Here is a 108,188-nt window from a genome sequence, read left to right as displayed (position 1 = left end):
GGTGACGACGAGGTCCAGAACGTCGCGGCGCCGATCGCGCGGCGGGCGGCGCGCTCGACCTCGCGCAGGGCGGTGGACCGCTGGTCGGCCTGCCAGAGGTTCACGGCGCCGCCGTCGTCGTCGGAGGCGAGGTCGACGATCGCGCGCAGGCGTACCGCCTGGGTCAGGACGCGCACGGCGCGCCCGTCGACGGCGTCGGGCAGCTGCCAGCCGGGTGCGCCGCCGGACCGGAGCCCGGCGATGGCGTCGGCCGCGTCCTCGCGCCACCTCGCGACGTCGAGCTCGTCGAGCGCTCGCGTCGCGACGAGGAGCGCGGTGCGCAGGTCGCCCTCCGCGTCGGCGAGGGAGCCGACGGCACCCAGGACGCGCAGCATCCACGGGCCGACCGCGCTCACGTGCCACGTCACGAGGTGGCCGGGCTCGAGGTGGCTGCCGAACTCGGAGACCTCGGGGACGAGCGCCCACGACCCCGCCGACGTGGTGACGACGACGCACTCGCCGACGTCCGTCGCGTGCGGACCGACCTCAGGAGGGGTGCCCGTCACGTCACCCGGTGCGGGGGAGAGCGCCACGACCTCGCGCACGTCGCCCGCCCACGCACCCGCGAGGTCGGCGAGCCGGACGTCGCCGAGCGCCCCGGCGACGACGTGCGGCTCGTCGTCGCGCTGGACGGCGCGCACGAGGCGTGCGAGCCCGTCGTCGGAGAGGCGCGGCGCGGAGCGCAGCCAGAGCGCGAGGAGGGCGCTGCGCGGCAGGACCCCGGCGCTGGACGCGGAGCCCCTGTCGGGCCCGCCGTGCGGGCCCTCGGACGAATGGGAAACCACGACGGCCAACCTATAGGGTCGGGGACCATGAGCGCCGTTCTCGACCTGAAGGGTGTCACCGTCCGGCGGGGCACCACGACCATCCTCGACGCGGTGGACTGGCAGGTGAACGAGGGCGAGCGCTGGGTGGTGCTCGGCCGCAACGGCGCCGGGAAGACGACGCTGCTGCAGATCGCGTCGGCGCGGATGCACCCGACCGTCGGGACGGCGGAGCTGCTCGGCGAGCGTCTGGGCCGCACCGACGTCTTCGAGCTGCGGCCCCGCATCGGCCTCGCCTCGGCCGCGCTGGCCGAGCGGATCCCGGGTGACGAGGCGGTGCGCGACGTCGTGCTCACGGCCGCGTACGGCGTCACCGGGCGCTGGCGCGAGGCGTACGAGGAGTTCGACGCCGAGCGCGCCGACGACCTGCTCGCCGCGTTCGGCATGGCCCATCTCGCCGAGCGCACGTTCGGGACGCTCTCCGAGGGCGAGCGCAAGCGGACCCAGATCGCCCGATCCCTCATGACGGACCCCGAGCTCCTTCTCCTCGACGAGCCCGCGGCCGGGCTCGACCTCGGTGGTCGCGAGGAGCTCGTAGCGGCCCTCGCGGAGCTGGCCGGCGACCCTCTGTCGCCGGTCCTCGTCCTCGTGACGCACCATGTGGAGGAGATCCCGCCCGGGTTCACGCACCTCATGCTGCTGCGCGACGGTCAGGTGCACCGCGCCGGGCCGATCGGCGAGGTCCTCACGGCGGAGAATCTCAGCGACGCGTTCGGGCTGCCGCTGCTCGTCGCACACGGCGGAGGCCGGTGGATGGCGCGCGCCGCGCGTCCCTGACCGCCGCGACGACCTCTCGGACGGCGTGCAATCCGGGCGGAACTTCGGTAAAGTCCGTGTAAAGTCTCCACGTGGGAACGGGGGTCGAGATGGACTGGCTGTGGTGGGTCGGAGCGGGGTTGCTCTTCGCTCTCATCGAGATCATCTCGCTGGATCTGGTCCTCATCATGTTCGCCGGCGGCGCGCTCGCAGCGGCCGGCGTCAACGCCGCCGGTGGGCCGCTGTGGTTGCAGATCCTGACGTTCGCCGTCGTGAGCGTGATCCTGCTCGTCACGCTGCGCCCGTGGCTCCTGCGGCACCTGCGCTCGCGCGTCCCGCTGACGGAGACCAACGTCTCGGCGCACGTCGGGCGTACCGCGCTCGTGGTCGACCGCGTGAGCGAGTTCGGAGGTCGGGTCAAGCTCGTCGGGGAGGTCTGGACGGCGCGCACCGAGGCGGACGCCCCCGAGATCCCCGGGGGGACCGAGGTCCGGGTCGTGCGGATCGACGGCGCGACCGCCGTCGTCGCTCCGCTTCCGGCGGAACACCCGACCGGGACGTGACCGACCGGTTCAGCACGCACCGACAGGTACTGCCGCCGCGGCGGCGCGACCGACCACCAGGAGGTAGTCGATGAACGACCCCAGCCCCGGAACGATCCTCGCGTACGTGGTTCTCGCGCTCGTCCTGATCTTCGTGATCGTCGCGCTCGCCAAGGCGGTGCGCATCGTTCCGCAGGCGGTCGCGATCATCGTCGAGCGGCTGGGTCGCTACTCGCGCACGCTCGAGCCGGGGTTGCACCTGCTCGTGCCGTTCGTCGACCGCGTGCGCGCCTCGGTCGACCTGCGCGAGCAGGTCGTGTCGTTCCCGCCGCAGCCGGTCATCACGTCGGACAACCTCGTCGTGAGCATCGACACGGTCATCTACTTCCAGGTGACCGAGCCCAAGTCGGCGGTCTACGAGATCGCGAACTACATCACGGCGATCGAGCAGCTCACCGTCACGACGCTGCGCAACGTCATCGGGTCCATGGACCTCGAGCAGACGCTCACGAGCCGCGACCAGATCAACGGCCAGCTCCGTGGCGTGCTCGACGAGGCCACCGGCCGCTGGGGGATCCGCGTCAACCGCGTCGAGCTGAAGTCGATCGACCCGCCGGCGAGCGTGCAGGGGTCGATGGAGCAGCAGATGCGCGCCGAGCGTGACCGTCGCGCCGCGATCCTCACGGCCGAGGGTTTCAAGCAGTCCCAGATCCTCACGGCCGAGGGTGAGAAGCAGGCGGCGATCCTGCGCGCCGAGGGTGACGCGCAGGCGAAGATCCTCACGGCTGAGGGCGAGGCGCGCGCGATCCTCCAGGTGTTCGACGCGATCCACGAGGGCGATGCGGACCCCAAGCTGCTCGCCTACCAGTACCTGCAGATGCTCCCGCAGATCGCCAACGGCACCGCGAGCAAGCTGTGGGTCGTACCCACCGAGTTCACGGCAGCGCTCGGGTCCATCGCCAAGGGCTTCGGCGGGGTGCCGGGCATCAGCGGCGGGGGAGTGCCGAGCGCCCCGGACACCGGCGACGCCGAGTCCGCGGAGGCAGCGGAGGCACGCCGCGAGCGTGACCGCGACCGCGTGCGGTTCGGGACGCCGTCGCTCACCGACCCGGCGGAGGCGCTGGCCGAGGCGCGACGCCAGGCCGAGGCGGCGACCGCCGACGCCACGAGCGCGGGGACGCGGTCGGGCCTGCCGTTCGACCCGCAGTCCGAGCGTGGCCAGCACCCCGGCCGTGCGGGCGAGCACCGCGTGCCGCCGACGGAGCCCGGGACCGCGGCTCCGCGTCCGCTCGGCGGGCCGTCGCAGTACGCGCCGCCCCCGGTCGAGGACGCGCCCCAGCCGGGCGAGCCGCCCGCGGACGAGCCTCCGCCGTCGTACCCGCCGAGCCGCTGAGGAAGGCCCCGCACCGCACTGGTGCGGGGCCTGCGCCATTTCGCCCTCGGCGGAGATGCGTGCGAGTGAGTGCTCACTCAGTTACGCTCGCAGGCGTGATCCCCATCCCCGTCCCCGCGGACGTGTCGCCCGCCACGGAGCGCTCGCGTGCGCGACCGCTGTCGCGCGAGGATCGCCGGGACGCCATCGCGGCGGCGACGATCCCGCTGCTCGTCCAGCACGGTGCCGCGGTCACGACGCGCCAGATCGCGGACGCCGCAGGCGTCGCGGAAGGGACGCTGTTCCGAGCGTTCGCGGACAAGGGCGAGATCCTGCACGCGGCCGTGGTGCGCTCGCTCGACCCTGCGCCGGCCGTCGAGGCGATCGGCCTGCTGCCCGACGATGACGGCCTACGACCCCTCGTCACGAGCATCGTCGCGTTCCTCGTCGAGGCGCAGCGCGTCGGCATGCGGATCTTCGCCGCGGCCCACCAGGTGCTCGACCCCCACCGGCACGGCGATGTCATGCGCGATCGCGACGGGGCAGCCGCTCGGCAGGAGCCGGGCGCTGACGAACGACGCGCCGAGGCGGTGCGCCGGTTGCGCGGAGCGCCCGGCGAGGGGATCGACGTGCGCGAACGGTCCGCCCGCGCGATCGTCGGGGCGATCGAGACCACGCTCGAGGCGCACCGCGACGAGCTGCGCGTCGAACCCGCGCTGGCCGCCCGCGCCGTCTTCTCCCTCGTCTTCGGAAACGCCTTGCCGCACCTGTCCGGCGGTGACAGGCTCGACGCCGTGCAGCTCGCCGACCTGGTCCTGGGCGGCATCGGCGCGGACGTCGCCACCGACCCCTCTCCCTGACGCGGCAGCGGAACCCGTCCCGACCCTTGCGATGACCTCTTGGCGCCGCCGTGCGCCGTCCTGAAGCCCCCACCCGGACAGGAACCTCATGCTCGTCAGACTCCTGCGGACGCAGCTGCGTCCGTACCGGACGCCGATCGCCGTCCTCCTCGTGCTCCAGCTCGTCGCGACCCTCGCGTCGCTCTACCTCCCGAGCCTCAACGCGGACATCATCGACCAGGGCGTGACGCAGGGCGACACGGCGTACATCATGCGCACGGGCGGCTGGATGCTGCTCGTGAGCCTCGGCCAGGTCGTGTGCGCGGTGGCCGCGGTGTACTTCGGCGCGCGCGTCGCGATGTCGTTCGGCCGCGACGTCCGGGCCAGGCTCTTCACGAACGTCCAGCGGTTCTCGGCGCAGGAGATGGGTCAGTTCGGCGCGCCGTCGCTCATCACGCGCACGACCAACGACGTGCAGCAGGTGCAGATGCTCGTGCTGCTCTCGCTGACGATCATGGTCATGGCGCCGATCATGCTCGTCGGCGGCGTGGTCATGGCGCTGCAGGAGAACGTCGAGCTCTCGGCGCTGCTCCTCGTCATCGTCCCCGTGCTCGGCGTCGCCGTGGGCCTGATCATCTGGCGGATGGTCCCGTACTTCCGGCAGATGCAGAAGAAGATCGACGCGATCAACGCCGTGCTGCGCGAGCAGATCACGGGCATCCGCGTGGTCCGCGCGTTCGTGCGCGAGCGTCGCGAGGAGGAGCGGTTCGCCGTCGCGAACGACGCGCTGTTCGACGTCTCGCTCAAGGCGGGCAAGCTCATGGCGCTCATGTTCCCGACCGTCATGCTCGTGATGAACGCCTCGAGCGTCGCCGTGCTGTGGTTCGGCGGCCGGCAGATCGACGCGGGGAACATGGAGGTGGGGGCTCTCACGGCGTTCCTGTCCTACCTCATGTACATCCTCATGGCCGTGATGATGTCGACGATGATGTTCATGATGGTGCCGCGCGCCGCGGTGTCCGCGGAGCGCATCACCGACGTCGTGAGCACCCCGGCCACCGTCGTCGAGCCGGAGCACCCGGTCGCGCTGACCAGCCGCACGGGTCGCGTCGAGCTCGACGGCGTGGGGTTCGGGTACCCCGGCGCCGAGGAGCCGGTCCTGCACGACGTGTCGTTCACGGCGGAGCCCGGGCAGACGACCGCGATCATCGGCTCCACCGGGTCGGGCAAGACGACGCTCCTCAACCTCGTGCCGCGGCTCTTCGACGTCACCGCCGGCGCGGTGCGGATCGACGGCACCGACGTGCGCGACCTCTCGGGAGCGGACCTCGGCTCGCTGCTCGGCCTCGTCCCGCAGAAGGCGTACCTGTTCTCCGGGACGATCGCCGACAACGTGCGCTACGGCAAGCCCGACGCGAGCGACGACGAGGTGTGGGCCGCGCTCGAGGTCGCGCAGGCGCGCGACTTCGTCGAGGCGCTCGACGCCGGTCTCGACACGCCCGTCGCGCAGGGTGGCACGAACTTCTCGGGCGGGCAGCGCCAACGGCTCGCCATCGCCCGGGCGATCGTGCGCGACCCCGCGGTCTACCTCTTCGACGACTCGTTCTCGGCGCTCGACTACGCGACCGACGCCCGGCTGCGGGCCGCGCTCGCGCCCCGGACACGGCACTCCACCGTGATCGTCGTCGCGCAGCGCGTCGCGACGATCCGCGGCGCCGACCAGATCCTCGTGCTCGACCACGGCCGCATCGTCGGCCGGGGCACGCACACCGAGCTCCTCGAGTCGAACGAGACCTACCAGGAGATCGTCTACTCCCAGCTCTCCATGGAGGAGGCAGCATGAGCGGCGAGCAGGAGGCCCCGGCCACGGACGCGCCCGCGACGGACGCGCCCGCCAAGGACGTCGCGCGGACCCGCCTCGCGGGCCGCCCTCGCGGTGGTGGCGGCCCTGGCCCGATGGGCGGCATGGGCATGCCCGCCGAGAAGGCCCTGGACTTCAAGGGCTCGCTGCGACGGTTCGCCGGGTCCCTGCGGCCCGAGCGCGTGCCGATCGTCGCCGTCGTGATCCTCGGCGTCGTGTCCGTGGCGCTCGCCGTCGCCGGCCCGAAGCTCCTGGGCAACGCGACGAACATCATCTTCGCGGGCGTCGTCGGCTCGCAGCTCCCGGCGGGCGTGACGCAGGCGCAGGCCGTGGAGGCGCTGCGCGCCCAGGGGCAGGACCAGGTCGCGGACCTCGTCTCCGGCGTGCCGGGCCTCGTCCCCGGCGCGGGCATCGACTTCTCCGCGCTCGCGACGGTGCTCGCCTGGGTGCTCGCCGTGTACGTGGGGTCGTTCCTCTTCGGCTGGCTCCAGGGCCGCATCACGGCGATCGTCGTCCAGCGCACGGTCTACCGGCTGCGCGCCGAGGTGCAGGCGAAGCTCGGGCGGCTCCCGCTGTCGTACTTCGACCGCAACCAGCGCGGCGAGATCCTCTCGCGCGTGACGAACGATATCGACAACATCTCCCAGACGCTGACGCAGACGCTGTCGCAGCTCGTCACGTCGGTGCTGACCGTGTTCGGTGTCCTCGGCGTGATGTTCTGGATCTCGCCGTTGCTCGCGATCGTCGCGCTCGTCACCGTCCCGCTGTCCGTGATCATCACCGCGCAGATCGCGAAGCGCTCGCAGCCGCAGTTCATCCAGCAGTGGGCCGCGACGGGTCGGCTGAACGCCCACATCGAGGAGATGTACACCGGTCACACGCTCGTCAAGGTCTACGGCCACCAGCAGGCGGCGATCGACGACTTCGAGCGCGAGAACGGCGACCTGTACGACGCGAGCTTCAAGGCGCAGTTCATCTCCGGCACGATCCAGCCGGCGATGGGCTTCGTCGCGAACCTCAACTACGTCATCGTCGCGGTGGTCGGCGGTCTGCGCGTCGCGTCCGGCACGCTCACCCTCGGTGACGTGCAGGCGTTCATCCAGTACTCGCGCCAGTTCACGCAGCCCATCACGCAGATCGCGTCGATGATGAACCTGCTCCAGTCGGGCGTGGCGTCGGCGGAGCGCGTGTACGACCTGCTCGACGCCGAGGAGCAGACGCCGGACCCGTCGCGCGCCGCGACGGTCGACCCGGTCCGGGGCCGCGTCGCGTTCGAGGACGTGTCGTTCTCCTACGACCCCGAGGTCCCGCTCATCGAGCACCTCGACCTCACGGTCGAGCCGGGTCAGACGATCGCGATCGTCGGCCCGACGGGCGCCGGCAAGACGACGCTCGTCAACCTGCTCATGCGCTTCTACGACGTCGACTCCGGGCGGATCACGCTCGACGGCGTCGACACGCGCGACATGACGCGCGACGGCCTGCGCTCGGACATCGGGATGGTGCTCCAGGACACCTGGTTGTTCAAGGGCACGATCGAGGAGAACCTGCGCTACGGCGTGCGCGACGGCCGGACCGTCGACGAAGAGGCCTTCCTCGCCGCGACCCGGGCGACGCACGTCGACCCGTTCGTGCGGACGCTGCCCGACGGGTACGCGACCGTGATCGACGACGAGGGCTCGAGCGTGAGCGCGGGGGAGAAGCAGCTCCTCACGATCGCGCGCGCGTTCCTCGCCGACCCGGCGATCCTCGTGCTCGACGAGGCGACGAGCTCGGTGGACACGCGTACCGAGGTGCTCGTGCAGCAGGCGATGAACGCGCTGCGCGCCGGGCGCACGTCGTTCGTCATCGCGCACCGGCTGTCGACGATCCGCGACGCGGACACGATCCTCGTCATGGAGCACGGCTCGATCGTCGAGCAGGGCACGCACGACGCGCTGCTGGCGGCGGGCGGCGCCTACGCGCGGCTGTACGAGAGCCAGTTCGCGGCGCCGGTCGGTGCCGAGGCGGAGACCACCGACGATGCCGCCGCGGAGCCCGCGGGGCGTCCGGCAGCCGGCTGAGCCGGCCTGGGCGTCAGTCGCAGGTGCAGCGCCGCTCGGGCGGCACCTCGGCCATGACCTCGTCGGCGTGCATGCCGCAGCCGGTCCAGGTGGTCTTGCCGCACGTGGGGCACGGGGCGGGACTGCACACGGTGTCTCTCCTCGGGTGCTCGGGGTCGGGGGTTCAGGATCGGTGGTGGTCAGTCCCGGTCGGCGGACGTGCCGTGGTGGCGGTCGACGAGGGTCGGGACGTGGTCGCGCGCCGTCCAGCGCCGCCCGACCCATTTGATCACCTCGACGAGCAGGAAGACGACGACCGCGAGCCCGAGCGTCTTGCCCCACTCGGCGGCGTCGATGGGCGCGGAGTCGAACCATGAGTGCATGAACGGCGCGTAGACGAACACGGCCTGGAGCGCGAGGAGCGTCGCCGCGGAGATCCACACGACGCGGTTGCCGCGCAGCACGTCGAGCGTGAGGCTCGACCGGTCGAGGAACCGGCAGTTGAAGAGGTACGCAAGCTGGCCGAGCGCGAGCATCGTGACCGCCGTCGTCTGCGCCTCGGCGAGCGGCACGCCCTGCGCGCGCTCGACGTAGAACAGCAGGATCGTCGCCCCGCCGATGATCAGCGAGACCATGAGGATGCGCCGCACGTACGCGCCGTCGAGGATCGACGCCTTCGGGTCGCGCGGGGCGCGGTGCATGACGTCAGGCTCTGCCTTCTCGTACGCGAGCGCGAGGGACAGCGTGACGGCGGTGATCATGTTGATCCACAGGACCTGGACGGGCTGCAGCGGCAGCGTGAGGCCGAACAGCACCGCGACGAGGATGACGAGCGACTGCGCGCCGTTCGTCGGCAGCAGGAAGAGCACGGACTTGCGGATGTTGTCGTAGATCCGCCGCCCCTCCTTCACGGCACGCTCGATGGTCGCGAAGTTGTCGTCCGCGAGCACGACCTCGGCGGCCTCCTTGGTCGCCTCGGTGCCCTTGATGCCCATCGCGACGCCGACGTCGGCCTGGGTGAGCGCCGGAGCGTCGTTGACGCCGTCACCGGTCATGGCGACGACCTCACCGTGCGACTGCAGCGCCGACACGATCCGGATCTTGTGCTCGGGGCTCGTGCGCGCGTACACGTCGACCTCGCGCACCACGGCGCGGAGCTGCTCGTTGCTCATCTCCTCGAGCTCGGGGCCGGTGAGCACCGCGGGCGCCGCCCCGGTCCCGTCGTGGGGGTCCACGATGCCCATCTCGCGGCCGATCGCGAGCGCGGTGCCGGCGTGGTCGCCGGTGATCATCTTCACGCGGATGCCCGCGTCGCGGCACTCGGCGATGGCCTCGACCGCCTCGGGGCGCGGCGGGTCGACGATCCCGACGAGCCCGCACAGCTCCAGCCCGTCGTCGACGTCGTCCACGTCGAGGTCGTCCGTGCCGTCGGCGGCGGTCCGTCGTGCCGCGGCGAGGACGCGGAGCCCGCGCCCGCCGAGGGCGTCGATCTGCTCGTCCCAGAACGTGCGGTCGAGCGGCTCGGACGTCCCGTCCGCGCTCACCTGGGTCGCGCAGCGGTCGAGCACGCGGTCGGGCGCGCCCTTGACGTGCACGTGCAGGCCGCCGTCGGGGTCGGCGTCGAGCGTCGCCATGAACTTGTTCTCGGACTCGAACGGCACGACGGCGACGCGGCGCCACCCCGTCGCGTCCACACCCGCCTTCATGCCGAGCGTGCGCAGCGCGCCCTCGGTCGGCTCGCCCACGAGCCGCCAGCCGTCCGCATCGGACTCGTCGGAGACGATCCGCGCGTCGTTGCAGAGCATCATGACGGTCGCGAGGGCTGCGAGGTCGCGGTCCGTGGTCAGGTCGGCATGCCTCGTGTCCGACGGCGTCGCGCCGCCCTGGGCGGCCCCCTCACCCGGCCCGTCGGCCGCCCCGGGGCGAGGACCGCCGTCGGGCACCGTCACGTCCCCGACGGGCGCGTACCCCGCGCCCGCGACGGCGAACGCGCGACCGTGCGTGCGGACCGTGCGCGCGGTCATCTCGTTCTTGGTGAGCGTGCCGGTCTTGTCCGAGCAGATCGTGGTGACCGAACCCAGCGTCTCGACGGCGGGGAGCTTGCGCGTGATCGCCCGACGTCGAGCCATCTGCTGCACGCCGAGCGCGAGCGTGATGGTCACGAGCGCGGGAAGGCCCTCGGGCACCGCGGCGACCGCGAAGCCGATCGAGGCGGAGATCAGCTCGGGCACCGAGAAGTCGTGGACCACACGGCCGATGACGACCATGACGACCGCCATCGCGAGGATGAGCACCGCGAGCAGCTTGCCGAACCGGTCGAGCTGGCGCGTGAGCGGGGTCGCGAGGCTGCGGACCTCGGAGATCATCGTCTGGATGCGGCCGATCTCCGTGGCCGAGCCCGTCGCCGTCACGACGCCGACGCCCTGCCCGGCCGCGACGATCGTGCTCGAGAAGAGCATGCTCGACCGGTCGCCGACGCCCGCGTCGGCTCCGACCGGGTCCACGGACTTCGACGCCGCCACCGACTCGCCCGTGAGCGCGGACTCCTCGACGCGCAGGTTCGTCGCCTGCAGGAGCCGCACGTCGGCGGGCACGCGGTCGCCCGACCGCACCCGGACGACGTCGCCCGGGACGACGTCGTCGGCGTCCACCTTCGCCCACGCGCCGTCGCGCCGGACCTCGGCGTTGACCGACAGCATGTTGCGGATGCCCTCGAGCGCGCTCTCCGCGCGCCCCTCCTGGATGAAGCCGATCGCGGCGTTGATGACCGCGACCGCGAGGATGACCGTGAAGTCGACCCAGTCGCCGAGGATCGCCTTGAGCACGGCCGAGACGAGCAGGATGTAGATGAGCACGTCGTCGAAGTGCACGAGGATCCGCTTCCACAGCGGGTCGCGCTGCGGCGGGGGCAGCCGGTTGGGCCCCACGTCCGCGAGCCGCGCCGCGGCGTCGGCGTTCGAGAGCCCGCCCGCGTCCGTGCCCAGCTCGGCGAGGACGTCGTCGGGCGGGCGCGACCACGGCGCGTCGAGGGGGCGCTCGGCTGTGGTCGCGGAGGTCGAAGAGGCCGCCGAGGCGGGGGTCGGTGCAGCGTCCGGCGCGGGTCCCATGCCCCTATTCGACCCCCGAAGTCCGGATCGCGCGAGAGACGAAGGGCCCGGGCCGAGGTCGCGGCCGCCTCGTGCGTCGAGCGCGACCTCGCGAGGCGGCGTCGTGCCACGGGGCATGATCCGGATGTTCTGTCTGCGGCCTTGCTACCGTTCGCCCCATGCCTCCCGTCGACTGTCCGCCGCGACCGATGTCTCGTGGCCGCAACACCGGCGCGCTGGTCGTCCTCGGCACGGCGCTCGTCGGCGTGCTGCCGACCCTTCTGCTCGCCCGGGCGGTCTCGACGCACCTGAGGGAGCTGGCGGCACTGCGTGCGGGAGCCGACCTCGGATTCCTCGACGGGGACCCCGACCCCGGCGTGGTTCTGAGCGCCGTGGCCGGAGCCGGTCTGCTCGCGGCTCTCGCAGCGATCGCCTCCGTGGTCCTGCGCCGCGGGTCCTCGAGCGGGCTGACCCGTCGTCGGGCGGCCGCAGGGGCTCTCCTCGGCATCGGGATACCCGTCGGCCTGCTCGTCCTGACGCTGCTGGTCCAGGTCGCCCTGCTCGGACTGGACGAGCCGCTCCTCCTCGTCGCGGACTGGGGACACACCTGACGGCCACCCTCGGGGTGCTGGGAGAATCGACCACGTGAGCGAGACCAGCACCCGGGCCGACCTGCGGGTCGTGCACGTCACCGACCCCGCCGACGACCGCCTCGCGGACTACAACCGCCTGACCGACGTCGCGCTGCGGTCGAAGCACGAGCCCGAGAAGGGGCTGTACATCGCGGAGAGCTCGACCGTCATCCGGCGCGCGCTCGCCGCTGGGCACCGGCCGCGGTCGTTCCTCATGGCCGAGCGCTGGCTCGACGACCTCGCCGAGGACATCGCCGCGCTCCCGGTCGACGACGCCCTGGGCGGCACGGGCGAGCCCGTCCCGGTGTACCTCGGCGCACCCGACGTGCTCGAGGCGATCACCGGGTTCCACCTGCACCGCGGCGCGCTGGCGGCGATGCACCGCCCGCCCGTCCCCACCGTCCACGACCTGCTCTCCGCCGCACGCGGCGGGACCGGTGCGCGCCGCGTCGCGGTGCTCGAGGACATCGTCGACCACACGAACGTCGGTGCGATCTTCCGGTCGGCCGCCGCGCTCGGCGTCGACGCGGTGCTCGTCTCGCCGCGCTGCTCCGACCCGCTGTACCGCCGCTCGGTGCGCGTGAGCATGGGCACGGTGTTCCAGGTGCCGTGGACGCGGTTCGAGTCGTGGCCGGGCGGGCTCGACGTCCTGCGCGACGAGGGCTTCACCGTCGCCGCGCTCGCGCTGGCCGACGACGCGGTGAGCCTCGACGACGTCGTCGCCGACCCGCCCGAGCGGCTCGCCCTCGTGCTCGGCACCGAGGGCGACGGGCTCTCGCGCGGCGCGGTCGAGGCGGCGGACCGAGTCGTGAGGATCCCCATGGCTGGGGAGGTCGACTCGCTCAACGTCGCGGCGGCGTCGGCCGTGGCGTTCTGGGCGACGCGGGTGTCCTGACCTCCCGGGGGATGCCGTCCGGACGATTTTCGGTCGCCGGGAACAACCTGGCGCACCTGCGCGTTGGCCCCGTGGCCGTACGTCGTACGAGAAGAGGTTTCATGCCGGTCCAGCCCTCCCCGTCCATCACCACTCCTGCCACCACGCTGCAGGAGCTCACCCCGCACGACGCCGCGGCGCACGCCCTGGCCGAGGAGCAGCGGCACCTCGATGCCGCGCTCGCACGCAGGGTGCAGCTGCTCGACGAGCTGGACGCGCAGCTGGCGGCGCCCGCCGAGACCGACACGTCCGGGACGGAGGCCGACGTCGAGCACTCCCGTCGCGCCGGGTTGCGACGGCGTCGGGCCGAGCTCGAGCACGCGGACAGCGGGCTCGTCTTCGGTCGCATCGACACGCTCGACGGGGCGACGCGTCACGTCGGCCGGGTCGGGATCGCGGCGGCGGACGACGGCGCCGACCCGCTCGTGCTCGACTGGCGCGCACCCGGGGCGCGCGCCTTCTACACCGCGACGGCGCTCGAGCCGCAGGGCCTCGCGCACCGTCGGCACGTGCGCACCTCGGGGGAGCGCGTGACGGGCGTGGACGACGAGCCGCTCGACGGCGTCGACGGCAAGGGAGCAGACGACGGGCTCGTCGGCGAGGGCGCCCTGCTCGCCGCGCTGTCCGAGCGCCGCACGGGACGCATGGGGACCGCCGTCGCGACGCTCCAGACCGAGCAGGACGCGATCGTGCGCGCCCCCGCCGACCAGACGCTCGTCGTCCAGGGCGGCCCGGGCACGGGAAAGACCGTCGTGGCGCTGCACCGCGTCGCGTACCTGCTGTTCACGCACCCGCACCTCGCCGAGCGGGGCGTCCTCCTGCTCGGCCCGTCGACGCGGTTCCTCGAGTACGTCGCCCAGGTGCTGCCCGCGCTCGGGGAGACGGCCGTCGTGTCGGCGACGTGCGACACGCTCGTGCCCGGCGTCGTGCCGGAGCGCGAGGAGGAGCGGGACGTCGCCGAGATCAAGGGCCGCGCGCTGTGGCAGGACGTCGTCGCGCGGTACGCCGACTCCCTCGTTCCGGATGCGCGGGTGCTCGCGGTGCGGGTCGACGGCGAGCCGCACACGCTCGGCGCCGACCGGGTCTCGCGCGTCCTGCGCGCCGCCCGGGCCGGGGGCCGCAGCGTGCTCGCCGCGCGCCGGCGGGCGCACGACCTGCTGCTCGACGCGCTCGTGGACGAGGTCGCGGCGCGCCACGCGGAGCTGCTCGAGCGGATGGAGGAGGGGTTCGAGGACGTGCTCGGCCGCCTCGACGCCGGGCTCGCCGCGCGCGACGACCGGGCGCAGGCCACCGGCGCGAAGGGCGGCGACGTCGACGGCGAGCTCACGGAGGACGACCTCGAGCGGCTGCGCGCCGACCTCGCGCGCGACGCCGTGGTCACGGGCGTGCTCGACGCCTGGTGGCCGGTCGTGGACCCGCGCACCGCGCTGGACGACCTGCTGGGCGACGCCACGCTGCTCTCCCGCCTCGCACCGGAGCTCTCGGAGGGGGAGGTGGACCGGGTCGTGGGCGAGCCCGCCGCCCTCGCGCCGAGCGACGTGCCGCTCCTCGACGCGCTGGCCGACGCGCTCGGCACCGACGACGAGCCGGGCGACCAGGGCGACTTCCTCGCCGGGCGTGCGGCGGCGCGGCGGGACTGGGTGTACGGGCACGTCGTGGTGGACGAGGCGCAGGAGCTCTCGCCCATGCAGTGGCACATGGTGCTGCGGCGCAGCCCCACCCGGTCCGTGACGGCCGTGGGCGACGTCGACCAGACCCGGTCGCCGCACCCCCACACCGACTGGGACGACGCCGTCGGCCCGGTGCTCGGGACCCGCTGGCGCCGTGCCGACCTGACCATCTGCTACCGCACGCCGCGCGAGGTGATGGACCTCGTCGGCCCCGTGCTGCAACGGGCGGGCAGCCGCAGCACGCCGCCGCGCGCGGTGCGCTCGTCGGGCGTCCCGCCGCGCGACGTGTCGTCGGGCGCGGCCGGGCTCGGGGCGGCCGTCGCGGCCGAGGTCGCCGTGCTCGCCGCGCGGTACGACGGCGGCACGGTCGGTGTCGTGGCGCCGCACGCGCGGCTCGCGGGCCTGCGCGAGGACGTCGGCGCCGTTCTGCGCGAAGAGGTCCCCGTGCTCGGCGCGTCGGATGCCAAGGGGCTCGAGTGGGACGCCGTCGTCGTCGTGGACCCCGACGGAATCGCCGCCGAGCCGCGCGGCTGGAACGGCCTGTACGTCGCGATGACCCGGTGCACGCAGGAGCTCGTGCGCGTGGCGGTGGGGCCGGACGGGTCGGCCGCCTCGGCCTGAGGCTGCCGACTCAGCGCGCCGCCGTGGACCGGGACAGGCGGTCGACCTCGCGCACGACGGCCTCGACGAGCGTGGGGTCGCCGAGGAGGCGGAAGTGGCCGGCGAGCGGGAGCTCGACGTTCCGCGCGCCCTCGAGCCGGCCGGTCTCGGGGATGTGCGGGTCGAACCGGGGGTAGACGGCGGTGATCCGGGCGTCGACGCCGCGCTCCGCCGCGAGCGCGAGGAGCGCGGCGTCGTGCGGCGCGAAGGCCCGCAGCGTGCGGCCGACGAGGTACTGCGCATAGCGCGAGCCGGCGAACGGCGTCGCGACGGCCACCATGCCCGCGACGCGGGAACCGGCGGCGGACAGCATGACGCGCTTGCCGATGAGCCCGCCCTTGCTGTGCGCGACGAGGACGACGTCGCGCAGGTCGGCCTGCGCGAGGACGTCCGCGGTGCGCTCGGCCGCCTCGGCGAAGGGCCGCCGGTTGTACCCGAGACCCGGCACGGCGTGCACGGGATGGCCCGCCGCGGCGAGCGCGTCGGCGACGGGAGCGAGCAGCTGCCACGTCTCGTACACCCCGGGCAGCAGCACCACGGGAGCCCGGCCGCCCGGGCCGGTGGGGACGGGGCGCCGAGGGTGCAGCGCGTGCTCCACCTGGCGCAGCGCGACGTACGCGTAGTCCGCGGCGCGGTCCCGCAGGCGCAGCCCGTCCCACCACGTGCGGCCCGCGCTCACGCCGAGAACCCCCCGGCGGCGAGCACCGCCGCGACGACCCCCTCCGGGTCGGCGTTCATGGTGTGATGACGACCGCGGACCTCGCGGTACTCGCCGTGCGGCGCCGCGGCGGCGAGCTCCCGTCCCCACGCGCGCGGCGCGATCGGGTCGTCCGCGCCGCGCAGCACGACGACGCGGCCCGGCACGCGGGGCAGGACATCCTCGAGCCGGTGCCCCAGCATCGAGCGGACCTGGCGTGCGTAGTGGGGCAGCGAGCAGCGCAGCACGTAGTCGACGGCGAGCGTCCCGAGCGCGCGCGGCCGTTCGCCGAACGCGTCGCGGGCGAGCCGCAGCGCCTGGCGCGGGGCGGTACGGGCCCGGCGGTCCGCCGTCGGGCCGATCAGGACCCCGGCCGGCGCCTCGCGAGGGTGGTCCGCCATGGCCTGGCCTACGACCTGGGCGCCCATCGAGTGCCCGACGAGGACGATTGCGGGGGACGGTCCGGCGTGCGCAGGGCCGTGAGCGTCGGGAAGCACGTGCCCCCGCACGTATCCCGCGACGACGGCGGCGTGCTCCTCGATCGACACGTCGTGCCGCGCGCGGGGCGCTGAGCCGAACCCCGGCAGGTCGATCGCGTGCACCGCCGTCGCCGGGCCCGCGCCCGGTCGGAGGCGCGCGCGCCGCACGGGGTCGAACGCGCGCGACGAGGACCCGACGCCGTGCACGAGCACGACCGCCAGGTCCGGTGCACCGGCTCCCGAGACGTGGGCGACGGCCCCCAGGCCGTCCACGGTGAGACGCACCTCCGCCCCGTCCCCGGACGTGCGGGACGAGGCGGAGGTGGGCGTGGTCATCGCACCAGCATGAGGCCAGGCGGACGACCTCGCCCGGCGCGCGTCAGCCGACGTCCCCGCGCCACGCGCCCGTCTCGGCTCCTCGGGACTCGATGAACTCCTTGAACCGCGCGAGGTCGCCCTTCACGCGGCGCTCGTCGAGCTGGAGCAGGTCGCCGGCCTTCTCGACGACGCCCTCGGGCGACCAGTCGAGCTGCACCGTGACGCGCGTCTCGGCGTCGTTCAGCCGGTGGAACGTCACGACGCCCGCGTGGTCGGGGCCGGAGGTGCTGTTCCACGCGACGCGCTCGTCGGGGTGCTGCTCGGTGATCTCGGCGTCGAACTCGCGCTCCACGCCGCCGATCTTCGTCCTCCAGTGCGTGTGCGTCGCGTCGAGCTGGCGGATCTCCTCCACGCCTTCCATGAAGCGCGGGAACTCCTCGAACTGCGTCCACTGGTCGTAGGCCGTGCGGACGGGGACGCTGACGTCGATCGACTGGGTGACCGTGCTCATCGGATACCTCCTGTCGTTGGCGGGCGTTACCCCTCCACCCTCACCACGCTTGCGCCCGCTCGCGCGCCGAGGGACGAATCGGGACAGACGGGGCATCGGCGCGAGGCGGCGCCGTCACTCCAGGTGACTCGACGGGTCTCCCGACGCAGGCTCTGAGGTGCGGCCCGGGTTCGCGGTCCTGTCGTCGTGCATCTGGGTCGCGTCCACGACCCCGAGCTCGTCGAGCAGGAAGAGGAAGGAGCGCGCGTACGGGTTGTCGTCGACGCGACGGCGGACCTCGGTCCAGTCGATCTGCTCGCGCATCGCCCGGGCGACGGGCAGCAGACGGGAGAAGTCGCAGAAGTGCTCGCCGATGACGCGCAGCTTCGAGGCCATGATCTCCGTCGCCGCGAGCACGGGCATCCGCACGGCGAGCACCTCCAGCTCGTCGGTCCGGGACAGGAGGTCGTCGTCGATCGGCTCGCCGACCATGCGGTACAGGACGTCGATGAGCTCGCCGCCGTGGTACGCCTTGAACAGCCAGTTCTCGGTGGGCTCGGTGATCTTCAGACCCGCGGCGCGCAGCACGTCGCGCGCGCGGTCGACGTCGACCTCGCGGATCGCGAAGTCGGCGTCGTGGCTCGGCTCGGGCGCTCCGCGCGCCCACGCGGCGTAGCCGCCCACGAGCGCGTGCGGGATCTCGGCCTCGGCGAGCGCGGCCGCCGTCATGCGCAGCCCGTCGTGCAGCGCGTCCCTGTCGTCCACCATGCCCCAGGGTCTACACCACGCGGGCCCCGCTGGCACGTCGCGGGTGCACGGAGGGAACTGGAGGTGCGACCGCGGGGAGGGATGCCCAGAATCGAGTCGATGCGCCTCGCGACGTTCAACATCCTCCACGGGCGGTCGACCGTCGACGACACCGTCGACCTCGACCGCTTCGCGGACGCGGTCCGCGCGCTCGACGCGGACGTCCTCGCGCTGCAGGAGGTGGACCGGGACCAGCCGCGCTCGCACCACGCGGACCTCACGGCCGTCGCCGCCGAGGCGGCGGGAGCGGCCGACCACCGGTTCGTCGCGACGCTCGTCGGGGAGCCCGGCGTCTGGACGGCGCCCACGGGCGAGCGCCAGCCAGGACAGGCGGCCTACGGGATCGCCGTCGTGAGCCGCTACCCCGTCACGGCGTGGCGCACCGTCGTCATGCCGCCGCCGCGCACGCAGGTCCCCGTCCGGTTCCCGGGGAGCCGCCTGCCGACGCTGGTGCGCGACGAGCCCCGCGCGGCGCTCGTCGCGCGCGTCGACGCCCCCGGCGGGCGCATCACCGTGGCCTGCACCCACCTCACGTTCGTGCCGGGGCGCAACCTCACGCAGCTCGTGCGCCTCACGCGCTCGCTCGCGGAGGAGACCCCCGACGGGGAGCCGGTCGTGCTCCTCGGGGACCTCAACGTCGACGCGCCGCAGGCTGCGCGCACGAGCGGCTGGTACCCCCTCGCGTCGGCGGCGACGTTCCCCGTCGCGGAGCCGACCCGCCAGCTCGACCACATCCTCGCCCACGGGGCGGTCCGCGCGACCGCCCACGCGTCCGCCGTCGACACCGGGCTCTCGGACCACCGTGCGCTCGTCGTCCCGGTGGCGCTCGGTGGCGAGCACCAGCCGTCCCCGACGCGGGCACACGCCGCCGACGAGGACCGGCCGCCGTCGCGCGGGCCGACCGAGCCGGCACGACGACCCCACCGGCACGTCCACGGGTGAGCCCGCCCCCGTGTCATCGCGCCGGGGCAGATCCCCGCGGGGCTCGGCACGGCGCTGCTCGGCGCTCCGTACTTCGTCTACCTGCTGTGGCGCAGCCGCGGCCGCGCGGCGTGACGCGACTCACGCACCCGGCGACCAGGTCGTCCACCGGACGGGTTGACCCCGTGCGGGGCGCGTAGGTTAGCCTCACCTGTGTGAGTCAGACCGTCGCCGCACCGCGTGCCGCCCGCCGAGCCGCTACCACCCGGCCTGCCGCGCGGACGACGGCGCCGTGGCGCTTCTTCGACGTCCAGGTGGCGCGCGTCGTGCAGGTCTCGCCGAGCTTCCGCCGGTTCACGTTCACCGGCCCCGAGCTCGACCTGTTCGGAGACCCGGGTCTGGACGTGCGCATCAAGTTCGTCCTCCCGGCCGGTGACGGCGGGTACGAGCACCTCGTGCGCGACGCCGACGGATGGTACGCCGCGTGGCGTGCGCAGCCCGAGGAGCGCCGCAACCCGCTGCGCACGTACACGACCGTCGCCGTGCGCCCCGAGGCGCGCGAGGTGGACGTGGACGTCGTGCTGCACGGCGACGCCGGCCCGGCGTCGCGCTGGGCGCTCGACGCGCAGGTCGGCACCCCGCTCGTCCTGCTCGGCCCGGACGCGACGTTCGACGGCCCCGTCGGCGGGATCGAGTTCCGGCCCCCGGCCCGCGCCCACGCGCTCCTGTTCGCGGGCGACGAGACGGCGCTGCCCGCCATCGCCGCGATCTGCGAGGACCTGCCCGCCGACGCGTGGGGCGAGGTGTACGTCGAGGTGCCGCACGCCGCGGACGAGCGTCCCCTCGCGGCGCCGCCGGGCGTCCGCGTGACGTGGCTCGGCCGTGACGCGGCGGAGCCGGCCGACGGCGCGGCACCGGTCGCGCACGGCGCACTCCTCGTCGACGCGGTCAAGGCCGCGGCCGAGCGCATCCTCGCCGCAGGGGTCCTCGGGACCGACCCGCCCGCGCAGTGCCGCACGGCCGAGGACCTCGAGGACGTCGACGTCGACGCGTCGATCCTCTGGGAGGTCCCGGGCCTGCTCGAGGAGGACACGGTCCTCTACGCGTGGCTCGCGGGCGAGGCGAGCGCGATCAAGACGCTGCGTCGCCACCTCGTCGCCGAGCTGGGCGTCGACCGCCGTGCCGTCGCGTTCATGGGCTACTGGCGCGAGGGCCGCGCGGAGAGCTGACGTGCGGCAACCGCCTCAGGGCCGTGCGGGGCCGGGGAAGCCGGTCCAGCGCAGGTCGGCGGGCAGGTGGCTCAGGTCGTTGAACATCACGAGCGCGGGCGGCAGGCCGGTGCGGTGCTCGATCACCGTGAGGCCGGTGTTGGCGCTGTCGAGGCCGAGCCAGCGGGCCGGGGGAGCGCCGAGGGCGTCGCGCACGAGCCAGGCGACCTGGTAGGCGTGCGTGACGAGGACCTCGTGCGTGTCGCGGGCCCGCCCGGGCGCCGACGCGAAGCGGGCGACCAGGGCCTGGGCCGTTCTGTTCCCTGCGGCGGCCTCCTGCGCGTCGTAGCCGTCGAAGAACGGGGCCCACGCCGCGGGTGTCTCGGCGAGAGCGGGGACGTAGGGGACGTGGTCGACGAGCTCGGTGGCCTCGGCCACGGGCGTCTGCGGCGGCAGGTGCCCGGCGAGCTCGTGCGCGCTGGCGACGGCTCTCGGGAGCGGGGAGTGCCACACGGCGTCGACCGGGAGACCTGCGAGGCGTTCGCCCAGCAAGCCCGCCTGTCGTCGGCCCGTGTCGGTGAGCTCGCCGAACGGGTCGGCTTCGCCGTGCCGCGCGATGTAGAGGTGTCGGGTCGCCATGGTCGGGCGGGTCCTCTCCGGTCAAGGGCTGGTCGGGGCGACGGTGCCGGCGGCGCCGTCGAGGGTGACGAGGGCGCCGTCCGGCAGCAGCGTGGTCGCGCTGGGGACGCCGAGGACGGCGGGGATGCGCTGCTCGCGGGCGACGATCGCCGCGTGGGAGAGCGCGCCTCCGGTCTCGGTGACGACGCCGGCGACGATGCGCAGCAGCGGCGTCCAGGCCGGGTCGGTCCAGGGGCAGACCAGGACGTCGCCCGGACGGACCCGGGCGAAGTCGGCGGGACCGCGCACGATCCGTGCGGTGCCGGTCGCAGTCCCGCGGCTGCCTGGTGTCCCGGACAGCACGGCGGGCGATGCGGTCCGAGCACCGGGAGGATCCGGGGGCGGGGCGGCCGTGACCGGCCGGGACTGCAGGACCCACCTGGCCGCCGGCGACGGCCCACTCGACGTCCTGCGGGCCGCCGAGGAGTGCGGCGACCTCCCGGCCGAGCCTCGCGAGCCGTAGCGCGGTCCGGTCGTCGAGCGTCGCTCGGGTGCGATCGGCGGCGGGCACGTCGCGCGTGACGAGGCGTGCGCCGTCGCGGTCGAGGCGGGTCCGCTTGTCGGCGACGGTCCGGGTGACCGGCCCGTCCGCGGCGGCGACGCGGTACGCGTCCGGGGTGACCGTGCCCCCGACGACGCTCGGCCCGAGCCCCCACGACGCCTCGATCCGGGTCGTGCCGTCGGGGTCGGCGGGCGTGAACATCACGCCGGAGACCTCGGCGTCCACGAGGCGCTGGACGAGCACGGCCATGGCCGGAGCGCCGGGCGACCGGTCGAGGCCCGAGGTGCCCCGGTACGCGACGGCACGTGGCGAGTGGAGCGAGGCCCAGCAGGCGCGGACGGCGTCGGCGACCTCGTCGGCGCCGCGCACCCCGAGCACGCTCTCGTGCTGCCCCGCCGCGGACGCCGCTGCCGTGTCCTCGCCGGATGCCGACGACCGCACCGCGACGGGCGGGTCACCGAGGGACCCGAGGCCGGCGGCGAGCGCGTCGAGCAGACCGACAGACAGCGCGCCGGCGGTTCCGCGAGGGGCGTCGAACGGGACGACGAAACCGTCGGGCACCGGCACGCCCGCGCGCAGCAGGGCGCCCAGCGCGGTCGCCTTGCCGCCACTGGTGCTCGCCGTGGCGTCCCGCAGGCGGACGATCATCCGGCGTCCCTTCAACAGAACATTGACAACGTTTCGTTGATTCTGCAGGATCGACCGCATGACACGCAAGCACGACGTCACGAGGGCGGACCACACCCAGGCGCGCCGCGAGCAGGACGCGCGCGAGCACCTCCTCGCGCTCGGCGCCGACGCCCTCGGCGACCGCCCGTGGCGACCGGCGTCCGTGCCGCCGTCGGCCGTGGACCTCGCGCACTTCGCGCTCTGGCGGTCAACCGACCTGGCTCCCGACGGCGTCCTCGCCGCGCTCACGCTGCTCCCCGCCGCGCGGGCCGAGGTCGAAGGTCTCGAGGCGGGCCTGCTGTTCACCGCACGCAGCGCGGGCCTGACCTGGGCCCAGATCGCCGACGCGACGGGGTTCAACTCCCCGCAGGCGTGCCAGCAGCACTACGGGCGGCTCACCGCGCGGCAGGGCGCGGGATCGTGACCCGCGACTCGGCCACCGACCTCCTGGTCCTGCACGCCGTGCGGATCACCGGGTTCGCCGGCTCCGCAGCGGTCGCCGGCCGCTTCGGGCTGGACCTGGCGGTGACGGTCGACCTGCTGCGCGACGCCGAGGCGCGCGGCTGGGTGGACCACGCCGCCTTCGCGGGCCTGGAGGGGTGGTCGCTGACCGGGGCCGGCAGGGCCGAGAACGAGCGTCGGCTGGCGCGCGAGCTCGCGAGCTCGCGAGCACCGGTGCCGGCGACGAGATCCGCGAGGTGTACCGCGAGTTCCTCCCGTGGAACGCGAGGCTCCAGCGCGCCTGCACCGACTGGCAGCTGCGCCCCGTGGTGGGCGACCGGCTCGCGGCCAACGACCACACCGACCCCGTGTGGGACGCCCGCGTCCTCGACGAGCTCGCCGCGCTCGATCGCGCCCTGGCCCCGCTCGTCGACCGCCTGCGATCCGTCCTCACCCGGTTCGGCGGGTACGACGCGCGGTTCTCTGCCGCGCTGGAGCATGTTCTCGCGGGGGACGGCGGCTGGGTCGACCGCACCGACGTCGACTCCTGCCACCGGGTGTGGTTCGAGCTCCACGAGGACCTCGTCGCGACCCAAGGTCTCGACCGCGGCGCGCCCGTCTGACGCTGCGCCGGGGCGCGTCGCCGGTTCCGGGTGGCCGGCAGGCGACGGGCACGAAAAGGGAGGCCGACCGGCCTCCCTTTCCAAGGTATAGCGCACGGGGGGCCTTGCGGCAAGGCCCCCTCCAGGGCGCAGAATCTGGCGATCGTGCGCGGACCGACGTCCGCGCCCCCGTGAGAGCCCGGACCGGAGCTGATGACCTTGACCGCTGCGCCCACCCGCACCTTCGACCTTCCCGACCGCCTCGCCGCCAAGGCCGAGCCCACGCTCGTCGACGCCGACGAGCGGCACTTCGCCGCGATCGCGGCGAGCCTCGAGCACTCCGTGGCCGACCTCTCGGAGCGCCTCGACGCGGCGCGCCGCGCGCCGGGCGGGTCCGGCACGGAGGCGCTCGAGCGCGACCAGGAGGTCCACCGGCTCAGCGCGCGCCTGCGGCTCCTGCAGCGCTACGGCGTCGACCTGTGCCTGGGCCGCATGACGTTCGCCGACGGCTCCGCCCCCGTCTACGTCGGCCGCGTCGGTCTCACCGACCCGGCGGGGGAGCGGCTCCTCGTCGACTGGCGCTCGCCGGCGGCCGAGCCCTACTTCGCGGCGACGCCCGCGCACCCGATGGGCCTCGCGGCGCGGCGCCGGTACCGCTGGACGCGCGGGCGCGTCACGGACTACTGGGACGAGGCGCTCGTGCCCGACGGCGCGGGGTCGAGCGCGGCGCTCGACGACCAGTCGGCGTTCGTCGCGAGCCTCGGTGCGAGCCGGTCGCCGCGCATGCGGGACGTGCTCGGCACGATCCAGGCCGACCAGGACGCGATCGTGCGCGCGGGGTCGCGCGGCGCGCTCGTCGTCGACGGCGGGCCGGGCACGGGCAAGACGGTCGTCGCGCTGCACCGCGCCGCGTACCTGCTGTACGCCGATCCGCACGTGGGCGAGGGGCGCGGCGGCGTGCTCGTGATCGGGCCGAGCCGCCCCTACCTCGGGTACGTCGCCGACGTGCTCCCGAGCCTCGGCGAGGAGGGCGTGCAGACGTGCACGCTGCGCGACCTCGTCCCGGAGGGCGCGACCGCGCGCGCGGAGGCCGACCCCGAGGTCGCGCGCCTCAAGGCGTCCGCCGCCGTCGTCGCGGCGATCGAGCCGGCCGTGCGGTTCTCCGAGCGCCCGCCTGCGGAGGGCATGGAGGTCGAGACGCCGTGGGTCGACGTCTGGCTCTCCACGGCCGACTGGGCGGAGGCGTTCGAGTCGATCGACCCCGGCACCCCGCACAACGAGGCGCGCGACGACGTCTGGGCTGCGCTCGTCGAGATCCTCGTGGACAAGGCGTGCGGGGGAGCCGCGGAGGACGCCGTGGACCTGTCGGCCGACGACGTGCGCCGCGCCCTGCGGAGCCACCGCGCGCTCGGCGCCGCGTTCGACCGCGCGTGGCCGCTCGTCGAGGCGACGGACCTCGTGGCCGACCTGTGGTCCGTGCCCGCCTACCTGCGCCTGTGCGCGCCGTCGCTCACGCCCGAGCAGGTGCGCGCGCTGCAGCGCGTGGACGCGAGCGCGTGGACGACGGCGGACCTGCCGCTGCTCGACGCCGCGCGCCGCCGCCTCGGTGACCCCGAGGCGTCGCGCCGCCGTCGACGCAACGAGGCCGCCGCGGCGGCCGAGCGCGCCCGCATGGACGACGTCGTCGACCACCTCCTCGCGACCGACGACAGCGAGCTCGGCGTCATGCAGATGCTGCGCGGCCAGGACCTGCGCGACGCGCTGGTCGACGACGGCGCACTCGTCACGGCCACGCCCGACCGGCTCGCTGGGCCGTTCGCGCACGTCGTCGTAGACGAGGCGCAGGAGCTCACCGACGCCGAGTGGCAGATGGTCCTGAGCCGCTGCCCGTCGCGCAGCGTCACGGTCGTGGGGGACCGGGCGCAGGCGCGGCACGGGTTCCCCGAGACGTGGCGCGAGCGCCTCGAGCGCGTCGGCTTCGATCGCGTCGCCGAGGCGTCGCTGCACGTCAACTACCGCACGCCGCAGGAGGTCATGGCCGCGGCGGAGCCCGTGATCCGCGCCGCCCTCCCCGACGCCAACGTCCCGACGTCGGTGCGCAGCACGGGCGTGCCGGTCGCCCACGGGACGGTCGCCGACCTCGACGCGATCCTCGACGCCTGGCTCGCCGAGCACACCGACGGGACGGCGTGCGTCATCGCCGGCGCCGGATTCGTCGAGACGTTCGCCACGGCGACTGGCGGGACGTCCGACCGGACGTCCCGCGTGCGGTCGCTGACGCCCGAGACGGCCAAGGGCCTCGAGTTCGACCTCGTCGTGCTCGTGGACCCGCACGCGTTCGGCGAAGGCTTCGAGGGGGCTGTCGACCGCTACGTCGCGATGACGCGCGCGACCCAGGAGCTCGTCGTCCTCACGTCGTGATGCCCGTCACGGCGTGGAGGCGCCGTGGGCGAGCGGCGCGCCCTCGTCGAGCACGTCGTCGAACCGGTCCCGGGCGTCGTGCACGGCGGAGAGGTTCTGCCGGCTCCACGCGCACAGCGCGTCCAAGGGCTCGAGGAACGACGCCCCGAGCGGTGTGAGGGAGTACTCCACCGTGTTGGGCGTCTCGCGGTGGTCCGTGCGATGCACGTGGCCGTCGCGCTGCATGCTCGCGAGAGTCTCGCTCAGCACCTTCGCGGAAACACCGTCGAGAGATCGCCGCAGGTCGCCGAAGCGGTGCGGCCGCTCGGCGAGCCGCCTGAGCACCATGGGCACCCAGGTGCGGCGATACCCGATCGGGACGACGACGTCGCATCTCGTGGGGCGCGGGGTCACACCGTCGATCCTAGGGTGCCCGGGCGGTCACGTTGCGGTAACCACGTGCCCGCTCCCTAGTCTCCGAGCGGCGCCCGAGAGCCGGGTGCGTGACGGACGTGGAGGACTGGCATGCGGGTCGTGGTGTTCGGTGGGGCCGGAAGAGTGGGACGTCGGGTCGTCGACGAGGCGCGGCGGAGGACGATCGACGTCGTGCCCGTCGTGCGCACGTCGCGCCCGGACAGCGACCCCGCGGGAGCCGTCGCGGGTGACGTGACCGACAGCGCGTCGATCAGCGGGCTCGTCCGGGGGCGGACGTCGTCGTCCACGCGGCGTTCGCCCTGACCGGCGAGCCGCACGACTTCTCGACGCGTGCGATCAGCGCCCTCACGCACGGGCTCGCCGAGGTCGGCGTGCGGCGGCTCGTCGTCATCGGCGTCGGGACGACGCTCCGGGTGCCGGACGGGTCGATGGTCTTCGAGACGCCGGGAACTCCTCCCCAGGTCACGGAGTTCTCCGCGGCCCGGGCGGGCGAGCTGGTCGCCCTGCGCCGGTCGGTCGACCTGGACTGGGTGGTCCTCACGCCCCCGCCGACCTACCTCGACGACACGGCCGAGCGCACGGGCCGGTACCGCACCGCCTCGCCGGTGCTGTCGTCCGACGACGCGGGTGCGGTGCTGTCCACGGCGGACCTCGCCGTCGCGGTCGTCGACGAGATCGTCTCCGCCGGCCGGCACGCCCGAGAGCAGGTGGCCGTGCTCCCGGCATGAGCCGGGACCTCAGGCGGGGACGGCCAGGTCCTCGACCGCCTCGACGCCCGGCAGGCGTCCGAGCAGCGCGCCCGGGAGCAGGAGCTTCGATCGGCGGACCCCGCTGCCGATCAGGGCGAGCTCGCCGTCGGTGACCACGCGCGCGTCGACGAGCACGCGCCAGCCCGCGGGCAGCCCGACGGGCGTGATGCCGCCGTACTCCATGCCGGACTCGGCCGTCGCCCGCTCGGTCGGCAGGAACGACGCCTTGCGCACGTCGAGGAGCTTGCGGACGCGCGTGTTGACGTCGGCGCGCGTGTGCGCGCGCACGACCGCGGCGGCCACCCGCTCGTCGCCCCCGCGCGCGCCACCCACGACGACGCAGTTCGCCGACGCCTCGACGGGCAGGTCGAACGCGTCGTTGAGCGTCGCGGTGTCCGCGAGGCCGGGGTCGATCTCCGTCACGGCGACGAGCGACGCGACGCCGGGGTCGGCCTCGGCCCACCGGCGCAGCGCGTCGGCGGTCACGGGGGCCACGAGGTCGAGATGGTCGAGGGCGGGCTCCCAGGTGAGCGAGCCGAGCGTGGGCAGGGTGGCGCGGGCATCCATGCCCTCAGCCTGCCACCTCGTCGACCAGGCGGGTGGCCCTGAGGTAGAGGTCGAGGGTTCCTGCAACCTTCGAGTGGGGATCGAGGGTTGGGGTGGGCATCTCGGACGAAGCAGACGGTGGCGACCTGCGGAGTTGACACCCCCACGGTAGGGGTCGTTCACTGGAAATGTTCGAACATCTGTTCGACTGGCGGAGTGTCGGCTTGACTCCTCCGTGCATCCTCGGCGCGTGTCCGTGCGCCGGTCCGAGCACCACCGGGAGGCGAGATGACCGTTCTCGCCGACCCGGCCGAGCGGACGAGCTCCGCACCGGAGGAGCGGGTCCGGCAGGACAAGGCCGAGCAGGCCCGCGTCACGCTACGGCGTGCGGAGGAGCGGACCGGCGTCCGTCGGCACCGCCCGGTCGCTGTCCCTGTCCCGGCCGGCCTGTCGGCAGACCCTGTCGCGCCGACGGCGCCGTCGTCCGCGCGTCCGCACCCCGTGCCCACCCGCTCCCGCGCCGGGGCGGTCGTGCCGGACGCGATGCCGGACGAGCGGGTCTGGCCGGTCCACGACGCGCTCGCCCCGCTCCTGCCGCTCGGCGCCCTGCAGCGCGGGACCGTCCTCGCCGTGCGCGGCTCGACGAGCCTCCTGCTCGCGCTCGTCGCGCGGCCCTCCCGGTCCGGCGCGTGGACCGCCGCGGTCGGGTTCCCGGCGGTCGGGCTGCTCGCGGCCGCCGACGTCGGGGCGGACCTCGACCGCGTCGTGCTCGTCCCGCGCCCCGGCCCGGACGCGGCGCTCGCGATCGCTGCGCTCGTCGACGGGCTGGACGTCGTGGTCGTCGGGCCCGACGCCGCCCTCACGGACACCGACCGTCGCCGCCTCGCGGCGCGCGCCAAGGAGCGCGGGGCGCTGCTCGTCGCCGCCGCGGCGTGGCCCGGCGCGCACGTCGCCCTCACGGTCACGGGCGGCCGGTGGTCCGGGGCGGATCACGGGGCGGGCTGGCTGCGGCGCCGCTCGCTCGTCGTCGAGCGTGCGGGCCGCGGGGGCGCCGCACGCCCCGCCCGCGTCGTGGTCGAGCTGCCGCTCGGCCACGAGGACTGGCCGGCGTTCCTCGCCGAGCGCAGCGGCACGCTCCCCGACGCCGCGTCCGTCGTCGAGGCGGGCGCCGCCGTGCGCACGGGAGAGGCCGTCGACCGCACCGAGGTCGAGGACCGCGCCGACCGTCCCGGGCTGAGGCTCGTCGGATGACCGCGACCCCGACCCGGACGGCCGCCCTGTGGGTGCCGGACTGGCCGGTGCTCGCCGCGATGGCGGTCCGCGACGTCCCCGCGCACGTCCCCGCCGTGACGCACGACGGCCGCCGCGTCGTCGCCGTCTCGGCCACCGCGCGAGCGCACGGCGTCCGCCGGGGGATGCGCCGCCGTCGGGCCCGCGAGTGCTGCCCCGAGCTCGAGCTGCTCGACGTCGACGACGCGCGCGACGCGCGCGAGTTCGAGCCCGTCGCGCTCGCGGCCGAGACGGTCGTCGCGGGCCTGGAGATCACGCGCCCCGGGCTGCTGCTCCTCCCGGCGTCCGGAGCCAGCCGCTACCACGGGTCGGACGCGGCGCTCGCGGAGGCGCTCGTCGCGCGCGTCGCCGAGCACACCGGGCACGAGTGCCAGGTGGGCGTCGCCGACGGGATCCTCGCCGCGGTGCTCGCCGCGCGCGCGTCCGCCGTCGTCGCGTCCGGCGGGTCGCCCGCGTTCCTCGCCCCGCGCCCCGCGCGCGAGCTCGTGCACGTCGCCGCCCGGCCCGACGCCGCCGTCGCGATCGACGAGCTCGTCGACCTCCTGGGCCGGCTCGGCGTGCGCACCCTCGGGACGCTCGCCGCGCTGCCGCCCGCGACCGTCGAGGGCCGGTTCGGCGACCTCGGCGCGTGGGCGCACCGGCTCGCGCGCGGCGAGGACCTGCGCCCGCCCGCGCGCCGCCGCGTCGAGGCCGACGTCGCGGTGAGCGCCGAGCTCGACCCGCCCGCCGAGCGCGTCGACGTCGCGACCTTCGCCGCGCGCCGCCTCGCCGAGGACCTGCACGACCAGCTCGTCGCCCGGTCCCTCGTCGCCGGCCGGCTGCGCATCACCGCCCGGACCACCGAGGGGGACGACCTCGAGCGCACGTGGCGCCTCGACGGGCCGGGTGCGATGAGCCCCGCGCGCCTCACCGACAAGGTGCGCTGGCAGCTCGAGGGCTGGCTCACCACGACGAGCGTGCGCGCCGCCCGGTCCGCGCGGCGCGGCGGGGGAGAGGGCTCGCCCGGCGGGGCGAGCGTCGTGCCCGACGCCGCGCCGCTCGCCCGCCTGTCCCTCACCGCCGAGGAGGTCGTCCCCGCCGGGGCCGAGCAGCCGCGCCTGTGGGGCGCGTCGAGCGGCGAGGACGCGCGCGCCCACCGCGCCCTCGGCCGCGTGCAGGGCATCCTCGGCGGCGACGCCGTCCTTCGCGTGCAGGTCCAGGGCGGGCGCGACGCGACCGACCGCCTGCACCTCGTGCCGTTCGGGGAGGACGTCGCGCGCCCGCGCGACCCCGCCCTGCCGTGGCCCGGCGCGCTGCCGAGCCCCGCCCCGGCGGTCGTCCCGGTCGAGCCGCAGGACGTCGTCGTGCTCGACGGCGCGGGGCGGCCCGTCGTCGTCGACGCGCGCCTCGCGATGAGCGGCGAGCCCGCGAGCGTGCGGTGGCCCGGTCCGGACGACCCTGACGCCGCGGTCGTGGACTGGGCGGGGCCCTGGCCGCTCGCCGAGCGCTGGTGGACCCCCGCGCCCCGGCGCCGCGTGCACGTGCAGGTGCTGCTCGACGACGGCCGCGGGCTGCTCCTCGCGAGCACGCGCGGGCGCTGGACCGTGGAGGGGCTCTATGACTGACCGAACGACCGCCCCCCGGTACGCCGAGCTGCACGCCCACTCCGCGTTCAGCTTCCTCGACGGCGCGTCCCACCCCGAGGAGCTCGCCGCCGAGGGCGCGCGGCTCGGGCTGTCCGCGCTCGCGATCACCGACCACGACGGCCTGTACGGCGTCGTGCGGTTCGCGGAGGCCGCGCGCAAGGTCGGGCTGCCCTCGGTCTTCGGCGCCGAGCTGCACCTGCCCGCACCCGTGCCCGCCGGCGCGCCCGTCCTCGACCCGCCCACCGGCGTGCCCGTCCTCGACCCGCCCACCGGCGTGCCCGACCCCCGATCGACCCACCTGCTCGCCCTCGCGCGGGGCCCCCAGGGCTACCGCAACCTGTCGCGCGCCATCGCCACCGCGCACCTCGCGACCGGGACCAAGGGCGCCGCCCGCTACGACCTCGACACGCTCGGCGAGGAGGCCGCCGGGCAGTGGCTCGTGCTCACCGGGTGCCGCAAGGGCGCCGTCCGGCGCGCGCTCGTCACCTCCGGGCGCGCCGAGGCACGCCGCGAGCTCGACCGGCTCGTCGCCGTCTTCGGCGCGGACAACGTCGCCGTCGAGATCACCACGACCGACGACCCGCGCGACGCCGACCTGCACGCCGCGCTCGCCGACCTCGCCGCCGACGCCCGGCTCCCGCTCGTCGCGACCACCGCCGCCCACTTCGCCCGCCCGCACGACGCCGACCTCGCGGGGGCGCTCGCGGCCGTGCGCGCCCGCTCCTCGCTCGACGACATGGACGGGTGGCTGCCCGGCGCCCCGACGGCCCACCTGCGCTCGGCGGCGGAGATGCTCGCGCGCCACCACCGGTACCCGCAGGCCGTCGCGACGGCCGCCGCGCTCGGGGACGAGTGCGCGTTCGACCTGCACCTCGTCGCGCCCGACCTCCCGCCGTACCCCGTGCCGGACGGGCACACCGAGGCGACCTGGCTGCGTGAGCTCGTGTGCCGCGGCGGCGAGAACCGCTACGGGCCGCGCGAGGCGGAGAGGATCCCGGGGGCGTGGGCGCAGATCGACCACGAGCTGCGCGTCATCGAAGACCTGAACTTCCCCGGCTACTTCCTCGTCGTCTACGACCTCGTCGAGTTCTGCCGCGTCCACGGCATCCTCGCGCAGGGCCGCGGCTCGGCCGCGAACTCCGCCGTCTGCTACGCGCTCGGCATCACCGCCGTCGACGCCGTGAAGCACGGGCTGCTGTTCGAACGCTTCCTCGCGCCCGAGCGCGACGGACCGCCCGACATCGACGTCGACATCGAGTCCGCTCGGCGCGAGGAGGTCATCCAGCACGTCTACGCGAAGTTCGGGCGCACGCACGCCGCGCAGGTCGCGAACGTCATCTCCTACCGGCCCAAGTCCGCCGTGCGCGACGCCGCCCGCGCGCTCGGGTACGACGTCGGGCAGGCCGACGCGTGGAGCAAGTCCATCGAGCGCTGGGGCTCCCTGCGCGGCCCCGACCCGTCGTCGCCCGCGGCCGACCGTGCGGCCAAGGAACGCGCGATCGCTTCGAAGACCGCGCAGAAGGACGCGCGGGTCGCGGCGCTGTGGGGGTCTCGTGACGTGGGGTCGGGTTCGGTGGGTTCGGCTGGGAGGGAGGTGGGGTCGTCGCGCGCGGCCTACCATCCGCGGGCCTCGTTCCTCGGCCCGCTCCCGCCAGACCCGACCACGGCCGCGCGCGACGACCCCACCTCCCCACGCACCGGCGCCTCCCGAGGCGGCGCCTCGCGTGACGACGACCCCACCTCCCCACGCACCGGCACCTCGGGCGACTGGTCGCCCGACCTGAGCGGCCGGAGCGCGCGGCGGCCGCGCGTCGTCGACCCGCTCGCCGAGGACCAGGGCGACGGGCCCGGCAGAGGGCGGGGGGTGCGGAGCGCCGAGGGCCGTGGTCGGGCCTGGCGGGAGGACCCGAGGGACGAGGGTCCGGATGGTAGGCCCGAGCGCGGTCCGCACCCCCCGGCCGGAGGCGACCACGACCGTGGTACCCCGGCCGGAGACGACCCGAAGATCGAGGGGGCGCTGCGCTCGGACGACACGCACGACGTCGTGCCCGCGCACCGGCCGCCGTCGGCGGCGGAGGAGGGGGAGATCCCGGACGCGGTGCTCGACCTGGCGGACCGGATGCTGCGGCTGCCGCGGCACCTGGGGATCCACTCGGGCGGCATGGTCATGTGCGACCGGCCGGTCATCGAGGTGTGCCCGGTCGAGTGGGCGCGCATGGAGGGGCGCACGGTCCTGCAGTGGGACAAGGAGGACTGCGCGGACGCCGGGCTCGTGAAGTTCGACCTGCTCGGGCTCGGGATGCTCACGGCCCTGCGGATCGGGTTCGACCTCGTGGAGCGGCACGAGGGGTCGCACCTCGAGCTGCACACGCTGCCGGAGGACGACCCGGCGGTGTACGACCTGCTGTGCGCGGCCGACACCGTCGGGGTGTTCCAGGTCGAGTCGCGCGCGCAGATGGCGACGCTGCCGCGGCTGCGCCCGCGAAAGTTCTACGACATCGTCATCGAGGTCGCGCTGATCCGTCCCGGGCCGATCCAGGGCGGGTCCGTGCACCCGTACATCAACCGCGCGCGGGGCCGGGAGAAGGTGACGTTCCTGCACCCGCTGCTGGAGAAGTCGCTCGGCAAGACGCTCGGTGTGCCGTTGTTCCAGGAGCAGCTCATGCAGATGGCGATCGACGTCGCGGGCTTCTCGCCCAAGGACTCCGACCAGCTGCGCCGGGCGATGGGGTCGAAGCGGTCGGTCGAACGCATGGAGGAGCTGCGCGGTCGGCTCATGGAGGGGATGGAGAAGAAGGGGGTCACGGACCCCGCGGTGCGCGAGGAGATCTACGACAAGCTCAAGGCGTTCGCCGACTTCGGGTTCCCCGAGTCGCACGCGTACTCGTTCGCGTTCCTCGTGTACGCGAGCTCGTGGCTCAAGGTGCACCACCCCGCCGCGTTCTACGCGGGCCTGCTCGCGGCGCAGCCCATGGGGTTCTACTCGCCGCAGTCGCTCGTCGCCGACGCCCGGCGCCACGGCGTGACCGTGCTGCGCCCGGACGTCAACGCGTCCGAGGTGCAGGCGACGGTCGAGCGGGTGTCGGCGTACGAAGGAGAGGGTGGAGACCGCGCTCGGGCCTACCCTCCGGACCCTCGTTCCTCGGGTCCTCCCGCCAGGCCCGACCACGGCCCTCGGCGGTCCCCACCAACCCCCTCTCCCGGTGGTGGAGCCGTGCGGATCGACCCGGCGTTCGGGCCGGAGCCGGACCTGACGCTCGCGGTGCGGCTCGGGCTCGCGAGCGTGCGCGGGCTGGGCAAGGAGGCGGCCGAGCGGGTCGTCGCGGCGCGGGGGACGGTGGACGACGGCGTGGCACGGCCGGTCGGTGCGTCGTCGGACGACGGCGCCGCGGGGGAGGGGCGGGCGTTCCGCGACCTGCGCGACCTCGTGCGGCGCGTCGACCTCACGACGGCCCAGCTCGAAGGCCTCGCGACCGCGGGGGCGACGGACAGCCTCGGCGTGACGCGGCGCGAGGCGCTGTGGGCCGCCGGTGCGCTCGCGCAGGAGGGCCCGGGCACACTGGCGGGCGTGAGCGTCGGCGTGGAGGCCCCCGAGCTACCGGGCATGACCGACGTCGAGACCGCCGTCGCCGACGTGTGGGCCACGGGCGTGTCCGCCGACTCCTACCCGACCCAGTACGTGCGCGACGGACTGACCGCCGCGGGCGTGCTCACCGTCGTCGGCGCCGTCGAGGTGTCGCGGGAGATCGAGCGCGTCGACGACGCCGAGCGTGCGGCGGGCGAGGTGCCGGGGACACGGCCGCACCCGCCGTCGCGGGTCGCTGTGGGCGGCGTCGTCACGCACCGTCAGCGGCCCGGGACCGCCGGCGGCGTGACGTTCCTGTCCCTCGAGGACGAGACGGGGATCCTCAACGTCGTGTGCTCGCCCGGGCTGTGGCAGCGGTTCCGGAAGGTCGCGCGCGGGTCGGCGGCGCTCGTCGTGCGCGGGCGGCTCGAGCGGGCCGACGGCGCGACGAACCTCGTCGCAGAGCACCTCGCCCCGCTCTCGCTGCAGGTCGCGACGACGTCGCGCGACTTCCACTGACGGGTCGCGCCCGTCGCACGACGAGAAGCCGACAGCGCATCATGCCGACGCGCACGGCGCTCCCTCCAGGAGAGTGCCGGACGCCACACATTCCAGGGGAGGCGATCATGAGACCGTCACAGAGCTCTTCGAACGTCCTTGTCGCCGTCGTGCTCCTCGCGGCCCTGGGGCTGTCGGGCTGCGCACGGCCGAGCCCCGCCGGAGACGACGGTGGCGAACGGCCCGCCGTCGCGGACGGCGGCGTCGAGACGAGCGACACCTCGACCAGCGACGCTCCTGGCGGCGACCGCGGCGGCGGAGGCGGAGGCGGAGGCGGAGGAGATGCGGCACGGGATCGATCGCGCGGTGGAGACTCCGGTGGCGGTGGGGGAGCGATCCCGTCGCCGGTGAAGATTCCGCCCTTCACCCAGACGACCCGGCAGATTGACGATGCGCTGGTCGACCTCAGAAAGGCCGTGGCGGTGGCGTGCGACGCGCAGGAGCCGTGCCTCAAGCTGGTCGAGGAGGTGGTGGGCGTTGAGAAAGACCGCAGGGAATGCACCTTCGCGGGCCTACGACCCGCTTCTGGCACGATCGTCGATAGCGAGTCCGAGCTCGTGGTCAAGGTGCAGTGTCCGCCCGAGCCCGGGGAGAACGGCGAGGAAGGCACCGAGGGCGGCGACGGTGGTGACGGGTCAGTCCCGGACGACACCACGACGTCCGTGCCCGAGGGGGAGGTCCCGGCGCCGGGAGAGGACGTCGTCCCGCCGGCCGAACCGGACGATCTGCCGGCCGAAGAGGTGCCCCCGGCCGACGCGCCGTCGGCCCCGGGTGGCGACGATGGCTGAGGAACGGCCAGCCGCCCCCGCCACGATCGACACGGCCGACGTCGACGGGGCGGGCGACATCCCCCGCGTGGCCCGCATCCTCACGCAGGTCGTCGCGCCGGCGACGCTCGTCACAGGGCTGCTGTACTTCTTCGGCCGGTCTCACGCGACGTACTTCCTGCAGTACCTCGGGGTCGACGTCACCGTCCTCCAGCTCACGACGCAGGACTATCTCCTCCGGTCCCAGGACGGCCTGCTCGTCCCGCTCCTCGTGGTCTCCGTCGGGGTCCTCGTGCTCCTGTGGACGTGGAGCGTGGTCCCCGAGCGTGTGCGCCGATCGGTCGACGGGCACCGGCAGCGGGTGACGGCGACGGTGGTCGGGACGGCGCTCGTCGCGATCGGCGTGCTCCGCGCGCTGGGGGTCGTGCTCCTCCCGGACGCGTGGAGCTGGGTCGCGCCCGCGTGCCTCGCCCTCGGCGTGGTCGTGCTGTCGGTGGCCGTCGTCGCCCATCGACGTGCCGCGGACGTCCAGGTCCGCGCCGGGACGCGCCTCACGGAGTGGGGTGCGGTCTTCGTGCTCGTGGCGCTCGCGCTGTTCTGGGCGGTCGCCGACTACTCGGCGGCCGTCGGGACGCAGCGCGCTCGCCAGTTCGTGGCGGAGCTCCCGGGCGCCGCGGGCGTCGTGGTCCGCAGCGCCGACGACCTCGGGCTCGTCACGACGGGCTCCGCCGCGAGCTGCTCGGAGGGAGCGGCACTGCCGTACCGCTCGACGGGTTACGTCCTGCTCACCCGGTCCGGCGGGTACTACGTCCTCGTGCCGCGGAACTGGGAGCACGGCGACCCGGTGCCCCTCGTGGCGGCCGAGCCCGGGGTCCGGCTCGACTTCGTGGCGGCGGGAGCGGACGTCGTCGACCCTGGCTGCTGACGACCCGCGCACGGCCGCGACCACAGGTCGCTCAGGACGCGCCGTCGAGACGGACCTCGACGCACACCTCGAACGTGTCGCGGGCGCGGCGCAGCAGGTACCGGACTTCCTGCGCCTCCTGCTCGTTCGCGTACTCGTCGCGGTAGCTCCACCGCACCTGAGTCCACACGAGCGCGTCGCCCACCTCCTCGACCTGCTCGAGGTGGGCGACGACGCCGACGAGCCCGCGCTCGCGGAACCCCCGGGCGGTCTCGAGCGTCGACTCGCGCACTGACTCGGGGTCGGGGAGCGGCACGGTCCGCGTCGCTCCCACGATCAGCGCGGGGAACGCGTAGCTCTCCATGATCACGTCGAGATCCCCGGTCGAGAGCGCGACCCCGTAGGAGTTGAGGAACGTCTGGACGTCGTCGGCGTCGAAGGACTCGGCGTGGGGCTCCATCTCCCCGTTCTACCGTGCGTCGCCTCCCGGCGCGCGGCGGGTCACCACGCCTGGGCGAGGAGCATGGCGAACAGCTCCTCGGCGTCCGCGTCGAGCCCTCGCGAGGTGAACCAGGCGGACATCGTGCGGCAGTCGCGCAGGAGCAGCTCGGTCCCGAACGGGTTGGCGACGAGGTCCACGACCTGCGGGAGGTCGATGATGACGATCCGGTCGCCGTCCGCCAGCACGTTGTACGGCGACAGGTCGCCGTGCGCGTACCCCAGGCGGGCCAGCACCGCCATCCCGTCGCGCAGCTGGTCCCACCACGCCGCGAGGAGGTCCGGGTCCGGGTGCGCGCGGGCGAGCCGGGGCGCGGCCTCGTGGGCGACACCGTCGGACGTGCCGACGAACTCCATGAGGATCTCGTTGCCGTCGATCTGCACGGGGTAGGGCACCGGTGCGCCCGCCGACCACAGCTCGCACAGAGCGGCGAACTCGGCCGCGGCCCACTGGCCCGCCGCGACCTGGCGGCCGTAGCGGGACTTGCGGTCGAGCGCGCGCTGGTCGCGCGTGCGCCGGACGCGACGGTCCTCGGTGTACACGGTGTCGCGGCGGAACGAGCGGTGGTCGAGGTCGCGGTAGCGCTTGGCCGCGAGGAGCGAGCGCCGCTCCGGGTCGTCGGGGACGGCGCGCTCGACGAGGAACACGTCCGCCTCCTTGCCGGTCTTGAGCACGCCGAGCTCGGAGTCGACGGCCGCGTCGGCGGTCACGACCCAGTCGGGTCGAGGGTCGGGCCCGCGCTGGCCCTTCTCGACGGAGGACCACGTGGACCAGCGCTGGTCGGCGCCGATCGCCGCATCGAGGACGCCGGGCACCGCCGCCTCGTCGGGCAGCCGCCCGAAGGGCGAGCCGGGGGCAGGTTCGAAGGCCAGGTCGTAGGTCATGTCGGACGTCGCGTCGTACCGCTCGTCGTGGCGGCGCAGGCGGCGGGGCGGGGGAGTGCGCGGGCCACGCGCGGAGGGAAGGTACGGGTCGGACAGGTCGTGCTCGTGCACGGCGGCTCCTCGAGGAGGGGGGAGCGCGCGGGTACCTGTCGTCGAGGACGGGCGGCGGCGAAGGTGCCGGACCGCTCAGCGGTGGTCGGCGCTCCCGGGGGTGGTGGACACGCGGGCGTGGATGCTCCAGCTCACGGCGTTCCTCCTCTCCTCCGGTGCCCGACGGCGCGGGCGGCTCGGGTGCGACCCTGCCAGTGGCCGTGCCGGCCGGGCAAGGGAATTACGAACGCGGGTGCAGACCGGATCTCCGGCAGGGCCCCGGCCGGTCCGGGGGGTCGGTTCAGGCGCCGCCGAGCAGACCGGTGACGGCGGTCGTGACGGCGGTCGTGACGCGCTCGTACGTCCCGTACGTGTCGAAGCCCATCTGGTCGAGCGCCGCCCACACGAACCCGACCGTCGCGTAGAGCCCGACGGCTGTCGCGAGGATCCACTCGCGCACCGACCCGGTGTCACCGAGCAGCGGCACGGCGAAGCTGCCGCCCGGCCGCCACACGTCGTCGACGAGGAACGACCGACGCACCCAGCGCGGCGAGCGGAGCTTGACGGGCCAGAGCAGGGGTGCGCCGTTCGTCGTGAGGACGTCACCGAGGATGTGCACGCTCACCCCGATGCCGACGGCGACGGGGAGCCAGTTCCACTCCTCGGGCGAGAAGAGCGCCACGAGCGCGGCGACCGTGAGCGAGGTGAGCCACGGCGCGAGCTTGCCGCGACGCGTCAGCTTGAGCGCCTTGAGAGCGAGCGCGACGAGGAGGACCGCCAGCACGCCTGCGCCGACGTACACGGTGCCGAACGACTCGGTCTCCACCGTGACGAGCCCGGCCGCCCAGGCGAGCGCGATGAACACCGCGATGCCGAGGAAGGAGTGCGTGCCCTGGCGGTGGCCCCCGGAGATCGTCTCGACGGCGTCGGACACCCACTCGCTCACGGGCGGCAGCGAGTGCGCGAAGGTGCCGTTGTGATGGTCCGCGTCGGGAAGCAGGGCGGCGCCGGCGCACACGACGGCGCCCGTCATCACCCCGACCGAGGTGAGGGGGTGCCAGCCCAGGGCGAACGGAGCGGTCGAGGTCACCGCGATCCACGCTGCCGCACCGGTAGCGGCGTGGTTGGCACCCATCATGGCGGCGGGTCTCCTGTCGTCGGCCCGCCGCGCGGTTCATCGGCGTCGGGAGGTGTGTCCGGAACGTCCGGAACCTTACCGGGTGTCGCCGACAGGGCGAGCGCGCCGCTCGCCGTCCCGGCAGCGAGGCGTCCGACGGCGTGAATAGTGTGCCAAGTGGTGGGCTCTGGTACCCAAGCTCGTTGCGGCCGCCCGCCACGCGTCATTGGTGCGCATGGCCGTGCGCCCGCGCCTCGCGTGGGCCAAGAAATGTGCTGCCTTCGTGGTCCGGTGGACACGACGCCGCTCTACGGAAGCGGAGACGGGGGTTCGACTCCCTCCGAAGGCACCCGGACGCCCCGGCGTCCCGTCTGCTCGACGCTCAAGAGCGCCAGCGCGCGTAGCTCAGCGGACCGAGCGCCGGCTTCCGGAGCCGGGCGTCGGGGGTTCGAGTCCTCCCGCGCGCACCCGATCACGTAGCGCGACCGCGCCGGGTGCCACCGGTCCAGCGCATCACGACGTAGAGCACGACGCCGACCGCGAGGAGCGCCCCGGCGCGCAGCCACGTGGCGCCGTCCTGCTGGGTCAGCAGGAGGACGCAGGACGCGACGCCGAGGACGGGTACCACCGTCGCGACCCGGAAGTGCGGCTCGTCGACGGGGTCGCGCCGCAGGACGAGCACCGCGACGTTCGTCGAGGCGAAGACGAGCAGGAGGAGCAGGACGACGGTCTCGGCGAGCGCCGCCACGTCGCCCGTGAAGACGAGGCCCATGGCGACCGCCGTCGTCATGACGATGGCGACCCACGGCGTGCGACGGCGCGGCAGGACGCGCCCGAGCACCGGCGGCAGGAGGCCCTGCTCCGCCATGCCGTACGCGAGCCGGCTCGCCATGATCATCGTGAGCAGCGCCCCGTTGGCCACCGCGACCAGGGCAACGAGCGAGAACACCCAGGCGGGGACGGAACCCTCGGCGTCGACGACCTCGAGGAGCGGACCCGTGGACCCGGCGAGGGTCCCCGGGTCCACGACGACGACCGCGGCCACCCCGACCGCCACGTACACGACCCCGGCGGTGACGAGCGCGCCGAACAGCGCACGCGGGTACGTCCGGCGGACGTCGCGCACCTCCTCGGCGAGGTTCGCCGAGGTCTCGAACCCGACGAACGAGTAGTACGCCAGGATCGCCGCGGCGAGGACCGCGAGTGCCGGCGTCGTGCCCTCCGCGAACTGCGTGACCCGCTCCGGGGAGCCGTCGCCCCGGCCGAGCACGACGGCCGCCAGCACGACCACGAGCACGAGCCCGGACAGCTCCACGGCGGTCATCGCGACGTTCGCGCGCAGCGACTCCTTGATGCCGCGCGCGTTGAGCGCGGCGACCAGGGCGAGGAACAGCACGGCCACGAGGCGGTCCGGAGCGTCGACGAAGGTCGCGAAGTAGTCGCCCGCGAACGCCAGGGAGAGCCCCGCCGCGCTCGTGACGCCCGCGGCGAGCATGGAGAAACCCACGAGGAACGACACGAGCGGTGAGCGGAACGCGCGGTCCGCGAACACCGCGGCGCCCCCGGCGCGCGGGTACTTCGTGACGAGCTCGGCGTACGAACCGGCGGTGAGGAGCGCGAGCCCGAGCGCGACGAGCAACGGTAGCCAGACCGCGCCGCCCACCTCGCCGGCCATCTCTCCGACGAGGGCGTAGACGCCTGCGCCCAGGACGTCGCCGAGGATGAACAGGTAGAGGAGCCGGCCGCCGACCGACCGGGACAGCTTGGTGTCGGGTTCGGTGGACCGCTGGTCCGACGTCGCGCTCGCGTTCATCGGCCTACCGTGACATCGAGCCGGTTCGCTCGCCCGGCGTCCGGTCGCGGCCGGGAGCACCGCATGCGTGCGTCCGGTAGCCGTGCGAGCGTGAAGGTCCCGGGTCCAGCAGCGAGCCCGTCGCACGAGCGCGACCGATCGGACGGGGCTGCACGCCCCAGGACGCCGTCGCGCGGTCTTCCGGAGGCGACCATGGCTGACACGTCGGAGACGAGGACGACCACCGACCACGACGAGATCCGCTCGTGGGTCGAGGCGAACGGCGGCTCGCCGGCGAACGTGCGTGGCACCGGGAGCGGCCGGTGAGCGCGCCGGTGGCGCGGGACCGCGCACGCCGTGCGGTCGTGCTCGGGGGCGCCGGGTTCGTGGGCAGCCACGTGTGCGAGGCCCTCGTCGCCTCGGGCGCCGAGGTGGTCTGCGTCGACGACCTGTCGACGGGCGACGCCCGCAACCTCGCGACCCTGCACGACGAGCCGCTGTTCCGGTTCCTCGAGGCCGACGTCTCGGCGGGCCTCGACGTGCCCGACGCCGATCACGTGGACCTCGTCCTCCACCTCGCCTCGCCCGCCTCGCCCGCCGACTACCTGCGGCTCCCGCTCGAGACGCTCCTGGTCGGCTCGGCGGGCACCCGCCACGGCCTCGAGCTCGCGTCGCGGTCGGGGGCGCGGTTCGTCCTCGCCTCGACGTCGGAGGTGTACGGCGACCCCGAGGTGCACCCGCAGCGCGAGGACTACTGGGGGCACGTCAACCCGGTCGGGCCCCGCAGCGTCTACGACGAGGCGAAGCGGTTCGCCGAGGCCACCACGGCGGCGTACCGGCGCAGCCGCGGCGTGGACGTGGGGATCGTCCGGATCTTCAACACCTACGGGCCGCGGATGCGGGGTCACGACGGGCGGATGGTCCCGACGTTCGTGCGGCAGGCGCTCGCGGGAGAGCCGCTGACGGTGGCCGGAGACGGCTCGCAGACGCGCTCCGTGTGCTACGTGGACGATCTCGTGGAGGGGATCCTGACCTTCGCGCGGTCGGGAGAACCCGGCCCGGTGAACCTGGGCAACGCGACGGAGCTCACCGTCGCCCGGATCGCGCAGGACGTCCTGGCCGCCACCGGGAGCGACGCCGGCGTCGTGCACGTCGACCTCCCCGAGGACGACCCGCGGCGGCGCCGGCCCGACACCGGCCTCGCCGAGCGGACCCTGGGCTGGTGCGCGCGCACGCCGTGGCCGGAGGGCCTGGCGCGCACCGTCGCGTGGTTCCGCGAGGAGGCCGAGCGCGCGGGTGCCGCCGGGGTGGGCACGGTCGCCGCGGGCACGTCCCCCACGGGGGTGCGGCCATGAAGATCTCCGTGCACGGCTGCGGCTACCTGGGCGCGGTCCACGCCGCGGCGATGGCGCACCTGGGCCACGACGTCGTGGGCATCGACGTCGACCGCGCCAGGGTGGAGGCGCTCGCGGAGGGTCGGGCGCCGTTCTTCGAGCCCGGGCTCACGGCACTCCTGGGCGACCGGGGCGCCGTGGGCTCGCTGCGCTTCTCGACCGACGTCGCGGCCGCCGCGGAGGCAGAGGTGCACTTCCTGTGCGTCGGGACCCCGCAGTCGGCGGGCAGCGGCGGGGCCGACCTGCAGCAGCTCGACGCCTCCCTGGCCGCGTTGCGCCCGCACCTGCGGCCGGGCACGGCGGTCGTGGGCAAGTCGACCGTCCCGGTGGGGACGGCGGCACGCCTCGCGGCCGACCTGCCCGACGGCGTCGGGCTCGCCTGGAACCCCGAGTTCCTGCGCGAGGGGCACGCCGTCGCCGACACCCTGCACCCGGACCGCCTGGTCTACGGCGTGCCGGGCGAGGGCGACGCGCTCGTGGCGCGACTCGACGCCGTCTACGCGAGCCTCCTGGCCGACGGTGTGCCGCGCCTCGTGACGGACCTCGCGACGGCGGAGCTCGCCAAGGTCGCCGCCAACGCGTTCCTCGCGACGAAGATCTCGTTCGCCAACGCGATGGCGGAGGTGTGCGAGGCCGCCGGGGGCGACGCGGTCGCGCTCGTGGGCACGATGGCGCTCGACCGCCGCATCGGCGGGGAGTACCTCGGGGTCGGGCTCGGGTTCGGCGGGGGGTGCCTGCCCAAGGACATCCGCGCCTTCTCGGCACGGGCGCGCGAGCTCGGGGTCGGCCGGGCCGTGTCGTTCCTCGACGAGGTCGACGCCATCAACGAGCGCTGCCGGGAGAGGACCGTGGAGCTCGTGCGGGCCGCCTGCGGCGGCGCCCTCGTCGGCCACCGGGTCGCGGTCCTCGGCGCCGCGTTCAAGCCCGACAGCGACGACGTCCGCAGCTCCCCGGCCCTCGCGCTCGCCCGCGCGCTCGCGGCCGACGGCGCCGACGTCGTGGTCACCGACCCCCAGGCTCTCGCGCTCGCCCAGGCCGTGGCGCCCGAGCTCGGCTACGCGGCGGACGCGCACGAGGCGGTCGCGGACGCCGACGTCGTCGTGCTCGCTACGGAGTGGGACGAGTATCGCGAGCTCGACCCGGACGCCCTGGCGGACGTCGTCACCGCGCGCCATCTGGTCGACGCGCGCAACGTCGTCGACCCGGCGCGGTGGCGCTCCGCGGGGTGGGAGGTGCGGTCCCTCGGGGTCGCTGCGGTGCGCGTCGCCCGTCCTCAGTCCAGCAGCCCCACGGCGTAGCCGACGAAGAGGAGCGCCGTCAGCACGGCGACGCCCCCGACCACAGCGATCCAGATCCACGGCGTCGCGCGCGCCGGGCCGTGCTCCTCGTGTCCCTGCGGGGCGCTCACCTGGTCCTCCGCCGGAGGCGTCTCCCCGGGCTGGACGTTCCCGCTGGCCGAGAAGTCGGCGGCCGGGGAGCGGCCCGGGCTGGCCTGCGGGTCGGGGTCGGGGGAGTTCGGGTCGGTCACGGTGGTCCTCTCGTCGGTGCCGCGGGCCCCGTCGAGCGCGGGTCGAGGCCCGGTTGCGGACATGTTCCCACCCTCGGAGCGGTCGCCCTCCCACGCATCCCGGGAGCGCTCAGCGCCGGGTACTTCCTCACGCCGTGATCCCGTGTGCGAGGAGTGCGAGGTGAAGCTCGGCGTGCATCCCGACGGCCCGCCGAGGGGACATGTGCGACCCGACCACGGGCGACACCCCTGAGACGAGAACACGACCAGCAAGCCGTGACCTGGTGACGGGCTCTACGACCGCGCGCTCGGATTCCCATGCGTGCGCGCCGACCTGCGCGCCGGCCGCCGGACGGCGCGCCCGGGGGATCATCGGGCCCGTCACCAGGGGTCCTCGATCCATTCTGACCAGGTCGGTCCGCCGGCGCTCACCATCAGATCCGAAGAGTTGCGGCCACCAAGAAATGTTGCTCAGAGACGCGAGAATCGCTGATCAGTTTTGATCGGTCGAGATCCAACGATAGGCAGTTTCGATCAGTTCGTTGATCGACCGTCCGCGGCCGTCCTACGATCTGCACATCGTCCGTCGCGGATGGGCGCGCCACGTTCAAAGGAGAATCGTGCGAACTCTACTTTCATGGCCCCGCGGGGTCTCATCAACTGCATTCTTCACCGCCGGTCTCCTGATCGGCACTGCGGCGCTCGTCGGTGCCGCCGGGCCGGCGAGTGCCGCGCCCACGGGCGAGGTGTTCGTCTCGGACATCTCGTGGTCGGCGGAGTCGAACGGTTACGGCCCGGTCGAGCGAAACATGTCGAACGGTGAAGCGGGGGCCCGTGACGGGGGACCGATCACCATCGGTGGTGTCGGTTATAGCAAGGGCGTCGGTATGCATGCCCCTGGTTCGGTCTCGGTCGACCTCGACGCGAACTGTCGTTCGTTCTCTTCGTTCGTCGGGATCGACGACGAGGTGGCCGGTGGTGCGGGTTCGGCGCAGTTCAGGGTGCTCGGGGACGGGCGGGTGCTCGCTGACAGTGGTGTGGTGACGGGAGCCGACGGGCCGCGCGCGCTGACGGCGGATGTCACCGGTGTCCAGACGCTCGTCCTGCAGACCGTGGAGGGTACGGACGGCAAGAACGGCGACCACGCCGACTGGGCGGACGCGAAGCTGGTCTGCAACGCCGATGAGCCGGAAGAGCCGGAGGTCGTGGGTCGTTGGGAGACCCGGGCCCCTGCTGGCTCGACGATCAGCGCTCAGCTCACGTTGAACTCGGCGGGGCGTGCGGCTGTCGAGGTCTACGACGGTGGGGCGCTCGTGGCGTCGGCCGCACGCCTCGGCCTCGCGGGATCGGACGGCGATTTCCGCTCGGGGTTGACCTTCGTCGAGCGCAGGAGCTCCGTGGTCTCGGACTCCTACTCGATGACGACGGGCAAGGAGGAGCAGCGCAAGTACACGCACAACGAGTCCGTCTTCGTGTTCAGGAACTCCAGCGGTGCCCAGATCTCGATCGCGGTCCGTGCGTCGGAGGACGGTGTCGCGTACCGGTACCTGCTTGCCGGCGGGGGTCAGCACCGTGTGGACGACGAGTCCGGTGAGTGGCGCCTCGCGCGCGACGGCGCTGCCTGGATGCAGAGCTCGTACTCGCACAACTACGAGTCCGAATGGATGACGAGCACGGCCGCCAACGGCAGTTCGAGCGGTCAGACGGGCTACCCCGCGCTGTTCCAGCAGGGCGACGACTACGTCCTGCTGACCGAGGCCGACCTGCACGGCGACTACTCGGCCCAGCACCTCACGCACGCTCGCGGATCGCTGAGCTACGGGATGGATCTCTTCCAGGGGCAGCCGGTCACCTCCACCGGTCCGCTCTCGACGCCCTGGCGGGTCGCGATCGTCGGCGGTCTGGACACGATCGTCGAGTCCACCCTCGTGGACGACCTCGCCACGTCGAACCAGCTCGCCGGCGAGGATGCCTCGTGGATCAAGCCGGGCGTCTCCAGCTGGAGCTGGCTCACGGAGTCGAACGGCAGCACGAGCAACGAGGCGCGCCAGCGCGACTACATCGACCTCGCGGACAGGATGGACTGGGAGTACGTGCTGCTCGACGAGGGCTGGAATGCGGCCTGGGTGCCACGCACGGTCGACTACGCGCACAGCAAGGGCGTGGACGTCATCGCCTGGTTCCACAGTCGCGACCTGCAGACACAGGCGCAGCGCGACGAATGGCTCCCGAGGCTCAAGTCCTGGGGCGTCAGCGGCATCAAGGTCGACTTCATGGACTCCGACAGCCAGGCGATCCACCGCTGGTACGACGCCGTCGCAGCCGACACGGCGGAGCACGAGCTGATGATCAACTTCCACGGTTCCTCGCTGCCGACGGGAATGCAGCGCACCTGGCCGCACATCATGTCCTACGAGTCCGTGCGCGGCGAGGAGAGCTGGCCGTCGTCGCCCCACAACCTGATCCTGCCGTTCACGCGCAACGTGGTGGGTTCGATGGACTTCACGCCCACCGTCTTCTCGCGCGGTATCAACAACCACTCGCACGCGCACGAGGTGGCCAAGGGGATCGTCTACGAGACGGGCTGGCAGCACTTCGGGGACAACCCGGAGTCGTACGCGACCCAGCCGAACGCGACCCCGTTCCTGCAGAACATCCCGGCGCACTGGGGGGAGACCAGGCTGCTGAGCGGTACGCCGGCGCAGTCCGTGGTCATGGGGCGACAGTCCGGTGACCGTTGGTTCGTCGGCGGCATGCGCTCCGGGTCCGGAGCATCGCTGGCGCTCCCGCTCGCCGGGCTCTCCTCGAGCAGCAACGTGATCGTGGACCTCTTGGTCGACGGCAGCTCCGGATCGGCGACGGTGCGGCGCACGGTCCGCGCCACGACCTCCGAGACGCTGACCATCCCCACGGTGACCAACGGCGGGTTCGCCGCCGTGGTGTGCGCCGCGGAGCCCGGCAAGGACACGTGCCTCGAGGGGGCCGGATCGCCGGGTGGCAGCACCGGTCCGCTGCGCGGTGTGCAGTCTCAGCGCTGCGTCGACGTCCCCGGGGGCAGCACCGTCAACGGCACCGCAGTGACGCTGTACGACTGCAACGGCGGCGCCAACCAGCGGTGGACGTCGAGCTCGTCGGGGGAGCTCCGGGTCTATGGCAACAAGTGCCTCGACGCACATGGCGGCGCGACGACCGACGGGACACCGGTGGAGATCTACGACTGCAACGGGGGCGACAACCAGAAGTGGACTGTGAACGCGGACGGCTCAGTCGTCGGTGTGCAGTCCGGCAAGTGCCTCGACGCGTTCGCAGGCGGCCAGGCCAACGGCACCAGGCTTGTGCTGTGGACCTGTAACGACGGAACGAACCAGAGGTGGGCGCGGAGCTGACACTGTCGCCGAGCCGAACGAGGGACGCCGAGAAGCGGACCCTGCCGTTGATCGGTCCTGATCGGTCGAGGGTGAGAACGGAACAGCTACGATCATTCTATTGTTCGATCGCCGTCGGCCGTCCTAGCATCTTGGATACTCGTCCCTCGCGGATGGACGCACCACATTCGAAGGAGAATCGTGCGGATCCACCATCTACGACCGCTGCGCATCCATTTCTATCACTTCTCGCCAACGGGACGTTCTGCAACGTCGGAGGCGATCACGACTCCGGTCCGTCGGGTGTGCCCCGCACCCGACGGACCGGTTCCAGGGCCCGGGAGCGCCGTCCTGCGCTCCTGCGCGGACCAACTTTGGGACACGTCGAGCTCAGAGAGGAGCCGTTCACGAGTCGCCATCGAGAGGTAGCGCGACGAAGCGCAGCTCGGCACCGTCATTCAAGGAGGAATCCGCCATGCTCTGGCACGAGGCTCGTCACGGGCGTTCTCGATCGAACACCACCGTCGTGGTACCCGCCACGAGGGACCGCGGCACCGCGAATCAGCGCCGACTCCGGTCGCCACGTTCGATGTTCGCTGCGGCGATCACCGTGGTGCTCGCGTTCGGGGGCGTGACGGCGACGCAGGGCGCCGCGAGCGCCGCTCCCGCCGACGTGGCGCCGTACACGGTGAACACCGATGCGGCCCTGGACGCGTTCAACGACGCGTTCCTCGTCTCGAACGGCACCCACAGGTACTACAGGGAGTCGCTCGACACGACGGAGAAGGACTACTTCTGGCGCCAGGCCCTGGATATCCAGGGCGTCCAGGACGTGTACGACAGCACTCAGGACCCTTCGACACGCGATCTCGTCGTCCGCCTCCTCGAGACCTTCCTGGAGCAGAACCAAGGTTCGGGCGGTCTCTACGACTGGAACTGGAACGAATACAACGACGATCTGCTCTGGGCCGGCCTGGCCTTCGCCCGCGGCTACGAGATCGCCGGAGATCCCAGGTACCTGAGGCAGGCGCAGTACGCCTTCGACCGGGTGTACGACCGCGGGTGGGACGACGCCCTCGGCGGCGGGATCTGGTGGGACATCCGCGAGGACGACAAGAACGCGCTGAGCAACAGCCCGGCGGTCATCCTCGGCGTCCTCATCTACGAAGCGAACGGCGATCGCGAGTACCTCGACAAGGCTCGAGACATCTACGACTGGGTGTGGGAGACGTTGCTCGACAGGACCACGGGCGGCGTGCACGAGACCATCCGCGCGAACGGCGACCTCTCCAGCGGTCAGTCGGTGTACTCGGCCGGCGCCTTCATCAGCGCCGCGCAGGCCATCTACCGCAACATGGGGGGCCAATCCGTCTTCGACGACGCCAAGCGCACGACCGACTACGTCATCCGGGAGCACACCCGGAACGGCATCATGAGCAACGGGCAGCGTGAGGGGACCTGGCAGTCGGAGTTCGCGCGGGGAATGGGCGAGTTCGTGCGCGAGAACAACCTGTGGGGCGAGTACTACGGCTTCATGAAGCGCAACGCCGACGCGGCATGGGATGCGCGGCGCACCGATCTCAACGTCACGTGGAACCGCTGGGACACGCAGACGCCGCGGGACAACACCCGCGCGGTCGAGACCATCGGCGCGGTGATCATGCAGGCCGTCACGCCGGCCAACATGCCGTCTGGCCGGGCGATCATCAGCAACTGGAACAACAAGTGCATCGACGTTCCGGGATACAACTTCAGCGCCGGGCAGCAGTTGTCCATGTGGACCTGCAACGGCCAGACGAACCAGCAGTGGGAGTTCGTGAACGGCACCGTGCGGACAGAGGGCAACATGTGCATGAGCGTCGCGGGAGGTTCCACCGCTGAAGGCGCTGCCATCCAGCTGGCGACCTGTTCGGGCAGTGCGGCCCAACAGTTCCTGCTCACCTCGGCGGGCGACCTCGTCAACCGGCAGTCGAACAGGTGCGTCGACATCCTCTCTTGGAACCGGGGCGATGGAGCGGTGCTGGGTCAGTGGTCCTGCGGCAACGGCGCCAACCAGAAATGGCGCCGCGGCTGACCGCGCGCACGTTTCCCCCGTGACTGCTCGGCTACGGCCCTGGTGCGACCGACCGCTGAGGTGGCCTCGCACCGGGCCGTAGCTCGAGCACGGCGCGGTATGTCACGCCGACCGCCTGGTACCAGTTTCTGGGCGTAACACGACGAGCGAGAACGGAGGTCTCAGGTACAGTTCGGCGCCGCAGCCTCCTCTGTCGCGTGCCGTAGGTCTTGTTCCTCACATCACCGAACCTCGGAGGACAACGTGCATCGGAATCGAACTCCGGCCGGCCGCAACGTGGCGCGCCGGCTGCTCGCAATGGTGGCGTCGATCGCCGTCTCCGCAAGCGTGCTGGTCGTCGCCCAGAGCGCCGTTCCCGCCCAGGCCTACACCGGCGCGCCCGTGGTCGGAGTAGCTTCCGGCCGCTGCCTCGACGTGACCGGCAACCGCGCGACCCCTGGCACCCCGGTCAACATCTACGACTGCAACCTCCAGGACAACCAGGGCTGGACGCTCACCCCCGCCGGCGAGCTGCGCGTCTTCGACAGCCCGATGTGCCTGGACGTCGCGGGGCATGACACCACCGCCCCCGCCGTCGCGCAGATCTGGACCTGCAACGGCGGCGAGAACCAGAAGTGGCGCGTCAACGCCGACCAGTCGATCGTCGGTGTCGAGTCCGGTCTCTGCCTGGACGTCAACGGTGGCAACACCGCCAACAGCACCAGCGTGGGCATGTGGACCTGCAACGGCCAGGACAACCAGAAGTGGCGCACCAGCTTCGGCTCGGCTGACACCCAGCCGCCGAGCGTCCCGGCCAACCCGCGGGTCAGCGACCTGCGCTGCGACGCCGTCACCTTCTCCTGGAACGCCGCGAGCGACAACGTCGGCGTCGCCTCCTACGACGTCTACCACGACGGCCAGCTGATCAAGTCGGTCAGCGGCAGCACGACGTCGACCAGCGTCACCGTCGAGCCCGGCGTGACGTGGGGCCTCTACGTCAACGCGCGCGACGCTGCAGGTAACCTCTCCCAGGCCAGCGCGAGCGTTCGCATCACTCCGCCCCCGTGCCAGGACGACAGCACGCCGCCCTCGACGCCCGGCGGACTCTCCGGCAGGGCGTCCGGCACCACCGTCACGCTGACCTGGAACGCCTCCAGCGACAACGTCGGGGTCCGCTCGTACCAGGTGTTCCGCAACAACGCACGGGTCGGCACGATCACCGGAACCTCTACCACGGCGCCGGTCACGACCTTCGTCGACGGCGGGCTCTCCGCCAACACGTCGTACGCCTACCAGGTGGTGGCCCTCGACGCGCAGGGCAACGCCTCCGGACGCAGCAGCACCGCCAACGTGCGCACCGGCTCAGCATGCACCAGCTCGGTGTGCGGCGTGACCGAGGTGACGCAGGACAGCGACATCCCCTGGGGCCTGCTCACCCTGCCCGACGGGAACATCCTCTACACCCGACGCGACGCCCACGACATCGTGCGGCTCAACCCGACCAACGGCTCGAAGACCACGGTCGGAACGGTCCCGAACGTCTCGGGCACAGACGGCGAAGGCGGCCTGCTGGGCATCGAGATCGGCCCGAACTTCGCGAACGACCGCTGGCTCTACATCATGCACACCTCGTCGTCGGACAACCGCGTCGTGCGCATGCGCTACGAGAACGACCGGCTGAACACCGGCTCCACGCAGGTCTTGGTCAGCGGCATCCAACGCAACAAGTTCCACGACGGTGGACGCCTGCGGTTCGGCCCGGACGGCAAGCTCTACGTGGCCACCGGCGACGCCCAGAACGCCGGCGCAGCGCAGGACCGCAGCAGCCTCAACGGCAAGATCCTGCGGATCAACCCGGACGGCAGCATCCCGTCGGACAACCCGTTCGGCAACGCCGTGTGGAGCCTCGGCCACCGCAACCCGCAAGGGTTGGCCTTCGACTCCCGCGGCCGGCTGTGGGAGCAGGAGTTCGGCAACGCGATCATGGACGAGACCAACCTCATCACCCGTGGCGCCAACTACGGCTGGCCCGAGTGCGAGGGCACGTCCGGTTCGTGCAACAGCTCCGCCTTCACCGCACCCAAGCGCACCTACCGGACCGCTGACGGCTCCTGCTCAGGAATCGCCATCGTCCGCGATGCGCTCTACGTCGCCTGCGCCCGAGGTGAGCGGATGTACCGCACCACGATCGAGGGCGACAGCCTGACCAACCTCCAGTCCTACTTCACGGGGACCTACGGCCGTCTGCGCACCGTCGAGCCGGCTCCCGGCAACGGTCTGTGGCTGACCACTACGACCCAGGGTGACAAGGACAGCACGGCCGACAACAGCAACGAGCGCATCTTCCGCGTCACGCTGGGAGACTGACCCACCCGGGCCGTCCTCTCGCCGCCAGCCGCGATCCCCGGAGCGCTCTGGCCCTTCGGGGGGAGCGAGGGCTGCTCCGGTCAGGCGATGGCGTCGGCTGCGGCGGGGGGCTGCGCGAGGAGGAAGCCGGGGGAGCGGAAGCCTTCGCGTTCGAAGGCCGCGCAGACGGCGTCGGCGACGGGCTCGGCCCGGTCGGCGGGGATGAGTGCGATGGCGGAGCCGCCGAAGCCGCCGCCGGTCATGCGGGCTCCGAGGGCGCCGGCGACGCGCGCTGCCTCGACCGCGACGTCGAGCTCGACGCACGAGACCTCGTAGTCGTCGCGCAGGGACGCGTGGGAGGCATTCATGATGGGGCCGATCTCGTCGGTCCGACCAGCCTGCAGGAGCGCGACGAGGTCGACGACCCGGCCGATCTCGGTGACGACGTGGCGTACGCGACGGCGTGCGACGTCGTCGGGCAGCTTGTCGAGCGCGACGTCGAGCGTCCCCGCGGGGTCGTCGGACGCGGAGACGGCGTCGGCGAGCTCGCGCAGGGTGGTCAGTCCGAGCGTCTGCGCGGCTGCCTCGCACGTTTCACGGCGCTGCGCGTACTGGCCGTCGACGAGCTGGTGCTCGGTGCGCGTGTCGATGACGAGGACGGCCAGGCCGGCTGCCTCGAGGTCGAACGGCTCCTGCTCGGCGGACCGCGCGGGGTCGAGCCCCGGGCGGCAGTCGAGGAGGAGGGCGTGCCCGGCCTGCGCGCGCAGCGACGCGGACTGGTCCATGCCGCCCGTCGGGGCGCCCGCGATCTCGTTCTCGGCGCGGATGCACGCCGAGGTGAGCGTCGCCCGCCCGGCGTCGGACGCCGCGAGGCCGAGGCCCGCGACGTCGTCGAGCGCTAGCGCCACGGCGCACTCGAGCGCCGCGGACGACGACAGGCCGGCGCCGAACGGGACGCACGAGTCGATCGCGGCGTCGAACCCGGTGATCGTGCTCGGGTCGCCGCCCGTCGCGGCGAGGTGCTCGCGCAGCGCCCAGGCGACGCCGGCGACGTAGGAGCCCCACCCGGCGACGTTGCCCGGTGCGACGTCGCCGAGGCGGGTCTGCCAGACCTCGCCGGGCGCCTGGGCGGATGCGAGGCGTACGACGTCGTCGGTCCGCGGGCGCAGCGCGACGTACGTGCGGTGGGGGAGCGCGATCGGCAGGCACAGCCCGGCGTTGTAGTCGGTGTGCTCGCCGATGAGGTTGACGCGACCGGGCGCGCTCCACACGCGCAGGGCGTCGTTCGCCGAGTCGTCGAACACGGCGGTGAACACCGCGCGGGCGCGCGTGGCGCCGGCGTCGGACGACCACGAGGGGACCCAGCCGCGGGCCGGGCCGCCGGGGGCGAGCTCCTGGAGCCGGGCGGCGATGCGCTCGGGCGTCGTGTCGCTGATCCAGGCGCCCATGCCGGACTCGGAGCCGGCGAGGTACTTGAGCCTGCCGGGGGCGCGCAGGACCGAGAAGATCTGCAGGTGCAGTCGGGCCAGGGTGACGTCGTCCGTGCCGCCGTCCACGACGGAGCGGCCCTGGTGCGCGGGTGCCTGGTGCCAGGCCGCGATGTAGGGCAGGGGGATCGGGTCGCCGTCGGCGGTCTCGAAGAATCGGTCGAGCCGGCGGAGCAGCTCGAGGTAGGTCGTCGCGAGGTCGTCGCGCTCGGCGTCGGTCAGTGCCGGCAGGTCCGGCACGTCGCGGCGCGGCGCGAGGTGCACCTCGACGGGCCAGCGCGCGGCAAAGGGGACGTAGGCGACCCAACGGTCGGTCTCGAGCACGACGCGGCGTCCGTCGGCGAGCTCGGAGTCGAGCACGTCGCGCAGCAGGTTGCGGCCCGCGCGCTCGTGGTGGGCGCGGGCCTGCGCGAGCAGGGCGCGCGTGCGGGGCGTGACGTACGGGTAGCCGTAGATCTGCCCGTGCGGGTGGTGCAGTGTGACGCCGATCTCCTGGCCGCGGTTCTCGAAGCAGAAGACCTGCTCGACGCCGGGCAGCGCGCCCAGCGCGGCCGTGCGGTCGGCCCACGCGTCGATGATCGTGCGCACGCGCTGCGGCGGCAGCGCCCCGAACGACGAGCCGTGGTCGCTCGAGAAGCACACCACCTCGCACCGGCCCGCGGCGGGGGCCTGGACCTGCAAGGGCGTGTCGTGCGTGTGCTCGTTCGTGTGCTGGTCGTCCACGCCGGGGACCTGCTGCAGGGACGGGAAGCGGTTCTCGAACACGACGACGTCGTAGTCGGTGTCGGGGACCTCGCCGTCGGAGTAGGCGCCGCCCGGCTTCGCGGGGCACAGCGGGCACGAGTCCGCGGCGGGCAGGAACGTGCGGTTCATGCGGTGCGCCGCCAGGGGGACCCAGTCGCCCGTCAGAGGGTCGAGCCGCATCTGTGGCCCCAGGTACGGGTGCGGGTGCCCGTCCGGGCCCGGCACGGGGGCGAAGCGGTCCGGGAGCGACCGCGGGTCGTCGAGCCGGCGGGTCTGCTCGCCCGACACGTAGTGCGGCGCGTCGTCGAAGTAGACGATCTCGCGTCCGTCGGCCAGGTGGGTCGACGTGCGGCGCAGGTGGGGGTTCATACGTTTCCGTTTCGCGTTCCGGTGCGTGTGTGCTGGCTGAGGGGCGGGTGGCGGGCGACGGGTCAGGAGATGACGAGCTGTTCCACGAGCTCGTCGACGCGCGACCGCGCGTCCGCCGACAGGCCGTCGTCGCTCACGAGCACGTCGACGTCGGAGAAGGTGGCGAAGACCCGCAGCCCGGTCGTGTGCCACTTCGTGTGGTCGGCCAGGACGACGGTGCGTCCGGCCGAGTCGATGAGGGCGCGGTTGGTCGCCGCCTCGTCGAGGTTCGGGGTCGTCAGGCCCACGTCGGGGTCGACACCGTGCGCACCCACGAACGCATGGTCGACGCGCAGCCCGGCGAGCGCCGCCTCGGCGAGCGGGCCGACGAGTGCGTCGGACGGTGTGCGGAACCCGCCCGTGAGGATGGTCTCCAGACGCGGGTCGTTCGCGCGGTAGAGGGTCTCCGCGACCGGCAACGAGTTCGTGATGACCGTGAGGGGCCGTAGTCGGGGCGAGGCCACGATCTGGCCGGCGAGCAGGTGCGTCGTCGTGCCGGCGCTCAGCGCGACGGACGAGCTCGGTGCGATGAGGCGGGCGGCCGCCGCCGCGATCGCGCGCTTCTCCGTCGCCTTACGCGTGCTCTTCGCCGTGAAGCCGGGCTCGTGCGCCGTCGTGTGCGGCGCGACAGCCCCGCCGTGCACCTTGCGCACGAGCCCCTGGTCCGCAAGATCCAGGAGATCTCGACGGATCGTCATGTCGGAGACACCGAGATCGCGCGTCAGATGACTGATGCGCACGGCACCCTGATCACGGATCTCCGCGAGGATCCGCTCCTGACGCTGCGGTGCGAGCATACGGATCGTGGGCTCCGGTCTGGTGAGACGTCCCGGTGCCGGGCCCGCCACGTTCGTCGCGGACCCGGCACCGTCGTTCACTCGAACAGCGAGATGGTGATCGTGGACGTGTAGCCACCAGGAGCGACGTCTGAGGCCGTGCGCAGGAACAGGTCCGCCGTCGCCGACCACTGCCCCTCCTGGACGATCTCGCCCGAGTCCCAGGCCATGGCCAACAGCTCCTGATCGACCAGCCCCGGCCCCTCGTCCAACGAGGTCGCGACCTCATCACCCTCGGCCACGCCTCCCGACTCCCCGCCTTCGACCAGCAGCGGCGCCCAGCCCAGATGATCCGCCGAGATCTCCGCCTGACCGTCATCACCGACGAAGCCCGATGCCGAACCGAGCACGTACCAGTACGCACCCTCGGCGATCTGGTCCGCAGAACGCGTATCGACCACCGTCACCGTCGGCAGGACACCCGTGAACTGACGAACCGCCCCCGACGAACCCTCCTCCGTCAGCTCGACCGACCCGGCCGCGACGCTCAACGCCAGCACACCCGGCTCATCGATCTCCGCGATCTCGACGCTGACCTCGACCTCACCACCGTCGGACTCGGCCCCCTGAGCGACCGCCGTACCCACGACACCCGCGACCAGGGCACCACCCAGCACACCCACCGCCACCCGGACCACCCCGGAGCTGCTGCTTACGTTCACTCGACTCTCCGTTCTTCCCGTGCCCACACCCGACCACGTCCAACCCCGGCCGGCGGGACCGCCGACCAGGAACCGCGCACAGACCTCACACGCACGACGTTGCCCCGTACGGCACCTCGAGGACCGAGGACCCGTCCCCGCCGCCGAGCGAAGCCGACACCGTGACAACACCGGCAGACACCTCACCGACCCGCGTCGAGAACGCGTGCGTCGCACTCCGCCCCGCACCCAGCCCCGCCACGCTCTTCGAACCGAACTCCGACCCGATCACGAGATCCACCGGCTCGTCCCCACCGTGACGAGCCCGAACCGCCAGCACCACCCGATCGGCGATACACCGCGCATCCACCTCGGCCGTCACATCCACCACCGGCACCCCACCACCACACACCACACGAGCCTCGGCCCAGTCCGCGTGATCGAAGTTCTTGCCGTCCGTCGCCTCGTCCGCAACCAGCTGCAGCTCGGTGACCCCGGTCACATCGACGGAGAACGGGACCCCGCCGTCGGCATTCGTGACGACGCCTGTCTCGCCGAGGAGCTGCCCGTCTCCGTACACCTGGAAACGCACGGAACCCGTTCCGGTCGACGACCCCTCGAGAACCTCGTCGTCGATGCCGACGACGGCCTCGAACGACGTGCAGGTCTCGCCCAGCCACGTGGTCAGCGAGCCCGGCGCATGCATCCCGACCCCCTTCTCGTACGTCACGCCCGCGATCGTGATCGGCTGCCCGTCGGAGCCTGCGTTCTCCCCGTTCGAGAGGTCTCGTTCGACCGGACCGTAGCCGTTCGTGGTCTCGAGCCAGTCGAGGTCGGAGATGTACGCCGTCCCCGTGATCGGCGACGGGGCGATCCACACCGTCGACTGGTTCCACGCCGAGTACTCCTGCTCCCCGACCTGATACGTCGCGTGGACCGGGATCTCGACCGTGCCTGACGCACTCCCGGCGGGGACCGTGATGGTCCAGGCGCCGTCGAGCACGTCGCCCGCACCGAGCTCGTCCGCCGTCGCGGGGGACCCCGTCAGCGTCCACTCGTCCGGGACCACCGGGGTGACGGACACATGGGTCACCCCGCGATCGGCGACGGTGAACCGAGCGCTGAGCTCCAGAGGCGTCTCGGGATCGAGCTCGTCCACCTCGGCAGGGTCGACCACCAGGCTGGCGGCCGGCACCTGTTCGACGGGCTCGAGACACGTCTCCTTCCCGGGCTCCGCTGCGCAGACGACCGCGGCGAACCCGCCGTTGTTCGCGGTGGGGACGGACAACGTGTCGTCGGTCGTGGCGCGCACGGACTGCGCCACCGTCGTGTCCCCGGTGTCACCGTCGACGAGGAGGTCCACGATGACGTCGCCGCTTGCCAAGAGCCCGGCGAGCGGAAGCTCGAGGGGTGCGCCGGACCCTGCGCGCATGCCGGCGACGAACCACCGGTCCCCGGACTGTCGTCCCAGCACCAACGACTCCGCCGGCGTGCCGCTGAGCAGCCTGGTCTCCTCCCAGTGCGCCGGGATGTTCTGCAGGAACGGGGTCGCGGTCGGCTCGGTCGCGTACGACTCCGGCTTGTCCGCGAAGTGCTGCCAGCCCGATTCGTACGCGATCCCCTTGGCCACCTCGTGGGCTCTGGAGTGGTCGGAGCTCCCACGCGAGAAGACGGTGGGCGTGAAGTCCATCGACCCGACCACGTTGCGGGTGAACGGGATGATCAGGTTGTGCGGCGCAGCGGCATAGTTCTCCTCACCACGAACAGCCTCGTAGCTCATGATGTGCGGCCAGGTGCGCTGCATCCCGGTCGGCAGCGACGAACCGTGGAAGTTGATCATCAGCTCGTTCTTCGCCGTGTCTGCGGCGATGGCGTCGTACCACTGGTGGATCGACTGGCTGTCGGAGTCCATGAAGTCGACCTTGATGCCGCTGATGCCCCAGGAGGCGAGCCGCGGGAGCCACTCGTCGCGCTGCGCCTGCGTCTGGAGGTCGTTGCTGTGGAACCACGCGATGACATCGACACCCTTGGTGTGGGCGTAGCGGACCGTGCGCGGCACCCAGGCCGCGTCCCAGCCCTCGTCGAGGAGCACGTACTCCCAGCCCATCTCCGCCGCGAGGTCGATGAAGTCGCGCTGACGCGCCTCGTCGCGCGGGCTGCTCGGCTCCGTGAGCCAGCTCCAGCTGGAGATCCCCGTCGCGATCCAGGACGTGTCCTCGAGCTGGTTGGCCGTCGCGAGGTCGTCCACGAGCGTGGACTCGACGACCGTGTCGAGGCCGCCGACGATCGCGACCCTCCACGGCGTCGAGAGCGGACCGGAGGACGTGACAGGTTCGCCCTGCCAGAGCTCCAACGCGTAGCTCAGCGTGCCGCCGGCGTGCGTCAGGTGCGTACCCGAGTAGTCACCGTGCAGGTCGGACTCGGACAGCAGCACGTAGTTGTCGCCCTGCTGGAGCAGCACCGGGAACCCGACCTGACCGTTCGTGTTGCCGTCGGCGACCGTGGTCGTCGTCCATGGGGCCTCGTAGTTGCGTGAGTACGACGTCTGCATCCACGCCGGGCCGTCCTGCGCCAGACGCCACTCTCCGGACTCGTCGTCCACGCGGTGCTCGCCGGCGCCGTCGAGCAGGTACTGGTACGCAACACCGTCGTCGGACGTGCGCACGACGAACGAGATCTGCGCGCCGTCAGGGTTCTCGAACACGAACTCCGACTCGTTGTGCGTGTACCCACGCTGCTCCTGCTTGCCCGTCGTCATCGAGTAGGAGTCCGAGACGACGGAGTCCCTACGCTCGACGAAGGTCAGCCCCGAACGGAAGTCGCCGTCCGAGCCGACGAGCCCCAGACGCGCTGCCGACGCGACGAGCGTCTCGCCGTCGTAGACCTCGAGGGCCGTGCGCCCGGCCGCGTCCAGGGTGATCTCGGCGCCGAGCTCCGAACCGGCCGGCCCGTCCGTCACCCACCGGTCCACGACCTCCGGCTCCTGGGGGGCGTCGTCGTTGCAGACCAGCTTCGCTCCTGCCCAGTCGGCATGGTCGTCGTTCTTGCCGTTCGTGGCCTCGTCCACCCGCAGGACGAGCGTCTGGACGCCCGTGACGTCCGCGGTCAGCTCGAGCGGCGCTTCGTCTCCCGTCACCACTCCGCTGTCAGCGAGCACGGCGCCGTCGCCGAGCACCGTGAACTGCACCGTGCCGGCGCCGTCGGGCACCTCGTCGTCGATCCCGACGAACGCGGAGAACGAGAGGCAGTTCTCCGCGAGGTCGACCGAGATCGAGCCGGGGGCGTGCATCCCGACGCCCTTGCCGTAGGAGACGCCATCGATCGTGAGCGGACCACCGTCACCGGCCGCCGACTCGCCGTTCGAGGTGTCCCTCTCCACGGGCCCGTACCCGTTGGACTCGGCGAACCACGGGAGATCCGAGACGTACACCTCGCCTTCCGGCGGCGCGGCGTTCGCCGGTGCGGCGACAGCGACGAGGCATGCAGAGCCCACGAGCATCCCTGTGGTGAAAAGTGCGGTGAATGCGGCGCCTCGAGGGCGCGGGTGTGGATTTCGCACGGTTCTCCTTCGAACGTGTCGCGTCCACGCAGGGACGAGTGCAACAGACCCTAGGGGGAATGCGATCGATCATTCAATCATCTGATCGAAACTGGCCGGCAAAAGGTCACGAACGATCCGCATTGATCGCAGGTGGACCGCGTGATCATCCGCGCGGATGATCACCGATGGTCCGCCCCTGCGGATCTGCGACCCGGACGTCGACACCGGCGCTACGGAATCCGTCCAGCTGGGATCGATCCGCACGACTGTCGGTGACCAGGAGATCGATCCGGTCCGGCGGGATCGTCTGGATCATGGAGTCATGGCCGATCTTCGTGTGGTCGGCAAGGACGATCACACGTTCAGCGGCATCCACGGAGGCTCGATCGAAGCTCGCGACGTGCATGTTCGGGGTGGACAGCCCGTTGCTCGACGTCAACCCGTTACCGGAGAGCACCACACTGTTGAAGCGCATCCTCGAGACGGTGCGGTCAGCGTCACCACCGATCGCCGCCCGGATCCCAGCGCGCAGGATCCCTCCGATCAGGAGTACGTCGACGACGCGCATGGCCGAGAGCGCGTCGGCGACCAACAACGAGTTGGTGGCGATCATCAGTCGTCGACGACCGATCCGGCGCGCGAGCGCGTGCGTCGTCGTCCCTGCTCCGAGCAGGACGACCTCTCCCTCCTCGAGGAGATCCGCGGCCGTCTCTGCGATCGCAAGCTTCTCGTCCGCCGCCACGACCGACTTCTCGAGATAGGTGGGTTCGTCCATCGCCGACCGGCTCAGCCGGGCGCCGCCGCGATGCCGGACGAGCCGTCCGTCGTGCTCCAGGGCGCGCAGGTCGCGCCGCACCGTGACCTCGGAAGCGTTCAGCATGCGTGCGAAATCGCCCACCGAGACAGCTCCGTGGACTGCGAGCATCGAGAGGACCAACTCTCTTCGTTCGTCCGTGAACATCGAAACTCCTCACTGTCGTGGTGTCGCCGCTCCGCTTCGTCGCGGCGCCGTGTGTCGTGAGCGGGACGGTCATCACCGGGCACGATCACCTCAGATCGAAACTGCTCGGTGACGGTCCGTCGAGATCTCAAGGACTCGCGGCCAGGGCCTCGTCAGGAAGGTGCACGGCGGCGCCGCCGCGCCGCACGCGACGGGCGAGCCGGGGTTCGCGAAACAGCACGCGCGAGACGAGCGCGAGGCCATCGCCTGATCAGAGGAGCCCTCGCTCTCCCCGAAGGGTCAGAGTGCTCCGGTGATCGCCCCGAGGATGGTCTCGTGCGGCGTGCCCGCGTCGAACGAACCGTTGTTCCGGCCGTGCCGCAAGACCTCGATCCGGTCGGACACCGCGCGCACGTCCGTCATGTTGTGGCTGATCAGGATCACCCCCAGACCCATGTCTCGCAGACGCTGGATATGGGTGAGCACCTCGGCGGTCTGCGCGACCGACAAGGCCGCCGTCGGCTCGTCGAGAATCACGATGCGCGGACTACCGACAAGTGTGCGTGCGATGGCTACCGCCTGGCGTTGTCCGCCCGACAGGTTGCGCAACGGAGTCCGTACCGAAGGGATGCGCACGGTGAGAATCTGCAGGATGTCGCGTGTGACCCGTTCCATCTCCATGTCGCGCAGCATTCCGTGGCGGCTCCGCAGCTCGCGCCCGAGAAAGATGTTCTGCGCGACGTCGAGGTTCTCCGCCAGCGCGAGGTCCTGGAACACCGTCGCCACCCCGAGCTCGTTGGCTGTCGCCGCCGACGGAATGCTGACAGGTATGCCGTCGATCTCGATGAGGCCCGAGTCGGGCGCAAGGACGCCTGCGACGATCTTCGCGATCGTGGACTTGCCCGCTCCGTTGTCGCCGACCAGCGCGACGACCTCGCCCGCACGCACTGTCATGTCGAAACCGACCAGAGCCTCGATCGCCCCGAACCGCTTGGTGATCTGGTACAACGCCAGGAGTGGCGTACCACCGTGACTCATGAGGGTCCCTTTCCACCCGCGGCGCCGATGCCGGGGGGTTCGTCTGACGAAACCGAGCCGGGCGTCAGCGGAAGCTCGGCGGACTGGAGTGCAAGGACGAGCGCCCCGACGATCTCGGCGCGTGAGCCGAGCGCTGCACCGACGACTTCGACCGGAACAGGAACGCTCAGCAGCGCACGACGACGCACCGCTTCCCGTACCGGGTCGAGCAGGACGGCCCCTGTCTCCGCGAGCTCGCCACCGACGACGATCCGCTGCGGCGTGATCGCCGTCGCGAGATCGGCGACGACCCGCCCGATGACCGCACCAGCGTCGGCGACGACGCGGACGCACCCGGGGTCCCCTTGCCTGGCGCGAGAGACGACGTCGCGCAGGGTCATCTGTCCGTGACTCGCGCGCAGCGGTTCGAGGAACGCCTGGCCCCCCACCACCGTGTCGAGACAGCCGCGGCTCCCGCACCGGCACACGTCGCCGCTCGGGTCGACGATCACGTGGCCGATCTCGCCCGCGGTACCGCTCGGTCCGGCCAGAATCCGGCCGCCCAGCAGGATGCCCGCACCGGTGCCGTGGGACACGCGCACGTAGAGGGAGTCATAGCAGTCTCTTGCGGCGCCGGCCGTACTCTCGGCGAGTGCTCCGAGATTGGCATCGTTGCCGACGAAGACCGGTCGTGCGATGCGCTTGCCGAGCACCTGCGCGATCGGAAGGTCGTCCCATCCTCGAAACACTCCGCGCACGGTGACCATCCCCGAGTCGGAGTCGACAGGGGCGGGTACCCCGACGCCGACGCCCACCACCTCGTCGAGCGTACGGCCGAGGCGTTCGAGGAGCTCCACGATCAGGAGCGCGGCCCGGTCGAGCGTCGTGTCGGCACGGTGCTCGTACGGGAGCGGGAGCGACTGCTCAGCGAGGACCTCGTGCGACGCGTCCGCGATCGCCACACGAAGCTGCCGGATCCCGATCTCCACCCCGGCGACGAGGCCCAGTCTGTTCGCCAGAGTCACGAGCTGGGCGCGCCGCCCTGATCGCGTCGTGCTGCGAACCTCGACGAGGTTGGCGGCGACGAGCTCCTTGACGATCGTCGAGACGGTCGCCGCGGAAAGGCCCGTCGCCCCGGTCAACTCCACCTGGGTCAGGCTTCCGTACTGCTTGACGGCGTCGAGCAGTACGGCGCGGTTGGCTTCGCGCAACGAGGACTGCGAGCCAGACATAGAACGCTGTCCTCTCACGCTCGGAGTCTAGTCGGACCGCTCGATCACACCCCGAAGAGCGGGTGCGAGCGAGCCTGGCAGCGGGAGCTGCGGTCAGCGCAGTGCGGACACCCGACGCTTGTTGTAGACGTCGAACGCGACCGCAAGCAGGAGCACGAGGCCCTTGACGACCTGCTGCGTCGACTGCGGGACCCCCATAAGCTGCATGCCGTTCGACATGACGGCCATGATGAGACCGCCGACCATGGCGCCGGTGATCCGGCCGACGCCGCCGGTCGTGGACGCGCCGCCGATGAAGCACGCGGCGATCGCGTCGAGCTCGAACATGTTGCCGGCACTGGGCTGCGCACCGTTCATGCGCGAGGAGTAGACGATGCCGGCGACCGACGCGAGCACGCCCATGTTGATGAACACCCAGAAGTTGACGCGACGCACCTTGACGCCCGACAGCTGTGCCGCGTTGAGGTTGCCGCCGATCGCGTAGACGTGGCGCCCAAACACAGTTTTCTGCATGACGAGCGAGTACACGATGATGAGCACAGCGAGGAGGATGAGGATGTTCGGCAGGCCGCGGCTCTGGGCGAGCTGGTAGCCGAACCACATCACGATCACCGCCACGGCCGCGATCTTCAGGACGAACAGCGGCATCGTCTCGACCGCCTGCCTGTACGCAATCTTTCCTCGTCGTGAACGCCACTGGCTCACGGCGTAACCCGCCACGGCGACGGCGAAGATCACGAGCGTGAAGACGTCGATCCCGTTCCCGCCGAGAAGACCGTTCTGGAACCCGTTGGCAATGTTGTAGTACTGCCCGCCGAACGGGGAGAGCGAGACGTTCTGGAGCACCTGGTAGGTCAACCCGCGGAACAGGAGCATGCCGGCGAGGGTGACGATGAATCCTGGAATGCCGACGTAGGCGACCCAGAAGCCCTGCCACACGCCGACGAGCAGGCCGACGACGAGCGCAGCAAGGACGCCCACCCACCACGGCAGGCCGTTCCGGATGACGAGCACCGCCGACACCGCGCCCGTGAGTGCGACGACCGAACCGACCGAGAGGTCGATGTGCCCGGCCACGATGACCATGAGCATCCCGATCGCGAGGATGAGGATGTAGGAGTACTGCAGGACGATGTTCGTGAGGTTCCCGGGGCTGAGGAAGTTCTGGTTCAGCACGGAGAACAGGACCACGATCGCGACGAACGCGACGACGATGCCGCTCTGCCGCAGGTTCCTGCTCGCCATCTCCCGGAGTCCGGCCATGGCGGTCATTCGACGCCTTCCTTCGCTGTGTCGTTCGCCGGCTCTCCGGCGACGGGGACGTCGTCGTCGTCGAGGATGTCCGGCCGGTCGAGGGTCATGAGCTTCATGAGGTTCTCCTGGGTCGCCTCCGACGCGCGCATCTGACCGGTGATCCGGCCCGCGGAGAGGGTGTAGATGCGGTCACAGATGCCGAGGAGCTCAGGAAGCTCGGACGAGATGACGACGACGGACCGCCCGGACGCGACGATCTGATTGATGAGCACGTAGATCTCGTACTTGGCACCGACGTCGATGCCTCGCGTCGGCTCGTCGAGGATGAGCAGATCGGGGTCGGTGTAGAGCCACTTGGACAGCACGACCTTCTGCTGGTTCCCGCCCGAGAGCTGCCCGACCAGCGACATGACCGTGGGCGTCTTGATGTTGAGATCCTGCCGGAACCGGTCGGCGACCTCCAGCTCCTCGTTGTCGTTGATCCAGCCGCGCCGTGCGAGCTTGCCGAGGCCCGCCGCTGAGATGTTGTGGCGCACGTCGTCGATCAGGTTGAGCCCGTAGGTCTTGCGGTCCTCTGTCGCGTAGGCGATCCCGTTCTCGATCGCTTCCGCCACGGTGCGGGTCTGCACCTCCTTGCCGCGGAGGTAGATGCGTCCGTCGATCTTGCGACCGTAGGTCTGACCGAAGATGCTCATCGCGAGCTCGGTGCGCCCGGCGCCCATGAGGCCGGCGATCCCGACGACCTCACCTGATCGCACGTCGAGGCTCGCGCCGTCGATAACACGTCTACCTGCCTGGGTCGGGTGCAGGACGGTCCAGTTCTCGATCCGCAGCACTTCCTCGCCGATCCGCGGCTCGCGCTCGGGGAATCGCTGGCTGAGGTCGCGCCCGACCATGCCGCGGATGATCCGGTTCTGGGTGGCCGACGGATCCGCCATGTCCATCGTCTCGACCGTCCGCCCGTCGCGGATGATCGTCGTGCGATCGGCGATCTCGGCGACCTCGTTCAGCTTGTGCGAGATGATGATGCACGTGATTCCCTCGGCCTGGAGCTGACGCAGCAGGCCGAGCAGATGCTCGGAGTCGTTGTCGTTGAGCGCCGCGGTCGGCTCGTCGAGGATCAGCAGGCGCACCTTCTTCGAGAGCGCCTTCGCGATCTCGACGAGCTGCTGCTTTCCGACACCCAGCTGGCCGATCGGCGTGGTGGGGTTCTCGTGCAGCCCGATCCGCTCGAGGAGCACGGTGGCGTCGTGGTTCGCGCGATTCCAGTCGATGAGGCCGAGTGCACCGCGCGTCTCGTTGCCGAGGAAGATGTTCTCCGCGACCGACAGGTGGGGCACGAGGGCGAGCTCCTGGTGGATGATGACGATGCCTTCGGCCTCGGAGTCGTTGATGGACCCGAAATGCACGGGCCTGCCGTCGAGGAGGATCTCTCCGTCATAGGAGCCGTGCGGGTAGACGCCGGACAGCACCTTCATCAACGTGGACTTGCCGGCGCCGTTCTCGCCGCAGATCGCGTGGATCTCGCCGCTCAGGATCGAGAGGTCGACCGACTCCAGAGCCTTGACGCCAGGAAACTCTTTGGTGATGGATCGCATCTCGAGGATGTGATCGCTCATGAGCGCTCCTTGCTCGGTGGGGGACGGGCCCGGCGCATGGCTGCGCCGGGCCCGTCGAGGAATGAGGTCAGTCGGCGACGCCTGCGTCGACCTCTTCCTGCGTGTAGTACTCCGAGTCGATCAGGAGCGGACCGATGTCCTCGGCGAACACGGTGTCGGACGGCAGGAGGTAGGACGGGACGACCTTCACTCCGTTGTCGTACGTATCGGTGTCGTTCGCCTCGGGCTCTTCGCCCTCGACGAACGCCTGCGTCACCACGACGGCCCGGTCGGCGAGCTTGCGCGTGTCCTTGAAGATCGTCGACGACTGCACACCGTCGTTGATCAGCTTGACCGAGGCGATCTCGGCGTCCTGACCCGTCACCACGGGAAGGCCGTCGTCGAGAGTCGGGCCCATCCCCACCCCCTGCAGCGCCGTGATGATGCCGCGCGAGAGCCCGTCGAACGGCGAGAGCACCCCGTGCAGCTCGGTCCCGTCGGAGTACGTCGACGTCAGCAGGTCCTCCATCCGCTTCTGTGCGGTCTCCTGCAGCCAGCGCAACGTCGCGACCTGGTCGAACTCGGTCTGGCCGGACGGGACGACGAGTGTGCCGTCAGCGAGGTACGGCTCGAGCGTGTCCATCGCACCGTCGAAGAAGAATCCGGCGTTGTTGTCGTCGGGCGAACCTGCGAACAGCTCGATGTTGTACGGACCCACGGCCTCGCCCGTCGGCTCGCCGGTACGGGCCGTGATGCCGAGACCCGTGAGGAGTGCGGTCGCCTGGGCGACGCCCACCGCGTAGTTGTCGAACGTCACGTAGAAGTCGACGTTCTCGCTGTCCCGGATGAGCCTGTCGTACGCGATCACCGGGATTCCGGCGGCCGCGGCGGCGTCGAGCTGGCTCGTGAGCGCTGTCCCGTCGATCGAGGCGATGATGAGGACGTCGACACCGCCTGTGATCATCGAGTCGATCTGCTGGGTCTGGGTCGGGATGTCGTCACCTGCGAACTGCAGGTCGACCTCGTAGCCGAGCCCCTCGAGCCCACTCTTGACGGCGTCGCCGTCGGCGATCCACCGCTCGGACGTCTCGGTCGGCATCGCCACTCCGACCGTCACGTCCTCGGCGTTCTCGACGCCATCGGTCTCCGATCCTCCGCCCCCGGCGCCTTCGCCGCTGCAGGCGGCAAGTGCCAGCACCAGCATCGAGCTTGCCGCGGCCACGCCCCAACGGGCCCTGGTCACACGTCGCATCGTCGCGCTCCTTCACTCATCGTCGAGTTGCGGCCTGTGCCGCACCGCGGTCATCGACGACCACGCGGTCCGAGCATCTTGGATTCGCGTCTCAAAGTCAACAGACCGTTATTAATTCGAAATCTGAAGTCATAGTTCGACCGCGGAGGCACGGCACTGCCTGCGGTCCCGTCTTGCGCGCCGGGGCGTCGCCGGAGACGGCCGCGTTCCGGGGGACGGTCGTGGAGGAGCGGACGATCAGCTCGACGGGGAGCCGGTCCGTCAGATCGACGGTGGACGCGACAGTGGGCGTCAGGAACGCGGACGACGCGACTGCTGCGTGCGCGGCGTCGTCGCCTCGTCCGACATGACGATCGACGCCGAGGGGCTATGACGCGTGGGCAGGTCGAACCCTGCCCCGCCCTCGGGCGTTCTCTCGCGTCGTTGCGCGCCCGGACAGGAGCACCGACGCGGCCTCGACGACCTCGTCCGCCGTGAGCCGTACCAGCGCGGGGTCCACCTCCGTGGCGTGGGGATCGCCGCGGTGATACCCGCCCGGGTCGCCGCCGCGCCAGAGCACGACGTGCAGCTCCGGGTCGATCGCCGGCCCCCACAGTGCGGGCGGTGTCGGGCCGAAGAGGACGACGGACGGCGTCGCGAACGCCGTGGCGAGGTGCGCGACGCCCGTGTCCCCGCACACGAGGAGCCGGGCGGTGGCGACGACGTCGGCGAGCGCCGGCAGGTCGAGCGTGCCCGACGCGTCGGTCACGGACCCGGCGGACGGCCGGTCCGCGACGTCCCCGTGGTGGACTCCGGCGGGCGTCGCGACGGCGTCCGCGGCCACGCGCGCGCAGAGCGCCGTCTCGCCCGGCCCGCCGGTCACGACGACGTCCGAGCCGGCGTCGGCGATCGAGCGCACCACCGCGGCGAAGCGTTCGGGAGGCCAGCGGCGGGACCCGGAGGCCGCGCCGGGGTGGACGACGACGTGCCGGCCGCGCGCCGACGGCGGGTCGAGCCGCAGGTCGTCCCGCGAGCACGCGCCGCCCGCCGAGGTCACGAGCCGGCACCACCGGTCGACCTCGTGCTCCGCGGGGTCCCACGCCGGCCCGTCCACCCCGGCAGCGGCCGACGCGAACGAGACGAGCCGCTCGGGTGCGGTGTCGAGGAGCAGCCGGTGGCTCTCGGGACCGCTGCCGTGCAGGTTCACGGCGACGTGCCCGGCGGGCGGCGCGCCGGTGACGGCCTCCGCCTCCTCGACCCACTCGAGCGGCTGGAGCCCGCGGGTCGGGACGACACCGTCCACGAGGCCGCGGTCCCGGAGCCAGTCGCCCACCTCCTCGGGCGCCGCGAGCACGACCCGTCGACCGGGCCAGGCCCGACGCACGCCGCGCAGCGCGGGGACGGCCGTGAGGGCGTCCCCGAGCCCGAGCGCGCGCAGCACGAGGACGGTGCCCTCGTCCTGGCCGGCGACCCCGGGCAGGTCGGGTGCGGGCTCCGTCGCCCCGGCTGTCACGGCCAGGACGTCTCGCCCGAGGACATGACGAGCATCTCGCGGATCTCGCAGCCCACGGGCTGGCGCAGGGCGGTGACGACCGCGGCCGCGGTCGCGCGCGGGTCGTTGAGATCGGCGTCGGGACCGGGGCGGTACTGCTCGGTCCGACCGTCGAAGAAGGCCGTCCGCATGCCGCCGGGCACGAGGCACGTCACGCCCACGCGCCCGGCGAGCTCGGCGGCGAGCGCCTGGGAGAACCCGCGCACGGCGAACTTCGACGCGCAGTAGGCCGTGGCGTCGGACACGCCCTTGAGACCGAGCGTCGACGCGACGGTCACGACCGTGCCACGGCGCTCCTCGAGGTGGGGCAGCGCGGCGCGCACCACGGCGACGGTTCCGAAGAGGTTGACGCGCACGACGCGCTCCCAGGTCTCGACGTCGATCTCGTCGAGACGCCCGCAGGCGTCGGTGCCCGCCGCGGTGACGACCGCGTCGGGCGGGCCCACCTCCAGCGCGAGCCGCTCGACGGCTGCCGCGGCCGCCGCCGAGTCGGACAGGTCGACGACGGCGTGCGGGACGCCGCTCGCAGGCGCCACCCGGTCGAGCACGACGGGCTTGCCGCCCGCCGCGGTCACGGCCTCGACGAGCGCGGCACCCAGCCCGCTCGCGCCACCGGTGACGTAGACCGTGCCCAGCTCCCGGGGGACGGGGGCGGTCGACATGCCGGACGAGGTCGACGGACCGGTCGGGGTGGCGGGCGTGGTGGGGGTGGTCGGGCTCATGCGGTGGTCTCCTCCGTCAGGGTCGGTGCGTCGGGCGCGAAGCGGCCCGAGCGCTCGAGGATCGAGGTGGTGGAGCGTCCGTCGACGTAGGGCAGGACGACGACGCGGCCGCCGTGGCGGCGCACGACCTCCGCCTCGGGCAGCGACTCCTCCGTGTAGTCGCCGCCCTTCGCCCAGACGTCGGGGCGCAGCCGGTCGAGGGCCTCCCGGGGGTCGTCCTCGTCGAAGACGACGACCGCGGACACGCAGTCGAGCGCCGACAGGACGCGGGCGCGGTCGGCCTGACCGACGACGGGGCGCTCGGGCCCCTTGAGGCGGCGCACCGATGCGTCGCCGTTGAGCAGGACGACCAGGTGGTCGCCGAGCCGGGCGGCCGCCTCGAGCGTGGACACGTGCCCCGCGTGCAGGATGTCGAAGCAGCCCCCCGTCGCGACGACCGTGCCGCCGAGCGCACGAAGCCGCGCGCCGACCTCGTCGGGCGTGGCCGAGCGGTCCCTGTCGTCGGACGGCGGGACCGACGCCGGGGGGCCGGCCGTCCCGGAACCGGGCGCCACGGCGTCGGCGCGCCGGCGGTAGCCCTCCGCGCCCCCGGTCGCGACCCACTCGGACGCCGCCCGCACGGCGCGCACGACGGCGTCGACCAGGTCCGCCCCGCGGGCGAGGCCGGGAGCGACGGACGACGCGAACCGGTCGCCCGCGCCGCACGGGTCGCCGGGCACGGCGGTGGCCGGCACGTACGCGGGCTCGCCGGTGGGTCGCGCCACGAACGCCCCGCGGTCACCCGCCGTGACGCACACGGCCCCGACCTCCCACGCGCGCGCGAGCGCCTGGGCGAGACCGCCCGGGTCGTCGGGCGTCACGTCGAGCCCGAGCGTCTCGGCGGCGTCGAGCGCCTCGGCGAGGTTGGGCGTGACGAGCGTCGTGCCCGGCACCGGGGTGCCGCCGCGCGGGTGCGGGTCCCAGACGACGACCCCGCTCCGGGCCGCGCGCGCGAGGGCGTCGCGCACCGGCCCGGCGTGCGTCGTGCCGGCCCCGTAGTCGGACACGAGCACGACGTCCGCCCCTGCCAGCGCCGCGTCGACGGCACGCCCGGGGATCTCGCCGGGCCGGGCGGGGCCGCCGTCGTCCACGCGCACCACGGTCTGGCCGCCCGAGCGGACGCGAGTCTTGCGGCGCGTCGTGCCGACCTGCGGCAGGGCGACGACGTCGACGTGGGCCCGCAGCAGCGCGCGCAGCTCGGCGCCCGCGTCGTCGTCACCGAAGGGGGCGACGAGCCGGACGTGCGCGGCGTCGGACGTGAGGAGCGCCGTGAGGCCCGCCCCGCCGGGACTGCGCCGCACGCCGAGGGTGTCGACCACCGGCACGGGACCGTCGGGGGAGAAGCGCGTCACCTGGCCGTCGACGTCGCGGTCGAGCAGGACGTCGCCGACGACCACGACGCTCGGCCGGTCCGGGCGCTCGCCGCCGGCGCCCTGCGCCACCGCGGCGTGCTGCGTCCCTCCGGAACCTTGCGTCCCCCCGGCACTCTGCGCAGCCGCGGTGTCCCGTGAGCCGGCGACGGACTCGCGGTGGCGCACGTGCGCGTCGAGCGCGGCGCACAGGGCGTGCACGACCACGAGGTGCAGCTCCTGGACGGACGAGGTCGACGCTCCGCGCAGGGCGAGCACGTCGTCGCACGCCGCGGCGAGCGAGGAGTCCCGGGGGCCGGTGAGGGCCCACGTCGTGATCCCGAGCTCGCGCGCCCGGTGCGCCGCCGCGACGACGTTCTCGCTCTCGCCCGACGTCGACAGCAGCACGAGCACGTCGCCGGCCCGCCCGTGCGCGCTCACCTGCCGCGCGTACATCTCGCCGACGCCGTAGTCGTTGACGATCGCGGTGAGGCTGGAGGTCTCCGCGTGGAGGCTGATCGCGGACAGGGGCGTGCGCTCGCCGTCGAACCGCCCGACGAGCTCGGCCGTGAGGTGCTGCGCCTCGGCGGCGCTGCCCCCGTTGCCCGCGACGAGCAGCCTCCCGCCCGCGAGGACGGTGTCGGCGAGGCGCTCGCCCCACGCGTCGATCCGCGCGGCCTCCGCGACGAGGAGGTCGAGGCCCTGATGGAGGTCGTCGGCGTGCGCGGCGAGCCAGCGCCGCGCGGCCTGCTGTGGCGCCGGGGTCGGCTCGTGCGCGGCGCTCACGGGGCGCTCACCGCCCGCAGGGAGGTGCGGCCCGCGGCGGGCACGACGCGCTCCGTCGGGTCGCCCAGGCGCGAGCGCTCGGGCCGACGGGTCCTGCGGGACCCGGCGACGACCTGCTCGTACGACTCGAGCGTGCGCGCCGCGACCGTGGTCCAGCCGTAGAGGCGCTCGGCCCGGACGCGCGCCGCCGACCCGAGACGCTCGCCGAGCGCCGGGTCGTCGGCCAAGCGGCGCAGCGCCGCCGCGAGCGCGGCCGCGTCGCGCGGCGGCACGAGCAGTCCCGTGCGCCCGTCCGCGACGGAGTCGAGCAGCCCGCCGACGGCGGCCCCCACGACGGGGCGCCCGCACGCCGCGGCCTCGAGCGGGACGATCCCGAACGGCTCGTACCAGGGGTCGCACACCACCGCGTCGGCCGCGTGCATGAGGTCGCGCACCTGGACCTGGGTGACGCTGCCGACGAACCGGACGCGGTCCGCCACGCCGGAGAGCTCGGCGACCTCGCGCAGACGGTGCACCTCGGGGTCGTCGTCGAGCCGGTCGGCCGCCGGGCCGCCGGCGACGACGAGCTCGGCTCCCGGCAGCTCCGCCAGCGCCTCGATGACCGTGTCCACGCCCTTGCGCTCGACGAGGCGCCCGACCGAGAGCAGCCGCAGCGCGCCCGGATCCCGGTGCAGGTGGCCCGAGCGGTACTGGTCGGGCAGGAACCGGCCGATGTCCACGCCGCACGGCACGACGTCGATCCGGTCGGGGTCCGCGCCCAGCGCCACGAGCTCCGCGACCTCGTCCGCGCACGTCGCGACGATCCGGTCGACGGCGCGGCACAGCAGGCGCTCGCGGGCGATGCGCTCGGCCGGGCTCGTGTCCTGCGCGCCCTGGTGACGTCGTTTGACCGACCCCAGGGCGTGGAAGGTCTGGACGAGCGGCACGCCGAGCGGCGGCGCGGACAGGAGACCGGCGATCCCGGACATCCAGAAGTGCGCGTGCACGACGTCCGGGCGCGTGCCGGGCTCGATCCAGCGTCGTAGCAGCTCCGCGCCGAACGCGTCCATGTGGGGGAGCAGGTCGTCCTTCGGCACCGGGACGGGCGGGCCCGCGTCGACGTGGACGACGGTGACCCCGCGCGCGAGCGGGACCCGTTCGGGCAGCGAGGCGTCGTCGCGGCGCGTGAACACCTCCACCCGGTGACCCTGGGCTCCGAGCCGGGTCGCGAGCGACGCGACGTGCACGTTCTGCCCGCCGGCGTCGACGCCGCCGAGCGCGGCGAGGGGGCTGGCGTGCTCGGAGATCATCGCGATCTTCATGAGGTCACCTCCGTCAGGACCGAGTTCCAGCGCCGCAGGAACGCGGCGTGGGAGTAGTGCTCGAGGACGTGGGCGCGCGCGGCGCGGCCGCGCTCGCGCGCCTCGTCGGGGTCGGCGAGCCAGCGCCGCGCGGTCGCGACGAGCTCGTCGGGGCGGGAGCTGAGAAGTCCCGCGGTCGGGGGCACCGCGACGGGCGCCTCGGTCGTGGGCAGCGCGAGGACCGGCATGCCGAGGGCCATCGCCTCCAGCAGGGACAGCCCGAGGCTCGTCCAGCGGTAGGGGTGCAGGTAGGCGCGCGACGCCGCGAGGCGGGCGTGCATGGTGGCCTGCGGGACGTCGTCGTGCAGGCCGTGCGGGAGGCGGCGCGACGGGCCGCCCGGCGCGGCGGGACCGGCGAGGTGCTCGGCGAGCTTGCCGACGCCCATGCCGTAGACGTCGAGCGGGACGTGCCGGCCCACCTCGACGAGCACGTCCGTCCCGGCCACGCGCCAGCGCCGCACCGGCTCGTTGACCACGACGCCCACGCTCGCGCGCTCGCCGGTGTACAGCGGACCGGGGTCGGGGATGCCGTGGTCGACGACGAGCGTGCGCGCGTCGCCCGTGTCCCACATGAGCGCGTTGAACGCGGTGACGTGGACGATCGGCACGAGCCCCTCCTCGACGACGTCGAGATCGGCGAGCGGGTGCCGGGTCGAGGCCGCGTGCCCGGTCGGGGCGTTGTGCTCGACGTAGACCGCCGGGACGTCGCGACCGGCGACGAGCCCGGTCCAGCGGCGCAGCAGCTCGACCTCCTCGGGACGCTGCAGCACGACGACGTCGATCCCGCCGGCGCCCAGGTCGGCGAGCTCCGCGGGCGCGACCTCGCGAGCCGTCGCCGGCCAGTCCCACGTCTGCGCGCGGCCGCGACCGCCGGGGCCCCGGTCGGGGACGACGGGGACGAGGTACTCGTGGTCACCTGCGACGAACGCCGTCGCCCACGAGCCGTGCACGTGCCAGACGAGGATCCTCACGGGGCCACCTCCAGGGTCGGGGCCGCCGCGGCGCGCTGCGCGCCCGGACGGGCGGTGCCCGTGCCGGCGGTCGGCGGTGCGGCGAGCCGGGCGACGGCGTCGGCGACGTCGCCGGGGTCGACGGTGCTCAGGCACGGGTGGCCCGGGACGGGGCACGTGCGGGCGCGCGTGCCGCGGCACGCGGTGTCCTGGTCGCCGAGCACGACGCTCGGCACGCCCCACGGCGCCCAGCGCTCCGCCGGGACGACCGGGGCGAAGAGCGAGACGACGGGCGTGCCGACCGCGGCGGCGAGGTGCGCCGGGCCCGTGTTGCCGACGACGACGCACCGCGCGCCGTGAAGCACGGCCGCGAGCCCGGCGAGGTCCGTGCGGCCGGAGAGGTCCCACGCGCGACCGCCCGCGACGTGCGCCGCGAGCGCGGTCTCGCCCGGCCCGCCCGTGACGACGACGTCCCACCCGCGGTCCGCGAGCGCCGCGACGAGGGCGCGCGCATGGTCGGGCGCGGGGGCCCGCGCGGGCACCGACGCGCCGGGGTGCACGACGACGTACGGCCCGGCGGGGACGAGCGCCGACACGTCGGGGAGCGGCTCGCGGACGCGCAGCCGATCGCCGTCGGGCGGCGGCCCGAACCCCGCGGCGCGTACGAGGTCGAGCGCCGCCTCGACCTCGTGAAGCCCGGGGGGCCGGGTGTGGCGCACGTCGAGCAGCGAGCCCGGGTAGTCCTCGCTGACGGCGGTGACGTGCCCGACGCCGGCCAGCCTCAGCAGCAGGGCGGCGGGCAGCGGGCTCTGGTGGAACGACGTGAAGACGACCGCGGCGGCGTAGCGGCGTGCGGCGAGCGTGTCCACGAGGCCGAGCACCCCGGCGCGCTCGACGGCCGGTGGCCGGAAGCCGGACCACGGGGCGTCGAACACCAGGACGTCGCGGACGCCCGGCAGGAGCCCGGCGGCGGCGCGCCCCGCGGGGGAGGCGAGCACGTCGACCCGGCCGCCGCGGGCCGCGGCGGCGTGGGCCGTCGCGCGGATCGCCGGTCCCGTGAGCAGCACGTCGCCGTCGCTGTCGAGGCGCACGGCGAGGACGTCGGCCGAAGCATCGCCTCGGGCACCACCACCACGGGCGTCGGCGAGGACGTCGCCCAGGAGGTCGGGGAAGAGGCCGGTGCTCATGCCGCGCGCTCCTCGGTGCCGGGGGCGGCGGGGTCCGCAGGGCGCGCGTGCGCGGTCCGGTCGCTGCCGGGCAGCTGGCCCTCGAGCGCGCGCACAGCGGCGGCGAGATCGGTCGCCACGTGCGGTGCGGCGTCGACCTCCTCGGCGCGCGTCACGTGTGTCGGGACGAGGACCGGCGTCGCACCCGCGGCGAGCGCCGCGCCGACGTCCGCGCCGATGTCGCCGACGACCGCGCACCGCCACGGCTCGACGCCGAGGGCGTCCGCCGCCGCGAGCACGAGCCCGGGGCCGGGCTTGCGGCACGCGCACGCGTCGTCGGGGGAGTGCGGGCACACCTGCCACGTGTCGAACGGGCCGAGCAGGTCCTCGACGCGCGCGTTCACGGCGTCGACCTGGGCCCGGGTGAGCAGCCCGCGCCCGACGCCGGACTGGTTGGACACGACACCGACGCGCACGCCGCGCGCCCGCAGGCCGTCGAGGACCTCGCGCGCGCCGTCGACCGGCTGCACGGCGTCGGGGTCGCCGTTGTACGGGACGTCGTGCACGAGCGTCCCGTCCCGGTCGAACAGCACCGCGGCGAGGGGTGGCAGCCAGGGCTCGAGACCGCCGCGCACGGCGAGCGTGCCGGCGACGCGGTGCCGTACGGCGGCGAAGGGGATCGCCGCGCTCGTCCACGCCATGCGGCGCAGCTCGGGCACGAACACGTCGTCGCCCGGCCGCGGCCCCGGGACCAGGCGACGCCGGAGGAAGTCCGCGGTGAGGGCGGCCCACGCGACGGTGCCGAGCGCGGCGACGCGCGGGCGGCGCGCGAGAACCCCGGCCGCGCCGACCGTCGCGGCACCCACGGTCGCAAGGTGCCAGGCCAGGCGCCCGCGGCCGGTCTCGGCACGCTCGCGCCAGTCCGGGCCGTGCAGCGCCCGCATCGTCGCGTCGTCCCGGGTGCCGGCCTGGACGCGCAGGCTCACGGCGTCGTCGGCCGGGCGGACCGGGTGCGTGGTGGTGCGCGTGCCGCGCACGAGGTCCCACCCGGCGTCACGCACGCGCAGCGCGAGGTCGGCGTCCTCCCGGTACGCGCGTGGGAACCGCTCGTCGAACCCGCCGACCTGCTCGAGCGCGACGCGCCGGTAGGCCATGTCGGCGGTGGCCCACGCGGCCTTCTCGAGACCGGAGGTCCCGCGCTCCCAGTCGGTGGGGCGCCGGTCCGCGGGCAGGGGCACGTGGAGCCGTCCCTGCACGCCGCCGGTCCGCGGGCCCGCCGACGCCAGGTCGTCGGCGAGCAGGTCCGCCCAGCCGTCGGGGAGCTCGACGTCGTCGTCGAGGAAGACCACCCAGGGCGCGGACGTCGAGCGCCAGCCGGCGTTGCGAGCGGCCGCCGGGCCGCGGCCGCCCGTGCGGACGACGCGGGCGCCGAGGCGCGCACCCGCGGTACCGAGGTCGAGCGGGGGCGGCGTGCCTGGCTCGCCGTCGTCGGGAGTCGCGCGACCGCGGCCCGCGTCGTGGCCAGGGACCACGAGGCGGCGGTCGTCGGCGACGACGACCGCGACCGGTCCGGGTGCCCGGGGCGAGCTCTGCGCCTGCGCCGCGAGCGTCTCGAGCAGGCGGTGCAGCGACGGGCGGCCGATCGACGGCACGACGACGGCGAACGCGGTGGCGCCGGGCGGGCGGGCGGCGTCGGCGGGGCTCATGCGCGCTCCTGCTGCGGATCGGCGAATGCGTCCGGGCGCCGGACGAGGTGCGGCCCGAGGACGAGGGCGTCGACCGGCGCGGAGCCGAACAGCTCGAGCGCGTCGCGGGGGTCGTCGACCATCGGCCGGCCCGCGGTGTTGAGACTCGTGTTGACCACGACGGGCAGGCCGGTCAGGTCCTTGAACGCGCGGATCATGGCCTGCAGGCGCGGCGTCGAGTCGTCGACCGTCTGGATGCGCGCGGTCCCGTCGACGTGCACGACGGCGGCGATGCGCTCGCGCCACGCGGGCGCGACGTCGTGGACGAAGAGCATGTACGGGCTGGGGATCGGCCCGCCGGAGAAGATCTCAGCAGCGTCCTCGAGGAGCACCATCGGGGCGACGGGACGGAACTGCTCGCGGCCCTTGACGTCGTTGAGGCGCTCCAGGTTCTCGACGGGGCCGGGGTGCGCGAGCAGCGAGCGATGGCCGAGCGCGCGCGGGCCGAACTCCGCGCGGCCGTCGAACCAGGCCACGACGCCGTCGTCGGCGAGGATCCGGGCGACCTCACGGGGCAGGTCGTCGGGCGTGGTGAACGGGACCTTCGCCGCCCTCAGCCAGCGGGCGAGCGCGTCGTCGTCCCACGCCCGGCCGAGCGCCGCCGAGCCCATCGGCTCGACCATGTCGCCCGCCTCGGCCGCGAGCTGCAGCGCCGCCCCGAGCGCCGTGCCCGAGTCGCCCGCCGCGGGCTGGACCCACACCTCCTCGAACGGGGACTCGCGCCAGATGCGCGAGTTCGCGACGCAGTTGAGCGCCGTCCCGCCCGCCATCGCCAGCACCCGGTCCCCGGTCTGCCCGTGCAGCCACGTGGCGAGGTCGACGAGCACCTCCTCGAGCCGCGCCTGGACCGACGCCGCGAGGTCGGCGTGCTCGGCGAGGCCGCCGTGCTCGGTGCCCCACGTGCCGTCGTCGGTGCGGGGCGGCGCCCAGCGGGTCCAGTCGGGGACCTCGGCGACGAAGCCGCCGTCGTCGGTCGCGAAGAGGACCTCGCGCAGGTCGTCGAGGAAGCGCGGCTCGCCGTACGAGGCGAGAGCCATGACCTTGTACTCGTCGCTCGACCGCAGGAAGCCGAGGTGCTCGGTGAGCGACTCGTAGACGAGGCCGAGCGAGTGCGGCAGCTCCTGGCTCGCGAGGACCTCGAGCCGGCCGTGGTCGTAGCGGCCGGCGAGGTGCGACGAGCGCTCGCCGCGCCCGTCGAGCGAGAGGACGCTCGCGACGGGGAACGGCGAGGCGAGCGCGGCCGACGCCGCGTGCGCGACCTCGTGCGGGACGAACCGGACCGTCGCGGGGGACAGCCCCGGCAGCGCGGCGGCGAGGAACTGCGGGGCGCGCTCCGCGTACTGCACGCGCAGCCAGTCCCACAGGTCGGGCAGGCCCATCTCCTCGGCCGGCTTGGCCAGCGCCGGGTCGAACGAGTAGGCGACGGCGTCGAGGTCCTCCGGCCGCAGCCCGCCCTCCTCGAGACACCAGGCCATGGCCTTCTCGGGCAGCTCCCACGCGGCGAACGGCACGGGGCGCTTCCCGTGCTTGCGCCGGGAGAAGCGCTCCTCCTCCGCGGCGGCGACGACGCGGCCGTCGACGACGAGCGCGGCGGAGGGGTCGTGGAACAGGGCGTTGACGCCGAGGACGCGCATGGGCTGCGAGCCTTCCTCGTTCGGGTCAGGCTCGGGTACGGCCCCGAGAAAAGCGGGCCGGTGCCTGACGCGTGCGGGTCGGCTCTGCTGCAACCCGCCTTCACCCTCACCCGGAGAAGCGCTTCTCGCACGCCGACGCCGCACCTATGGGTAGATCTCTTCGTGTGATTCCCGGGAGGTCCGCATGACCACGTCCACCGCCCCCACGACCCGCCAGACCGACGACGCGGAGGTCGACGCCACCGTGCGTGCCGCCGCGGCGGCCTGGCCGGCGTGGCGCTCCACCTCGCCGTCGGACCGCGCGGCCGCGCTGCGCGCCGCCGCGCGGGTGGTGCGCGACGCCACCGACGAGCTCGGCGCGCTCCTGCGCACCACCACGGGGAGGCTCGAGCGGGAGGCGCGCGCGTCGGCGGAGGTCGCCGCCGAGCTGCTCGAGGAGGCCGCGGTCGCGGGGCTCGGCCGTGCCGGGCGCGTCCTGGCCGGCGACCCGGCGGCGCTCGACGTCGTGCGCCGCGAGCCGCGGGGCGTCGTCGCGGTCGTCACGCCCTGGAACGACCCCTACCCGGCCGCGGCCGGGCTGATCGCCGCGGCGCTCGTCACGGGCAACGTCGTCGTGCACAAGCCGTCGGAGCGCAGCGACGCGCCCGGCGTGCGCCTCGCGGAGCTCGTCGCCGGTGCGCTGCCGCCGGACGTGCTGCGCGTCGTGAGCGGCGACGGCTCGACCGGTGAGGCCCTCGTCGCGCACGACGACGTCGCCCTGGTCGCGCACGTCGGCTCGACGGCGGCCGGGCGCCGGATCGCGGCGGTCGCGGGCGCGCGGGGCGCGAAGGCGCTGCTCGAGAACGGCGGCAAGGACCCGCTCGTCGTGGACGCGGGCGTGGACCCGGCGTTCGCCGCGCAGCAGATCGCGACCGGCGCGTTCACCAACGGCGGCCAGCTCTGCACCGCGGTGGAGCGCGCGTACGTGGTCGAGGAGGTCGCGGACGCCGTCGTCGCGGAGCTCGCGCGCCTCGCCGAGGAGCTCGTCGTGGGCGACCCGGCCGACGACGCCACGACGATGGGCCCGCTCGTCGACGAGGACCAGCTCGCCGTCGTCGACGAGCACGTCCGCGGTGCCGTGGTCGCGGGCGCCGCGGTGGTGACGGGCGGTCGACGCCTCGACCGGACCGGGTCGTTCTACGCGCCCACCGTGCTCGACCGGTGCCCGGACGACGTGGACCTGCTGACCCAGGAGACGTTCGGGCCCGTCGCCCCGGTCGTGCGCGTCGCGGACTTCGACGAAGGGCTGCGCCGTGCGTCGGCGTCGGCCTACGGGCTCGCGGCGACCGTCCTCACGCCGTCGCTCGACCACGCGCTGCGCGCGGCGGACGTGCTCGACGTGGGGACGGTCAAGGTCAACGCGGTGTTCGGCGGCGCCCCCGGCGGGTCGGCCGACCCGCGACGGGGCAGCGGCGGGGGAGCGGGATACGGCCCTGACCTGCTGGACGAGATGACCGTCCGCAAGGTGATCCACCTCGAAGGGCTGGCGACGACGTGAACGGCGGCGCCGAGCGCGACGCTCACGTTCGGGACCCGCCACTTCAGATCGAGCGTCATAGCAATGGTCGCAAGATGGAATCGACTTATGACTTGGCATCGCCGAAAGGCGACCGTATGGTCGGAACAGTGCGACGCCCGGCGACGGTGCCGTTCGCCGCACGAGGGCCTCGTCACCGGGGCCCGCAGCCCATCCGGGGTCGACCGATCGGTGGTGATCGTCGAGTGAGCGGTATCGCGTGCCGGCGCTGCGCTGCCGAACGGGGGCTCCTGGTTCCTCGATATGCGTCAAGGAGGACGTTGTGCACAGACCATCCACGGGCCGCCGCCGGCTGACCCGAGGTGCTGCCGCGGCACTGTCCGCTGCGGTACTCGTGCCACTGACCATCGGCGGGGCGAGTGCTCACCCCGGACACGGCGACGACGTCGTCGACCCTCCGCCCGCGGCGGCGGAGGCCCAGGACTGGAACAGCTACGAGAAGATCCTGCTCAGCAAGAACACGGGCGAGCCGATCGACCTGGCCGTGCTGCCCGACTCGCGGATCCTGCACACCGCGCGCGACGGCGTCGTGCGGCTCACCGACTCCACGACGGGGCGGACCACCCAGATCGCAGAGCTCGACGTCTACGCGAACTCCGAGGACGGGCTGCAGGGCATCTCCCTCGACCCGAACTTCGAGGAGAACAACTGGGTCTACCTGGTCTACGCGCCCCGCGTCATGGAGGGCACGTCGCCCGGCGGGGTCGAGTACCCCGAGACCACCCCCCAGGGCAGCGCGCCCAACTCGCTGCCCGCGGGCGAGGACGAGAGCTACTGGGACCAGTGGCTGGGCTACAACCAGCTCTCCCGGTTCACCTTCGACCCGGAGGCCGGCACGCTCGACCTCGCCAGCGAGCGCGAGATCATCAAGGTCGACGCCCAGCGCGGCCAGTGCTGCCACGTGGGTGCGGACATGGCGTGGGACGCCGAGGGCAACCTGTACCTCTCGACGGGTGACAACACCCCCGCCAGCACCCCGGGCGCCAACGGCTACACGCCGATCAACAACGCGCCCGGCATGAACCCCGGCTTCGACTCCCGTCGCGGCGCCGGCAGCACCAACGACCTGCGCGGCAAGATCCTGCGGATCGACCCGATCGAGGACCTCGCGGCCGACACCGAGGTGGGGCCGGACAGCACGTACACGATCCCCGCGGGCAACCTCTTCGACGGCGCAGAGCAGCCGGACCTGGTGCGCGAGGAGATCTACGTGATGGGTCTGCGCAACCCGTTCCGGATCGACTACGACCTCGAGTCGGGCGCTCTGGTCTGGGCCGACTACGGCCCGGACGCCGGCGCCGCGCAGCCCGACCGCGGCCCGATGGGCTACGTCGAGTGGCAGCTCACGACCGAGCCCATGAACGGCGGTTGGCCGTACTGCCACGGCCCGAACGCGGCCTACAACGAGTGGGACTTCGCGACCGGGACGCCCGGGGCGCAGTTCTTCGACTGCGAGGCCGGACCCGAGAACAGCTCGACGTGGAACACGGGCCTCGACCAGGTCCCGCCGGTCACCGCACCGCAGGTCTACTACGGCGACAACCCCGGCGACCAGCCGGAGCTGCTCGACCCGTTGACGGAGTGGGGCGGTGGCGGTCAGGCCCCGATGGGCGGCCCGATCTACCGCTACGACGAGGCCCTCGAGTCGGACGTCAAGTTCCCGGAGTACTGGGACGGCCACCCGCTCATGGCGGAGTTCTCGCAGGACTACGTGGCGGCGTTCACGCTGGACGAGCTCTCCTCCGACGGTGTCGTCACCCAGGTCGAGGACTTCCTGCCCAACGACCACCTCGAGACGGTCGACCAGCCGATCTGGGACAACGTCATGGACATGGAGTTCGGTCCTGACGGCGCCCTCTACGTGCTCGAGTACGGCGACGGCTTCTTCCGTCAGAACGCCGACGCGGGCCTGTACAAGATCACCTACGGGTCGGACAACAAGACCCCGCGGGCGTTCATCTCCGCCGACCCGGTCTCGGGCAGCACCGCGCCGCTCGAGGTCACGTTCGACGCCTCGGAGACCACCGACGCCGAGACCCCGAGCGACGAGCTCGTCTACGAGTGGGACTTCGACTCCGACGGTGAGTACGACGCCGACGGCGTGACGGTCACGCACACGTTCGCCGACCTTGGTCAGTTCAACGTGCAGCTGCGCGTCACCGACCCCGAGGGCAACTTCGGCCTCGCGATCCAGCAGATCACCGTCGGCAACACCGCTCCGGTGATCACGCTCGACCAGCCGGACGGCGCCATCTTCGACTGGGGCGACGCCGTCCCGTACACCGTCTCGGTGGAGGACGCCGAGGACGGCAACGACCCGGTGTGCCGCGACATCCAGTACACGTTCGGGCTCGGGCACAACACCCACGCGCACCCCGAGGTGAGCGGACGGGCGGCGGACACCGAGGCCGGGTGCGGGTTCACCATCCAGACGAGTGCGGACGCGGTCGAGCACGGCGAGGGCGAGAAGATCTTCGGCACCCTCGTCGTGACGTACACCGACCAGGCGCAGGGCGAGGTTCCCGCCACGCGCGGGGAGGCCACGCACATCCTCAAGCCGTCGGTGCAGCAGGCCGAGTGGTACGACGCGGCCGAGGGCATCGAGGTCGTGGACGACGCAGGTGCCGAGGCGGGGTCCTACGTGACCTCGCTCGACGAGGGCGACTCGTTCAGCTACTTCCCGATCGCCCTGCAGCACGCCCCGACCGGTGACGCCGTCACCGACATCACCGTCCGCGGCAGGGGCGAGGGCACGCTCTCCCTCGGCTGGACGGCCGAGGGCGCCGAGGCTACCGAGCCGCTCGCCGACTTCGAGTTCACCGACGCAAACTGGCAGGACGTCGCCCAGACGCTCACCAGCGTGCCGGAGGGCTCGGGTTCGATCGTGGTCACGAGCACCGGCGGCGTCGACGTCGACCAGCTCACCTTCGCCGTCGGCGACGGCCCGGTCGAGCCGGTCACCGTCCCGGTGGACCAGGTCTCGATCCAGATGTTCTCGCTCATCCCGTGGGTCGACGAAGTCGGCCTCCCGGCCGTGCTCGAGCGGCTCTCGGAGATCGGGTTCGAGAACATCGAGCCGTTCGGCGGGAACTTCGAGGGCTACACGGCCGAGGAGTTCCGTGCGCTGGTCGACTCGTACGGTCTGAGCGTGAAGTCGTCCCACTACGACGTGGACGAGGGCACGTTCGACGACACGCTGGACTTCGTCACGACGCTGGGCCAGGAGTACGTGGGCTCGGGTGGCTTCCCCGCACCGGGGATCGGCACCTACGAGAACACGCTGGCCACTGCCGAGGCGATGAACCGGCTCGGTGAGCGGACCGTGGAGGCGGGGCTGGAGAAGTTCTTCGGTCACAACCACGACGGCGAGTTCCGGACGACGTACGAGCACGAGGGGGAGACCCTCTCGGCCTGGGAGATCCTGGTCCGCGAGACGAACCCCGAGTACGTGACGTTCCAGCTCGACGTGGCGTGGGCGGCGCACGCGGGTGTCGACGTCCCGGCGCTCATCGAGGAGTACGGCGACCGGATCGCGCTGCTGCACGTCAAGGACGCCACCGGTCTCAACGCCGGCGGTCGTCCGACGTTCACCAACCTCGGTGACGGCGACGTGCCGCTGCAGGAGATCCTCGCCGCCGCGCAGGAGGCCGGCGTCGCGTACTACGTGCTGGAGTACGACGTGGCCCCGGACGGCGAGGACTTCGCGACGACCGGGTTCGAGTACCTCACCGGCCTCCCGGCCGGCGGGAGCGGACCGACGGTCACGGTGACGGCGCAGCCGCGCTGCCTCGCCGGCAACGCCTACCTCGCGGTGCGGGCGCTGAACGACGAGGACGTCCCGCTCACGATCACGATCGAGACGCCCTTCGGCAGCAGGACGTTCGAGGACGTGGCACCGGGCAGCAACGCCTACCAGTCGTTCAACGCGCGGGCCGACGCTCTCGAAGCCGGCGCGACCAGCGTCTCCGCGACGGATGCCGAAGGGGGGACGGCCACGGTCACGGCCGAGTACGACGCCCTGTCGTGCGGCTGACGCACTCCTGACACGCACCGGGTGAGGCGGACGTCCGACGCCGCCTCACCCGGTGCCGACGCAGTCGAGGGCGACGCAGACGAGGCCGACGCAGGCGAGGGCCCGGGTGACGTTCCCACGCTACCCGGGCCCTCGTGCGGTCGGGCCTCAGCCCTCCTTGACCTGGTCGCGGACGTCGCCCGCAGCCTCCTTGCCGTGCTGCCCGACGGACTGCGCGGCGCCCTTGGCGGAGTCGGCGACAGCCTGGGCGCTCTCCTTCGCCGGCTCCTTGAGGTCCTCGACCACTTCGGTGGCGGTCGCCTTCACGTCGTCGACGAGCGGTGCGGCCTTCTCCTTCACGGCCCCGGCGGCGCGCTGCTCCGTGCGGCTCGCCGGGACGAGCGACGCGACGACGAGGCCGAGGCCGAAGGCCACGAGGCCCACGGCGAGCGGGTTGCCCTGCGTCTGCTCCTTGACCGCGCGGGGCGCGGAGCGCGCGGTGTCGGCGACCGACGACGCGGCACCCCGGGCCGAGTCCGCGACCGACGACGCCGCGTCGCGGCCCCGGTCGGTCAGGTCGTGCGTCGTGTCGCGCGCGGAGCCCGCCGTGTCGTGGGCGCTGCCCATGACCCGGTCCTTCACGGAGCCGACGCCCGACTTCACACGGTCCACCTGGCGCCGCGCCACGTTGCTGGGGCTCACCTTGTCGCCGAGCGCGTCGACGTCGCGGCTGAGCTCGGTCCGCGTGCGCTCGATGTCGGCGCGGATCTCCTCGGGATCGCTCGTGCTCATGAGTTCTTCTCCTCGTGTCCTCGGACGGCATTCGGGATCTTCTTGATCGTGTCGGCCGTCTCGGGCATGCCCTCGACGGTCTTCAGCTGCTTGCGGCCGACCGCGGCGAGCACCGCCGCGATCACGGCCCACAGGACCGCGACGACGAGCGCCGACCAGCCACGCCCCATGACGGCGCCGAGCGCCCACCACAGGGCGATGGACAGGAACAGCAGGACGAAGTGTCCGGCGACGCCCGCCCCGGCGAGCATGCCGGCGCCCTTCCCGGCACGCTGCGCCGACTGCTTGGCCTCGGCCTTGGCGAGCTCCACCTCCTGCCGCATCAGCGTGGACAGGTCGCGGCTCACCTCGGCGACGAGATCGCCGACGCTCTGCTGCTCGGGCGGACGGACCGGGTCCCCGCCCGGCACCGCGCCCGTGCCGAGGTCCGGCCGGGTCGTGGCGGAGTGCCGCGACGTGTTCGCCGCGGCGAACGGGTCAGGTGCGCTCGACATCGGCCTCACCCCCGAGGGTGCTCGAACCCGTGCCGCCGGAGGTGGCGGGCGGCGGGAAGGACGGCGGCGTCGTGCGACCCGTGGAGTACGCCGTGCCGGCGTCGTCCGCGAGCGGGTCGTCCGCGGTGTAGGCGCCCGTCCGCCCGGCGAGCGGGTCCCCGCTCGCCACGCCGCCCGTCGACCCCGTGACGCCGGCGGCCGCGCCGGTACCGGCCGGATAGCCGGTCCCGACGCCCCCGGTGGTGGTGTAGCCCGCGGACTCGTAGCCCGTGGTCCCGTAGCCCGCGGTGCTGTGGTCCGTCGAGGCGGTACCGCCGGAGTCGCTGTCGGATCCTGCGTCCTTCGCACCGCGCAGGAGGCGGCCGACGATCAGTCCGGCACCGGCTGCGATCGCGATGAACATGCCGGGGCGGCGGCGCGCGAAGTCCTCGACCTCTCGCAGCACGGACGCGGGCTCCCGGTCCTCGAACCACTGCGCCACCTGTCCGGTGGCGTCACCGGCGCGCTGCACCAGGTCGCTCGCGTAGCCCGGGTCCTGCGTGCCGCCTGCCATCTGCTTGAGCTCGTCGCCCAGGTGGCGCAGGCCCTCGGCCAGGCGCTGCTGCTGCGTCCCGGCCTGCGAGCTCAGGCCGCCCCGAGCCTGGTCGACCAGACCGCGTGCCTGGTCCTTCGCCTCGTGCGCGACGTCGCGCGCCTTCTCCTTCGCGTCGCCCGCGACCTCACGGCCCGCGTCGCCCGCGTGCGACGCCGCGTCGCCGACCCGGTCCTTGACCCCGGTCGTGTGCTTGCCCGACGTGCCCCCGCCGTCGTCCGGCGTCGTGGACCCGGGCGAACCCGGTCCGGTGCCGTAGGGAACCTGCGTGTCGCTCATGGTGGACTCCTGTCGCCGGCCCGCCCGTGACGGGGCGCTGGCACTGACGGCGGAGCACGGACCGCAACGGGGCCGTGCGCCACCGGTGACGGCCTCTTGCTGGACCTGATCCTCACCGTAGGGCGCTCGCTCCCACTCACAACCCGACGAACGTGCGGGCGCTCGACGTGAGCCGAACGGCCGGCCATCGCGCGGTTCCGGGTTGCGAGCGGCGCGGGGCTTGCGACGGTGGACGTGGTCCAGCAGGTGGCCGTCGCACGCGCCGGGGGCGCCTCGGCACACGACCACGCACCGACGGCGGTGCGTCGGAGGAGCAGATCATGGCCACAGGAGAGACCGGGTTCGACGACGTCACGTTCGACCTCATCTCGGTGCAGTACCACTCGCTCAAGGCCGGGCACGACTACGGCCAGTACGTCCGCGACGCCCGCAACGCGGGCAAGGAGGAGATCGCCACGTTCTTCGAGAAGGTCATGGCGGAGGACTCCGAGCGTGCGCAGCAGTGCCACCGCTTCCTCGCGGAGCTCACGCAGCACGGCACGTCGGCGACGTCCCCGCAGGGCTGAGGCGCACGGGCCGCGCCTCGCAGCGGCTCGGCTCGCGAGCCGGTCGGCTCGCGAGTCGGGCGGTCCCTGGCGAGCATGGCGGTGGCGTCCAGCAGGGGCGCCGTGCAGCGCGAGTCCCAGGAGTGCCGATGACGTCCACCGCCGTGCCCGCCGAGCGACGCCTCCCCGACGACGGGGTACCCCCGGTCTCGGGCCGTCTCCCGCTGCCCACGCCGCGCGGTCCCGTGAGCGCCGCCCTCGTCGCGACGCTCACGTCCGGGCCAACGGCGGGGGACGCCGACGAGCGCGTGCGGCCCGTCCGCGAGGCAGCGGCGACCGCGCCCCGCACGCAGGGTGCGGCCCTCCTGCGGGACGAGGACCTCCAGCTCGCGCTCACGCTGCTCTACGAGCTGCACTACCGCGGTATCGAGGGCGTCGGCGACGACTGGGAGTGGGAGCCCTCGCTGCTGGCCGTCCGTGCCCTGCTCGAGCGCCCGTTCGAGGCCGCGGTGCGCGAGCGCGCGGGACGGCCGGTGTGCCACGAGACCGATGCGGCCGGTGTCGCCCGGCGGCTCTTCGACCTCGCCGCGGCCGACGACGGCCCGAGCCTCTCCCGCTACGTCGCCAAGCGGGCCGACGCGGAGCAGGCGCGCGAGCTGCTCGTGCTCAAGTCCCTGTACCAGCTCAAGGAGGCCGACCCGCACACGTGGGCCGTCCCGCGGCTCGCGGGAGCCCCCAAGGCGGCGCTCGTGGAGATCCAGGCGGACGAGTACGGTGGCGGGCGCCCCGGACGGATGCACGCCGAGCTGTTCGCCCGGTCCATGCGCGGGGTCGGGCTCGACGACACGTACGGCCGCTACGTCGACGCCGTGCCCGCGGTCGTGCTCGCCGCCCTCAACACGATGTCCCTGTTCGGGCTCCACCGACGCCTGCGCGGCGCGATCGTCGGCCATCTCGCGGCCTTCGAGATGACGTCGTCCGTCCCGAGCCGGCTCTACGGCAACGGGTTCCGCCGGCTCGGCCACGACGAGGGCACCACGTGGTACTTCGACGAGCACGTCGAGGCCGACGCCGTCCACGAGCAGATCGCCGCACGCGACCTCGCCGGTCGCCTCGTCGAGCAAGAGCCCGCGCTGCGCGACGACGTCCTCATGGGCGCCGCCGCATGCCTCGCGGTCGAGGGGGACGTCGCCGCGTACGCGCTCGAGCGCTGGCAGCGGGGAGAGTCCGCGCTGCGGGTCCCGCTCGGTTCCGCCGGCGACCAGGCATCCGGCGCGTCGCGGGACCTCGAGGAGCTCGAGCAGCCGCGTGGATGACGTCGTGTACGTGCTGCCCCTGCGACGCGAGCGGGTCGACGAGCGGGGCACGCCCGAGCTCGCCTCCTACCTGTGCGCCCTCTCCGCCCACCTCGCCGTCGTCGTCGCCGACGGCTCCCCAGAACCCGTCGCGGCCCGGCACGTCGAGGCGTGGGGAGACGTCGCGCGGACGGTGCGTGTCACCCCGCCGCCACCGGGGCACAACGGCAAGGTCGTCGGGGTGCTCGCGGCGCTCGCCGCCACCACCGAGCGCCGTGTTGTGATCGCCGACGACGACGTGCGGTGGGACGTCCCGACCCTCGGACGGGCGCTCGCCGCGCTCGACGACGCGGACGCCGTCGTCCCGCAGAACGTGCTCGACCCGGCGCCCTGGCACGCCCGCTGGGACACGGCGCGCACGCTCGTGAACCGCGCGCTCGGCCACGACTACGCGGGCACGGTGGTGCTGCGGCGGGACGCCCTGGGCCCCGCGGGCTACGACCCGCGGGTGCTGTTCGAGAACCTCGAGCTCGAGCGGACGGTCCCGGCGCGCGGCGGGTCCGTGCTCCACCGCACCGATCTCGTCGTCCCGCGGCGGCCGCCGGACGTGCACCGGTTCGTCGAGCAGCGCGTGCGCCAGGCCTACGACTCCTTCGCGCAGCCGGCGCGGCTCGCCGTCGAGCTCACGCTCGCGCCCGTGCTGCTCTCGTGCCTGGTGGGGGTGGCCCGGGCGCGCGGCCCGGCGCGGGCGGCGTGGGGCGGCGCGGTCGCCGCGCTGCTGCTCGCCGTGGTCGGGCTCGCCGAGGCCGGGCGTCGCCGGGCCGGGGGAGCTGCGGTGTTCCCGACGACCGCGGCCATCTGGGCGCCGGTGTGGGTCGTGGAGCGCGCGCTGTGCGTGTGGGTCGCGCTGGGATGGCGGTTGCGCGGCGGCGTGCCGTACGGCGGCACGCGCCTGCGGCGCGCCGCGCACTCGACGCGGGAGCTGCGTCGTGCGTGCGGGGGAGACGCCCGGTGACCGGCCCGGAAAGCACGGTCCCGCCCCGGGAGACGCGCGGCGACGAGGTCACCGTCACGGCGTGCCCGGACGGACCGTTGCTCGTGCGCGGGCCGGCGCGCCTCGTCGACGACGCGGGCCGCGAGATCGAGCGCTACCGGGCCACGGTCGCGCTGTGCCGGTGCGGCGGCACGGCGATCCCGCCGTGGTGCGACGGCACGCACAAGGTGAACGGTTACCGCAGCGGCGAGGAGGCGCTCGAGGCCGGTGGTGCCGGGCGCGGCACGGCCAGCGAGTCCGGGACCGGCGCGTAGAACCACCCGTGGAACGCGGCGCGCGCGGGCTGGGGCAGCACACGCGCGATCGCGAGCATGGCCTTGCCCGCGATGCCCGTCACGACCTCGGGACGTCCTGCCTCGAGGGCGTCGACCGTGTGCCGCGCGACGGTTCGGGCGCTCGGCTTGGGCAGGCGGCCGACGTGCGTGCGCTCCATCCCAGCCTCTCGGAAGAACGGCGTGCGGGTCGGGCCGGGGAGCAGCGCCGTCACGGTCACCCCGGTGCCGGCGAGCTCGCCGCGCAGCGACCACGCGAACGAGCGCAGGAACGCCTTGGACGCGGCGTACGTCGCGAAGTGGGGGGCGGGCATCTCGCCGGCGACCGAGGACGTGACGAGCACGCGGCCCCGACCCTCGGCCAGCAGGTCCGGCAGGAGGAGGTGGGCCAGGTGCACCACCGAGCGTACGTCGAGGTCGACGAGCCGGAGCTGGTCCTGCAGCGGCGTGCGGGTCAGGGCGCCGTGGACACCGACACCCGCGTTGAGGGCGACGGTCGTCACCCCCAGGTCCCGTGCCCGGCGGGCGGTCGCCTCGACGCCCCGAGGCGTCGCGAGGTCGGCCGTGAGCCCTTCGTGCGCCCCGCCGTCGGCCGCCAGCTCGTGCACGACGTCGTCGACGCCGCGGTCCGCCACGACGAGGACGTCGTGCCCGCGCCGCGCGAGCTCGGTGGCGAGCGCGCGTCCTATGCCGCTCGTGGCACCCGTGACGAGGGCCGCCGACCGATCCGCCGGGGGACGCCCGGGCCGGGTCACAGGACGTCCGGGGCGTCGTCGTCGCCGAGCGCCACCTCGGCCGGCGGCTCGCGCAGCGCCTGCGCCAGGTGGCCTCCGAGGTAGGCGCTGGCACCCGCGACGGTGTAGCCCAGCATCGACACGGCGATGCCGGAGCGTCGCCGCCCGTTTCGACGCAGGAGCCAGGAGGCCCCGTAGAGCGCCGCGACCCCCGAGTTGAGCGCCGCGTGGACCGCCCCGACACGCCGGGCACGCCGGTCGACGTCGAGGTAGTCCGCGAGCCCGGTCAACGCCGTCGGCGGGACCGCGAGGACGCCGAGCCCCACGAGCCGCTGCGCCGCGGGCGCGCTGCGCTCCCCGCCGACGAGGTCGAGCACGGCGGCGCTCGTCCAGAGGCCGACGGGGACGTCCGTGAGCGTCGCGTGCAGGGCGTGGCCGAGCGAGCGCCCGTGCAGCTCCTCGCGGAGCCGGCCGTGCGACGGGACGACGGCGAGCGCGACGCCCCGGACGGCGCTCGAGAGGTCGTCGAGCGCCGTCGAGCCCTCGAGCCCGCGCGCGAACCGCAGGAGGACGGGGGCGTCGGTGTCGTCGGTGCCGGGACGGTGTCGGGTGTCGGTCATGGGCGCTCCTCGTTCGTGGCCGCTCCCGTTGCTCGAAGCCGCAGGACGACCGTAGGCAGGTTCGGGGTGGCTCGCCACGAGACGCCGGGGTGGCTCTCCAGATGCGACCGGGCGGGCGCCGCCCGAGTCTGGGGTCACGCTCGACGCGTCGAGAACGAGGCGCGTGCCGTGGTCCTCCGCGCACGCCGCCGGAGGGCGAACTCCCGAGGGAGAGAACATGTTCTTCCACCGTCAAGAGCTCCAGCACCAGGCCAAGCCCGACCGCCCGGACGCCGTGTACGCCCGCAAGCTCCAGGAGGTGCTGGGCGGCCAGTACGGCGAGATCACCGTGGCGATGCAGTACGGCTTCCAGTCGTGGAACGCCCACATCCCCGGCAAGTACCGCGACCTGCTCTACGGCATCGGCGCCGAGGAGTTCGGGCACGTCGAGATGCTCGCCACGATGATCGCGCAGCTCCTCGAGAAGGCGCCGGTCGGCCTCGTCGAGGGCGCGGTCCAGGACGACCCGACCGTGGCCGCGATCGTCGGCGGCACCGACCCGCAGCAGGCGATCGTCGCCGGGGCGGGCGCGCGCCCGGTCGACTCGAACGGCAACCCGTGGTCGGCGGGCTACATCACCGCGAGCGGCAACCTGCTCGCCGACTTCACGGCGAACGCCAACGCCGAGATGCAGGGGCGGCTCCAGGTCGCCCGGCTCTACCACATGACCGATGACGCGGGCGTGCGCGACCTGCTCTCCTTCCTCCTCGCCCGCGACACGATGCACCAGAACCAGTGGCTCGCCGCGGCGCAGGAGCTGCGGGACGAGGGCGTCGAGGAGCTGCCCGTGCCGAGCACGTTCCCGCTCTCGAAGGAGGACCGCAGCGTGTCGTACCAGTACATCAACTTCTCCGACGGCGAGCACGCGTCGGAGGGTCGCTGGGCGAGCGGCCCGACGCCGGACGGCAAGGGCGAGTTCACGTACGTCGCCGAGCCGCCCGCCGGTGTCCCCATGCCCCCGCCCACGCAGCCGGACGAGCGCTTCCACGGCACCACGGGCAAGCCCTCGACGCTCGACAAGGCCAAGGGCGCCGTCAAGGACGCCCTGCACAAGGACTGAGGAGGACCGACATGACCGCCGCGTCCGTCCCGCGCGCCGCTGCGCACCCGGCCGCATGACGGCGAGCACCCCGGTCGACCTGACGGCGGGCGAGACCGGGCGCGTCCTGCGGGACGTGCTCGGTCCGCTCGTCGCCCAGGGCGCGATCGTCCGACGACCCCGCGTCACCGCCTGGGCAGAACGACGACAGGTGGACCGCACCGCCCGCGAGCTCCTGGACGGGCTGCGCGACCGGTACGACGGCGCGCCGCTCGTGGTGCAGGTCGGCGGCCGACAGCTCGTCCTGGCCGTCCGGCCGGAGCACGTGGAGCGGATCCTCGTGGGCTCGCCGGAGCCCTTCACCCCGGCGTCGTGGGAGAAGCGCGGTGCTCTCGCCCACTTCCAGCCCGACGGCGTCCTCGTCTCGTCGTCCGACCAGCGTGTCGTGCGCCGACCGTTCAACGAGGCGGTGCTCGACATGAGCGAGCCCGTGCACGCGGACGGCCAGGCGTTCGTCGCGGTCCTCGAGCGCGAGGTGGGTGGGCTCACCGCCGCGGTGGCGGCGTCCGGTCGCCTCGACTGGGAAACGTTCGCCGCCGCGTGGTGGCGTCTCGTGCGGACCGACGTCCTCGGGCGCTCGGCGCGGGACGACGAGCGACTCGTCGCGATGCTGGACGCCCTGCGGCGCGACGGGAACTGGTCGTGGTTCCGGCCGCGCCGCCCGTGGCTGCGGGCGGCGCTCGAGCGCCGGATCGCCGAGCACGTGGCCGTCGCCGAGCCGGGGACGCTCGCCGCGCGGGGCCGCGACGCGGGCGGCGCGGACGCCGTGCGCGGGCAGATCCCGCACTGGCTCTTCGCGTTCGACGCCGCGGGCGCCGCGACGTTCCGGGCGCTCGCCGTGGCGTCTGCCCGCCCGGCAATGCGCGACCGCCTCCTCACCGAGCTCCTCGATGGGCGCGCGATCTCCGGGCGTGGGTCGGCCGTGCTGCCCTACGCACGCGGGTGCGTGCTCGAGTCCGTCCGGCTGTGGCCGACGACGCTCGCGATCCTGCGCGACGCGACCGAGCCCGTCCGGTGGGGCGCTCGGGTCCTTCCTGCCGGCACGGGGTTCGTCGTGCTGAGCGCGTACTTCCACCGGGATGCGGAACGGCTGGAGTTCGCCGACGCGTTCACGCCGGAGGCCTGGCTCGACGGCCGGGCCGACGCCGACTGGGGCCTCGTCCCGTTCAGCGGCGGCCCCGTGTCGTGCCCGGGCCGCAACCTCGTGCTGCTCCTCGCCTCGCACACGCTCGCGCGGCTCGCGGGCCTCGACCTCGCCGTCGGCCGGGGGCGCTACCTCGCCGACGACCCGCTCCCGCCCACCATGGACCATCTCGGCCTGCGCTTCGGGCTGAGGACCGACGTGCGGCGCGAGGAGGACGCGACCGCTGCGGCGTGAGGGCGCGGACGCCGCCGTGAGGGCGCGGACGCCGCGAGGCCCGGGTGGTGCTCCCACCCGGGCCTGGCGGCTCGTGCAGGGTCAGGCGTCGCCGTCCCCGGACGCCTGCTCGCCACTGCGCGGGTTGACGTTCGCCGGTTCGGCGTCGGTGTCGCCGGAGTCCGTCGTCGACCCCTGCGCCTCGCTCCCCTCCCGGGGGTTCAGGGATCGCGGGTCGGCGTCGGGGTCCTCGGCGGGGTCGTAGCCGCGCTCGTCGGTCTCGCTCATGTGGCCTCCTCGGTGCGCTCGTGCCGGGCTCGGGCCGCGCTGCGTCGGCGTGGTCCTGCCACCGTCGCACGGTCGCGCGGCGCTCGCAGGCCTGGGATGCCGGCGTCCCCGAGCCCTCGTAGCCTGGCGGGGACGGACGCCGTCATGGAGAGTCGAGAAGGGGCCCGACCGGCGTGCAGCGACGCTGACCAGGAGGTCCCATGCCCGACGACACGAGCACCCTCGACGGACTTCCCGGCCTGCGGAGCCTCGCCGAGGTGACCGAGCTCGTCGCGGTCGTGCGGCCTCTCTACGTCCGGTTCAGCGGGGGACCGGACCGGGACCGCACGCAGGTGAGCCGGGACCACGAGAGCGGTTGCCTCCTGCCCGGTCTGAGCGTCAACCCGATGAACCCCGAGCCGTGGTGGGACCGGCCCGTGGAGCACTGGGTCGCGCGCCAGCTCTGCCAGTACGCCCACCTCATGACGCCGGACCGCTTCCCGTGGCTGCTCACCGGCGAGCTCGCAGGACGCGGCCCGGACTGCGAGCCGCTCCTCGTCGACGTCTCGCCCGCCGCGTCCATCGATCCTGCGGTCGTCGACGAGGCGGGTCGCCTCTACCGAGAGGCCTTCGACGCGGGCGACGACGGGACCTGAGCGCGCGTCGGTCCCAGCGCGTCGCCGTGGTCGGGCGGCACTGCTCACCGCGTCCGCGCACGCGCGTACTCGGCGGTTCCTCGTGAGGAGTTGCCAGTGCCGGGCTCGCGACTACCTTCGGGTCATGGTCTCCGTCACGCGCGCCGTGCGATGCTCCCCGGACGCAGTGCTGGGTGTGCTCGCGGACGGCTGGTCCTACTCGACCTGGGTGGTGGGGACGGCGCGCATCCGCGCCGTCGACCCGGCGTGGCCGGCTCCCGGCTCGAGGATCTTGCACTCGGTCGGTCTGTGGCCTGCGCTGCTCGACGACGAGACCGTTGTCCGGGACTGGGATCCCGTCCGCGGCATCGACCTGCAGGCGAGGGGCTGGCCCGCCGGGGAGGCGCGGGTGCGGATCGAGGTGGCTCCGGCGGTCACGGGGGGCGGCTGCACGGTGCGGATCACCGAGGACGCCGAGAAGGGTCCCGGGACGCTGGTGCCGCGGCCCGTGCGCAGCGCCGTCATCGGCCCACGGAACGTCGAGACGCTCCGCCGGCTCGCGTTCCTCGCGGAGCGCCAAGCCCCGTAGGGCGCGCCGGGAGCCGTCAGACCCCGGCGTCCTCCCGCGACGCCCGGGCGAGCCGTTCGACGAGGTCGTCCGGGATCGGCCTGCGCGGCGAGAAGGTGATGCCGGTCTTGGTCGCCTTGAGACCGGCCGCCGCGATCTCCTCGGCGTGCTCGGCGACGGCGCCCGGACGGAGGTACAGCCCGCACTGCCTGCTGAACGCCGCATAGCTCGCGACGACCGTGCCGCCGATGCTGAACCCCGGCATGTCGTAGGCGACGATCTCGTCCGCCTCCGGGAGCGTGCGGGCCAGCAGCGTGCGCAGCCGTCGCAGTGCGGGCTGGAAGGGCTCGGGCGCCGCGGCGATGTAGGCGTCGTGGTCGGCGATCGTCATGACGGTCCTTCGCTCCTGTGTCCTCGTGGTCGACAATGATCCTCGCTCACCCGGCCGGGTCGCGCAGGAGCCGCGCCCACGCGGTGCGCACGAGCGCGCGGCGCAGCGCCCTGCTCGGCCCGGCGGCACCGAGCGCCGCACGCGCTGCGTTCCACCCGCACGCGCCGTGCACGCCGCCGCCCGGGTGCGCCGACGCGCTCGCGAGGTAGAGACCGTCGATCGGTGTCTCGGGCCGACCGAGCCCGGGCGTCGGGCGGAAGAACAGCTCCTGGTGCACTGCCGACGTCCCGCCGTTGATCGCCCCCCCGGCGAGGTTCGCGTCGGCGGACTCGAGGTCCGCAGGGGTCTGGACGAACCGGCCCACCACGGTGTCGCCGAACCCGGGCGCGACGCGCTCCACGGTTGCCTCCATGCGCCGCACCTCCTCGGTCACGACGTCGTCCGTCCACCGCGTGCCGTGCGGCACGTGCGTGTAGGCCCAGGCAGACTCGGTGCCTGCGGGGGAGCGCGACGCGTCGGACGTCGTCATCTGCCCCAGCACGAGGAACGGCCGGTCGGGCACGTCGCCCTTCGAGAGCGCGGCCGCGACGTCCACGAAGCCCGCACGGTCGACGCCGAGGTGGACGGTGCCCGCGCCGTGCGCGCCGGGCGCCGTCCAGGGGATCGGCCGGTCGAGCGCCCAGCTCACCTTGACCGTCGGGTGGTCCCACTGGAACCGGTCGAGGTCGCGGACCATCCGCGGCGGCAGGTGGTCGGTCCCGACGAGGTCGCGGTACAGCGCGGGCGCGCTGACGTCGGCGAGCACGGCGCGGCGCGCCCGCACGTGGTGGCCCTGCGCGGTGCTCACCCCGACGGCACGGCCCCGCACCACGTGCACCTGGTCCACGCGCGCGCCGGTGACGACGTCACCCCCGCGGGCGCGCAGCCGGGCGACGAGCGCGTCCGGGAGCCGCCTGGCGCCGCCCGTCGGGACGGGGAAGCCCACGTCCTGGCCCAGCATCGCGAGCAGCCAGCCGAACACCCCGCTACCGGCCGCGTCGGGCGGGACGTCGGCGTGCATCGCGTTGCCCGTGAGCAGCAGACCTCCCCCCTCTCCGCGGAACGACTCGTCGGCAAGCCGACGCACGGGCAGCACCGCGAGGCGCGCGAGGTCGAGCGCGCCCGCGGCTCCCAGGCTGCGTAGGACGCGCAGCACCGGGCCGGCGGCGGGGAGCGGGCTGAAGAGCGCGTCGAGGAGCGGGTCGCGCACGCGGTCCCACCCTGCGACGAGCTCGAGCCACGCGTCCCCGTCCCCGGCGCCGAAGTCCTCGAGCCCGGCCGCGGTGTCCTCGGGCCGCGCGTGCAGGACGGCCGCGCGTCCGTCGTCGAGCACGTGCGCGAGCACGGACGGCGCGCGCGACCAGGACAGGCCGTGGTCCTCGAGGTGCAGGCCCCGGATCACGGGCGACCCGGCCGCGAGCGGGTAGAACGCGCTGAACAGGTCCGTGGAGAAGCCGGGCGCCGCGACCTCGGCCGACCGGACGGCCCCGCCGTACGTCTCCTGCGCCTCCAGGACGAGCACGTCCCACCCCGCGTCGACGAGCGCGTTCGCGGCGACGAGGCCGTTCGGCCCGGCCCCCACGACGACGGCGTCGACCGTCGTCAGGCCCACGGGTCGAGCACGACCTTGATGCAGCCGTCCTCCTTGCGCTGGAACGTGCGGTACGCGTCGGGCGCCTGCTCGAGCGGGACGCGGTGCGTGCGCAGGTCGAGCACCCCGAGGGGGTCGGTCGGGTCCTGGACGAGCGGCAACAGGGTGTCGGTCCAGCGGCGGACGTTCGCCTGCCCCATGCGCACCGTCACCTGCTTGTCGAACAGCTGCATCATCGGCAGGGGGTCCTTCGCCCCGCCGTAGACGCCCGAGAGCGACACGGTGCCGCCGCGGCGCACCAGGTCGAACGCCGTGAGCAGCGCGGCCAGCCGGTCCGTCCCGGCGCGCTCGGTGAGCGGAGCGGCCACGGCGTCGGGCAGCATCCCCACCACCTTCTGCGTCGCCTCGGCGACGGGGGAGCCGTGCGCCTCCATCCCGACGGCGTCGATCACCGAGTCCGGGCCGCGCCCGCCGGTGAGGTCGCGCACGGCCGACGCGAGGTCGCCCACCGCGCCCGGGTCGATCGTGCGCACCCCGTGGCGGTCCGCCATCGCGCGCCGCTCCGGGACCGGGTCGACGGCGACCACCAGCCCGGCGCCGCGGTGCAGCGCGACGCGGGCGGTCATCTGCCCGATCGGGCCGAGGCCCAGCACGACGACGCTCCCGCCCTCGGGGACGTCGGCGTACTCGACGGCCTGCCAGGACGTGGGCAGCACGTCGGAGAGATAGAGGTACTGCTCGTCCGGGGTGCCGTCGTCGGGCACGACCAGGGGCCCGTACTGGGCCTGCGGGACGCGCAGGTACTGCGCCTGCCCGCCCGGGACCTGGCCGTAGAGCTTGGTGTACCCGAAGAGCGCGGCGCCCTTGTCCTGCGCCCGCACCTGCGTCGTCTCGCACTGGGTCTGCAGTCCGCGCTCGCACATCCAGCAACGCCCGCAGGCGATGTTGAAGGGCACGACGACGCGGTCGCCGATCTTCAGGTCGCCCGCCTCGGCACCCACCTCCTCGACCACCCCCATCGCCTCGTGCCCGAGCACGTCGCCCGCGTCCAGGTACATGCCGAGCACCCCGTACAGGTGCAGGTCGGAGCCGCAGATCGCGGTCGACGTGACGCGGACGATCGCGTCGGTCGGCTGCTCGAGCCGCGGGTCGGCCACGTCCTCGACGCTCACCTTCTCGCGTCCCTGCCAGGTCAGTGCTCGCATGGTGCTGCCGTCCTTCCGTGTGGTGGTCCGTGGCGTCGGTGCGTCGCAGGCGCCCCGGGTCAGCCCTTGCTCCCCGTCGTGGCGACGCCTTCGACGAAGTGCCGCTGGCCGAGGAAGAAGAGCAGGATCATGGGGAGGGTCGTGATGACCGAGGCGGTCACGACGATCTCCCACTGCGACTCGCCGCCCGGGCCGAACTGGTCGATGAGCGCCTTGAGGCCGCGGGGGATCGTGAAGGTGGACGAGTCCTGCAGGTAGATGAGGGGTCGCATGAGGTCGGTCCACGAGGCCTGGGCCTCGAAGAGGAACGTGAGGACGAGCGCCGGTCGGCACAGCGGCACGGCGATGCGCCAGAACATCTGCCAGTTGTTCGCGCCGTCGAGCCGGGCCGCCTCGAACGGCTCGCGCGGCAGCCCGAGGAAGAACTGGCGCAGCAGGAAGATGTAGAACGCGCTGCCGAACAGGTTCCCCGCCCACAGGGGAACGTTCGTGCCGACGAAGCCCAGCTGGTTCCAGATGAGGAACGTCGGGATCATCGTCACCGCGCCGGGCAGCATCATCGTCGCGAGCACGAGCCCGAACAGCGGGCCCCGGCCGCGGAAGCGGAAGTAGGCGAACCCCCAGGCCACCAGCGCGCTCGAGAGCGTCACGAGGCCTGCGGCGAGCACCGTGACGACGACGGTGTTCCCGAGCCAGAGGGCGAGCGGCGCCTCCTGCCATACGGTCACGTAGTTGTCGAGCGTGAACGTGCGCGGGATCAGCCGGTTGTCGAACACCTCGGCTCGCGGCTTGAACGACGCCGACAGGAGCCACAGCAGCGGGTAGACGAACGCGACCGTCGCGAGGACGAGCGCCACGAGCACGACGAGGCGCGCGACCCGCCGACGCGGGCTGCGGCCCGTCGAGGACCGGCCCGGGGGCGGGGGAGGGCCGACCGCGTCGGGCGTGCCCGACGCCGGGTCGGGAGCCGCGCCGAGCCCGCTCACCGCGGGGCGGGGGAAGGACGGGGCCGTGGTCATCGCTGTTCCCCCTCGTAGTAGACGAGGCGCCGTGACACGACGAGCTGGACGAGCGTCACGAGCATGATGACCACGAACAGCAGCCACGCGAGCGCCGAGGCGTACCCCATGTGGAGCTCCTGGAACCCCTCCTGGAAGAGGTAGATGACGTAGAACAGGGCGGCGTCGTTGCTGTAGGTGGAGTTGCCCGCCCCGAAGTAGGCCGAGTACGCCTCGGTGAACATCTGGAACCCGGCGATCGTGTTGACCACGACGACGAAGAAGATCGCGCCGCTGATCATGGGGACCGTCACGGCGCGCGTCCGGCGCCAGAACCCCGCGCCGTCCACCCGGGCGGCGTCGTACAGGTCGTTCGGGACGTTGCGCAGCGCGGCGAGCAGGATGATCACCGCCGCGCCCACGGTCCACAGGCTGATCAGCACGAGCCCGGGCTTGATCCAGTCCTGGTCGGTGGTCCACGACGGACCCTGGATGCCGAACCACGACAGCACCTCGTTGACGATCCCGTACTGCCCGTTGAACAGGAGCAGCAGCAGCACGCCCACGGCCACCGGCGGGGTCATCTTGGGGATGAAGAACGCGGTGCGGAAGAACCCGGCCGAACGCCCTGCCTGGTTGAGCAGCAGGGCGAGCGCGAGCGCGACGACCGTGTAGAGCGGCACCTGCACGACCGTGTACACGAGCGTGTTCCACAGCGAGAGAGCGACCTTGGGGTCCTGCGTCATCTCCCGGTAGTTCTCGAGGCCGACGAACGTCGGGTCGTTGATGACGTCGTAGTCGGTGAAGGACAGGTACGCGCTGTAGACGATCGGCCAGGCCGTGAACACGACGAACCCGATGATCCACGGGCTGATGAACCGCAGCGCGGCGTTGCGCTCGCGCCGTGCGCTCGGGGTCAGCCGTGGTCGACGACGCTCGTCCGGTCCCGGTGGTGCGTCCCGTCGCGCGGCGGGTGGACCGGGCGGGGCGGGGGCGACGTCGGCGGCCGCCACGTCACTCCTCCTCGTCCCACTGGGCCCACGCGTCGTCGAGGGCCTTCTGCGCCTCCTCCTGGGCCTGGGCCATCGCCTCGGCCGGCTCCTGCTGTCCGTTGAGGACGCGGTTCACCCCGTCCTGCCAGGCCGTCTCGAACTCGTTGTCCGCCGGGTTCGCGGGCAGCGCGAACGTCGCGTCGTTCGCCTCGTACATCGCGTCGATCGCGTCCTGCCACGGCTGCGGGGCGTCGTCGGGCACGAGCTCCTCGCGGATCTGCTGGTCGGCCTCCTCGTTGCCGGTGAGGACGCCCGTGAACACGAGGTCGTCCTGGGCGCGCGCGTCCGCGCGCGCCTGGGCGGCCGCGACCCACGCGTCCGTCTCCGTCATGAGGCGCGCGAACCGGCAGGCGGCCGCCGGGTTCTCACTGCCGCGCGGCACCGCCCAGGCGGAGCCCGAGGCGAAGGCGATCGGGTCGCCCTCGGGGGTGCGTACGGCGTCGAACGCCATGGGCGCGTCCGGCGACGACTCGTTGAGCACGTTGATGTACCACTGCTCCATGGGCATCGCGCCGAGCACCCCGGTCGCGAACTGGTTCCCGGCGCCGAAGAAGTCGGCGGAGTCGCGGTAGGTCTTGACGGCGGGGAACCCGCCCTGCGCGTCGTAGATGCCGACGGCCCACTCGAGGGACTCGACGACCTCCGGGCTGTCGAGCTGGGCGGTGCGCCCGTCCTCGGACAGCAGGTCCGCACCCACCGACTTCGCCCACAGCGGCAGGAACTCCGGCAGCTTCGAGTCGAACCCGATGACGGTCAGCGTGCCGCCGTCGGCGCGCATCAGCGCCTCGTTGGCCGCGGTGATCGCGTCGCGGTCGGAGCCGTTCACGTCCTCGATGCTGAGCCCCGCCGCCGAGAGCAGGTCGGCGTTCGCCATGGTCACCTGGATCTGGTTGAACTCGGGGATGCCGTAGACGCTGCCGTCGAACGTCACCTGCTCCGCCGCGGGGTCGACGAACGCATCCATGTCCACGCTTTCGGCCTCGATGCACTCGTCGAGGGGGAGGATCGCGTCGCGAGACGCGAACGTGCCGATCTGGTCCCGGTTCGCGTACACGAGGTCGGGCGGGTTGCCCGACGCGACCGCCGACAGGAAGGCCTGGATGTCCAGCTCGCCCTCCGCGAGCCGCACGTCGACGTCGCCGAGGTCCTCCACGGCGCGGTCGTACCGGACCTCACCGATCTCGTCCCCGGTGCCGAAGCCCATCACCGCGAGCTCGCCCGACGGCGACTCGTCCGCCGAGAAGTCGACGTCCTGCGCGTCGTCGCCCGTGCCCTGCGCGCACGCGGCCAGGCTGAGCGCGACGGCGACCGCCCCGCCGATCCGTGTCGCACGGGTAGCGCGTCCTCTGTTCATCTCAGCCTCCTCGTGGGAATCACGGGGGCGGCGACGCCACCGCGTGCTCGACGGCGTCGGCGAGACTCTGCACCGACGCCGCCAGTGAAGCACCGGCTCGGCGCGCTCACACGTCGAAGCGGTTCTCGGGACCGGCACGGGGGAGCGTGGACCGCTCGCGGGACGACGTCGTGCGGCGGGACACAGCGGGTGGGCGTGCGCGAGAGCGCCGCGCGGGTCACAGCGGGTGGGCGTGCGCGAGAGCGCCGCGCGGGTGACCCTCGTGACCGTGACACCGCACGACGAGCCGACCACGACCGACCCCCCGGGCGACGACGGAGGGGGCGAGGCCTACCGGGCGGGCCCCGCCCTGCGCGCTCGCCGGGCGGTCTCCCTCGCGCACCGGCAGTGGGTGCGCCACCCGCGGTGGTCGCTCGCGGTCAAGGGCGCGGTCGCGGCGGCGATCGCCTGGTACGTCGGCGTGCTCGCACCGGCGCCGTTCTCGGAGTACCCGTACTACGCCCCGCTCGGCGCGGTGGTCGCCACGACCAGCACGCTCGCGCGCTCGGTCCGCGAGTCGGCGCAGGCCGTTGTGGCGCTCCTCCTGGGCGCCGCGATCGCGCGCGGTGTCGACCTGGTGCTGGCACCGAGCGCCCTGTCCGTCGCGCTCGTCGTCGGGCTCGCTCTCGCGTGCGCGGGGTGGCACCGGCTCGGCGGGATGGGCACGTGGGCGGTGACCTCCGCGCTCTTCGTGCTCGTCATCGGCAACGCGGAGAAGGTCGAGTTCGTCGGTGCCTATGCCGGGCTCCTGGTCGTGGGCGCGCTCATCGGGATCGGCGTCAACCTCGTCGCGCCGCCGCTCCCGCTGACGCCCACGGAGGAGGCGCTCGACGGGCTGCGCGACACGCTCGTCGACCAGCTCGACGCGCTCGCCGACGGCCTCGAGGGCGACCGGCCGCCCTCGCCGGAGGAGTGGGACGTGAGACGCCGCGAGGTGGACCCCACCCTGACCCGGGCACGAGAGGCCGTGGCCAGCACGCGCGAGGCCGCACGTGCGAACGTTCGTCTGCGCCGCCATCGCGGTTGGGCGGTCTCCCAGGTGCGGCGCGCGGGCGAGCTCGAGACGTCGGCCGACGTCGTGGGCGAGCTCGTCCGGCTCCTCGTGGAGTGGGAGTCGACGGACCGGGACGACGTCGCTCTCGGCTCCCGACTCCGGCCCGTCGCGGCCCGGGCGCTGCGCGCGTACTCCGCCGCCGTGCGCTCGGTCGGCACCGAGGCCGCGGACGCCCGCGCGCTGCGCGAGCTCGCCGGGCGGGCGGAGGACCTGCGTCGCGCCGTGCGCGAGGCACGACGCGACCGTGACGACGACTACTTCGTGGCGGGGGCGATCGTGCTCGCGCTACGGCGTGGGGCGGCTGCGCTCGCTCAGAGCCCGTGACGATCGACGGCGCCGCGCTCCTCGACGCGCGAGCCCAGCAGCGTGACGACGGCGCTGCCGCCGGCCGCGCGGTCGCCGCTGCCCTCCGCCACGACCTGGCGCGCGAGCTCGCGCAGCGGCACGTTGCGGTCATTGGACGCGCGCCGCAGCAGTACGAAGGCGTCGTCGAGGTCAACACCGTACGTCATGGCGACCATGCCCTTCGCCTGCTCGATCGCCCCACGGTTCTGGGCCGCCGCCTCGATGTCGCGCCGCGCACGGGCCTGAGCCTGCTCCGCGACCGACCGGGTCACGTCGACGAAGTAGCCGAGCAGCTCGACCAGCTCGCCGGAGTCGCGGTCGCGCCGCCCCTGACCCACGACGACGAGGCACCGCTCCCTGCCGTGGGCGTCCATGATCCGGTGGACGCTGGAGAACGGCTCGCCGGTCTGCACGGCAAGGTCGAGCACGGAACGGAACCGGTCGCGATCCTCGGGGTGCTTGTGCGCGAGCACGAGAGCGGTGGTCGGGACGACGTCGCCCGGCTCGAAACCGTGCATGCGGTAGGTCTGGGGCGACCACCACCATGCCCCTGTGCCGATCTCGAACCGGTACTGCCCGATCGGCTGCTTCGCGTCGTGAGCGAGTGCCGACCCGATCAAGTGGTCATCCACGGACATGGTCATCTCCATCGACGAGGGAGGTCGTGAGCCAGGTCCAGACTCGGTTGCTCCGACCATAGCGCGAGACGGTTCACCCGCAACAGGGTGGCGAGCGCCGGGCAGGCTCCCTAGCGTGGCGGGTGCGGCAGGAACGCTCCGGGGACGCCGTTCGTGAAGAAGCCCGCGACGGCTCGCCTCGGCAGACGACTCAGCCCTCGACTCCCGTCGTCTCGTGCGCCGAACCAACCGGCTTCGACTCCGGGGACCCGCGCTCGCGCAGGTAGATCGCCAGGACCACCATGCTGAGCACGGCGAGCATCTCGGACTGCCAGTTCTGCAGCGTGCGGCTCCAGAAGTCGGGCATCGTGAGGTACTCGGTCCACGGGGCGGGGTCCTGCAGCTCGCGCATCCGCTCCTCGCTGAACGCCACCGCGCCCGCCGCGGACTGCGCCGCCCACGAGCCCAGGAAGATCGCGCCCATCACGAGCGACAGGGAGCGGGAGTAGAGGGCGAGGCGCCAGCCCCGCGCCTTCGCCCAGGCGGGCGAGTCCTTCTCAGCGTGTTCGCCGACCTTCTGCTCCTCGTCGCTCTCTCGCCCCGCGTCCTCGAGCTTCTTCGACTCCGGGGAGCCCCGCTGCACGAACCACACCGTCGCGGTGATGAAGAGCAGGAACTGCAGGTACTCCGACTGCCAGTTCTCGGTGACGTCGACCCAGAACGCCGAGGACGCCAGGTAGTGGCCGAGCGTCACCGGGTCGAGCCCGGCGGCGCGCTGGTCGGAGTTGAAGACGGCGACGCCGCTGACGGCTTGTCCCACGAGCGACGCCAGGAAGGCGAGCCCGAAGAAGATGCTCAGCGAGCTGGCGCGGATCCCGCGTCCCACGCCGCTCACTGGTGCACCGCCGCGATGACGAAGGTCGTGACGAGGCCCACCGCCACGAGCACGAGGGTCGCCCAGAACATCACGCGCGCCACCCTCATGCCTCCACCTCGCAGTCGTACGGACGGTCGGCCCGGGCCTCGCACACCGCCGCGGTGAGCACCCAGCCGTCGCCGGAGAGCGCGAGGAAGTACGTGTCGGCACCGGTCACGACCTGGGCCTGGCGGCCGGCGACGTGCACGTCCTCGACCTCACCGGCGCCCGGCGCTCCGATGGTCTCGCCGAACGGCCCGTCCGGGTCGACCACGGCCTCCGAGCACGGCTCGCCGGTGTCCTGCTCGAGCGAGTCGGCGGCGTCGGGGAGCAGGAACGCGCACGCGGCGCCGCCGTCGCCCTCGTCGAGGGCCTGGGTGAACGCCGCGACGACGTCGGTCGCGTCCGTGGCGTCGGGGCCGGCGCACCCGGCGAGGGCCACCGTCGCGACGACGAGCCACGGCATGCCGAGCGGACGACGGCGGCCTCGTGGCGCCCGGGGGCGCCTGACCTGCTGATCCATCGACCGCTCCCTCCGGAAATTCCACCGGTGCAACTCGGACGCGCCTCTCATCTTCGTCGCTCGGCGGTCCGTCGCAACGCGAACGGGCCCGGCCCCCGAACGCCGTCGTGAGCGTCACGTCCGCAGGGACGTCGGACGCGTTCGTCGCAGCGACGGCGAGGTACGCCCTGCCGGCGAGACAGCGCGGAGAGACCGCGACGTCGCTGCTGTCCGCGCACCGCACGACGCGCACGTCGTGCCACTCCTCGTCGGTGACCGCCGGGAGTGCCCCGACCGCTCCGTCCCACTCGTCGTCGATCCGCTCCCGGTCCTTGCCGTCGACCTTGAAGATGCCGTTGTGGGCGCAGATCGTGTTGTCCTGCGAGAGGTGGGCGTAGTAGTGCTGCGTGTCCGACTGCCAGCCGAACGCCACGATGACGTCCCGGTTGTTCACCGATGCCGGGGCGTCGAGCTTGACCTCCGCGTCGAGCGCGAACGAGCCGAGCTCGGGTCCCTCGGTGAGGACGGCGTACTCGAACGGTCGACGAATGCCGTCGTCCGGGTTGTCGCCCGCCTCGGCGAGGACCACCGCGTCGCCGGGGAACTGCCACTTCGCCGGCGTCCGCGGCGCCCAGTGCTCGGCCGCCATGACGTCGGTGATCGGCTCGCCCGCGGGCGCACACGACGGCGGTGCCGGCGGCTCGACGGGCTCGGCGCCGAACAGCGCGTACTGAGCCGCGATCTGCTCGGGCGTCGGGACGACGTCGAGGAACATGAGGTCGTCCATGCGCCCGTGGCCGGGTTCGCCTCGCGCGTGTCCTGCGGGAGGGCGCCCGTGACCTTCCAGATCTTCCCGTCGGCCTTGGCGATCAGCTAGAGCTCGCCGTCGGCGTCGGAGCCGAACCGCAGGTCGACGCGCTGGTCGCCGACGAGCTCCTGGAACGTCGTCTCCTGCCCTTCCGCGAACACGCGCAGGTGCTCGATCTCCGCGAGGTCCTCGAGGTCGCCGTCGTTGCGCACCATCTCGTCCCTGCTCGGTCGCGAGGACCCAGCCGCGTACGAGGTCGGTGAAACAGGTAGCGGCCCTGCAGCGCGGGGATGTCGCCGCAGTAGACGAAGCCGCCGTTGAGCGCGACGCCTGCGTCGCCGGTCTGGCTGGGGTCGCGGTTGCGGTCGTACGCCGCCACGGGGTAGGTAAAGCCGTTCTCGCGTAGATCTCGGGCAGCGCCGGGGGTGCCGAGGAACGGGTTGTCCGCGGGGGTGCCGTACTCGCCGTGCGTGCTGTCGTGGCCCAGCGGGTCGATGCGCAGGATCTTGCCCTGCGGTTGCCGTTGCCCACGCCGTTGCCGCCGTCGCCGACGAGGACGTACAGCGTCCCGTGGTCGGGGTCGCCCGCCTCGACCGTGTTGGGTCGGCAGGGTGCCGCTGTTCAGGGTGCGGGTCCACGAGCGAACGCTCGTGGCCGATCTGACGTACACGGCAGAGATCAGGCGGCGTCGCGCGGCGTGTAGAGCATGACCCAGTGGTCTCGCTCCGGGTCGTGCAGGAGCTCTAGGTCGAAGCTGACGCGGCCGTACGTGGAGTGGTGCAGCTGTTTGGTCGCAGACCGTGACGCGATGACCTCGCCGCGCTCCCAGTAGTGGCGGAAGACCGGGCTGGTAGCGGTGAGCTTCGCGAGCAAGCTGCGGAGGTAGTCGTCCTCGGGATACCGGCTCAGCGCGGTGCGCAGCTCGGCGGCCGCGACGCGCAGGAACTGCTCAGCACTGTCACCGAGCAGGTCGGTGAGGGCGGTGGTCGCGAAGGCCTGGTAGGCGAGGTTGCGCGCGAACGGGCCGGTCCCATCGGCGGGCGGCAGCAGTTCGGCTGCGCGCTTGTTGCGGGCAAGGAGGTCGAGCCGACCGTCGTGGACGGTGACCGGCATCGTCTCGTCCAGTCCCTGGAGCATCCGCAGCAGGCCCGGGCGGACGACAGAGTCGGGGGTGGGTAGCTCGGGCGGGGACTCGCCTCCCAGTCGGAACAGGTGGGCGCGCTCCGGCTCTGTCAGAGCGAAACCTTGGGCCAGCGCCGTGAGGATCTCACGCGACGGTCGAGGAGCCTTGCCCTGTTCCAGACGGGTGTAGTACTCCACGGAGATCCCCGTCAGATCGGCCATCTCCTGCCTGCGAAGCCCGGACACGCGTCGCCGGGAACTTCTCGGTTGCACGCGCGGGTCCTGCAGCGTCATAGCCGCCCTGCGCTGCCGCAGGAAGTGCGCCAGGTCGCTCCGGTCGTTGCTCGCCATGGGCCCAGTCTTCCCCAGGACAAGTACGTCCGTTCCTCATGGTGACATTGGCAGTACTAGTTTCAGCGCGGCATTCCTCCCTGTCGCGGGTCCTTGCATCCTCGATGGTGTACCGCTTTCCGCGGCACCAGCATCATCGGAGGAGACATGACCAGTACAGCGTGGACGTTCCCGATCCCAGTCGATCGAGTGGAGGAGTTCAGACGCCTCCTGACCGAGCTGAACGAGAAGCACCTGGACGGCCTCGGCGTCCGAGCCCGGGAGGTGGGCTACCACCAGGAGCGCATGTGGCTGCAGCCCAACCGGGACAGCGGCGCGGAGTTCATCGTGTCTCTGGAGTTCGACGAGGGCATCGACCTGGCTACGTTCTCCGAACGGCTCCTCGCGTACGAGTCGGACTTCACCCGGTGGTGGACGCCGCGCTTCGCGTCCTTCGGCATGCCCCGGGCCTTCGGTGAACCGCTCTTGTCCTGGGACGCCACGACCGACGTCGTGGACGCGAAGGAGGTGCGGTCATGACCAGCCCCCGACCCGCCACCCGCTCGACGCTGGAGACTGCCAAGGAGTTCATCCGAGCCGTCGAGGCAAAAGACATCGACGCCGTCCATGACACCCTCCGAGACGACGCCGAACAGCTCTTCATGCACTCGAAGGCGGTGACCAACGAGGAAGGCGTGGCGGACATCATCTCCGGCCGACGGCAGGCCTTGTGCGTCGCGGACGTGAGTGGCCGGGAGGAGGTGCTCGGGTACACAAGGGGCATCTTCGACAAGTTCGACCCGCTGGTCTGGCGCAACCACCAGTGGAAGGTCAGCCCTGATGGAAGCGATGTGTACTTCTACGGGACCGGCGACATGGTCGTTGCCCGAACGGGTGCGCCCTATCGCAACACGTACCTCACGCGGTTCGACGTCGCTGACGGCAAGATCGTGCGCATGGCGGAGTACGGCGACGTGATGATGTATGCCCGGTTGGGCGTCCGCCCGAACCGCGCCGAGCTCCGGTCGCTTCTTCGGGCTGTCCGCCGCATCTTCTCGCTGTCACGCTCCTCCCGTTCCGGCCGCTGACGATCGCTGCCAACACGGCGGCGAGAGGACTCCTGTGAGGTAGCACCAAGACCGACGCAGGAGTCCTCTCCCTCGTTCCTTCCCGAGCCGGAGCGTCGTCTCCCCGATGCTGGTGTCCTCGACGAAACGAGGCCCTGCGTCACCGGCCGTCTCGCGAGACTCGTTTGAGGTCACCCCGAGCTGCAGCCACAGGGTGCTCGCGCCGAAATCGACCGCCTGACGGGCGAAGGTTCGGGCGGTCCACAGCGGTCACCGGCTTGATGGGCGCCCTACGGCGCGGTTGCCTCGGGGGGAGTCGACGGCGCAGGCGCCGCGTCGGGCCTTCCACGGTTGATGGCCGCTTCGACTGCCGTACCGATCCGCAGCAAGGTCTTCAGCTCGTGAGGTTCGAGCTCGTCGATCAGGTATTCGCGGACCGCTGCGACGTGCCCGGGCGCCGCTGCCACGACGACGTCGTACCCGGCGTCGGTCAGCGTCGTGTTGGTGCGTCTGCCTGCTCCGGGAATGCGTGATCGTGCGAGTAGTCCGCGCTTCTCCAGTCGTCCGACGACGTGCGACAACCGCGACAGTGACGCCGACGTGCGCACCGCCAGCGCGCTCATCTGCATGGTCCGGTACGGCTCCTCGGAGAGCACGGAGAGCACCATGTACTCGAAGAAGGTCATCTGGGACTCGCGCTGCATCCGCGCGTCCAGGGCGGCGGGCAGGCTGATCATGATCGCCGAGTTGGCCAGCCACGCCGCGAGCTCGTCGCCATCCAGCCATCGCGGCTCGGCGTCCGCTCCAGCGGGCGTGTCTACACCGGTCGTCTTCGCCACGTGGCCACCCTACGGCGACGGTTGTTGACGCATCAAGTTCAGGAGAGTAGAACTTGAAGCATCAAGTTGATCTTGAAGCGTCAAGTTCGAGTCCGGTATGCATCGGACGGGGCCTGGCGACCTATCCAGGAGAGGACCACTCGATGCAGACCACATCACTGGGCGGGCTCGATGTCTCGCGCATCGGTCTAGGAGTCATGGGGATGTCCGGCTTCTACACGGGTAAGGGAGAGTCGGACGAGGACGCCGTCCGCACCATCCGGCACGCCGTCGACCTCGGGGTGACGCACCTGGACACCGCCGAGGTGTACGGGGGAGGTGCCAACGAGGCCCTGTTGGGCCGGGCGGTCAAAGGACGGCGGGACGAGGTGGTGCTTGCTACCAAGTTCGGCCTGATCTCCCACACGGGCCGGCCAGGGGCGGACAGCACGCCGGCGAACATCCGACTCGCCGTGGAGGGGTCGTTGCGTCGGCTGGGCACCGACCATATCGACCTGTACTACCAGCACCGGGTCGACCCTG

Annotated in this window: 92 protein-coding genes, 2 tRNA genes and 3 pseudogenes (1 of these 97 running past the window's edge); 43 read left to right on the top strand and 54 right to left on the bottom strand. The window is 73.1% G+C overall.

Translation table 11 applies throughout. The annotated features are described in order from the left end of the window. Positions 1-824, bottom strand: an 824-nt coding sequence (locus AC4H2H_RS03095) for an Rv1486c family protein (protein ID WP_494369339.1), incomplete at its 3' end; no start/stop codon positions are given. A gap of 27 nt (positions 825-851) precedes the next feature. On the opposite strand from AC4H2H_RS03095, the gene AC4H2H_RS03090 reads away from it, so the two are divergent. The 6 genes from AC4H2H_RS03090 (at position 852) to AC4H2H_RS03065 (ending at position 8,296) form a co-directional block, all read left to right on the top strand. Beyond that, positions 852-1,640, top strand: a complete 789-nt coding sequence (locus AC4H2H_RS03090; protein WP_494369338.1) for an ABC transporter ATP-binding protein — start codon at positions 852-854, stop codon at positions 1,638-1,640. Between the two features lie 71 nt (positions 1,641-1,711). Then, positions 1,712-2,182, top strand: a complete 471-nt coding sequence (locus tag AC4H2H_RS03085; RefSeq protein ID WP_494369337.1) for an NfeD family protein — start codon at positions 1,712-1,714, stop codon at positions 2,180-2,182. Positions 2,183-2,252: 70 nt separating this feature from the next. Further along, entirely contained in the window at positions 2,253-3,554 is a 1,302-nt protein-coding gene (locus tag AC4H2H_RS03080; protein WP_494369336.1) for an SPFH domain-containing protein, read from the top strand. Positions 3,555-3,649: 95 nt separating this feature from the next. After that, the gene (locus AC4H2H_RS03075; RefSeq protein ID WP_494369335.1) at positions 3,650-4,393 is read left to right on the top strand and encodes a TetR/AcrR family transcriptional regulator; all 744 of its coding nucleotides are present in this window, start codon (positions 3,650-3,652) and stop codon (positions 4,391-4,393) included. An 88-nt stretch (positions 4,394-4,481) separates the two neighbouring features. Then, positions 4,482-6,215 carry an ABC transporter ATP-binding protein gene (locus AC4H2H_RS03070; RefSeq protein WP_494369334.1) on the top strand — a complete coding sequence of 578 codons (1,734 nt, stop codon included), beginning with the start codon at positions 4,482-4,484 and terminating at the stop codon, positions 6,213-6,215. Beyond that, positions 6,212-8,296 carry an ABC transporter ATP-binding protein gene (locus tag AC4H2H_RS03065; protein WP_494369333.1) on the top strand — a complete coding sequence of 695 codons (2,085 nt, stop codon included), beginning with the start codon at positions 6,212-6,214 and terminating at the stop codon, positions 8,294-8,296. Before AC4H2H_RS03070 ends, AC4H2H_RS03065 begins: the two co-directional genes overlap by 4 nt. A gap of 13 nt (positions 8,297-8,309) precedes the next feature. On the opposite strand, the gene AC4H2H_RS03060 is transcribed toward AC4H2H_RS03065, so the two are convergent. After that, positions 8,310-8,426 (bottom strand): DUF8730 family Cys-rich protein, encoded by a 117-nt coding sequence (locus AC4H2H_RS03060; RefSeq protein ID WP_494369332.1) that lies wholly within the window; start codon positions 8,424-8,426, stop codon positions 8,310-8,312. A gap of 49 nt (positions 8,427-8,475) precedes the next feature. Then, the gene (locus AC4H2H_RS03055) at positions 8,476-11,382 is read right to left on the bottom strand and encodes a cation-translocating P-type ATPase (RefSeq protein WP_494369331.1); all 2,907 of its coding nucleotides are present in this window, start codon (positions 11,380-11,382) and stop codon (positions 8,476-8,478) included. Between the two features lie 158 nt (positions 11,383-11,540). On the opposite strand from AC4H2H_RS03055, the gene AC4H2H_RS03050 reads away from it, so the two are divergent. The 3 genes from AC4H2H_RS03050 to AC4H2H_RS03040 all read left to right on the top strand — a co-directional run bounded on the left by AC4H2H_RS03050 (position 11,541) and on the right by AC4H2H_RS03040 (position 15,218). Further along, positions 11,541-11,972, top strand: a complete 432-nt coding sequence (locus AC4H2H_RS03050) for a hypothetical protein (protein WP_494369330.1) — start codon at positions 11,541-11,543, stop codon at positions 11,970-11,972. Between the two features lie 34 nt (positions 11,973-12,006). Next, the gene (locus tag AC4H2H_RS03045; RefSeq protein WP_494369329.1) at positions 12,007-12,888 is read left to right on the top strand and encodes a TrmH family RNA methyltransferase; all 882 of its coding nucleotides are present in this window, start codon (positions 12,007-12,009) and stop codon (positions 12,886-12,888) included. 101 nt (positions 12,889-12,989) lie between these two features. Further along, positions 12,990-15,218: a HelD family protein gene (locus tag AC4H2H_RS03040; RefSeq protein WP_494369328.1), complete on the top strand. Its 2,229-nt coding sequence runs from the start codon at positions 12,990-12,992 to the stop codon at positions 15,216-15,218. A 10-nt stretch (positions 15,219-15,228) separates the two neighbouring features. Here the strand turns inward: AC4H2H_RS03040 and AC4H2H_RS03035 are convergent, their stop codons facing one another. The 4 genes from AC4H2H_RS03035 to AC4H2H_RS03020 all read right to left on the bottom strand — a co-directional run bounded on the left by AC4H2H_RS03035 (position 15,229) and on the right by AC4H2H_RS03020 (position 18,009). Then, entirely contained in the window at positions 15,229-15,936 is a 708-nt protein-coding gene (locus AC4H2H_RS03035; RefSeq protein ID WP_494369327.1) for an esterase/lipase family protein, read from the bottom strand. Beyond that, on the bottom strand, positions 15,933-16,769 hold the full coding sequence (locus tag AC4H2H_RS03030) for an alpha/beta fold hydrolase (RefSeq protein ID WP_494369326.1): 837 nt from the start codon (positions 16,767-16,769) through the stop codon (positions 15,933-15,935). Before AC4H2H_RS03030 ends, AC4H2H_RS03035 begins: the two co-directional genes overlap by 4 nt. A gap of 43 nt (positions 16,770-16,812) precedes the next feature. Beyond that, positions 16,813-17,262 (bottom strand): SRPBCC family protein, encoded by a 450-nt coding sequence (locus AC4H2H_RS03025; RefSeq protein WP_494369325.1) that lies wholly within the window; start codon positions 17,260-17,262, stop codon positions 16,813-16,815. Between the two features lie 114 nt (positions 17,263-17,376). After that, a complete protein-coding gene (locus tag AC4H2H_RS03020) occupies positions 17,377-18,009 on the bottom strand; it encodes a nucleotidyltransferase family protein (RefSeq protein WP_494369324.1) in 633 nt (210 codons plus the stop codon). An 81-nt stretch (positions 18,010-18,090) separates the two neighbouring features. Between AC4H2H_RS03020 and AC4H2H_RS03015 the strand changes: the two genes are divergently transcribed. Both AC4H2H_RS03015 and AC4H2H_RS03010 read left to right on the top strand, forming a co-directional pair. After that, complete coding sequence (locus AC4H2H_RS03015) at positions 18,091-18,990, top strand: endonuclease/exonuclease/phosphatase family protein (RefSeq protein ID WP_494369323.1); 900 nt, start codon at positions 18,091-18,093, stop codon at positions 18,988-18,990. A 194-nt stretch (positions 18,991-19,184) separates the two neighbouring features. Next, the gene (locus AC4H2H_RS03010; protein ID WP_494369322.1) at positions 19,185-20,198 is read left to right on the top strand and encodes a siderophore-interacting protein; all 1,014 of its coding nucleotides are present in this window, start codon (positions 19,185-19,187) and stop codon (positions 20,196-20,198) included. A 15-nt stretch (positions 20,199-20,213) separates the two neighbouring features. On the opposite strand, the gene AC4H2H_RS03005 is transcribed toward AC4H2H_RS03010, so the two are convergent. The 3 genes and pseudogenes from AC4H2H_RS03005 to AC4H2H_RS02995 form a co-directional block, all read right to left on the bottom strand. Continuing rightward, positions 20,214-20,816, bottom strand: a complete 603-nt coding sequence (locus AC4H2H_RS03005; RefSeq protein WP_494369321.1) for a histidine phosphatase family protein — start codon at positions 20,814-20,816, stop codon at positions 20,214-20,216. Positions 20,817-20,837: 21 nt separating this feature from the next. After that, positions 20,838-21,104, bottom strand: a complete 267-nt coding sequence (locus AC4H2H_RS03000; RefSeq protein WP_494369320.1) for a PEP-utilizing enzyme — start codon at positions 21,102-21,104, stop codon at positions 20,838-20,840. A 199-nt stretch (positions 21,105-21,303) separates the two neighbouring features. After that, positions 21,304-22,005: pseudogene (locus tag AC4H2H_RS02995) on the bottom strand (PEP/pyruvate-binding domain-containing protein); the annotation flags it as partial. Positions 22,006-22,063: 58 nt separating this feature from the next. Between AC4H2H_RS02995 and AC4H2H_RS02990 the strand changes: the two are divergent. From AC4H2H_RS02990 to helR, 3 genes are all read left to right on the top strand, one after another. Then, positions 22,064-22,450, top strand: coding sequence for a DNA-binding protein (locus tag AC4H2H_RS02990; RefSeq protein ID WP_494369319.1), 387 nt, complete (start codon positions 22,064-22,066; stop codon positions 22,448-22,450). A 175-nt stretch (positions 22,451-22,625) separates the two neighbouring features. Then, the gene (locus AC4H2H_RS02985) at positions 22,626-23,090 is read left to right on the top strand and encodes a hypothetical protein (RefSeq protein ID WP_494369318.1); all 465 of its coding nucleotides are present in this window, start codon (positions 22,626-22,628) and stop codon (positions 23,088-23,090) included. 192 nt (positions 23,091-23,282) lie between these two features. Further along, a complete protein-coding gene (gene helR / locus AC4H2H_RS02980; protein WP_494369317.1) occupies positions 23,283-25,490 on the top strand; it encodes an RNA polymerase recycling motor ATPase HelR in 2,208 nt (735 codons plus the stop codon). A 6-nt stretch (positions 25,491-25,496) separates the two neighbouring features. On the opposite strand, the gene AC4H2H_RS02975 is transcribed toward helR, so the two are convergent. Further along, positions 25,497-25,883 (bottom strand): winged helix-turn-helix transcriptional regulator, encoded by a 387-nt coding sequence (locus AC4H2H_RS02975; protein ID WP_494369316.1) that lies wholly within the window; start codon positions 25,881-25,883, stop codon positions 25,497-25,499. Positions 25,884-25,994: 111 nt separating this feature from the next. Between AC4H2H_RS02975 and AC4H2H_RS02970 the strand changes: the two genes are divergently transcribed. Beyond that, positions 25,995-26,207, top strand: coding sequence for an NAD-dependent epimerase/dehydratase family protein (locus AC4H2H_RS02970; RefSeq protein ID WP_494369315.1), 213 nt, complete (start codon positions 25,995-25,997; stop codon positions 26,205-26,207). Continuing rightward, the gene (locus AC4H2H_RS02965; protein WP_494369355.1) at positions 26,204-26,632 is read left to right on the top strand and encodes an NAD(P)-dependent oxidoreductase; all 429 of its coding nucleotides are present in this window, start codon (positions 26,204-26,206) and stop codon (positions 26,630-26,632) included. The genes AC4H2H_RS02970 and AC4H2H_RS02965 overlap by 4 nt, the downstream gene beginning before the upstream one ends. Before the next feature lie 9 nt (positions 26,633-26,641). Here the strand turns inward: AC4H2H_RS02965 and AC4H2H_RS02960 are convergent, their stop codons facing one another. Next, positions 26,642-27,220, bottom strand: coding sequence for a YbaK/EbsC family protein (locus tag AC4H2H_RS02960; protein ID WP_494369314.1), 579 nt, complete (start codon positions 27,218-27,220; stop codon positions 26,642-26,644). A gap of 267 nt (positions 27,221-27,487) precedes the next feature. Here AC4H2H_RS02960 and imuA' point away from each other — a divergent pair, with 267 nt between their 5' ends. From imuA' to AC4H2H_RS02935, 5 genes are all read left to right on the top strand, one after another. After that, positions 27,488-28,450, top strand: a complete 963-nt coding sequence (gene imuA' / locus AC4H2H_RS02955) for a DnaE2-dependent mutagenesis accessory factor ImuA' (protein WP_494369313.1) — start codon at positions 27,488-27,490, stop codon at positions 28,448-28,450. Next, positions 28,447-30,093, top strand: a complete 1,647-nt coding sequence (locus AC4H2H_RS02950) for a DNA polymerase Y family protein (protein ID WP_494369312.1) — start codon at positions 28,447-28,449, stop codon at positions 30,091-30,093. The genes imuA' and AC4H2H_RS02950 overlap by 4 nt, the downstream gene beginning before the upstream one ends. Continuing rightward, positions 30,086-34,198 (top strand): PHP domain-containing protein, encoded by a 4,113-nt coding sequence (locus tag AC4H2H_RS02945; RefSeq protein ID WP_494369311.1) that lies wholly within the window; start codon positions 30,086-30,088, stop codon positions 34,196-34,198. Before AC4H2H_RS02950 ends, AC4H2H_RS02945 begins: the two co-directional genes overlap by 8 nt. A gap of 386 nt (positions 34,199-34,584) precedes the next feature. After that, complete coding sequence (locus tag AC4H2H_RS02940) at positions 34,585-35,025, top strand: hypothetical protein (protein ID WP_494369310.1); 441 nt, start codon at positions 34,585-34,587, stop codon at positions 35,023-35,025. Next, a complete protein-coding gene (locus AC4H2H_RS02935) occupies positions 35,018-35,929 on the top strand; it encodes a hypothetical protein (protein WP_494369309.1) in 912 nt (303 codons plus the stop codon). Before AC4H2H_RS02940 ends, AC4H2H_RS02935 begins: the two co-directional genes overlap by 8 nt. Before the next feature lie 31 nt (positions 35,930-35,960). Here AC4H2H_RS02935 and AC4H2H_RS02930 read toward each other — a convergent pair whose 3' ends face one another. From AC4H2H_RS02930 to AC4H2H_RS02920, 3 genes are all read right to left on the bottom strand, one after another. Then, positions 35,961-36,368, bottom strand: coding sequence for a DUF6841 family protein (locus AC4H2H_RS02930; RefSeq protein ID WP_494369308.1), 408 nt, complete (start codon positions 36,366-36,368; stop codon positions 35,961-35,963). 41 nt (positions 36,369-36,409) lie between these two features. Then, positions 36,410-37,402, bottom strand: a complete 993-nt coding sequence (locus AC4H2H_RS02925) for a serine protein kinase RIO (protein ID WP_494369307.1) — start codon at positions 37,400-37,402, stop codon at positions 36,410-36,412. A 280-nt stretch (positions 37,403-37,682) separates the two neighbouring features. Further along, a complete protein-coding gene (locus AC4H2H_RS02920; RefSeq protein ID WP_494369354.1) occupies positions 37,683-38,516 on the bottom strand; it encodes a metal-dependent hydrolase in 834 nt (277 codons plus the stop codon). Between the two features lie 259 nt (positions 38,517-38,775). On the opposite strand from AC4H2H_RS02920, the gene AC4H2H_RS02915 reads away from it, so the two are divergent. Further along, positions 38,776-38,847, top strand: a tRNA-Arg gene (locus AC4H2H_RS02915). A 45-nt stretch (positions 38,848-38,892) separates the two neighbouring features. Beyond that, a tRNA-Arg gene (locus tag AC4H2H_RS02910) sits at positions 38,893-38,965 on the top strand. A gap of 5 nt (positions 38,966-38,970) precedes the next feature. Here the strand turns inward: AC4H2H_RS02910 and AC4H2H_RS02905 are convergent. Further along, positions 38,971-40,311, bottom strand: coding sequence for an APC family permease (locus tag AC4H2H_RS02905; RefSeq protein WP_494369306.1), 1,341 nt, complete (start codon positions 40,309-40,311; stop codon positions 38,971-38,973). Between the two features lie 302 nt (positions 40,312-40,613). Here AC4H2H_RS02905 and AC4H2H_RS02900 point away from each other — a divergent pair, with 302 nt between their 5' ends. Further along, positions 40,614-41,645 (top strand): NAD-dependent epimerase/dehydratase family protein, encoded by a 1,032-nt coding sequence (locus AC4H2H_RS02900; protein WP_494369305.1) that lies wholly within the window; start codon positions 40,614-40,616, stop codon positions 41,643-41,645. Beyond that, positions 41,642-42,982, top strand: coding sequence for a UDP-glucose dehydrogenase family protein (locus tag AC4H2H_RS02895; RefSeq protein ID WP_494369304.1), 1,341 nt, complete (start codon positions 41,642-41,644; stop codon positions 42,980-42,982). Before AC4H2H_RS02900 ends, AC4H2H_RS02895 begins: the two co-directional genes overlap by 4 nt. Here the strand turns inward: AC4H2H_RS02895 and AC4H2H_RS02890 are convergent. Further along, complete coding sequence (locus tag AC4H2H_RS02890; protein WP_494369303.1) at positions 42,958-43,275, bottom strand: DUF6480 family protein; 318 nt, start codon at positions 43,273-43,275, stop codon at positions 42,958-42,960. The genes AC4H2H_RS02895 and AC4H2H_RS02890 overlap by 25 nt on opposite strands. Positions 43,276-43,937: 662 nt before the next feature. Between AC4H2H_RS02890 and AC4H2H_RS02885 the strand changes: the two genes are divergently transcribed. The 3 genes from AC4H2H_RS02885 (at position 43,938) to AC4H2H_RS02875 (ending at position 50,976) form a co-directional block, all read left to right on the top strand. Beyond that, positions 43,938-46,577 carry an NPCBM/NEW2 domain-containing protein gene (locus AC4H2H_RS02885; RefSeq protein ID WP_494369353.1) on the top strand — a complete coding sequence of 880 codons (2,640 nt, stop codon included), beginning with the start codon at positions 43,938-43,940 and terminating at the stop codon, positions 46,575-46,577. 454 nt (positions 46,578-47,031) lie between these two features. Beyond that, positions 47,032-48,630 (top strand): glycoside hydrolase family 76 protein, encoded by a 1,599-nt coding sequence (locus tag AC4H2H_RS02880; RefSeq protein WP_494369302.1) that lies wholly within the window; start codon positions 47,032-47,034, stop codon positions 48,628-48,630. Between the two features lie 243 nt (positions 48,631-48,873). Beyond that, the gene (locus tag AC4H2H_RS02875; RefSeq protein ID WP_494369301.1) at positions 48,874-50,976 is read left to right on the top strand and encodes a PQQ-dependent sugar dehydrogenase; all 2,103 of its coding nucleotides are present in this window, start codon (positions 48,874-48,876) and stop codon (positions 50,974-50,976) included. An 80-nt stretch (positions 50,977-51,056) separates the two neighbouring features. Here AC4H2H_RS02875 and galK read toward each other — a convergent pair. From galK to AC4H2H_RS02780, 19 genes and pseudogenes are all read right to left on the bottom strand, one after another. Next, positions 51,057-52,265 (bottom strand): annotated as a pseudogene (gene galK / locus AC4H2H_RS02870) (galactokinase); the annotation flags it as partial. Positions 52,266-52,340: 75 nt separating this feature from the next. After that, positions 52,341-53,555: pseudogene (gene galT / locus AC4H2H_RS02865) on the bottom strand (galactose-1-phosphate uridylyltransferase); the annotation flags it as partial. Positions 53,556-53,617: 62 nt separating this feature from the next. Then, a complete protein-coding gene (locus tag AC4H2H_RS02860; protein WP_494369300.1) occupies positions 53,618-54,391 on the bottom strand; it encodes a DeoR/GlpR family DNA-binding transcription regulator in 774 nt (257 codons plus the stop codon). Positions 54,392-54,468: 77 nt separating this feature from the next. Then, complete coding sequence (locus tag AC4H2H_RS02855; RefSeq protein ID WP_494369299.1) at positions 54,469-55,059, bottom strand: hypothetical protein; 591 nt, start codon at positions 55,057-55,059, stop codon at positions 54,469-54,471. A 118-nt stretch (positions 55,060-55,177) separates the two neighbouring features. Beyond that, entirely contained in the window at positions 55,178-58,564 is a 3,387-nt protein-coding gene (locus AC4H2H_RS02850) for an NPCBM/NEW2 domain-containing protein (RefSeq protein WP_494369298.1), read from the bottom strand. Between the two features lie 211 nt (positions 58,565-58,775). Then, positions 58,776-59,573: a DeoR/GlpR family DNA-binding transcription regulator gene (locus AC4H2H_RS02845; RefSeq protein ID WP_494369297.1), complete on the bottom strand. Its 798-nt coding sequence runs from the start codon at positions 59,571-59,573 to the stop codon at positions 58,776-58,778. A 279-nt stretch (positions 59,574-59,852) separates the two neighbouring features. Then, a complete protein-coding gene (locus tag AC4H2H_RS02840) occupies positions 59,853-60,590 on the bottom strand; it encodes an ATP-binding cassette domain-containing protein (RefSeq protein WP_494369296.1) in 738 nt (245 codons plus the stop codon). Next, entirely contained in the window at positions 60,587-61,819 is a 1,233-nt protein-coding gene (locus tag AC4H2H_RS02835; protein WP_494369295.1) for an ROK family transcriptional regulator, read from the bottom strand. The genes AC4H2H_RS02840 and AC4H2H_RS02835 overlap by 4 nt, the downstream gene beginning before the upstream one ends. Positions 61,820-61,894: 75 nt before the next feature. Continuing rightward, positions 61,895-63,073, bottom strand: coding sequence for a multiple monosaccharide ABC transporter permease (gene mmsB / locus AC4H2H_RS02830; protein WP_494369294.1), 1,179 nt, complete (start codon positions 63,071-63,073; stop codon positions 61,895-61,897). Then, positions 63,070-64,674: a multiple monosaccharide ABC transporter ATP-binding protein gene (gene mmsA / locus AC4H2H_RS02825; protein ID WP_494369293.1), complete on the bottom strand. Its 1,605-nt coding sequence runs from the start codon at positions 64,672-64,674 to the stop codon at positions 63,070-63,072. The genes mmsB and mmsA overlap by 4 nt, the downstream gene beginning before the upstream one ends. 67 nt (positions 64,675-64,741) lie before the next feature. After that, positions 64,742-65,905, bottom strand: coding sequence for a multiple monosaccharide ABC transporter substrate-binding protein (gene chvE / locus AC4H2H_RS02820; RefSeq protein ID WP_494369292.1), 1,164 nt, complete (start codon positions 65,903-65,905; stop codon positions 64,742-64,744). A 367-nt stretch (positions 65,906-66,272) separates the two neighbouring features. Continuing rightward, a complete protein-coding gene (locus AC4H2H_RS02815; RefSeq protein ID WP_494369291.1) occupies positions 66,273-67,397 on the bottom strand; it encodes a glycosyltransferase family 9 protein in 1,125 nt (374 codons plus the stop codon). Next, positions 67,394-68,098: an SDR family oxidoreductase gene (locus AC4H2H_RS02810; protein ID WP_494369352.1), complete on the bottom strand. Its 705-nt coding sequence runs from the start codon at positions 68,096-68,098 to the stop codon at positions 67,394-67,396. Before AC4H2H_RS02810 ends, AC4H2H_RS02815 begins: the two co-directional genes overlap by 4 nt. A gap of 56 nt (positions 68,099-68,154) precedes the next feature. Continuing rightward, the gene (locus AC4H2H_RS02805) at positions 68,155-70,332 is read right to left on the bottom strand and encodes a PfkB family carbohydrate kinase (RefSeq protein WP_494369290.1); all 2,178 of its coding nucleotides are present in this window, start codon (positions 70,330-70,332) and stop codon (positions 68,155-68,157) included. Next, the gene (locus tag AC4H2H_RS02800; protein ID WP_494369289.1) at positions 70,329-71,633 is read right to left on the bottom strand and encodes a glycosyltransferase; all 1,305 of its coding nucleotides are present in this window, start codon (positions 71,631-71,633) and stop codon (positions 70,329-70,331) included. Before AC4H2H_RS02800 ends, AC4H2H_RS02805 begins: the two co-directional genes overlap by 4 nt. Continuing rightward, entirely contained in the window at positions 71,630-72,643 is a 1,014-nt protein-coding gene (locus AC4H2H_RS02795; protein WP_494369288.1) for a glycosyltransferase, read from the bottom strand. Before AC4H2H_RS02795 ends, AC4H2H_RS02800 begins: the two co-directional genes overlap by 4 nt. Beyond that, entirely contained in the window at positions 72,640-73,809 is a 1,170-nt protein-coding gene (locus AC4H2H_RS02790; protein ID WP_494369287.1) for a glycosyltransferase family 9 protein, read from the bottom strand. The genes AC4H2H_RS02795 and AC4H2H_RS02790 overlap by 4 nt, the downstream gene beginning before the upstream one ends. Next, a complete protein-coding gene (locus AC4H2H_RS02785; RefSeq protein ID WP_494369286.1) occupies positions 73,806-75,494 on the bottom strand; it encodes an HAD-IIIA family hydrolase in 1,689 nt (562 codons plus the stop codon). The genes AC4H2H_RS02790 and AC4H2H_RS02785 overlap by 4 nt, the downstream gene beginning before the upstream one ends. After that, positions 75,491-77,167 (bottom strand): carbamoyltransferase family protein, encoded by a 1,677-nt coding sequence (locus AC4H2H_RS02780; RefSeq protein WP_494369285.1) that lies wholly within the window; start codon positions 77,165-77,167, stop codon positions 75,491-75,493. Before AC4H2H_RS02780 ends, AC4H2H_RS02785 begins: the two co-directional genes overlap by 4 nt. 184 nt (positions 77,168-77,351) lie before the next feature. On the opposite strand from AC4H2H_RS02780, the gene AC4H2H_RS02775 reads away from it, so the two are divergent. Both AC4H2H_RS02775 and AC4H2H_RS02770 read left to right on the top strand, forming a co-directional pair. Continuing rightward, positions 77,352-78,704, top strand: coding sequence for an aldehyde dehydrogenase family protein (locus tag AC4H2H_RS02775; protein ID WP_494369284.1), 1,353 nt, complete (start codon positions 77,352-77,354; stop codon positions 78,702-78,704). A 301-nt stretch (positions 78,705-79,005) separates the two neighbouring features. Beyond that, positions 79,006-82,776, top strand: coding sequence for a PQQ-dependent sugar dehydrogenase (locus AC4H2H_RS02770; protein ID WP_494369283.1), 3,771 nt, complete (start codon positions 79,006-79,008; stop codon positions 82,774-82,776). A gap of 147 nt (positions 82,777-82,923) precedes the next feature. Here AC4H2H_RS02770 and AC4H2H_RS02765 read toward each other — a convergent pair whose 3' ends face one another. Genes AC4H2H_RS02765 through AC4H2H_RS02755 form a run of 3 tightly spaced genes read right to left on the bottom strand, consistent with a single transcriptional unit; the run spans position 82,924 to position 84,912 of the window. After that, on the bottom strand, positions 82,924-83,547 hold the full coding sequence (locus tag AC4H2H_RS02765) for a DUF3618 domain-containing protein (protein WP_494369282.1): 624 nt from the start codon (positions 83,545-83,547) through the stop codon (positions 82,924-82,926). Beyond that, positions 83,544-84,041 (bottom strand): phage holin family protein, encoded by a 498-nt coding sequence (locus AC4H2H_RS02760; protein WP_494369281.1) that lies wholly within the window; start codon positions 84,039-84,041, stop codon positions 83,544-83,546. The genes AC4H2H_RS02765 and AC4H2H_RS02760 overlap by 4 nt, the downstream gene beginning before the upstream one ends. After that, positions 84,025-84,912, bottom strand: coding sequence for a hypothetical protein (locus AC4H2H_RS02755; protein ID WP_494369280.1), 888 nt, complete (start codon positions 84,910-84,912; stop codon positions 84,025-84,027). Before AC4H2H_RS02755 ends, AC4H2H_RS02760 begins: the two co-directional genes overlap by 17 nt. A 320-nt stretch (positions 84,913-85,232) precedes the next feature. Here AC4H2H_RS02755 and AC4H2H_RS02750 point away from each other — a divergent pair, with 320 nt between their 5' ends. The 4 genes from AC4H2H_RS02750 (at position 85,233) to AC4H2H_RS02735 (ending at position 88,060) form a co-directional block, all read left to right on the top strand. Further along, entirely contained in the window at positions 85,233-85,478 is a 246-nt protein-coding gene (locus AC4H2H_RS02750; protein WP_494369279.1) for an acyl carrier protein, read from the top strand. 128 nt (positions 85,479-85,606) lie between these two features. Next, positions 85,607-86,773 (top strand): iron-containing redox enzyme family protein, encoded by a 1,167-nt coding sequence (locus AC4H2H_RS02745; protein ID WP_494369278.1) that lies wholly within the window; start codon positions 85,607-85,609, stop codon positions 86,771-86,773. Beyond that, a complete protein-coding gene (locus AC4H2H_RS02740; protein ID WP_494369277.1) occupies positions 86,766-87,767 on the top strand; it encodes a glycosyltransferase family 2 protein in 1,002 nt (333 codons plus the stop codon). Before AC4H2H_RS02745 ends, AC4H2H_RS02740 begins: the two co-directional genes overlap by 8 nt. Continuing rightward, a complete protein-coding gene (locus AC4H2H_RS02735; protein WP_494369276.1) occupies positions 87,764-88,060 on the top strand; it encodes a CDGSH iron-sulfur domain-containing protein in 297 nt (98 codons plus the stop codon). Before AC4H2H_RS02740 ends, AC4H2H_RS02735 begins: the two co-directional genes overlap by 4 nt. On the opposite strand, the gene AC4H2H_RS02730 is transcribed toward AC4H2H_RS02735, so the two are convergent. Next, positions 87,982-88,833 (bottom strand): SDR family NAD(P)-dependent oxidoreductase, encoded by an 852-nt coding sequence (locus AC4H2H_RS02730; RefSeq protein WP_494369275.1) that lies wholly within the window; start codon positions 88,831-88,833, stop codon positions 87,982-87,984. The genes AC4H2H_RS02735 and AC4H2H_RS02730 overlap by 79 nt on opposite strands. After that, the gene (locus AC4H2H_RS02725) at positions 88,830-89,432 is read right to left on the bottom strand and encodes a DUF2231 domain-containing protein (protein ID WP_494369274.1); all 603 of its coding nucleotides are present in this window, start codon (positions 89,430-89,432) and stop codon (positions 88,830-88,832) included. Before AC4H2H_RS02725 ends, AC4H2H_RS02730 begins: the two co-directional genes overlap by 4 nt. 217 nt (positions 89,433-89,649) lie before the next feature. Between AC4H2H_RS02725 and AC4H2H_RS02720 the strand changes: the two genes are divergently transcribed. Together AC4H2H_RS02720 and AC4H2H_RS02715 are read left to right on the top strand one after the other, a co-directional pair. After that, a complete protein-coding gene (locus AC4H2H_RS02720) occupies positions 89,650-90,531 on the top strand; it encodes a manganese catalase (protein ID WP_494369273.1) in 882 nt (293 codons plus the stop codon). 55 nt (positions 90,532-90,586) lie between these two features. Beyond that, entirely contained in the window at positions 90,587-91,948 is a 1,362-nt protein-coding gene (locus AC4H2H_RS02715) for a cytochrome P450 (protein WP_494369272.1), read from the top strand. An 81-nt stretch (positions 91,949-92,029) separates the two neighbouring features. Here the strand turns inward: AC4H2H_RS02715 and AC4H2H_RS02710 are convergent, their stop codons facing one another. Then, positions 92,030-92,215 (bottom strand): hypothetical protein, encoded by a 186-nt coding sequence (locus AC4H2H_RS02710; protein ID WP_494369271.1) that lies wholly within the window; start codon positions 92,213-92,215, stop codon positions 92,030-92,032. Positions 92,216-92,415: 200 nt separating this feature from the next. Between AC4H2H_RS02710 and AC4H2H_RS02705 the strand changes: the two genes are divergently transcribed. Continuing rightward, entirely contained in the window at positions 92,416-92,850 is a 435-nt protein-coding gene (locus AC4H2H_RS02705; RefSeq protein WP_494369270.1) for a DUF6098 family protein, read from the top strand. Between the two features lie 124 nt (positions 92,851-92,974). Further along, positions 92,975-93,418: an SRPBCC family protein gene (locus AC4H2H_RS02700; RefSeq protein ID WP_494369269.1), complete on the top strand. Its 444-nt coding sequence runs from the start codon at positions 92,975-92,977 to the stop codon at positions 93,416-93,418. A gap of 16 nt (positions 93,419-93,434) precedes the next feature. Here the strand turns inward: AC4H2H_RS02700 and AC4H2H_RS02695 are convergent, their stop codons facing one another. Genes AC4H2H_RS02695 through AC4H2H_RS02670 form a run of 6 tightly spaced genes read right to left on the bottom strand, consistent with a single transcriptional unit; the run spans position 93,435 to position 100,027 of the window. Next, entirely contained in the window at positions 93,435-93,788 is a 354-nt protein-coding gene (locus AC4H2H_RS02695; protein ID WP_494369268.1) for an iron chaperone, read from the bottom strand. A gap of 46 nt (positions 93,789-93,834) precedes the next feature. Beyond that, positions 93,835-95,439: a phytoene desaturase family protein gene (locus AC4H2H_RS02690; RefSeq protein ID WP_494369267.1), complete on the bottom strand. Its 1,605-nt coding sequence runs from the start codon at positions 95,437-95,439 to the stop codon at positions 93,835-93,837. Next, positions 95,430-96,623: a zinc-dependent alcohol dehydrogenase gene (locus tag AC4H2H_RS02685; RefSeq protein ID WP_494369266.1), complete on the bottom strand. Its 1,194-nt coding sequence runs from the start codon at positions 96,621-96,623 to the stop codon at positions 95,430-95,432. The genes AC4H2H_RS02690 and AC4H2H_RS02685 overlap by 10 nt, the downstream gene beginning before the upstream one ends. Positions 96,624-96,682: 59 nt before the next feature. Continuing rightward, on the bottom strand, positions 96,683-97,642 hold the full coding sequence (locus AC4H2H_RS02680; protein ID WP_494369265.1) for a carbohydrate ABC transporter permease: 960 nt from the start codon (positions 97,640-97,642) through the stop codon (positions 96,683-96,685). Next, entirely contained in the window at positions 97,639-98,634 is a 996-nt protein-coding gene (locus AC4H2H_RS02675; protein ID WP_494369264.1) for a carbohydrate ABC transporter permease, read from the bottom strand. The genes AC4H2H_RS02680 and AC4H2H_RS02675 overlap by 4 nt, the downstream gene beginning before the upstream one ends. Position 98,635: 1 nt before the next feature. Next, a complete protein-coding gene (locus tag AC4H2H_RS02670; protein ID WP_494369263.1) occupies positions 98,636-100,027 on the bottom strand; it encodes an extracellular solute-binding protein in 1,392 nt (463 codons plus the stop codon). A 268-nt stretch (positions 100,028-100,295) separates the two neighbouring features. Between AC4H2H_RS02670 and AC4H2H_RS02665 the strand changes: the two genes are divergently transcribed. Further along, positions 100,296-101,444: an FUSC family protein gene (locus AC4H2H_RS02665; RefSeq protein ID WP_494369262.1), complete on the top strand. Its 1,149-nt coding sequence runs from the start codon at positions 100,296-100,298 to the stop codon at positions 101,442-101,444. On the opposite strand, the gene AC4H2H_RS02660 is transcribed toward AC4H2H_RS02665, so the two are convergent. The 3 genes from AC4H2H_RS02660 to AC4H2H_RS02650 form a co-directional block, all read right to left on the bottom strand. Further along, positions 101,432-102,103, bottom strand: a complete 672-nt coding sequence (locus tag AC4H2H_RS02660; RefSeq protein WP_494369261.1) for a PAS and ANTAR domain-containing protein — start codon at positions 102,101-102,103, stop codon at positions 101,432-101,434. The genes AC4H2H_RS02665 and AC4H2H_RS02660 overlap by 13 nt on opposite strands. A 190-nt stretch (positions 102,104-102,293) precedes the next feature. Beyond that, positions 102,294-102,977, bottom strand: coding sequence for a DUF6766 family protein (locus AC4H2H_RS02655; protein ID WP_494369260.1), 684 nt, complete (start codon positions 102,975-102,977; stop codon positions 102,294-102,296). 85 nt (positions 102,978-103,062) lie between these two features. Next, a complete protein-coding gene (locus tag AC4H2H_RS02650) occupies positions 103,063-103,521 on the bottom strand; it encodes a hypothetical protein (protein ID WP_494369259.1) in 459 nt (152 codons plus the stop codon). A gap of 235 nt (positions 103,522-103,756) precedes the next feature. Here AC4H2H_RS02650 and AC4H2H_RS02645 point away from each other — a divergent pair, with 235 nt between their 5' ends. After that, positions 103,757-104,377, top strand: a complete 621-nt coding sequence (locus AC4H2H_RS02645) for a hypothetical protein (RefSeq protein ID WP_494369258.1) — start codon at positions 103,757-103,759, stop codon at positions 104,375-104,377. Here the strand turns inward: AC4H2H_RS02645 and AC4H2H_RS02640 are convergent. Continuing rightward, entirely contained in the window at positions 104,374-104,523 is a 150-nt protein-coding gene (locus AC4H2H_RS02640; protein WP_494369257.1) for a hypothetical protein, read from the bottom strand. The genes AC4H2H_RS02645 and AC4H2H_RS02640 overlap by 4 nt on opposite strands. A 463-nt stretch (positions 104,524-104,986) precedes the next feature. Next, complete coding sequence (locus AC4H2H_RS02635; protein ID WP_494369256.1) at positions 104,987-105,781, bottom strand: helix-turn-helix transcriptional regulator; 795 nt, start codon at positions 105,779-105,781, stop codon at positions 104,987-104,989. Positions 105,782-105,928: 147 nt separating this feature from the next. Here AC4H2H_RS02635 and AC4H2H_RS02630 point away from each other — a divergent pair, with 147 nt between their 5' ends. Both AC4H2H_RS02630 and AC4H2H_RS02625 read left to right on the top strand, forming a co-directional pair. Next, positions 105,929-106,300: a hypothetical protein gene (locus AC4H2H_RS02630; protein WP_494369255.1), complete on the top strand. Its 372-nt coding sequence runs from the start codon at positions 105,929-105,931 to the stop codon at positions 106,298-106,300. Then, complete coding sequence (locus tag AC4H2H_RS02625) at positions 106,297-106,848, top strand: nuclear transport factor 2 family protein (RefSeq protein WP_494369254.1); 552 nt, start codon at positions 106,297-106,299, stop codon at positions 106,846-106,848. The genes AC4H2H_RS02630 and AC4H2H_RS02625 overlap by 4 nt, the downstream gene beginning before the upstream one ends. 269 nt (positions 106,849-107,117) lie before the next feature. Here AC4H2H_RS02625 and AC4H2H_RS02620 read toward each other — a convergent pair whose 3' ends face one another. After that, positions 107,118-107,666 (bottom strand): MarR family winged helix-turn-helix transcriptional regulator, encoded by a 549-nt coding sequence (locus tag AC4H2H_RS02620; RefSeq protein WP_494369253.1) that lies wholly within the window; start codon positions 107,664-107,666, stop codon positions 107,118-107,120. 143 nt (positions 107,667-107,809) lie between these two features. Here AC4H2H_RS02620 and AC4H2H_RS02615 point away from each other — a divergent pair, with 143 nt between their 5' ends. Continuing rightward, a protein-coding gene (locus AC4H2H_RS02615; RefSeq protein ID WP_494369252.1) for an aldo/keto reductase crosses the window boundary here: on the top strand, positions 107,810-108,188 show its 5' end (the start). It continues 593 nt past the right edge of the window; only the first 379 of its 972 coding nucleotides appear in the window; the start codon lies at positions 107,810-107,812; the stop codon falls past the right edge of the window.

This window comes from Cellulosimicrobium sp. BMG9.22, assembly GCF_059159975.1.
This window is presented reverse-complemented; position numbering and strand designations above follow the sequence as displayed.

What these genes read in the sequence shown, in the direction of transcription:
- AC4H2H_RS03090 (WP_494369338.1), top strand. Translation starts at nt 852, where the DNA reads ATGAGCGCCGTTCTCGACCTGAAGGGTGTCACCGTCCGGCGGGGCACC.
- AC4H2H_RS03080 (WP_494369336.1), top strand. Translation starts at nt 2,253, where the DNA reads ATGAACGACCCCAGCCCCGGAACGATCCTCGCGTACGTGGTTCTCGCG.
- AC4H2H_RS03070 (WP_494369334.1), top strand. Translation starts at nt 4,482, where the DNA reads ATGCTCGTCAGACTCCTGCGGACGCAGCTGCGTCCGTACCGGACGCCG.
- AC4H2H_RS03065 (WP_494369333.1), top strand. Translation starts at nt 6,212, where the DNA reads ATGAGCGGCGAGCAGGAGGCCCCGGCCACGGACGCGCCCGCGACGGAC.
- AC4H2H_RS03055 (WP_494369331.1), bottom strand. Translation starts at nt 11,382, where the DNA reads ATGGGACCCGCGCCGGACGCTGCACCGACCCCCGCCTCGGCGGCCTCT.
- AC4H2H_RS03050 (WP_494369330.1), top strand. Translation starts at nt 11,541, where the DNA reads ATGCCTCCCGTCGACTGTCCGCCGCGACCGATGTCTCGTGGCCGCAAC.
- AC4H2H_RS03040 (WP_494369328.1), top strand. Translation starts at nt 12,990, where the DNA reads ATGCCGGTCCAGCCCTCCCCGTCCATCACCACTCCTGCCACCACGCTG.
- AC4H2H_RS03030 (WP_494369326.1), bottom strand. Translation starts at nt 16,769, where the DNA reads ATGACCACGCCCACCTCCGCCTCGTCCCGCACGTCCGGGGACGGGGCG.
- AC4H2H_RS03025 (WP_494369325.1), bottom strand. Translation starts at nt 17,262, where the DNA reads ATGAGCACGGTCACCCAGTCGATCGACGTCAGCGTCCCCGTCCGCACG.
- AC4H2H_RS03020 (WP_494369324.1), bottom strand. Translation starts at nt 18,009, where the DNA reads ATGGTGGACGACAGGGACGCGCTGCACGACGGGCTGCGCATGACGGCG.
- AC4H2H_RS03015 (WP_494369323.1), top strand. Translation starts at nt 18,091, where the DNA reads ATGCCCAGAATCGAGTCGATGCGCCTCGCGACGTTCAACATCCTCCAC.
- AC4H2H_RS03005 (WP_494369321.1), bottom strand. Translation starts at nt 20,816, where the DNA reads ATGGCGACCCGACACCTCTACATCGCGCGGCACGGCGAAGCCGACCCG.
- AC4H2H_RS02990 (WP_494369319.1), top strand. Translation starts at nt 22,064, where the DNA reads ATGACACGCAAGCACGACGTCACGAGGGCGGACCACACCCAGGCGCGC.
- helR (WP_494369317.1), top strand. Translation starts at nt 23,283, where the DNA reads ATGACCTTGACCGCTGCGCCCACCCGCACCTTCGACCTTCCCGACCGC.
- AC4H2H_RS02970 (WP_494369315.1), top strand. Translation starts at nt 25,995, where the DNA reads ATGCGGGTCGTGGTGTTCGGTGGGGCCGGAAGAGTGGGACGTCGGGTC.
- AC4H2H_RS02960 (WP_494369314.1), bottom strand. Translation starts at nt 27,220, where the DNA reads ATGGATGCCCGCGCCACCCTGCCCACGCTCGGCTCGCTCACCTGGGAG.
- imuA' (WP_494369313.1), top strand. Translation starts at nt 27,488, where the DNA reads ATGACCGTTCTCGCCGACCCGGCCGAGCGGACGAGCTCCGCACCGGAG.
- AC4H2H_RS02950 (WP_494369312.1), top strand. Translation starts at nt 28,447, where the DNA reads ATGACCGCGACCCCGACCCGGACGGCCGCCCTGTGGGTGCCGGACTGG.
- AC4H2H_RS02945 (WP_494369311.1), top strand. Translation starts at nt 30,086, where the DNA reads ATGACTGACCGAACGACCGCCCCCCGGTACGCCGAGCTGCACGCCCAC.
- AC4H2H_RS02935 (WP_494369309.1), top strand. Translation starts at nt 35,018, where the DNA reads ATGGCTGAGGAACGGCCAGCCGCCCCCGCCACGATCGACACGGCCGAC.
- AC4H2H_RS02930 (WP_494369308.1), bottom strand. Translation starts at nt 36,368, where the DNA reads ATGGAGCCCCACGCCGAGTCCTTCGACGCCGACGACGTCCAGACGTTC.
- AC4H2H_RS02920 (WP_494369354.1), bottom strand. Translation starts at nt 38,516, where the DNA reads ATGGGTGCCAACCACGCCGCTACCGGTGCGGCAGCGTGGATCGCGGTG.
- AC4H2H_RS02905 (WP_494369306.1), bottom strand. Translation starts at nt 40,311, where the DNA reads ATGAACGCGAGCGCGACGTCGGACCAGCGGTCCACCGAACCCGACACC.
- AC4H2H_RS02895 (WP_494369304.1), top strand. Translation starts at nt 41,642, where the DNA reads ATGAAGATCTCCGTGCACGGCTGCGGCTACCTGGGCGCGGTCCACGCC.
- AC4H2H_RS02890 (WP_494369303.1), bottom strand. Translation starts at nt 43,275, where the DNA reads ATGTCCGCAACCGGGCCTCGACCCGCGCTCGACGGGGCCCGCGGCACC.
- AC4H2H_RS02880 (WP_494369302.1), top strand. Translation starts at nt 47,032, where the DNA reads ATGCTCTGGCACGAGGCTCGTCACGGGCGTTCTCGATCGAACACCACC.
- AC4H2H_RS02860 (WP_494369300.1), bottom strand. Translation starts at nt 54,391, where the DNA reads ATGCTCGCACCGCAGCGTCAGGAGCGGATCCTCGCGGAGATCCGTGAT.
- AC4H2H_RS02845 (WP_494369297.1), bottom strand. Translation starts at nt 59,573, where the DNA reads ATGTTCACGGACGAACGAAGAGAGTTGGTCCTCTCGATGCTCGCAGTC.
- AC4H2H_RS02840 (WP_494369296.1), bottom strand. Translation starts at nt 60,590, where the DNA reads ATGAGTCACGGTGGTACGCCACTCCTGGCGTTGTACCAGATCACCAAG.
- mmsB (WP_494369294.1), bottom strand. Translation starts at nt 63,073, where the DNA reads ATGACCGCCATGGCCGGACTCCGGGAGATGGCGAGCAGGAACCTGCGG.
- mmsA (WP_494369293.1), bottom strand. Translation starts at nt 64,674, where the DNA reads ATGAGCGATCACATCCTCGAGATGCGATCCATCACCAAAGAGTTTCCT.
- chvE (WP_494369292.1), bottom strand. Translation starts at nt 65,905, where the DNA reads ATGCGACGTGTGACCAGGGCCCGTTGGGGCGTGGCCGCGGCAAGCTCG.
- AC4H2H_RS02810 (WP_494369352.1), bottom strand. Translation starts at nt 68,098, where the DNA reads ATGTCGACCGCCCCCGTCCCCCGGGAGCTGGGCACGGTCTACGTCACC.
- AC4H2H_RS02800 (WP_494369289.1), bottom strand. Translation starts at nt 71,633, where the DNA reads ATGAAGATCGCGATGATCTCCGAGCACGCCAGCCCCCTCGCCGCGCTC.
- AC4H2H_RS02790 (WP_494369287.1), bottom strand. Translation starts at nt 73,809, where the DNA reads ATGAGCACCGGCCTCTTCCCCGACCTCCTGGGCGACGTCCTCGCCGAC.
- AC4H2H_RS02785 (WP_494369286.1), bottom strand. Translation starts at nt 75,494, where the DNA reads ATGAGCCCCGCCGACGCCGCCCGCCCGCCCGGCGCCACCGCGTTCGCC.
- AC4H2H_RS02780 (WP_494369285.1), bottom strand. Translation starts at nt 77,167, where the DNA reads ATGCGCGTCCTCGGCGTCAACGCCCTGTTCCACGACCCCTCCGCCGCG.
- AC4H2H_RS02775 (WP_494369284.1), top strand. Translation starts at nt 77,352, where the DNA reads ATGACCACGTCCACCGCCCCCACGACCCGCCAGACCGACGACGCGGAG.
- AC4H2H_RS02765 (WP_494369282.1), bottom strand. Translation starts at nt 83,547, where the DNA reads ATGAGCACGAGCGATCCCGAGGAGATCCGCGCCGACATCGAGCGCACG.
- AC4H2H_RS02760 (WP_494369281.1), bottom strand. Translation starts at nt 84,041, where the DNA reads ATGTCGAGCGCACCTGACCCGTTCGCCGCGGCGAACACGTCGCGGCAC.
- AC4H2H_RS02755 (WP_494369280.1), bottom strand. Translation starts at nt 84,912, where the DNA reads ATGAGCGACACGCAGGTTCCCTACGGCACCGGACCGGGTTCGCCCGGG.
- AC4H2H_RS02750 (WP_494369279.1), top strand. Translation starts at nt 85,233, where the DNA reads ATGGCCACAGGAGAGACCGGGTTCGACGACGTCACGTTCGACCTCATC.
- AC4H2H_RS02745 (WP_494369278.1), top strand. Translation starts at nt 85,607, where the DNA reads ATGACGTCCACCGCCGTGCCCGCCGAGCGACGCCTCCCCGACGACGGG.
- AC4H2H_RS02725 (WP_494369274.1), bottom strand. Translation starts at nt 89,432, where the DNA reads ATGACCGACACCCGACACCGTCCCGGCACCGACGACACCGACGCCCCC.
- AC4H2H_RS02720 (WP_494369273.1), top strand. Translation starts at nt 89,650, where the DNA reads ATGTTCTTCCACCGTCAAGAGCTCCAGCACCAGGCCAAGCCCGACCGC.
- AC4H2H_RS02715 (WP_494369272.1), top strand. Translation starts at nt 90,587, where the DNA reads ATGACGGCGAGCACCCCGGTCGACCTGACGGCGGGCGAGACCGGGCGC.
- AC4H2H_RS02710 (WP_494369271.1), bottom strand. Translation starts at nt 92,215, where the DNA reads ATGAGCGAGACCGACGAGCGCGGCTACGACCCCGCCGAGGACCCCGAC.
- AC4H2H_RS02705 (WP_494369270.1), top strand. Translation starts at nt 92,416, where the DNA reads ATGCCCGACGACACGAGCACCCTCGACGGACTTCCCGGCCTGCGGAGC.
- AC4H2H_RS02700 (WP_494369269.1), top strand. Translation starts at nt 92,975, where the DNA reads ATGGTCTCCGTCACGCGCGCCGTGCGATGCTCCCCGGACGCAGTGCTG.
- AC4H2H_RS02695 (WP_494369268.1), bottom strand. Translation starts at nt 93,788, where the DNA reads ATGACGATCGCCGACCACGACGCCTACATCGCCGCGGCGCCCGAGCCC.
- AC4H2H_RS02685 (WP_494369266.1), bottom strand. Translation starts at nt 96,623, where the DNA reads ATGCGAGCACTGACCTGGCAGGGACGCGAGAAGGTGAGCGTCGAGGAC.
- AC4H2H_RS02680 (WP_494369265.1), bottom strand. Translation starts at nt 97,642, where the DNA reads ATGACCACGGCCCCGTCCTTCCCCCGCCCCGCGGTGAGCGGGCTCGGC.
- AC4H2H_RS02670 (WP_494369263.1), bottom strand. Translation starts at nt 100,027, where the DNA reads ATGAACAGAGGACGCGCTACCCGTGCGACACGGATCGGCGGGGCGGTC.
- AC4H2H_RS02660 (WP_494369261.1), bottom strand. Translation starts at nt 102,103, where the DNA reads ATGTCCGTGGATGACCACTTGATCGGGTCGGCACTCGCTCACGACGCG.
- AC4H2H_RS02650 (WP_494369259.1), bottom strand. Translation starts at nt 103,521, where the DNA reads ATGGATCAGCAGGTCAGGCGCCCCCGGGCGCCACGAGGCCGCCGTCGT.
- AC4H2H_RS02640 (WP_494369257.1), bottom strand. Translation starts at nt 104,523, where the DNA reads ATGGTGCGCAACGACGGCGACCTCGAGGACCTCGCGGAGATCGAGCAC.
- AC4H2H_RS02635 (WP_494369256.1), bottom strand. Translation starts at nt 105,781, where the DNA reads ATGGCGAGCAACGACCGGAGCGACCTGGCGCACTTCCTGCGGCAGCGC.
- AC4H2H_RS02630 (WP_494369255.1), top strand. Translation starts at nt 105,929, where the DNA reads ATGACCAGTACAGCGTGGACGTTCCCGATCCCAGTCGATCGAGTGGAG.
- AC4H2H_RS02625 (WP_494369254.1), top strand. Translation starts at nt 106,297, where the DNA reads ATGACCAGCCCCCGACCCGCCACCCGCTCGACGCTGGAGACTGCCAAG.